We start from the raw sequence: 115,343 nt of genomic DNA, 5'->3' as shown, positions 1-115,343 counted from the left end.
CCACGATGACGACGACGACGCAACTACCTGATCGTGATAGCAAGCCCCGACAGATCGACGTTCGCCAAGAGGCCGATCTGCTCACCCGAGAGCTCCAGCACCGCGCCCTTCTGGTTGGTCAGCACGATGCCGCGCACGCCGCGGCCGACGGCAAGGCCCGCGCCGGCGGCGCCATAGACGCCCTCGACGTCGGACGGACGCCAGATGTTGCTGACGCGGCCGCGCAGCACCGTGCGCGAGCCGCCGAACACCAGGCCCCAGTCGAGGCCGCCGGTCGACAGCGGATAGGCGCGGCCATGAAAGTTCAACACGCCGCTGCCGCCGGAGCCGCCGATGATCCACCCCGCTTTGTAGATGGTCAGCGTGATGAAGCCGCCATCTGCGTGCGCCGTGGCCGGAATGACAGCGCCGCAAGCAGCTGTCAGTGCCACCAGCAGACCGCGAAGCGAGGATGCAATTGTCATGGATGAAGTCTCCAGCGAAGTGAATTTGGGCTTGAGGTAATTCGATGGCCGTGTGCGACGATCGTGCCCCACTAAGCGAATCGATCGGGCCGAATTTAGCCCTTTGCACGGCACCGTGCATGCGCAGCCGCCGGTGTGTTCGATATGATGCGCTCGCAGCGCAGGAACTGTGGCGGTCCGACGATTAGTCCTCTGCACCCCCATCGTGGACGCGCGTCGACGCCGGCCAAATGGGTCGAGACCCGCGCGAAACCAAGGCCATTTCGGGGTATTCGGCACCGGTGCGACAACAGGACGCCCGCGTTAAGGCCCCATTAACCTTGTCGGACCACGGTGATCTACGGGCTGGATGTTTAGTTGGTCTCGATGTTTGCGCGTCGTTTCAGTGTCGGCGTGGGCGTTGATCGGGAGGAGTTATGTCGCAAGAATTGTCATCCGAAGCCGCAAGTCCGTCACTCGTGCCGCTTGCCATGCCACCGTCGCGCTCCGCGGCGGAGGTCCTGCCGCTGTTGATCGGCACGCCGTTGTCCGAGATCGAGCGCGAGCTCATCGTGCAGACCCTGGCGCGCTGCAACGGCAACCGTACCCACGCAGCAAGGCTGCTCGGCATGCCCGTGCGCACTTTGCGCAACAAGATCCGCATCTACACGGCCGACGGCATCGCGGTGCCGGCCTATTCGGCCTGATCCAACGGCGGCCACGCGATATCCCATCGCGTGGAACTCATCAGGATGCGAGGCCGATTGATGTTGATCAATCGGCCTCGCAGCCCTGCTGCAATTGCTGCCATCATCGCGGCTCTGTTACGCTTCGCCGCGAATCAGAGGTGTGTAGCGGAGTTGCGGTAGTGGCAAAGAATCCGGCCGGACGCGGCCTGCAGGGCCCCGTGGGTCCACGTGGCCCGCAGGGGCAGCCCGGGCGGCGCGGGCCAGATGGTCAGCGCGGCAAGCCGGGTTCCGACGGCAAGGCAGGTGCGCAAGGCAAGCCCGGCCCGCAAGGGCCGCGCGGCGAGCAAGGCCCGCCCGGCAAGCCGGGACCGCAGGGGCCTCAAGGTCCGCAGGGTGAACCGGGACCGCCGGGCACGCTGCCGACGATCGATCAGCTGATGCCCTGGCTCGAGCAGATCTTCGCGGCCTATGACGACTACAAGCGCGCGCGGGATCGCGAGGCGCATGAGCGCGAGGCCGAGCTGGTCGCGGTGCGCGACATCTTCGCCGCGACGACCCATGACGATGCGCTGGACGAGGCCTTCGAGGACGACGATCCGCACGACATCGACATCCCGAAGAAGAAGAAAAAGAAAAAGGGCAAGAAAAAGAAGAAGCACGACAAGCAAGCCCAGGACCGCCACGACCACGACGACGATGGGTTCTGAGCTTCGCCTTCTGTCAGGGCACGATGGGCCTCAGCGCGGGCCGAACCTGGCCGCCGAACGCTCCCGCGCCTTGGCCGCCTCGATCTCGCGGTCGCGCGGCGGGGCCTGGGTCTGCAGCGAGGTCAAGAGCCGCCGCGCGGCGTCGGCCACCTCCTCGACCGCGCGGGCGAAGGCGGCCTCGTTGGCCTGCGACGGCGCATTGAAGCCGGACAGCTTGCGCACGAATTGCAGGGCCGAGGCCTGAATTTCAGCCTCCGTCGCCGGCGGCTCGAAATTGAACAGCGTCTTGATGTTGCGGCACATGATGAGTCCCATCAATCCGGTACTGAACCAAGTCGCAGATCGTGCTATCATGTCCCCGACGCGGCCGGAAGAGTCGCGCATGATCAGGGGGAGTCCATGGTTCGACCGCTTGCCGCCGTTTTTGCCGCCGTCGTCGTTTTTTGCGCGCCGGCCCGCGCCGCCGACTATCCCGCCCCGAAGCAGGGCGACTTCGTCGTCAAGGATTTCAAGTTTCACACCGGCGAGACGCTGCCGGAGCTGAGGCTGCACTATACGACCGTCGGCGAGCCGACCGGGCAGCCGGTGCTGGTGCTGCATGGCACCGGCGGCTCAGGCGGAAGCATGCTGGTGCCGACCTTCGCCGGCGAATTGTTCGGCAAGGACCAGCCGCTCGATGCGACCAGGTACTACATCATCATTCCCGACAGCATCGGCCACGGCAAATCGTCGAAGCCCTCCGACGGGCTGAAGACCAGGTTTCCCGCCTATGACTATGCCGACATGGTCGATGCGCAGCATCGCCTGCTGACCGAGGGCCTCGGCATCAAGCACGTCCGGCTCGTGATCGGCAATTCCATGGGCGGGATGCACAGCTGGGTGTGGGCCACGCGCTATCCGGACTTCATGGACGCCGCGGTGCCGATGGCCTCGCAGCCGACTGAAATGGCGGCCCGCAACTGGATGCTGCGCCGGCTGATGCTGGAGACGATCCGCAACGATCCCGACTACAATGGCGGCAACTACACCGCACAGCCGCGCATGATGAAATATGCCGTCACGGCCTATGCCACCGCCACGGCCGGCGGCACCATCGCCTATCAGCTCGCGGCACCGACCGCGGCCAAGGCCGACAAGCTGGTCGAGGAGCGGCTCGCCACGCCCATTCCCACCGACGCCAACGACTTCATCTATCAGTGGGACTCGTCGCACGACTACAATCCGTCTGCCGATCTCGACAAGATCAAGGCGACCGTGATGCTGATCAACTCGGCCGACGACGAGCGCAACCCGCCGGAGACCGGCGTGACGGTCGACGCCATGAAGCGCGTCGCCAACGGCAAGCTCCTGCTCATCCCGACCTCGGCCGAAACGCGCGGCCACCTGACCACCGGAAATGCGAAGTTCTACGCCGAGCCGCTGCGCGAATTGCTGGCGACGGCGCCACAGCGCGGCATGTAGGTCCGCAGAAGGGAGCGTTGAATGCGCAGGATGGTGCTGGCCGGTCTCACGATGGGCTCGCTCGCCTGCGCGACCGTCGCCGCCGCCTTCGACAACGGGCAGTTCGACAACGTCCCACCTGACATTCGCGCGTGGTTCAAGAGCGTGATCGCGCCCAACGGCGTGCCATGCTGCGATGTCTCCGACGGCCACCGCACGACCTATGACGTGCGCGACGGCACCTATTGGGTGCCGATCGAAGGCCGGTGGATGGCGGTGCCGGAACGCGCCATCATCCGCGACCGCGGCAACCCGATCGGCGAGGCCGTGGTGTGGTACGTCCATCACCGCGGCGACATCATCATCAGCTGTTTCGTTCCCGCCGATGCCGTATGAGGCGCTGGCGCGTGCGGCTACCACTCATGCGACTCATTAGCGGCACGAGAAGTGACCTCCGGTTTCGTGACTAGCTCCGATTGACCTAAGTCAACAGTCGCGGAAACCGGCCGAAATAGTGTACAGAATGTGTCATGCATGAACCTGAAGATTCTTGATCGAGATGCCCAAGCGATTGTTTCACTGGTCCGCAGGCCGCCTGGCCCGGGCGTCTCTCGGGCTGGCTCTCGTTGTGGCGCCCTGCGCCGCGTCGGCCGATGATGAGCTGAAGCTCACGCCAAGCCAGGCGCAGAACCTCGGCGTGCGCGTGACGCATCCGATCTCCAGCCGGATGGACAAAACGCTGCCCTATCCCGCGCAGATCGTCATTCCCACGCCTCAACTGTGGGTCGTCAGCGCGCCGGTCGCGGGGATGATCACCAACCTCGCCGTTGCCCGCGGCGATCGCGTGACCGTCGGACAACCGCTGCTCACGCTGGAAAGTCCGAGCTTCGTCTCGCTCCAGCGCGATTACCTGCATGCGCTGGCCCAGGAGGTTCTCGCGGTTCAGCAGTTGAAGCGCAATGCCGACCTGTTCGAAGGCAAGGCCATCCCGCAACGCGTGCTGGAGTCGAGCCAGACCGAAGCGCGCCAGGCCAGCATCGTCGTCGCCGAACGTCGGCAGATGCTGCACATCAGCGGGCTGTCCGACGAAGCCATCGCCCGGCTCAGCAGCGAGGCGGCGATCAGCGCGACGCTCACTGTGACGGCCCCGCGCACGGCGTCCGTGGTCGAGCTCGCGGTCTCGCCGGGCCAGCGCCTGGAACAGGCCGCGTCGCTGGTGAAGCTCGCCCGGCTGTCGCCGCTATGGGCCGAGATCGCGATTCCCGCAACCAACATCGGCGCCATCAAGACCGGCGCCAAGGTCGACATCGAAGGCTATGCGACACCGGGCCAGGTCATCCTGGTGTCCGAGACGACCGATGCCGCCACGCAGACAATTCTCGTCCGCGCCGAGATTCCCAACAACGGCGAACTGCATTCCGGACAAATGGCGGCGGCCCGCATCGGCTTTGTCTCGGCAGGAGAAAGCGCGTGGGAAATTCCCTATAGCGGCCTCGTCCGGCGCGGTGAGCAGACCGCGGTGTTCGTTGCCACGGAAGGCGGCTTCCGGCTCGTTGCGGTCACCCTGCTCGCGGAGGATCAGGATCACGTCGTCATCGCAGGCCCCCTCACGGACAAGAACGAGATCGCCATCGGCGGCATCTCGGCGTTGCGCGGCATCCTCTCGCGACTGGGGCAGTAGATGCTGCAACGGCTGGTCGCATTCGCGCTGTCACAGCGGCTCTTCGTCATCCTCAGCACGCTGCTGGTGATCGGCGCAGGCGCCGTTGTCTTGCCGAGCCTGCCGATCGATGCCTTTCCAGACGTCTCGCCGGTCCAGGTGAAGATCATCATGAAGGCTCCCGGCCTGACGCCGGAAGAGGTCGAGCAGCGCATCACGGTACCGATCGAGCTGGAGCTGCTCGGGTTGCCGAACAAGAAGATCCTTCGCTCGACCACGAAATACGCGCTGGCCGACATCACCGTCGATTTCGAGGACGGCACCGACATCTACTGGGCCCGCAATCAAGTGTCGGAGCGGTTGTCCAACATCTCGCGCGACTTTCCCGAGGGCGTGAACGGGGGCCTCGCCCCGATCACGAGCCCTCTGGGCGAGATGTTCATGTTCACGATCGACAGTCCCGAACTGTCGCTGGCCGAACGCCGGACCTTGCTCGACTGGGTCATCCGCCCAGCGCTGCGCACGGTGCCCGGAGTAGCCGACGTCAACGCGCTCGGCGGCTATGTCCGCGCCTTCGAAATCGTGCCGAGAAATGACGCGCTGGCGGCGCGCGGCATCTCGTCCGAGCTGTTTCGCAAGGCCATCGAGGCCAACAGCCGCAACGACGGTGCCGGGCGGGTCAACCAGGGCGAAGACAGCGCGCTGGTCCGCATCGAAGGCAGCATCCGCGGCATCGACGACATCCGGGCGATCATCGTCGACACCCGCGACGGAATCCCGATCCGGGTCAGCGACGTCGCGAGGGTCAAGATCGGCGCACTCACCCGCTATGGCGCCGTCACGACGGACGGCAAGGGCGAGACGGTCGAGGGGCTCGTGCTCGGTCTGCGCGGCGCCAACGCCGGACAATTGGTGCGCGACGTTCGGGCCCGGCTGGACGAACTGAAGCCGTCGCTGCCGAGCAGCGTCTCCATCAACGTGTTCTACGACCGCAGCCGGCTGGTCAACCGCGCCGTCGGCACGGTGGTCCGGGCGCTGGGCGAAGCCACGGTGCTCGTTGTCGTGCTGCTGCTGCTGTTCCTCGGCAATTGGCGCGCCTCGCTGGTGATCGCGCTCAGCCTGCCGCTGGCGATCGTGATGGCGCTGATCGTGATGCGGGCGGTCGGCATGTCCGCGAATCTGATGAGTCTGGGCGGCCTTGCGATCGCGATCGGCATGCTGATCGACGCGCTGGTCGTGGTGGTCGAGAACATCGTCGGCAATCTCGCCAAGCACGATCACGGAAGCGCCACGCCGCTGATCCACGTCGTCTACCGCTCGGTTTGCGAAGTCCTGCAGCCGGTCGCCTCGGGCGTCCTGATCATCATCATCGTGTTCGTTCCGCTGCTGACCTTGCAGGGGCTGGAGGGAAAGCTCTTCATTCCGGTCGCGCTGGCGATCATTTTCGCTCTGGCCGCATCGCTGCTGCTTGCGCTGACGGTGCTTCCGGTCGCGACGTCCTTCGTGCTCACATCCGCATCGCATGACGATCCAATGCTGATCCGGGCAGCGCAGCGCGTCTACGCGCCCGCGCTCGACTGGGCGCTCGGGAACGAGCGCAAGGTGATCATCGCGGCGCTGGTCAGCCTCGTTGCCGCGGGATACGGCTACACCCAGCTGGGCAAGACCTTCATGCCGACGATGGACGAAGGCGACGTCATCGTTAGCGTGGAAACGCTGCCGTCCGTCAATCTCGACGAGTCCCTCGCCATCAATGCCCGGCTGCAGACGGCGTTGATGAAGGTGCCAGACGTCGCCGGCATCATCGCGCGCACCGGCTCGGACGAGCTCGGGCTCGATCCGATGGGACCCAATCAGACCGACACGTTCCTGGTGCTCAAGCCGGCAGACCAGCGGCAGACCAGCGACCGCGATGTCCTGCTCGAGAAGCTTCGCGAGGTCCTGACCGGCTTCCCCGGCGTCTCGCTCAGCTTCACGCAACCCATCGACATGCGCGTGCAGGAAATGATCAGCGGCGTGCGCGGCGACGTCGCGGTCAAGATCTTCGGCCCGGACATCACCAAGCTCAACGAGATCGCAGCGAAGCTGTCGGCGATCATGTCCGACATCGATGGGGCCCAAGACGTCTACACGACGCTCAACGAGGGCGCGCAATACTACACGATCGCCGTCAACCGGATGGAGGCGGGCCGCCTTGGGCTCACCGTGGACTCGATCTCGGCCGCCTTGCGCACGCAGATCGAAGGCCGAACGATCGGCACCGCGCTCGAGGAGGGACGCCGGACGCCGATCCTGGTCCGCGGCGGCGAGACCACGCGGCAGGCTCCGACGATGCTGGCGGCGCTGCCGCTGACGCTTGCGTCAGGCCAGCATGTTGCGCTCTCGCAGGTCGCCCGCATCCAGAGGGTCGACGGCCCGGTGAAGATCGATCGTGAGGACGGCAACCGCATGAGCGTGGTTCGCAGCAACGTCCGCGGCCGTGACATGGTCGGCTTCGTGCAGGCGGCCCAGCAAAGGGTCGCAGCCGAGCTGCCGCTGCCGTCCGGCTATCGGCTGACATGGGGCGGGCAGTTCGAGAACCAGCAGCGTGCAGCCGCGCGTCTGTCCGTCGTTGTGCCGGTCGCGATCGGCCTGATCTTCGTGCTGCTCTTCACGACGTTCGGCTCGGTGCGCCAGGCCCTGCTCGTCCTCGTCAACATTCCCTTTGCGCTGATCGGCGGCGTGTTCGCGCTGGTCTCGACCGGCGAATACCTCTCCGTCCCGGCCTCCGTCGGCTTCATCGCACTGCTTGGAATCGCCGTGCTCAACGGCGTCGTGCTGGTGTCTCATTTCAACCAGTTGCGCGCTCACGGGCTCTCCGAGCAGCGCATCGTGGTCGAAGGCGCAAAGCGCAGGCTGCGGCCGGTGCTGATGACGGCGAGCATCACGGCGCTCGGATTGATCCCACTGCTGTTTGCATCCGGACCTGGATCGGAGGTCCAGCGTCCGCTTGCGATCGTCGTGATCGGCGGCCTGTTGTCGTCTACGCTGCTGACGCTGATCCTGTTGCCGATCCTGTATCGCCGCTACGGCGCCGCTGCGAAGGACGCGACATGACCGGCCAAGCCGTCTGCCTGACACTGATCGTGCCGGATGCGCTTCGTGCCGAGGTACTCGACCATCTGAGCGAGCAGACCGATCTGGTGAGCGGCTTTACGGCCTCTGATGCGTCCGGACATGGCGTCCGCGTCCGGCTGCGCAGCGCGGCGGAGCGGGTCAAGGGACATGCCGACGAGGTCGTCGTGCGGATCGTGCTGCAGGGACAGGATCTCGAGCACCTGCTGGAACGGCTCAGGAACGCATTTGCAGGGACGAAGCTCGTCTATTGGGTCATGCCCGTGACGGATTTCGGCATTATCGACTGAGCACGACTCTCGGCGCCCCTCACGTCACAGGGGCGGTCGATTCAAGGCATGAAACACCAGCCGTGAATCGACCCTGTACCGAAAGCGGACGACCGCCTCAACGTTGACGTCAGTGCTCGCTCTCGAGGCCGCCGACGTGCTTCTGCGTGTAGAGTTCGAGACCGATCCGGTTGATCAGGTCGAGCTGGGTCTCGAGGAAATCGATGTGATGCTCCTCGTCCTTCATCAGTTGCTCGAACAGGTCGCGCGACACGTAGTCCTTCACGCCGTGACAATAGGTTGCGGCTTCCTGATACAGCGTCCGCGCGCCGATCTCGGCGGCGAGATCGCACTCGATGATCTCCTTGACGTTCTGGCCGATGCGCAGCGGATCGAGCACCTGCATGTTGGGGAAGCCGTCGAGGAAGAGAATGCGGTCGGTGAACTTGTCGGCGTGCTCCATCTCCTCGATGGATTCCTTGCGCCAGACCTTCGCCATGTCGAGAAGGCCCCAATTGTTCAACAGGCGATAGTGCAGCCAATATTGGTTGATGGCAGTCAGCTCGCTGCGCAATCCCTTGTTGAGATATTCGATGACCTTGGGGTCGCCCTGCATGGATAAGCTCCGAAAAAGTTAGAGGCCGCAGGCGCTCAATAACAGGTTCGAAGTGCGGAGACGACCCCCGTTCATGTGCATTTTTAGGGCGGAAAGCACGCGACCGAGGGCAAACGCCTGTCAGCAGGCGGCGAGCGCGAACCGGCTCTGAAGGTCGTCATCGATCGCCTGCACCGGCGCCGCCCCATGATGGTGGCCGTGCTGACAGCCAACCTGGCAGGAGCGGGCGCAGGGACCCAGCGCCTCGTCGATGATCGTCTTGATCGTGCGCGCACAGCGGCCGCATTCCGCGCTGCACCCCAGGCAACCGTAGACCTGCTTGGGGTTCCGCGGCAGTTCGTCCGCAGACTTCACCGCGTTGCGGATGTCGTGATCGCTGATGACGTTGCAGGAACAAACAATCATGAGAAACCGGCCAATCGTCCTTGGTCAGGTATCGATAGTCATCCGCAGCTACCCGCGCAAAGGGAAAACGGCGCTTTTGAAGCGATTCCAATTTCCAGATCAATCTAGAACGACTCCAACTATGCGAGCTTGCCGCAGATCAAAGTCGTCGCCGGACGACCATCGAGTGGCGATCGAGCAGCCGGAACTCAGTCGCCACCACCCCCGTCGCCTCCACCACTGTCGCCACCGTCACCCCCGCCATCGATCGGGTTTCCCACGACGTCTGACGAGGTATTGGAAAACCAACTCGCAAGTCCGATCCCCTGGCCGTCGTGCGATGAGCTGCCGGAATCGCTGATGGTGGTGTCGGTGGAAGAGCGGCGGCGGTTGGGCCCGCGGTCGGCGCGAACCAGCAGCGCGTAGCAGATGGCCGAGGTCAGTCCGATCGCCACGACGATCGTCATCGTGGGAGTCATGCCTGCTCCGAACCGAGGTCAAATTTTGTGCACTGCAACATTGAACGCATCCTGGAGATGGGTCGTCCAATGGAACGCGCCCGTTCATTGATCATTCAAGCGGGATATGTGAACCTGCCGTATCGCTTGATGCGCGATCCGCCGACTTGGAGTGAGAGAGGTTAAGGTCATGAAGAAGACTCTTGCGGCCCTGGCCGCCGTCGCGACGCTGTCGACCGCAGCGCTGGCCCCTGCTCCTGCTGAAGCGCGCAATGGTCGTGTCGCCGCCGGTGTCGCTGCCGGCCTGCTCGGCGGCGCCCTCATCGGTGGCGCCATCGCTGCGGGCAGCAATCCCTATTATTACGGGCCGGGCTACTCCTACTCGCCAGGATATTCCTACGGGCCGGGCTACTCCTATTACGGCGGGCCTGCCTACGTCGCCGATCCCGGCTATGCCTGCTATTGGCAACGCCAGCGCTTCTGGGACGGCTACGGCTGGCGGCTTCGCCGCGTCCGCGTTTGCGAGTGATCGTTCACCTTCATTAATTCCATGACCTTGCACCGGAATTTCGAGAACGGCGGCCTCCACGGCCAGAAAAAACCGTTTTTCCGTCGCATCAGGTCGGACAGAGTTTACGAAGGGTTGACGGATTGTCGTGTTTTCTCACGATGCTGACGGCCCCTGATCGTGCGTGAATCACCAACCTGGTGCCCGCGAGGGCGCCTTCCAGGAGATCTCGGAACATGAAGAAGATCCTGACCGCAGTGCTTGCGGTTGCGACCATCGCCGGGTCGCTGAGCGTGACGGCACCAGCCGCCAAGGCTGGCGACGTGGGTGCCGGCGTGGCTGCCGGCCTGATCGGCGGCGCCCTGATCGGCGGCGCGATCGCGTCCAGCCGCCCGGCCTATGGTGGTCCGGTCTATGTCGAAGCCCCTCCGCCGGGCCCGCCGCCGTGCGTGTGGCGCCGTGAGCGCTATTGGGACGGCTACGGCTGGGTGTCGCGCCCGGTTCGCGTCTGCTACTGATCCTGACGACGCATAGCGTTGCAGCAAGCCCGGCCCTGCGGCCGGGCTTTTTGCTGCCGGCCAACCCGCTGAATTCGGTCGATCAGCGCGCGGCGTCGATCGCCTGCAGCACCGACTCGCTCGGCCAGCAGTCGACCTTCAGGCCCGCCTTCTTCTGAAATGCGCCGAGCGCGGCGCGGGTCTGCATGCCGGCCTTGCCGTCCAGCTTGTCGCCGTAGAGACCGAGCCGCGTCAGGCCCTTCTGCATCGCCTCGACGTCCTTGCTCCGAAGCTGCTTCGACGCCGCCCACGGCGTCGCGAACGGGGCCGGGCTCGTCATGCGGTCCGCGAGGTGGCCGACGAACAGCACGTAGAGATCGGAGAAATTGTACTCCTTGATGACGAAGTAGTTCGCCGTCGCCAGGAAAGCCGGACCATAGATGCCCTCAGGCTGCAGCAGCGACGCCGGCTGCCGCTGCTCGGCGGCGCTCAGCCGCTGGCCACGCACCGGGACGAAGCCGGCCCGCAGCCATTCGCCGATCGGCTTCTTCACCTCCGGCACACCCATCGCGCAATCGACATTGGCAGGCGGCTTGACCTCGTAGGCCCAGCGCACGCCGCGCTGCCAGCCCTTGTTCGCAAGCTGCAGCGCCGCCGAGCCCAGCGCGTCCGGCACCGAATGCCAGAGATCGACCTTGCCGTCGCCATCGAGATCGACGCCGTGCTTGTAGTACTCCGACGGCAGGAACTGGGTGAGCCCGACCGCCCCGCCCCATGAGGCCCTGAGATCGCCGCGCGACACGACACCGTCGCTCAGCATCTTCAGCGCCATGATGAACTCGGTGCGGTACTGGTCCTTGCGCCGGCCGACATAGGCCTGCGTCGCCAGCACGCGCAGCGCATCGTAGGGCAGCGCATAGCGGCCGAAATCGGTTTCGCGGCCCCAGATCGCGAGCACAACCGGCCCCGGCACGCCGAAGCGGCGTTCGATCTCGGCGAGCGCCGAACGATATTTCTGGATCAGCTTCTCACCATGCGCGGCCAGCCGCGCGATCGACGCTTCCTTGATGTAGTCGGCTGGCACCTGCACGAACTCGGCCTGCGCCGGCGCCCCCGTCGCGGGCCGGCCGGGCAGCAGCAGATCGGGAAGCTTGTAGTCAGGCTCCAACCCGCGCGTCTCGGCCTCGAACGTCGCGCGGGAGACGCCCTGCTCCTTGGCTTCGGGCCAGAGCGAGTTGACGAACTCCGTGAAGGCGGCGTCGGTCGCGCTCGCTTGGCCATCGCCAAACATGCAGAGCACCAGACCGACGAGAACGAGCCTGCGCAAACGGATTAGCAGCTGCCGAGCCATCCGATAGGGCTAGCACAGCCCGCGGCCGTTGTGAACGTCAGCAGACCGCGCGGCGGAACTCGAGGCTGCCGCTCAATGCCCCGCCTGCTTCGCCTCTTCGATCGCGGCATTCGACAATTTGTCGACCACGGCGATGCCGATCGCGGAGAGGATGAAGACCGTGTGGATGATCGTCTGCCACATCACGCCGGTCTCGGTGTAGTTCGACTTGCCCGACGAGAGCGCGCCGGCCTCGATGAAGGTACGGAGCAGATGAATGGAAGAGATGCCGATGATGGCCATCGCCAGCTTGATCTTCAGCACGCTGGCATTGACGTGGCTGAGCCATTCGGGTTCGTCGGGATGGCCCTGCAGATTCAGCCGCGACACGAAGGTCTCGTAGCCGCCGACGATCACCATCACGAGCAGGTTCGAGATCATGACCACGTCGATCAGGCCGAGCACCGCGAGCATGATCTGCTGCTCGGAGAAATCGAAGGCGTGAGCGAACAGGTGCCAGAGCTCCTTCAGGAACAGCACGACATAGACGCCCTGTGCGATGATCAGCCCGACATAGAGCGGTAGCTGCAGCCAGCGCGAGCCGAAGATCAGCATTGGAATGGGGCGCAGCGCTCCGCCCTTGGAGGACAGGGTCGCGTCGGGGGAAGACATGATGGGATTTTCTCGCGGCTGGATGGGATTGCGGAACGACTATCTACGCAATCACGTCGCACATGGAAGCGACAACTGGCCGCAGCCTGGGCGCGACGCTTTGTCCCGGAACGAAGACAGCGTCGCGCCTTGCGATGTCCTGAGATCAGCGCGTCAGCTTCTTGTACTTGACCCGGTGCGGAATCACGCTGTCCTGGCCGAGCCGGCGCATCTTGTCCTTCTCATAGTCCTGGAAGTTTCCTTCGAACCATTCGACATGGCTGTCGCCCTCGAAGGCCAGCATGTGGGTCGCGATACGGTCGAGGAACCAGCGATCGTGGCTGATGATGACGGCGCAGCCGGCGAAGTCTTCCAGGGCCTCTTCGAGCGCACGCAGGGTATCGACGTCGAGATCGTTGGTCGGCTCGTCGAGCAGCAGCACGTTGGACCCGGACTTCAGCATCTTGGCGAGATGCACGCGATTGCGCTCACCACCCGACAGCGCGCCGACCTTCTTCTGCTGGTCGGCGCCCTTGAAGTTGAACGACGAGCAATAACCGCGCGAGTTGACTTCCTTCTTGCCGAGCAGGATCAGCTCGTTGCCGCCGGAGATCTCTTCCCACACTGTCTTGTTGCCATCGAGCGCGTCGCGCGACTGGTCGACATAGCCGAGATGCACGGTCTCGCCGATGGTGATGGTGCCGGCGTCCGGCTTCTCTTGTCCCGTGATCATGCGGAACAGCGTGGTCTTGCCGGCGCCGTTCGGGCCGATGACGCCGACGATGCCGCCGGGCGGCAGCTTGAAGGTGAGATTGTCGATCAGCAGGCGATCGCCGAAGCTCTTGGTCAGCCCCTCGAAATCGATGACGTTGTTACCGAGCCGCTCGGCCACGGGAATGATGATCTGCGCGGTCTGGGTCTGCTTCTCGCTCGCCTTCTTGAGCAGCTCCTCGTAGCGCTGATAGCGCGCCTTGGATTTCGCCTGGCGGGCCTTCGGCGACGCCGCGATCCACTCCTGCTCGCGCGCCAAAGTGCGCTGGTGCGCCGCGTCCTCGCGGCCTTCCTGCTCCAGCCGCTTCTGCTTCTGCTGCAGCCAGGACGAGTAGTTGCCCTCGTAGGGGATGCCCTTGCCGCGATCGAGCTCGAGGATCCAGCTGGTGACGTTGTCGAGGAAGTAGCGGTCGTGGGTGACGATCAGGATCGCGCCCGGATAGTTGCGCAGATGGCCTTCGAGCCACGACACCGATTCGGCGTCGAGATGGTTGGTCGGCTCGTCGAGCAGCAGCAGCTCGGGCTGGTCGAGCAGAAGCCGGCACAGCGCGACGCGGCGACGCTCGCCGCCGGACAGCTTGGCGACGTCGGCATCGTCGGGCGGACAGCGCAGCGCATCCATCGCCTGGTCGACCTTGCTGTCGAGATCCCACAGGCCCTGCGCCTCGATCTCGTCCTGCAGCTTGGTCATCTCGTCAGCGGTCTCTTCGGAGTAGTTCATCGCCAGCTCGTTGTAGCGATCGAGAATCGCCTTCTGCTTGCCGACGCCGAGCATGACATTCTCGCGCACCGTGAGCTTTGGATCGAGCTGCGGCTCTTGCTCGAGATAGCCGACGCGGGCGCCCTCGGCGACCCACGCCTCGCCGGTATAGTCCTTGTCAATGCCGGCCATGATCTTGAGCAGGGTGGACTTACCGGAGCCGTTGACGCCGAGTACACCGATCTTGGCGTCCGGGTAGAACGACAGATGGATGTTATCGAGCACCTTGCGTGTCGGGTAGGTCTTGGACAGACCCTGCATGAAGTAGACGAACTGGCGCGCCATCGCGTGTCCCTTGAAGCCTGCCGGAATTTTCGGAAAATGGTTGCCGCTGATGTAACCGCGCGGTCCCCAAAGGGCAACCGGCGAGCCGGTCCTGACCGGAACAAATGCCGGGAGAATCACGGTCGTTCCTGCGCCGGGACGGGCCTCCCGCCCACGGACGAATACGGGTCCGTCACCTTGTGTGTGGCGGATCACGACAATTGCAACCATCTTTTAATTAATTCGGCGGGACACTCGGTCTCGGCCCGCAAGACCCCGCGCGCCCAAGCGGCAAAAGCCGCGACCGACAACAGCGAGAGCCCGTCATGGCAGCCTTCACCTCAGCCTCCCTGCCCGCTCCGGCGGCCCACCGCAACGACCGATCCGGGATCGTCGACGAGATCCGCGGCTTCTGGCGCGACTTCGTCACGCGAGCGTTCAACCCGTACCGACCGGAGCTGCATTACATGCGTGGCCCCGGCCCCGCGTGGCGCGCCAAATACGGCCATGACGCCGCGTTCCGGCTGAAGACCCGCCTCGACTGATATCGCCTGGTTCCGCGTCACAGCGGACGACGCCTTGCGCACCCAGCCCTTTGCGCGCAAGCATGGCTCCATTCCCGACGGCATTCATGATTGCCGCCGTTTCCCGATGAATGGACCTTGCCGATGACACGGCTGCGCTGTGCGATCCTCGACGACTATTACGATACGGCCCTCTCATTGGCCGACTGGCCCCGGCTGGCCGACAGAGTGGATGTGACGGCTTTCACACAGCCATTCGGCAACGAGGAAGCGGCCGCCGGCGCGCTCACCGATGCCGACATCATCTGTGCGATGCGCGAGCGGACGCCATTGCCGCGCTCCCTGATCGAGCGGTTGCCGAAGCTGAAGCTCCTGATCACCTCGGGCATGCGCAACGCCGCCATCGACATGGAGGCCGCCAAGGCGCGCGGCATCATGGTCTGCGGCACGCAATATGGTCGTGACCCCACCGCACCGCTCACCATGGGCCTGATCCTGGAGCTGACCCGCAGGATCGGCCAGGAGAACGCCCGCATGCATGCCGGCGAGCCTTGGCAGGCGCTGGGCGGCGTGGAGATCGAGGGCAAGACGCTGGGCGTGATCGGGCTGGGCAAGCTCGGCACCAAGGTGGCGGAGCTCGGCAAGGCGTTCGGCATGAACGTGATCGCCTGGAGCCCCAACCTGACGCCAGACCGCTGCAACGCGGCGGGCGTCGGCTACGCCACCAAGGAGGAGCTGTTCGCGACCGCCGATGTCATCACCATCCATGTCGTGCTCAGCGACCGCTCACGCGGGCTGGTCGGCTCCGCCGACCTCGCGCGGATGAAGCCGACCGCCTACCTCGTCAACACCTCGCGCGCACCGATCGTCGACGAGGCCGCGCTGCTGCAGGCGCTGCGCGACAAGCGCATCGCCGGCGCCGGCCTCGACGTGTTCTCGGTCGAGCCGCTGCCGGTCGCCCATCCGCTGCGCGGGCTCGGCAACGTCGTGATCTCGCCGCATCTCGGCTACGTCACCGAGGAGAGCTTTCGCGCTCACTACGGCCAGATGGTCGACTGCATCGCCGCCTGGCTCGCCGGGTCCGAGCCGCCGCGCCGGCTGGCTTAAGGCAGGCGAGAGCGGCTCACAAAGCAAAACACCCTCCGCAAGGAGGGGGTTTCCAACGGGCTCAGCTCGGGCAAACGCGCCTCAGCGGATCGTCACCGGCGGCGGCAGCGGCTGCATGTTGGCCGGCTGGCTAGCCGGCACGGCCGCCTGCGCCTGGACAGGCGCCTGAGCCGGTGAGGCCGCGGCGGCAGCCATGTTCTTGCCGGAACCCGGAGGCGCACCGCCCGGCATCACGACCACGCGGGTGCCGACCTTGACCCGGTCGAACAGGTCGGCGACGTCGTCGTTCAGCATGCCGATGCAACCGGACGACACGAACTTGCCGATGGTCGACGGCTGGTTGGTGCCGTGGATGCGGTACACGGTCGAGCCCAGATACATCGCGCGGGCGCCGAGCGGATTGCCGGGACCGCCGGCCATGAAGCGCGGCAGATAGGGCTGGCGCTCGATCATCTCGCTCGGCGGATACCAGTCCGGCCACTCGGTCTTCTTGGTGATCTTCTGCACGCCGGTCCAGGTGAAGCCTTCGCGGCCGACACGTACGCCGTAGCGCATGGCCCGGCCGTTGCCGAGCACCAAATAGAGGTAGGTGTTGGGCGTATCGACGACGATCGTTCCCGGCGGCTCCTTGGTGACGAAGTCGACCTCCTGGCGGCGCAGGTTCGCCGGCAGCGGCGCCGGCGCCGCATCGGGTTGTTCCTCAGGCGGCAGAGCTGCCACCGTCATCGGCCGATCTCCGGCGACCGGAGCCTGTGCGGCGCCCGCGACGGCGGGAGCGCCACCGACGGCGCCGGGCGGCCGCGGCGCGCCGGAGTCGCCACCAGGCGCGCTGTTGCCGTAGGCGCCACCATAAGCCTGTTGGCCGGAGGCGGGACGATCACCGTAGATCACCGGGGGCGGACCAGCCGGACGGCCGTAACGCGGATCATTCGGGGACATCACCGGGCCATTCGGAGCGGCGCCATAGACCGCCGCTCCGGCCGGACGCCCATATCGGGGATCGTCGGGAGAAAGGATGGGGCCGGTCGGAGCAGCAGCGCCATAGACCGGCGCATTGGCTGGACGACCGTAGCGCGGATCGTCCGGCGAGATCACCGGGCCGGGCGGCGGCAGGGCCGCGGAATTGCCAGGCGCATCCTCGTCGTCGAGCGCGTCGAAATCCTGCCCCTGCCCGCGCGCATCGGCCGGGTAAGGCGTCGGCGCCGGTGAATACGCTCCAGGCGCGGTCTGATAGACCTGCTGTGCCTCGGCAAACGAAGCTGCCGTCACGCCCGCTGCCGCGACCGCGCAAACCGTCAGGATTTGTCTGATCATCATCGCCCTTGCAGTATCCCCAAGCCGCCGATTGGGACCTTTGCTGTGCCAGATGGCCGAAGATAGCGGCGCATTCAAGACAATTCCGGCCAGAGCGGCCCGACTTCGGCAATTTGTGATCATGTCTCCGTCGTTGCACGGAAGTCTCACGCCGCCGAAAAAGTGCAGCGAAGCCCCGGCAAGCCCTATCGATGCCGTGATTTGCCGAGCGGGCCGGAACACTTCCGGTATTCTGACGTGAGCCTGATTCGCGATGCACGGCAGAAGCCGGCCTCGTCGCGGACGCGGCTATTCCCTGTGATCACCGCGTTCCCTACTGGCTCGAATGTCTCGGCAGTCCCGCTGCCGTGGCGAGAGTTACCGTCAATGCTTCCCGGCTTTCGTTTTCTGGTCGCCGCGATCGTCTGTTCCATTTCTCTCACCATCTTCGGCATGGGCGCTGCGGCTCTGTTGCGCGCCGCCCATGAGCAGTTCGCCAGCAACGCGTCCTGGCGCACGACTCAGGCGTCGGGCTTCACGACGTTCCTACCGCCGGCCGAACCCACGCCGGTGCTCGCGGTGCTGCGGGTGGATTCGATTCCGACACCGCCGGTGACGCCGCCGCCGGTCGTGGCCGATGCTGCCCCGGCAACGTCCGAACAGCCGAGCGCGCCGTCGACGGCGGCGCCGCTCACAGAAGCGCCCGAAGTGACCCCCGTTGCGGTGGCCACCGATCTGCCGACGCCCTCGCTGCCGGCGGAAACGGTCGACACGTCCCGCACCTCCGCCATTGTCGCGACCGCGTCCGCGACGAATGACCGGATCGAGAGCATCAAGCCGGAGCGCCCCATTCCGGACACGACCGCTTCGATCGTCGTTCCGGTCGAAAAAGCGTTCGACAAGCCGAGCATGGACAGCTCGCCCGAGATTGCAGCGACCGCCCCGCCGCGGGCGTCGCGTGAAGCTGCGGCCGCCGTGGTGGCACCGCCGCCGCCAGCTCGTCAGATCCTCGCCAGCGCCGATCCGATGATGACGACCGCAGCCGCCGCTTCAACCGCGCTCGCGCCCGTTCCGGCGGTGCTCGACCCGATCGCCGCCAAGCTCGCCGCACTGGCCGAACAGCCGGCTCATCAGGAGCGGCCCGCCGCCAGCGAGCATCGTGCCTCGGTGAAGGTCGCGAGCATTCAGTTGCGCCGAAGCATCCTCAAGAAGCGCCAGGCCCGCGAGAAGCAGATCGCGGCGCGCCGCGCCAACCAGCGGCGCATCGCACAGCGGCTCCGGTCGGCACGGCAAGCTGCTGCTGCTGCTCAGCAGCAACAGGCCGCATTCCCTGATCCGTTTGGACAGCAGCCGTTCGGTCAACCGCAGGCGGTCAGCCAGCAGGCGGCCGGGCCGCGCACACGGTAAAGAGGAGCCGCCGATCAGGCTGGCCCGGTCGCAACCGGCGGGCCGTTCTCGATGCCCCACTCCGACCACGAGCCGTCGTAGAGCGCGGTGTCGCGGATGCCGAGACGATAGAGCGCCAGCGTGAGCACCGCCGCCGACACGCCGGAGCCGCAGGAGGTCACGATCGGCTTGGCGAGATCGACTCCAGCGGCGCCGAATGCCTCGCGCAACTGGTCGAGCGGCCTCATCACGCCGGTCGTCGCGTCGAACAACTCCGCATAGGGCAGATTGCGGCTGCCGGGGATATGGCCGGATCGGAGGCCGGGCCGCGGCTCGGCGACCTCGCCCGCGAAGCGCGGCGCCTGCCGTGCATCGATCACCTGCTCGGCCTTGCCAGCGAGATTGGCAACCATCTGCTCGATCCGGCGCACGCGCGTGGCATCGAATTTCGCGCTGTAGGTGCCGAGCGCCGCCGTGACCTGTCCGCTCTCGACCGGGCGTCCCTCCGCCATCCACTTCTTCAGCCCGCCGTCGAGCACGCGCACATCCGTGTGGCCGAATGACAGGAACATCCACCAGGCGCGCGGCGCGGCGACCCAGCCGCCGGAATCATAGACCACTACCGTATCGCCATTGCTGACGCCGAGCCGGCCCGCGTCGCGGCCGAACTGCTCGGCGCTCGGATACATGTGCGGCAGCGGATTGGAATGGTCGGAGACCTCGTCGACGTCGAAAAACACGGCGCCGGGGATGTGCGCCTTCAGATAATCGTCCTTCGGCAGCGGCAGCACACCCGGCATCTTGAAGGTCGCATCGAGCACCTTGACCCTGGGATCACCCAGATGCGCAGCGAGCCAGTCGGTGGAGACGAGAGGGTCGTTGGGGGTGGTCATGCGTGGCTCCGCGGTCACTTTCAGTCCTCATGGCCGGACTTGATCCGGTCATCCATCTTCTTCAAGCGATGGACACGCGGGTCAAGCCCGCGCGTGATGGGCAGCGATCAATCCCTCTTCTTGGGCGCCCAGGCCTCGACCGGCCCGCCGGCGTCCCGCCACGCCGCGAAGCCGCCGCCGATATGGGCGACCGGTTTCAGGCCCATGTCCTGCGCGGTCTTGGCAGCGAGCGCTGAGCGCAGGCCGCCAGCGCAGTGGAAAATGAACGTCTTGTCCTCTTGGAAGATCGCCTTGGCATAGGGGCTCTGCGGATCGATCCAGAACTCCAGCATGCCGCGCGTACAGGAGAACGCGCCGGGGATCCTGCCCTCGCGCTCGATCTCGCGCGGATCGCGGATATCGACGATGACGACGTCATCGCGCTTGGCGGCCTCGATTGCCTCAGCCGCAGAGAGCGTGGCGATCTCGGCATTGGCTTCGTCGAGCAGCGCCTTGATGCCGCGGGTGATGGTCTGGGGCATTCTCTCGTTTCCTCTTGGCGTCATTCCGGGCCGATGCGAAGCATCGAACCCGGAATCTCGAAGTGGCAACGCAATGTCGGGATTCCGGGTTCACCCTTCGGGCGCCCCGGAATGACAGCATCACCGCACCAGCTCCTTCATCGCTGCTTCCAGACCCTCGATCGTGATCGGATACATGCGCTCGGAGAAGATGCGGCGGATGAGGGTGGTGGACTCCGAATAGTCCCAATGCTTCTGCGCTACCGGATTGAGCCACACCGCGTGTGGATAGGTGCGAATGACGCGGTCGAGCCACACCGAGCCCGGCTCTTCGTTGACGTGCTCGACCGAGCCGCCGGGCACCATGATCTCATAGGGCGACATCGACGCGTCGCCGACGAACACGACCTTGTAGTCGTGCGGGTACTTATGCAGCACGTCCCAGGTCGGCGTGCGATCGGTGAAACGCCGCTTGTTCTGCTTCCACACGCCCTCATAGAGGCAGTTGTGGAAGTAGAAATATTCCATGTGCTTGAATTCGCTCTTGGCGGCCGAGAACAGCTCCTCGACCTGCGCGACGTGGGAATCCATCGAGCCGCCGATGTCGAAGAACACCAGCACCTTCACCGCATTGCGCCGCTCAGGGCGCATATGCACGTCGAGATAGCCGTGGTTGGCGGTCTCGCGGATCGTGGTGTCCAAGTCGAGCTCGTCGGGCGCACCGGTGCGGGCGAACTTGCGCAGCCGGCGCAGCGCCACCTTGATGTTGCGGATGCCGAGCTCGACATTGCCGTCGAGATCCTTGAACTCGCGCCGGTCCCACACCTTCACCGCGCGGTCGTTGCGGTTCTTCTCCTGGCCGATGCGGACGCCTTCGGGATTGTAGCCATAGGCGCCGAATGGCGAGGTGCCGGCGGTGCCGATCCACTTGCTGCCGCCCTGGTGACGGCCCTTCTGCTCTTCCAGACGCTTCTTCAAGGTCTCCATGAGCTTGTCCCAGCCCATGGCCTCGATCTCCTTTTTCTCCTCCTCGGTAAGGTATTTCTCGGCCAGCTTCTTCAGCCATTCCTCGGGGATTTCGGCCTTCTCCATCGCATCGAGCAGGTTCTCCAGCCCCTTGAATACGGTGCCGAACACGCGATCGAACTTGTCGAGATTACGCTCGTCCTTCACCAGCGCGGTGCGCGAGAGATAGTAGAAGTTCTCGACCGAATGCTCGGCGAGGTCGGCGTCGACGGCCTCCATCAGCGTGAGATATTCACGCAAGGAGACCGGGACCTGCGCGTCGCGCAGCGCTGTGAAGAATTGCAGGAACATGCCCATTAGATCGCGCGGCCAAGAGGGCACGTCAAGGGCCGCTCCACGCCCCGCGCTGGACCCGCCGGCATTTTGCTCTACAATCCCTGGAACAACAGGCGAAATGGGGGCTTTCATGGGTATCATTGCAGCGCTGATCATCGGCGCCATCGCGGGCTGGCTGGCAGGGCTGATCGTGCGCGGCGCCGGTTTCGGCCTGATCGGCAACATGGTCATCGGCATCATCGGCGCGCTGGTCGCAAGCTACGTGCTGCCGGCACTGCACATTGCGCTCGCCAGCGGCACGCTGGGGACGATCCTGGACGCCACGATCGGCGCCGTCATCGTGCTCGTGATCCTCTCATTGATCAGGCGCGCTTGATTATTTCTGCTTCCGATGGCAGCCATCATCTCAAGGCCGCAGCGGCGTTGCCGCTGCGTAGCCACTCAACACAAGTTCGAACGATGAGCGAGACGCGATGAAATTTACCGGCACCCAGGACTACGTCGCCACCGACGACCTCAAAGTGGCCGTCAATGCGGCGATCGTGCTCGAGCGCCCGCTGCTGGTGAAGGGCGAGCCGGGGACGGGCAAGACCGTGCTGGCCGAGGAAGTCGCAAAGGCCGTCAACGCGCCGCTGCTCACTTGGCACATCAAGTCGACCACCAAGGCGCAGCAGGGCCTTTACGAATACGACGCGGTGTCGCGGCTGCGCGACAGCCAGCTCGGCGACAGCAGGGTGTCCGACATCAAGAACTACATCAAGCGCGGCAAGCTGTGGGAGGCCTTCACGGCTGAGCAGCGGCCGGTGCTCTTGATCGACGAGATCGACAAGGCCGACATCGAGTTCCCGAACGACCTGCTGCTCGAGCTCGACCGGATGGAATTCCACGTCTACGAGACCAACGAGACCATCAAGGCGAAGCTGCGCCCGATCGTCATCATCACGTCCAACAACGAGAAGGAGTTGCCGGATGCGTTCCTGCGCCGCTGCTTCTTCCACTACATCAAGTTCCCCGATCCGGATACGATGGGCCGCATCGTCGACGTGCACTTCCCTAACATCAAGAAGCGTCTGGTCGAGGAGGCCCTGCGCATCTTCTTCGAGGTCCGCGACGTGCCCGGCCTGAAGAAGAAGCCGTCGACCTCCGAGCTGCTGGACTGGCTCAAGCTGCTGCTCAACGAGGACATCGGACCCGAGCAGTTGCGCGAGCGCGATCCGCGCAAGCTGATCCCGCCGCTGCACGGTGCGCTGCTCAAGAACGAGCAGGACGTGCACCTGTTCGAGCGGCTCGCCTTCCTCAGCCGGCGCGAGGTGTGAGGCGCCCGGCTCAATCCGACGGGGCCGAACGCGTCATTGCGGCGCCGTCCTCTCGATCAGGCGTCCGAGCGCGCGCATGATCCCATCGACGGCAATCGGCTTCTCGCAGCGGAGGATCTTCGAGAAGCGGTCCGGGATGACCGATTCGTCATAACCGGTGGTGAAGACGAAGGGCACGCCGCGCTCGACAAGCAGATCGGCGACCGGAAACGCCATGTCGCCGCGCAGGTTCACGTCGAGAACGGCGCCTTCGATCCGCCCCTCGCGTTTGATCAACGCAAGCGCGTCAGGGACGGTTCCGACCGGGCCCAGGATCGTGCCACCGGCGCCGCCGAAGGCGCAGCGCAGCTCGTCGGCAAGCATGTATTCGTCCTCGACGATGAGGATATGACGGTCGCGAAGCGAGCGTTCAGGCATGCTCATCGAGCTCCAGTGTGGTGAGCGAAACGGGAATCGATATCGTGCAACGGACACCGTCGGATTCGAAAGTGTATGAGGTCCTCGCGCTGAGCTGATAGGGCAAGGCCTGTTCGATCAGCTCGCGCCCTTGTCCGGTGCCGCTGGGCATCGTGGCTGGCGGCGGCATGTCGACGCCGCTCTCGCGCCACTCGATGTGCAGCCAGGGTCGTCCCTCCGCGCCTTCGCACTCGAGCGACCAGCCCACGCAGAGCCGGCCGGACGGCTGCGCCAGCGCACCATACTTGACCGCGTTGGTGGCGAGCTCGTGCAGCGCCATGGCAAGGGTCTGAACCGTCGACGACCGCAGCCGAACGCCGGACGGCCCCGAAAGCTCGATGCGCTCGGAACCGCCGGCGACAGCAGACAGCTCGCTGCGGATCAGATCGTCGAAGGTGACGCGATCATGCTCCTTGAGGCGCGACAGCAGGCCCTGGGCGCGCGACAGCGTATCCAGCCTATCACGGAAGCGGGCGCGAAAATCGCCGAGATCGGTGCTCGCGCGCGCCGTCTTGTCGGCCATCGAGCGGACCACGCCGAGCAGGTTGCGGGTGCGATGCTGCAGTTCGGCGACCAGCACCTTCTGCCGCTCCTCCCATTCGCGCCGCTCGGTCACGTCGACCATGGCGCCGGTCATGCGGATCGGTCGTCCTGCATCGTCATAGAAGAAGCGCCCACGGCCGTACAGGCAGCGAATTGCGCCGCCCGGATGCACAACACGAAACTCGCTGACATATTCCTGGTGCGCCTCCATCGCGCGGTGAAGCGCGGCTTCGGCTGCGGGACGATCGTCGGGATGGATGCGCGCGGCCCAGACCTCGTAGCTCGGGGTCAGTTCGCCAACACCATAGCCTTCCATGCGAAAGTGCTCGTCCGACCAATACACCTCGCCGGTCGCGACGTTCCAGTCCCACAGGCCAAGCCGCCCCACCTCGACCGCGCTGCGCAGGCGCTCCTCGCTCTTGCGCAACTCCCGTTCGGCCTTGTTCTGCTCGGAGATGTCGCGCGCCGTTCCGAACCACTCGATGATCTCGCCGTTGCGCCCGAGAATGGGGATGGCGCGCGAATGGATCCAACCGAGGCTGCCATCGATCCGGATGACACGGTGCTCCAGCTCGAACATGCTCTTCGTCGCAACGACCCTGCTGATCGCCGCCATCACCTGCGGCTGATCGTCCTGATGAATGTATTTCGCGAGCCAGCCCTGGCTCGGCTTCATCGTATCGGCAATGAAGTCCTTACCCTGCAACTGGCGCATCTCCCGCCAGTCAGGACTCATGCGATAGACGACGTCGGAGCTCGCCGTCACGAAAGCGCGATAGCGCTCCTCGCTGGCACGCAGCCGCTCCGTCGCCTCGGCACGCAGCCGGGCCATCTTGAGATGCGCCTCGACGCGCGCCAGCAGTTCACGCGCACTGAACGGCTTGATGAGATAATCATCCGCACCGGCCTCCATGCCTTCGACGCGGCTCTCTTCTGCGGCCCGGGCCGACAGCAGGATCACCGGGATGGTGCCGACCTGTTCATCGGCGCGCAGCCGGGCGAGCAACTGCATGCCATCGATGCGCGGCATCATCACGTCCGACAAAACGAGGTCGGGTTTGTCGCGGGCGATGGCCGCGAGCGCGGCTTCACCATCGGCGACGGTCTCGACATCGTAGCGCGCTGCGAGCAGGCGGCGGACATAGTCGCGCATGTCAGCATTGTCGTCGGCCAGGAGGATGCGGGGGCGCGACCCGGCCCTGTTGGCGGAGAGGGCGGGGACGTCGATGTCCCGAACGGCATGCGCATCGAGCGGCGGCGTATCCGGCAGCCAGCGCAACGCCTCCTCGATGAAGGGGCGCTCACCGCGGAGCATCGGCTCCTGCGCTGGCGCCGCGTCGACCTGGTCGGACGGCAGATGGCTTCGTCCCCTGGGAATTCTGACTACGAACGTGCTGCCCTGCCCGGCTTCGCTGGTCGCTGCGACGGATCCACCGTGCAGCTCGGCGAGCTCATGCACAAGCGCGAGCCCGATGCCCGAGCCCTCATGGGTGCGGCCGCGCGCGCCGGCGACGCGATGGAAACGATCGAAAAGTCGCGGCAGCTCGTGCTGCGGGATGCCGGTTCCGGTGTCCTTCACGCTCAGCTCGAAATGACGATCGCAGGTGACGAGCCGGACCTCGATGTCGCCCGTGAAGGTGAACTTGAACGCGTTGGACAGCAGGTTGAGGACGATCTTCTCCCACATTTCGCGATCGACATAGGCCGGCTCCGGCAGCGGCGGGCAATCCACGATCAGCCTGAGGCCAGCGGCCTCGATCGCCGAGCGGAAGGTGCTGGCGATCTCCGCGGTCAGGCTCGCGAGGTCGACCGGCGCGTAGACTGCCTGCATCCTGCCGGCCTCGATCCGCGAGAAATCCAGCAGCGTGTTGACCAGCTTGAGCAGCCGCAAGGCATTGCGCTGGGCGATTTCCAACCGGTCGCGATCCGCCGGCGGCAAGCTCTGCGACCGCAGCAGGACATCTTCGAGCGGACCGAGCATCAGCGTCAGCGGCGTGCGAAACTCGTGGCTGACATTGGCGAAGAACGCGGTCTTGGCCCGATCGATCTCGGCGAGCGTCTCGGCGCGGCGCCGCTCCTGCTCGTAGGCCAGCGTCTCGGCGAAGGCGCTGCCGAGTTGAGCGGCCATCAGATCGAAGAAGCCCTGGTGCTCGGCATCGAGGGCGCGGCGCGGATTGACGCCACAGATCAGGATCGCCGTCGCCTGCTCCCGGCCCGTGGCAACCGGCAGCGCAAGCGCCAGCTGTGGCGGCTCGGGCCATGCGCCGGTCGGCACGCCGGCAAATTTCGCACGATCCAGCACGACGCGAATCGGTGCCGCCGCACGCGCCGCCTCCCGGATCGGCCACAGCGCGCCTCCGTTGCCGTCGAGGGCAATCTGCGCCGGCGCGATCGCGCTGTCCGGCTGCACCCCCGCAGCGCTCAACAGCCGTGCCGATCGCTGATCCTCGCTGAGCTGGTAGATCACCGCAAATGGGACGTCATGCGGATTCTCGGCGAGGACATCGGTGGCTTCGCGACAAGCATGGGCCAGACTGTCGGCACGGCCGCGCGCGGCGAGATCGCGCAAGGTCCGCATGCGGCGCTCGCCCACGACCCGGGCCGTCGTCTCGATGACGGGGGTGAATACGCCGCCGACGCCGCCGGTCTCATCGCGAATCGGCGAATAGGAGAACGAAAAATAGGTCTCTTCGAGGTAGCCATGGCGGTCGATGAACAGCGGCATGTCGCGTGAGCGGGTCGCTTCGCCAAGCCCAACGACCTGCCGCAACATCGGGCTGATGACCTCCCAGATCTCGGACCATACCGCGCACCCCGGTGCCCCCAGCGCGGCGGGATGCTTCTGCGAGCCGAGGATCGGACGATACTCGTCATTGTAGAGCATGACGAGCTCCTGGCCCCACCAGATCAGGATCGGGAACGCGCAGTCCAGGCAGGTGCTGACCGACGTGCGCAACGACTGAGGCCAGCTCTCGGGCGGCCCCAACGGCGTTCGTGACCAATCATGGATGCGCATGAGCGCTCCCATCTCGCCGCCACCCTGCAGGAAGTCGGCCCCGCGCGCGAACGCCTGAAACGTTGCGCGACCGGCATCCGAATGCTGGTTCACTCCTGGTCCCTTTTGGCCCCTTTTTCGCCGCACAGTATCGCGAAATGCGCGCGGGCGCCAAGCACGGGCCCGAACGAGCGACAAGCGCATCGACGGGGAACTCGGCGGCGAGGCGGGTTCCATCTGTCCATCCACAGCCGATCTCGCAATTTGGGACAGTCCACCGCAAACGCTCGACGTGCGCGCCTGCGCTTGTTAAGCGCCAGCCTCTGCGTGAGGCGGGGTTGAGTCGGGGCACATGACGGTTGCGATCGAGATGGGGCAGACGGCGGCGGGATCGCCTGCAGCTCTCGACCTCGAGGAACTCCTGGCGACCCGGCTCCTGGTGCAGGGCAATTCCGGCTCCGGCAAGTCGCATCTCTTGCGCCGCCTGCTGGAGCAGAGCGCGCCCTGGGTGCAGCAGACGATCATCGATCCGGAGGGCGACTTCGTCACGCTCGCCGAGCGATTCGGCCATCTCGTGATCGCGGCCGAGGATCACACCGAGCGCGCGCTGCAGGTCGCCGGCGAACGGGCGCGGATGCATCGCGTCTCGACGGTCCTCAACCTCGAAGGCCTCGATGCCGAGAATCAGATGCGGCGCGCGGCCGCCTTTCTCAACGGCCTGTTCGAGATCTCCCGCGACCACTGGTACCCGATGCTCGTCGTGGTCGACGAGGCCCAGCTGTTCGCACCAGCCGTCGCGGGCGAAGTCTCCGACGAGGCCCGCAAGGCTTCGCTCGGCGCGATGACCAACCTGATGTGCCGCGGCCGCAAGCGCGGGCTGGCGGGGGTGATCGCGACGCAACGACTGGCGAAGCTCGCCAAGAATGTCGCGGCCGAGGCCTCGAACTTCCTCATGGGCCGCACCTTCCTCGACATCGACATGGCCCGCGCCGCCGACCTGCTCGGCATGGAGCGGCGCCAGGCCGAGGCGTTCCGCGACCTCGAGCGCGGCCAGTTCATGGCGCTGGGCCCTGCGCTGTCGCGCCGGCCGCTGGGCCTGCGGATCGGCCCGACTGACACCAAGCCGCGCAACGCGACGCCGCGGCTGATGCCGCTGCCGGAGGCCTCGCTCGAGGACGCCCGCGCGGTGATTCTCGCCGCACCGCCGCCCGAGACGAACGCGAGGCCGCAGCGCAAGCCGCAGCCCGAGCTGCTCGACCAGTTGATGGCGGCGAAGTCCGCCGCGCTCGAGCTGCGCCCCGAACCGCCGGCGCCCGCCGTCAGCGAGGAGGAACTCGCCGAGCGCCGCGCCCGTGTCGAGCGCGTGCTGCGCGCCGTGCTGGCCGAGCCCGACGCCGGCTTCCGCGCCGTCGGCGTGCTCTATCAGGAGTTCGTCGTCCGCTGCCGCATCGAGGGGCTGGGCACGGCGGTGCCCGACCTCAACGAGTTCCGCCGTATGCTGACGCGCGCCCGCGCGGGGCTCGGCGGCGACGAGACGGCCGACGACGCCGGCTGGCGGGACGTCACGCTGCGCGCCTCGCTGCTCCCAGAGGACATGCAGGGCGTGTTCATGATGATCGCCCGCGCCGCCAAGGACGGCCGCCCCTGCCCGAGCGATGCCGCGATCGCCCGCGCCTATGGCTCGCACTCGTTGCGGCGGGCGCAGCGCCTGCTGACCTATATCGAGGACCAGGGCCTCATCGTCTGCCAGCTCGATGGCGCCGGCCGCCGCATCGTCACTTTGGTCGAACTCGCCTGGGCCACCGCGCCGGGTGATCCCAATGCCGACGACGCCGAGCAAAGTCTCGTCACCTCATCATCTTGAGGATGCGCCCGGATCGCTCCGGGCGCATCCCGATATCGTTCGCGATCAGGTCGCGGCGATCCTGCCCATCGCCGGGTCGCTGATGCTGGGCCGGCCGTTCTCGACATGACCCGCGAGCTGCCAGTTGAAGTTGGCATCGGTATCAGTCGTGACCGTCAGATCGTACCAGCCATGGGTCTGCTGCAGGCGAACCCGCGTCTCGAGCCGCTGTCCGCGCTGCAGGCGGTGCCGCTCGCTGCGTCCCGTATAGTTGTCGGCCAGCGTCACGACGCAGCTCGCCCCCTTGTTGGTGAGCGCGATCGCAAGGCTGCGCGAATCGTCGCCATCGTCCCAATCGCAGAGATGGACGGTGTCGACATCGACCAGCGCGGCGGTGGTGGCGACGCCGCCCTTGAAGTGGCGGAAGAAGCCGTTCGGCCCGTACACCGACAGATCGTACTGGCCGGCGCTGGCCGCAAGGTCCCATGCGCCCCGCAGCGACTTGCCGGCCTCGACGGTGTAGCTCCACGGTCCGGCCGCGGTGTTGCCGGAGCGGACGTGGAAGCAGACGCCCGCCTGCCCCGGATTGACGAAGCGGATCGCAAACGTCCTGTGCGCGGCGTCGGCATCGCCGTCGACGCGGAGATCGTAGGGCAGCGCGCGCGCCGGGCGAATGCCAGGCTCCTGCTGCGGCATCACCTGCTTGGCCGGCGGAACCGGGTGATAGTCGTCGAAACGCGCACCGGAGGTGATGTCCGCGACCGGCGGCTTGAAGCCGGCCGTGCTCGGCAGCGGCGCCATGCCTTCGTTGGGCGAGGTGAAGTTGAACGCCGAGGTGAGATCGCCGCACACCGCGCGCCGCCAGGCCGGGATGTTGCTCTCGAACAAATCAGGCGCCTTGTGATGGAAGCGGCGCTCGATGAAGCGGATCACCGAGGTGTGATCGAACACTTCCGAGCACACGAAGCCGCCGCGCGACCACGGCGACACCACCAGCATCGGCACGCGCACGCCAAGGCCGTAGGGACCAGCCACGTGGCTGCCGTCGCCGGCGAAGAGGTCCGTGCTGACATCGACGGTCGACTGGCCCCAGGCCTGCGACATCGCCGGATACGGGCCGACGGCATGGTCGAAGAATCCGCCGCCCTCGTCGTAGTTGATGATCAGCGCGGTCTTGCTCCACAGTTCCGGATTCGACGTCAGGATGTCGAGCACCTTGGAGATGTACCAGGCGCCCGGCCCCGGCAGCCAGTTCGGATGCTCGCTGAACGCTTCGGGAGCTGCGATCCACGACACCTGCGGCAGCGTGCCGTTGCGCACGTCGTTGCGCAGCCCGTCGAACAGGTTCTCGAACGTGCCGCCCTTGGCGATGTTGCTGCCGCGCAGCGCCTTCTCGTACAGCGGACTGCCCGGCTGCGAGTTCTGATACTGGTGGAAATACAGCAGCGAGTTGTCGCCGTAATTGCCGATCCACGGATTCTGGGTCCAGCCCCAGAAGCCTTCCGCCGTCAGGCCGAGACCGATGTCCTGGTAGACCTTCCAGGAAATGCCGGCCTTCTCCAGCCGCTCCGGGAACGTGGTCCAGTCGTAGCCGGCTTCCGCATTGGTGATGACCGGGCCGCCGCCCTTGCCGTCGTTGCCGTCCCAGCCGGTCCACAAGTAGTAGCGATTCGGATCCGTCGGGCCCATCACCGAGCAGAAATACGAATCGCACACCGTGAAGGCGTCCGCGAGCGCATAGTGCCAGGGCAGATCCTGCCGATTCATGCAGGTCATCGTCGTGGTGCCCTTGTTAGCGATCCACTTGTCGTAATTGCCGTTGTTCCAGGCCTTCTGGCCGTCGTTCCAGCCATGCGCCACGTCCTCGACATAGACCTGGCCGGCATTGTCGACGCGGAACGGCATCACCGATCCCGTGCCGCCCGGCTGCTGCCACACCGGGTTGCCGTTCGGCAGCTTCACGGCGCGCGGATCGTTGAAGCCGCGCACGCCGCGCATCGCGCCGAAGTAATGATCGAAGGCGCGGTTCTCCTGCATCAGCACAACGATGTGCTTGACGTCCTCGATGCTGCCGTGGCGGTTGAACGCCGGAATGGCATGCGCGCGCTCGATGCTCTGGCCGAGGGCCGCGGTCGCAGCCGACGCTCCGAGCAGCCGCAGGAACTCGCGCCGGTTGTGCGCGATCGTGTTCGACATCTCGTTCATTCCCCATGGTGATGACGGTGTCGAGCGACTTAGGTCGGCGCGTTAACAGCCGCGTGACCGGCCGGTAAAGGATGTGTGGCAGGCTTTTGACGCCGCGCGGCGGTGCGGCATTCGCGGCGGCGCGAAGGCGCCCTGCCGCGATCCGCGTCAAAGCCGCCATTGCCCTTGCGCCAGAGGCGAAAAGCTGAATGATCCGTTCGGGTTGAGACGACGACAGGCCGGGCCGCCCCCGGGTTTGGCGCGTTGCGTTTTTGAGGATGATTTGCATATGCCGACGTTGACGGTGCAAGCGGCGGGTCTGCAGGGAGCGCCGGTATGGATATGGCTGCAGGTCGTGTCCAACGGACTGGTCGCCAGCGCCTTCTTCACCATCGCCTTCGTGGTCGGCACGTTTCTGCGGCGGCGTTGGCGCGACGTGATGTTCCGCGGCATCGTCGGGGCGCTTGCGACCTTCGTGGCCGTCGTCGGGGTCACGCGCCTGCTGGCGATCGTCGATCTCTGGGTGCCGACCTCGACCATCACGGGCCTCATCAACATCTTTCTTGGCGTCACCTCGATCGGAATCATCGTCGTCATGATCAAGATGCTGCCGCAGCTTCTGGTGCTGCCGACGCGCATCACCTTGCAGAAGGCCTATGCGCAGCTCGAGGAGGAGATCCGCCAGCGCCGCGCCGCGGAGGCGATGGTGCGACGATTCCAGGAGATCGAGGCCAACGAGGCCCAGGTCCGTCAGGCACAGAAGATGGAGGCGATCGGCCAGCTCACCGGCGGCGTCGCGCACGACTTCAACAACATCCTGACCGTCATCACCGGGACGATCGAGATCCTCGCCGATGCGGTCAAGGACAAGCCCCAGCTCGCCGGCATCGCCGGCATGATCAGCGCCGCCGCCGAGCGCGGCGCCGATCTGACCCGGCACCTGCTTGCCTTCTCGCGCCGCCAGCCGCTGCAGCCCCGCGCCACCGACATCAATGCGCTCGTCGTCGAAGCCGGCCGTCTGCTGCGGCCGACGCTCGGCGAGCAGATCGAGATCGAATCGATGCTGGCCCATGACAGCGCGCCGGCGCTGATCGATCCGAGCCAATTGTCGACGGCGATCCTCAACCTCGCGCTCAACGCGCGCGACGCGATGCCGGACGGCGGCAAGCTGACCTTGGAGACCAAGAACGTCACGCTCGACGAGCACTACGCGCAACTGAACCGCGACGCCAAGCCCGGAAGCTACGTCATGATCGCGGTCAGCGACACCGGCCAGGGCATTCCCGCCCCGCTGCTCGACAAGGTGTTCGAGCCGTTCTTCACCACCAAGGACGTCGGCAAGGGCTCGGGTCTCGGCCTCAGCATGGTCTATGGCTTCGTCAAGCAATCGAACGGCCACGTCAAGATCTACAGCGAGGAAGGCCACGGCACGACGGTCAAGCTCTATCTGCCGCGGGCCGCGAGCGCGCCGGAGCCGCCGGCGGCCGAGCCCGGCCGGCCGGCTGTCGCACAGGGCGACGAGACCATCCTGATCGTCGAGGACGATGCGCTGGTGCGCGACTACGTCGTGGCTCAGGTGCGCCGTCTCGGCTATCGCACGCTCGCCGCGAGCAACGCCGCCGAGGGCCTGGCGCTGATCGACAATCCGGAACGGATCGACCTGCTGTTCACCGACGTCATCATTCCAGGCGGCATGAACGGCCGCCAGCTCGCGATCGAGGCCGAGAAGCGCCGTCCCGGGCTGAAGGTGCTCTACACATCGGGCTACACGGAGAACGCGATCGTGCATCATGGGCGGCTCGATGCCGACGTGCTGCTGCTCGCCAAGCCCTACGTCAGCGCCGATCTTGCGCGCATGATCCGCACTGCGCTGGAGGCGTAAGGCTGACATCGGTCGTTGCGGTCGCGATCCGACATCTGATCGACGTTTCCAACAGCCCATCCTCGCCATGTCTGTCATCACCCGCGAAGCCAGGCGTGACGGCGGAGCTTGTAGAGCTCATGCTGATCTCACATCCGCCCATTCTGCTCATGAGTACACGCTCTCGCAGCTGATGAGGCCCGAGTGATGCGGCGGTCACGTCCCTCCCGAACAACGAGAGGGCGCAGGGAAGGCCGGGAGCTCGCCGCCCCCATGGCCCCCGTGCGGAAAGAATGCACGGGGCAGGAACCACAGGTTCGGCCGAGACATCCCGGCCTTCCCTGCGCGATGGCTCTACGAATTATACGTGATCTCCCTGGGGATCGGCTGTCTTGCCCCCATCGTCCGCGCGTGCCGTCAAGCAACGACCGCGGACTTGACCTCAGCGTCGAGAGGCCAGGACCACACGACTTCTCCGTACGCGCCGACTGCGCTCGTCTGGCGCAGCCATCACGTCCATCGCCCCCCACCTCCACGTATCGTGACGACGCGTACGTCCCTCTGCACGAGGCGGGTTGGCAGGAGATAAGCACACTTTCCGAAAAAGCGAAAGGAAAATTTTGTTGCGTGCGCGGGATGCCGGACTGCCTGGAAGCTCACGCCAGGATGAAAGCAGCGCCGCTCACCCAGCAAGGCGTCGCTGCGGCTCCTCGGCGCCATCAGGCCTGTATTCGAGCAGGTCGCCCGGCGGGAGACATCCTCGGCTCAGGACCTATTGAATTGCTTGCGGGACAAGGGCGGCTCGATTCACTGGCACCCCAAGGAGACGCCGGCATGAGTGATCTGTGCTTATGGGGTAATCTTCCACGTTTAGGTGTTTGCTGACGAGTTCATCCACACGATTTCCCAAACGTAGCCATCCGGGTCTTCAATGTGGCGGTTGTACATGAAGCCGAGATCCTGAGCTGGGTTGGGATCGGCGCGTCCGCCCGCAGCAACAGCGCGAGTTAGGGTTGCATCAACGGCATCGCGGTCGGCGACCGTAAGGGCGAACATAGCCTGACTCTCGCGTCGAGCGTCGCCGATCGGGCGTTTGGTGAATTCGCGATATTGATCGTGGGTCAGCAGCATCACACCGATCGTGTTCGTGAACATGAGGGACGTCGAGCTTTCGCCGGAAAACTGTGAGTTCACCGCCCCACCAAGGGCAACGTAGAATGCTGTCGACGCGGCGAGATCTCTCACGGGGAAGTTCACCAAAATCATGTTGGGCATCGCTTTCCTTCCAAGACCTATGAGGCCAAGCTGTCGCCTCGCCTCATAGCGGTAGTCCAAATGTATCTTAATATCAAGATACTTTATCGAAAGACACTTGCCCATGGATCGTGCCGAGATCGCTTCAAAACAATGGGCTCGCGAGCGCCCTGATCTTCCAACGCTGCCTGTAGAGCTCGTGGGGCGTTTGCTTGACGCCGCCGCACGGGTGATCCGCGACCACATGAACCCATTGCTCGCAGAAGCAGGGCTACAGGTTGGCGAGTTTGACGTCCTCACGCCCCTCAGGCGCGCCGGTGAGCCCTATATGCTTTCACCGACCCAGCTCTATGAAGCGGCAATGATCTCTTCAGGCGGCATGACGAACCGCCTCGATCGGTTGGAGCGCGCCGGATTGGTCGAACGATACCCCGATCCCAATGACCGACGTGGCAGGCAAATTGCCTTAACCCCTGCCGGCAAGCGCGCGATCGACGATCTGATCGGTCCAATGGTGGCCCTGGAGGCACGATTGATTTCCGTCCTGACACCGGCGGAACAGAAGACGCTCAACGCTCTTCTCAAGAAATTGCTCACCGGCCTCTAGGTCGTTTTGGCACCTCAGCCTTCACCTATCACCTGGGACGACTGCTTCACGCTGGCCGCGAGCTATGTGATCTCGTCCAACTACGCGGTTGCGGGTGCCGACACAATCTCGAGATTCCGGGTTCAAGGCCTACGGCCTTGCCCCGGAATGTCGATGGTCGCGACGCAAGAGGATTGCGTCCGTCAATTCGGCCCCGCGTTCCAGGTCACCGGCAGATTCAGCAGGCCACGGAAGGCCCAGCCGCCGATGCGCACGGGCTCGGTGTTTCGGAGCCTCAGGTTCGGCAGTCGCGCAAACAGCGTCGGCAATGCGACCTCGGCAATCATCGCCCGCGAGGCCCAGGCGCCGGCGCAGAAATGCGGACCGGCGCCGAAGGCGATGCTCTTGGAGACGTCGCGGCGGATGTCGAAGCGATCCGGCCCGGAAAAATGCGTCTCGTCGCGGTTGGCCGAGCCGAACATCAGGAACACGCGCTCCTCCGGCTCGAAGGCGACGTCGCGAATCGTCCAGGGCTTGGCGATCCGCCGGGGCGACATGCCGATCGGCGAGATCCAGCGGGCATATTCCTCGAATACCTGCAGCCAGCGCACCTCGCCATTGAGGGCCAGCGCAAGCTGATCGGGATGCGTCAGCAGCGCCCATACCGTGCCGGCGATCGCATCGCGCGGCTCGTTCTGGCCACCCGAGATGGCGAGCTTGATGTTGGCGCGGATGCTCTCCATCGGCATTTGCGTGGCAAGCATCACGCCAAGCAGGCTCTGGTTCGGGGTCTTCTCCAGCACCGGCAGCATGTCGTCGATGGCGGCGTCGATGCCGGCAGTCGCGGCGTTGCAACGCGCCTCGACCGCGGGATCGGCGGTGTAGTTGGCGATGCCGTCGATCATCGCCTGCGACCACGCATTCATGTCCTGAAAGCGCATGTTGGTGAGGCCGGTGATCAGCTTCAGGCACTCGGCCGAGAACGGCAATGCGAAGTCGCGGACGAGGTCCACGTCGGCGGTGGGATCGAGCGCGTCGATCAGCCGGTCGGCATGGGCCTGGAACTGCGCCAGCCAGTGCACCCGCACGGCCCGCGGCGACACCGCCGGCGCGATCGCCTGGCGCTCGGCCATGTGCGCCGCGCCATCCTTGCGCATCATGTTGTGGCCCATCAGCCGGTTCATCAGGCCCTGCGGCTGATGCGAGCTGAAGACGTCGATCTGCTTCTCGGACACGAAGATGTCGTCGCGACGGCACAACAGCGTACTGCCGAGCTGCGGCACGAAGGCGATCGGCGCCTCCTGGCGCATGCGCGCCAGCGCCGGATAGGGATCGGCCCAGAAGGTGGCGGTATCGATATCGAAGCGCGGTGCTGTGCTCACTCTCGGTCTCCGGTCTGACGGCGCAGGCTAGCTGCACGCTCCGGCAACGTCTGTCCCGGCGATGGGTGACAGCAGGCGCGCCCTCCTCGCTCAGTTCAGCGGCCGCGGTGTCGCCATCAGGCGGAGGGCGATCGCAAACAGCTCGTTCTGCGAGGCGATGCCGAGCCTTTCATAGGCGCGCTTGCGATAGGTGAAGACGGAGTTGAGGGCGATGCCAAGATCCCCGGCGATCGCCTCGGAGGTGAAGCCTTCGAGGATGCGACGGCAGACGTCCTTCTCCCGCGCGGTCAGCACCGACAGCGGTCCGCCGGCGGCAAACAACGAAGCAAATTTGTCGGCCGGGTCCATTGCGGCGGCGCGATCCTGGCAATGACGCGCGACGATGGCCCCCACGATCGGGGCGACCGCGGCGATGCGCTGGCGCTCGTGGGGCTCAAAACCGCCTTGCACAGCGGTGCGATAGAAGTTCACGTAGGTGCAGTGCTCGCCGACCCAGATCGCGGTGGCGGCCTTGTCGACGATCTCGGAATCTTCGAAGAACAGCTTGCGGTAGCCCTTCGGGTACATGCGGCGCGCGAAATTCGGCAGCAGGATGTAGCGCGCGTCCGCGCGCCTGCGGAAGATCGTGTCCCGGTTTGGATCGGCCGTGTGGAAATGCTCCGAATAGGCCGCGCCGAGATCAGGCCCGATCGCGATGTTCCCCGTGCTGAGCAGGCAGCGCGCCGAGCGCTGGTTCTCGAAGGTGAACACCATGCAGTGGCCGACATCGGCAACGGTGCGCAGCGTCTCGATCAGGACTTGCGGAAACTCGGGCTGTCCGATCGCGAGCACCATCGCGCCGACGGCGCCGGCCGCCTCGATGCCAGGCCCCTGAGCCTCCATGCGTTCCTCCCGGATCTCTTTGTTCGCCGAAACCTAGCAGCAACCCGCCCTGGCTGGAAGCGCCGCCCCGCGTCACCAACCACGGGGACAGACACGAGGCCGCCAGTCCGGCTACGCTCATTGGCCAAAGTCTCGGCCAGTCAACGCGCCGAGCACGCTCAACGGGGAGGAACCACGATGAGAGCCGCGCTCACGGCGATCGGAATTGCTGCAACGATGGCTTTCGGCTCGCCCGCGCGCGCCGACATCAAGGTCGGTATCGTGGTGTCCGCAACCGGGCCCGGCTCGGCGCTCGGGCAGCCGCAGATCAAGGCGGTAGCTGCGCTGCCGAAGGAGATCGGCGGCGAGAAGATCGTCTATATCGCGCTCGACGACGAATCCGACAGCGTGAAGGGATTGCAGAACGCGCGCCGGCTGGTGATCCAGGATGGTGTCGACGTCATCATCGGCTCGTCGCTGACGCCGGTCACCATGCCGATGCTCGACGTCGCGCTCGAAAGCAGGACGCCGCTGCTGTCGCTGGCGGCCTCGACCGCGATCGTGCAACCGATGGACGACAAGCGCAAATGGGCGTTCAAGGTGGCGCCCAATGACGACATCATGGCCGCGGCGATGCTTAAATACATCGCCAAGAGCGGGGTGAAGACACTCGGCTTCATCGGCGTGTCCGACGGCTATGGCGAAGGCTACTATCAGGAGGTGACGAAGCTGGCGCCGAAGCTCGGGCTCACGGCGACCACCCACGAGGTCTATGCCCGCGGCGACACCAGCGTCACCGGCCAGGCGCTCAAGGTGATCGCCACCAATCCGGATGCGGTGTTCATCGCCTCGGCCGGCACGCCGGCCGTGCTGCCGCAACAGGCGCTGCGCGAGCGCGGCTATGCGGGGAGGATCTTCCAGACCCATGGCGTGGCGACGCAGGAGTTCATCAAGCTCGGCAAGGAGAATGTCGAAGGCGCGATCTTCGCCGGCGAGGCCTTTTCGATCGCCGACGATCTCGCCGCTGAGGATCCGTTCCGCCGTGCCAATGACGAATTCGTGTCAGCCTATCAGGCCGCCAATGGCGACAAGCCGAACATCTTCGCCGCACATCTGTGGGACACCGCCACGCTGCTCAAGCGCGCCATCCCCGGCGCGTTGAAGGCGGCCAAGCCGGGCACCGCAGAGTTTCGCGCCGCGCTGCGCGACGAGCTGGAGCGCGGCAAGGACGTCTATCTCAACAACGGCCTCTCCAACATGAGCCCGACCGACCACAACGGCTACGACGAGCGCTCGGCGTTCCTGATCAAGGTCGAGGGAGGGAAGTTCAGGCTGGTGAAGTAGTTTGTGCACGTCGCGCGTGACCGCCGCCTGCCGCACGGGCGGTGAGCTCCCCTCCCCCTTGCGGGGAGGGGTCGGGGGTGGGGGGTCCGCGAGGGTATGAACCGGGCTGAGTCCTGACAATTCAGACCGGGTTGATTCCTGACAGGCAAGCTTCGTCCGATTCGAAGGAGGATCGGTCGATGCCTTTCAGGGAGAGCAGTCCTGTGGAGCAGCGTATCGGGTTGTTTCGGGAGTACGACACGGGAGCTTTTTCGGTGACGGAGCTGTGCGCGCGGCACGGCATCAGCCGGGAGACGTTCTACGTTTGGGAGCGCCGCCGCGCGAGCGGGGATCCGCAGTGGTTCGAGGAGAAGAGCCACGCCGTGCAGAACTGCCCGCACGCCACAGCGGACCGGCTGGCACGGCGCATCATCGCAACACGACGACGGTTTCCGCATTTTGGCCCCAAGAAGATCAAGGCCTGGCTCGCGCGCGAGCGGCCGGAGGTCGACTGGCCGGCGGCCTCGACGATCGGCGACCTCCTGAAGCGTGAAGGCCTGGTCGAAGCGCGGCCACGCCGACGTCGGGCGATCGCGCAAGGCGAGCTGATCACGCCGGCGGAGGGCCCCAATGACGAGTGGGCGATCGACTTCAAAGGCTGGTTCCGCACTGGCGATGGCACGCGCTGCGATCCGCTCACCATCACCGATGCGGCGAGCCGCTATCTCATCGAGGTGCGCATTGTCGATCCGACCTGGGCTGGCGTGAAGGGCGCTCTGGAGCGCGTTTTCAAGGATATCGGCCTTCCCGACGCGATCCGCTCCGACAATGGAGTACCGTTCGGATCGACGGGAGCTGGCGGCCTTTCGGCGCTCTCGGTGTGGTGGCTCAAGCTCGGCATCGAGCCACGCTACATCCCACCAGCGAGCCCGCAGGACAACGGCCGGCACGAGCGCATGCACCGCACGCTGAAGGCCGAGACGTCGAAGCCACCGGCAGACACGGCCGCCGAGCAGCAGCGACGCTTCGACGCCTTTCGCCGCCACTTCAACGAGGAGCGGCCGCACGAGGCGCTCGACCAGGTGGCCCCCGTCAAGCTCTGGCGCAGGCCGGTGCGCTTCATGCCAGACCGTCTCGATGATCCCTGGTACGACGCCGATCACGAGGTCCGCCGCGTGCGTCCCACCGGGGACATCAAATGGCAAGGCGAGCACGTCTTCGTTGGCGAAGCGCTCGCCGGCGAACTCATCGGCCTCGCCAAGCACGATACCGGCGGCCACATCGTCCGCTTCTGGGGCCGAGACCTCGGGCTGATCGACCGCGACCGCCGTTTCCTGCGCTTTGCTCCGCCGCGTGCGCGGCTCCGCGTCGCGCAGGAAACGGCGGAGACAACACAGCAGTGATCGAATAGTGTCAGGGATCAGCCCGGTCCAAAATGTCAGGGATCAACCCGGTCGGTCAACCGTGGACCCCCACCCCCGACCCCTCCCCGCAAGGGGGAGGGGAGCTCACCTCCGCTGGGGTGATTGCCCGACCTCCAAGCAAGTGCCGAGTGTGGGGCGCCCCACTACGCCGACAAACTCTCCGCCACCGGCGCCTTGCCCAAAATCAGGTCCGCCGCCTTGTCGCCGATCATCAAGGTCGCAGCATTGAGGTTGGCGGAGATCATGCGCGGCATGATCGAGGCATCGGCGACGCGCAGGCCCGAGAGGCCGTGGACGCGGAGCTGGTCGTCGACCGTGGCCCAGGTGGAATCCGCCGGGCCCATGCGACAGGAGCAGCCGGGATGGAACGTGGTGGTGGCGCGCTGCGTTGCGGCTGCCAGGAGCTCGTCGTCGCTGTTGACCTTCGGCCCGGGGAAATCCTCATACGCGTAATATGGCGCGAGCGGCGCCGAGGCCAGCAGGCGACGCGCCAGCTTCATGCCGGCGACGACGACGCGGCGATCGAGCTCGGCGGTGAGATAGTTGGTCTGGATCAGCGGCGGCGCGAACGGATCGGCCGAGCGCAGCCGCACGTAGCCGCGGCTCTCCGGGCGCTGCTGCCACGACGCGACCGTCATGCCGGGCTCGTCCTCGAGCTGGCCCTGCACACCCTCCTTGTAGCTCGCCGGCGTGAAGGTGAGCTGCAGATCGGAGCTTTCGGCGGTCTCGCCGGAATGCCAGAAGCAGTAGACCATGGTCGGCGACAGCGACAGGATGCCGCGCCGCGTCACCGCCCATTTCAGCGCTTCGCCCCACAGATTGAGGCCGCGCGCGAGCTCGTTGACGGTCTTGATGTTCTTGACGCGCGCCACGGTGCGCGGCGCGTAGTGGTCCTGCAGGCCCTCGCCGACGCTTCGGAGTGCATGACGCACCTCGATGCCGTGCTCCTGCAGCAGCTCGGGCGCGCCGATGCCGGACAGCTGCAGCAGCTGCGGCGAGTTATAGGCGCCGCCGGACAGGATCACCTCCTTGCGCGCGCGCACCTCGACCGGCACGCCGCCGCGCCCGCCGCGGTGATAGCGCACGCCGACCGCGCGCTTGCCGTCGAGCATGACGCCGGTGGCGTGGGCGTGGGTGCGAACCTCGACGTTCGGCCGCTTGCTAGCCGGACGCAGGAACGCGGTTGCCGACGACACGCGGCGGCCGTTCTGGATGGTGCGCTGGACGTAGGACACGCCTTCCTGGATCGCGCCGTTGTAGTCGGGGTTGCGCGGGATGCCGAGCGAGACGGCGCCATCCATGAAGGCCTCGCACAGCGTGTCCTTCCACTCCATGGTGGTCACGATGAGCTTGCCGTCGCGGCCGCGATATTGATCCTCGCCGGCGCCGATGCGCTTCTCCATGCGCTTGAAGTGCGGTAGCACGTCGGAATAGCTCCAGCCGCGATTGCCCATCTGCGCCCAGGTGTCGAAATCCTGGCGCTGGCCGCGATTGTAGACATGGCCATTGATCGAGGAGGAGCCGCCGAGCGTCTTGCCGCGCGGCGCGTAGATGCTTCGCCCAGCGGTGTAGGGTCCCGGCTCCTGCTGATAGCCCCAGTTGATGCTCTTCATGTAGAAGGTCTTGATGAAGCCGGCCGGCAGATGGATGTAGGGGTGCCAGTCGCGTGGCCCCGCCTCCAGCACGCACACCGTGACCTGGGGGTCCTCGCTGAGGCGGCTCGCCAGCACGCAGCCGGCGGAGCCGGCGCCCACGATCACATAGTCGAAGATATCCATCTGGTCGTTCGTCCCGGTCTCGTCATCGTCCGCCGCGCCAGGCGGCAAGCGGCCATAGCGCGATCAGCGCGGCTTGTCATTCAATTGGTAGTCCAGATGCGCCTTCACGGTCGGCCATTCGGCCGCGGTGATGCTGTAGACGACGGTATCCCGCAGCGTGCCGTTCGGCGCGATCTGGTGGCTGCGCAAAATGCCGTCCTGCTTGGCGCCGAGCCGCTCGATGGCGCGACGGCTCTGGTGGTTGAAGAAATGCGTTCGGAACTCGACCGCGATGCAGTTCATCGCCTCGAAGGCGTGCGCCAGCAGCAGCCGCTTGCACTGGGTGTTGAGCGCGCTGCGCTGCACCCGCTTCGCATACCAGGTCGAGCCGATCTCGACGCGACGGTTGGCGGCATCGACGTTCATGTAGGTGGTCATGCCGGCGACGCGGCCGTCGGGGTCGAGCACCGTGAACGGCTGCATGCTGCCGGCCGCGAGCAGGCCGAGCCGGCGCTCGATCTCCTTGGCCATGGTCTCGGGTTTCGGAACTGCGGTGTACCACAGGTTCCACAATTCGCCGTCGCTGACGGCCTCGACCAGCGCGTCGTGATGGTCTGATGACAGCGGCACGAGGCTGGCGTGCGCGCCGCGGAGGGTGACTGGTTCGAGAAAGGGCATTTGACACTCCTTCCCCTCATCCTGAGGAGCAGCGCGCAGCGCTGCGTCTCGAAGGATGAGGCCGAGGTCGGGCCTCATGGTTCGAGACGCGCCTACGGCGCTCCTCACCATGAGGAGCAATTCCGAGAACGTTCTACGTTGCTCGTTATCATCCGCGCAGCGTCATGACGATGCCCAGCTGTCCTACTTGTTCAGAAAATTCAGCGGCAGGCCCGGCCGCGGCCAGTCCATCGCCACCAGCTCACCCCTGCCCGACAGCGTGATGTAGGCCGTCTTCAGCTCGGGACCGCCGAAGGCAATGTTGGTCGTGACGCGGTCACCGGTCGGCACCTGCTCGACCAGCGTGCCGTCGGGCGCGATCACGCTGATGCAGCCGGTCACCAGCGTGGCGACGCAGACATTGCCGTTCGCCTCGACCGCGAGTGAATCGAACATCTGGTAGCCGCCGAGGCCCGCGATCGGCCGGCCGCGCTCGCCGCGATAGATCACCTCGCGCGGCTTCACCGTGCCGGGCTCGGCGAGATCGTAGGCCCAGAGACGCGCGGTCGGCGTCTCCGCGATGTAGACGGTCTTCTCATCCGGCGACAGCCCGATGCCATTGGCCGGCAGGATGCCGTGGACGGCCTCGACGATCTCGCTCATGCCGGGCTTGAGGTAGTAGAACGCGCCGACATCCATGTCGCGGGCGCGGCGCTTGCCGAGATCGGAGAACCACAGGCCGCCATGGCGGTCGAATACGAGGTCATTCGGTCCGCGCAGCTCATGCTCGCCGCAGCGGCTGACCACGGTCTCGATCTTGCCGCTCTGCAGATCGACGCGCTGGATCGAGCCGCCGAGATAGTCCTCGGGCTGCGGGCCCGGCATGATCATCTTGCCGGTCGGAATCCAGGAGAAGCCGCCATTGTTGCAGATGTAGATCTTGCCGTCGGGCCCGAGGGCAGCGCCGTTCGGCCCGCCCGGAATCTGCGCCACGACCTCCTTGCGGCCGTCGGGAAACACCCGCGTCAGGCGCTTGCCGCGGATCTCGACCAGCACCACCGAGCCGTCGGGCATCACCACGGGCCCTTCCGGAAATTCCAGATCGGTGGCGAGCACGCGCATGTCGGACATCGGACGACCTCCCGCTTTCGTCGCCGCGCTGCGGCGCATTGTTGTTAGGCGTGAGGTTATCGCAAACGTGCCGCTGCTTGCCAAGCAATCGGCGGGGTCCGGCGCCGCAGGGCTGGCCTGCAGCGTCTCGACACAAATCCGGGACGCCTCCGGCGGGGGTCAGCGAATCACCGGAACCCAGATCTCGAACCCGCCATCACCGGTCCTCGGATCGAAGCGCTGATCATAGCGCTCGAAGCTCGGTGCGTCGGCGACCGTGCAGCCCGATTGCGGCAGCCAGTGATTCCAGATCGTGTTGACGGTGCGGCGGATGGTCGAGACGTGGCCCGGATGGGCGAACACGGCAAAGGTCGCGGCGGGAATCCGAACCTTGGCGAAGCTGCGCGGCAGGTCGGAGAAGTCGGTCACCGCGACTCCTGCCACGTAGTCGAAATTTCCGGCATCGTCGCCGTTGCAGCAGACACCGTAGGCGACATCTCCGATGCGAGCCGGGATCTCGTGCACCGCCTGGTGGAAGCGCTGCCACAGCGCCGGGATACCGGCCCCATTGTCGTGGCTGAAGCGTTCGGAGACGCCCGCCACGAGCAGGGGCTTGGCCGTCACGAAGCGCGGGGCGGCGAGATCGTCGAGCGGGGTCTGGTCCATCATGATCGGCTCCTGAAGCGGCAGGCCATCGAGGCATGGGTTGGCGCGCACCGATTCCGGGGTGACGCCGAACTGGTCGCGGAACGCGCGCGTGAACGCTTCGTGGGAGCCGTAGTCAGCCTCAAGCGCGAGACTGAGAATGTCGGGTGCGCCAGAGGCCAGAGCCCGTGCCGCCTCGCTGAGACGGCGCAGCCTGACATAGCGCATCACCGAGACGCCGGTCGCCGCCGCGAACGCGCGCACGATGTGGAAGCGCGACACGCCGGCGATGGCCGCCACGTCATCCAACGTCAACGGCGCCGACAGATGGCTCTCGATGAACCAGAGCGCCTTCTGGGCCGGGTTGGTGGACACGCTTCTCTCCTATCGAAGCGCCCGATCCTGCGCGCGGAGATCCACGTGCGCTTGATCGTTATTGCGCTGCGGACCGTGCTATTTGCTGGTCGGCTTCGCCGGCGCCGCGTCCTTGGCAGCCGGCGCATCGGCCTTCTTCCTCAGCTCGTCCGCGAGCTTCGCCTGGGACGCCTTCAGCTCGTCGATCAGACCCTGCTGCGAGATCAACGCGGCCTTCAGCGCCTGGATCTGGCGATTCGCCGCATCGAGCTTCTGCTGCTGATCGAGCGATTGCTTGGTCATCGTCTTCTGCAGGAAATCGATATTGCTCTGCAGACATGACGTCCGTCGATCCATCGCCTTTTCTGCAGTGCAGATTTCGATGCCCGGAATATCCTGCGCATGTCCGGCAGAACTCACACATAACGCGAGCACGCTCGCGGCAAGGATGATTCGCGCGGCAACGAATTTTCGCATCACAATTTTCTCATTGGCTTGCCCAACACATGATTTTGCGTGGAACTGACGGAGTTTCCTGATTGATACCATACTGAGACCTCAATCGCGCATTGAAGTTCCGGCCGGGACCCGTTTTTAGGGAGATGGACAGAATGGCTACGCGCGAAAAACGGCTGGCGCAATTCGACGGCAGCGGTGAGCCACCGCCGGGGCAGACGGTCGAGGTGCTGTGCGAGGATCACAGCGGCACCTATCAACTTCCGTTCCCCTGTTTCTACATTGATGGCAAATGGCACAACAAGGAATCCGGCGGCGCGCTCGAAGCCACTGTCATCGGCTGGCGCTTCCCGCGCGCGCGATTTGATGAGCGCAATGGACGCCGTCCGCAGCCGAGCTTCGTTGCCGATCGCGCTTCGTCTTATTGATCACACCGGGCCCTGAGTTCTGCTCAGGGCCGGTCTTGCCGAAAATACGGTTTCGAACGCAGATTGAGCATCACGACCGGATAGGCCATCAGCAACGCGCCGGTGACGACCGCAAGGACAGCCGTTCCAACGTCGAGCACACCGTCACCCCACGCCCGCCGCCACATCGCAATTGCGATCGGAAAGAACAGAATCAGCGCCGTCGCCAGCCCCGGCGAGAATCTGCCTCCACTGCGCAGGAACGGCAGAATGTGGAAGAAGATGGCGTTGATAATCATCAGCGCTGCGTAGGCGAGCGCGGCCGGCGGCCATGTCTCGGCAAGCTCTGCCTGCACCGCGCCGAGCACGACCACCAGCGCATTCGTCACGTAGAAGTCGCTCCACTCGACCGGCAGCTTCATCACCGCACGCGCCCAATTGCGCCAATCGAACGTGTATTCCTCGAGAATATGCGCGCCATAGGCCGCGAGCGCGAGCCAAGCCAATGTGGTCAAGGTCATGATCGATGCTCCCCTCGCGGGTGATGGACCGGCGCCGGATCGGTCGCAAGGGGCAATGTAGAGCACCAAGGCGCAAGACAGGCAGCGCGCGTGCCGTGTTTCAAAATGCGACGCCGCTGCCTGCCGTCTTAATCCCTGGAACGCTGCTGGAACGAATCGCGTCCGAATCGGACGCCGCATCTGGTGCGCGATCTGTTCACGCTAGATGTCGGACACAATGGAGACGACGCACCACATCGTGAGGAGAAGCCTCCGGCCGCATGCCGCAACCGGATGCTAAAGATTAACGGAGAAGGAGCTCAGGTCCACGGCGTGACCGGGGGCACGTTGTCGGTCGCCGACGGCATCTCGACCGTCTTGAAGTCGGCCGGGCTGACGATCTCCATATATTCCATGTCAGGGGAATAATCGTAGAGGTAGTGCACGATGCCGGGACGCTGGTGCACAACGTCGCCGGCGTTCACCAGGGGCGGCTTGTCCTCGTACATGAAGCGGGCCCAGCCCTTCATCATGATGACGATCTGGAAATCGCAATCATGGCGATGCCAGCCGGTGCCATCCGCCGGCGGACAATCCGGATTGGCCTTGACGAGGTGGCAGATCACCTGCCCGCCGGTGGCGTCGGCGATGCCCAGATCGCGATACAGGAAGAAGTCGCGCAACCCGCCGCCCGTGTAGGCGGTGTCGTCGGGCTTCACGTGCGAGAACTTGCTCACCACTGCATGCTGGTTCATGACGGCCTCCACCGGTTGATCGCGACATCGGCGACCCTTGCGGCCCATCGATCGGCCACAGAGGCCACCACGTCCGAAAGCGGATTGTGCCATGCGAAAACCACGCCACGCCCCGTTTGCAACGCAAAGATCGGCAGGCCAGGCGCGCCATCGCGGGCCGAACCGATTGCCAACAACCGGGTTTTGGCCGACGCCACACGGCAATGGTGACGTGCTGACAGCTCACGCCACGCGCCGCGAAGACGCAGATCCGGCTTCAAATTGAGCAGCACCTGCCCGTGGCATGAGCCGTTCTCGCCGGAGCCGGCGGCTGCAAAGGGCCGCGGGCACGGGCCGCTGACGGCAGGACCCTAGTACTCGACCTCCAGCTCCTCGATCTCCTCTGGCTCGGCCTTGGCGGCCTCGATCCATTGCTGCATCTCCGGCAGCGCCATGATCAGGTCGGCATAGGCCTTGAGCTGCGGCTCGAGCTTCACGTCATAAGTCACGAACCGCGTCACCACCGGCGCATACATCGCATCCGCCATGCCGCGCTGACCGAACAGAAATGGGCCGCCGGATCGGTCCAGGCAGTCGCGCCAGATCGCCCAGATGCGATCGATGTCGGCCTGCGCCCGCGTCCAGACCTTGAAGCCCGGAAAGCGACCCTTGAGATTGACCGGCAGCGACGCCCGCAGGGTCGTGAAGCCGGAATGGATCTCGCCCGAAATCGAGCGGCAATGCGCGCGCTGAATGCGGTCGGCAGGCAGTAGGCCCGCCTCCGGAAAGGTCTCGTTGAGATACTCGCCGATCGCCAGCGTATCCCAGATCGTCGCACCATCGTGGCGCAGGCACGGCACCAGGATCGAGGACGACAGCAGCAGGATCTCGGCGCGCGCCGATGCGTCGTCCGGACCGACCACGACCTCGTCGAAATCGAGCCCGGAAAATTTTGCGAGCAGCCAGCCGCGCAGCGACCACGACGAGTAATTCTTGCTGCTGATGGTCAATGTCGCTTTGGCCATGTCGCCCCTACCCTCTTGTCGCTTTGCCGCTTGTCGTTCGCCCATCGTGCCGCTCGTGCGAGCGGCATCATGCGCGGAGCCGGATACGTCAGAGATTTCAGCGAGCAAGCGACATGCCAGTTTTTCAGGCAAGACTCGGCCACTCTGGCTCCGATATTGCATACAGCAATGCATGTAATGGATCGGACGCGATGGCGCTACTGTACCAAGCCTATCAGAACCACATGGACCTGACCGAGCCTTGGCGCCAGAGCGCGGCAGCCGCCATGCGCTATCTCAACCTGATCCCATCAGGGCTATCCAGCCGCGCCATGCGGCGTCTGTCCGCCGCGCTCGAGCTGATCTCCCGCGCGGCCTTGACCTACGCTCGCCCGGCGTATGGCATCGACAGCGTGACGGTCGGCAACCGCGAGCTCGCCGTCACCGAAGAGGTCACGTTCAAGACACCGTTCGGCTCGCTCCTGCACTTCAAGAAGGACGCTGCGCCGGATCAGCCCAAGGTGCTGTTGGTCGCACCGATGTCCGGCCATTTTGCCACGCTGCTGCGGGGCACCGTGAAGACGCTGCTGCAGGACCACGACGTCTATATCACAGACTGGCACAATCCGCGCGATATCCCGCGCGATCATGGCCGCTTCGGGCTGGAAGACTACACCGATCATCTCATCAGTTTTCTCAGCCAGCTCGGTCCGCGGCCGCACATGGTGGCGATCTGCCAACCGTCGGTCTCCGCGCTCGCGGCCACCGCCGTGATGTGCGAGGACGACCATCCGTCGCGCCCCGCCACCTTGACCTTGATGGCCGGACCGATCGACACGCGGATCCAGCCGACCAAGGTCAACGAGTTCGCCAAGAGCAAGCCGATCGACTGGTTCGAGGACAACCTGATCCACTACGTGCCCTTCCAGTGCAGGGGCGCGTTCCGCAAGGTCTATCCCGGCTTCGTGCAGCTCACGGCCTTCGTATCGATGAATCTCGAGCGCCATGTGAAACAGCACATGGATCTCGCCAATCATCTCGCCAAGGGTGAGGTCGAGAAGGCGGAGACCATCAAGACGTTCTACGACGAGTATTTCGCGGTCATGGACCTTCCCGCCGAGTTCTACATCGAGACCGTGCGCGACGTGTTCCAGGAGCATCTGCTGCCGCAGGGCAAGCTGATGCATCGCGGCCGTCCCGTCGATCCGAAAGCCGTGCGGCGCATCGGCCTGATGACGGTGGAAGGCGAGCGCGACGACATCTGCTCGATCGGACAGACGCTCTCGGCGCAGGACATCTGCACCAATGTACGTGCCTATCGCCGCGTCCATCACATGCAGGCCGGCGTCGGCCATTACGGCGTGTTCAGTGGCAAGAAGTGGAATAACGAGATCTATCCACTGCTGCGGGATTTCGTGCACGTCAATTCGTGAAGCGGCCGCGCTGCACGCGTTGCAGTGTCGCCGACGGCGCCTCCCCGAACTTGTCGCGATAGGCACCCGCCATCCGCCCGAGATGGGTGAAGCCGAGGTCGAAGGCGATGTCGATGATCCGCGCCTCCGGCGGAGCCGCCATCAATTGCGCATTGAGCCGCGCCAGCCGGATGTCGAGCAGCATGTCGGAGATCGACATGCCGAAATGGCGGCGGAAGCCGCCTTGCAGCGCCCGGATCCCCACTCCTGACGACGCCGCGAGTTGCGCCAGATCGAGCGGTTCGGCTGCGTGCGCCGCCAGGAGATCACGCGCCCGGCGGACGGCCTGCGGCAGCGTCTCGACCCGGCCGGAATGCAGCCTGATCGCCTCCGCCAGGCCATTGCCCGGCTGCTCGAACAGAATGTCCAGCAGCGTCTCGCGCCAATTGGCTGCCGCAACCGATGGCAGGCCGCGCCCACCGCCGAGACGCTCGGCGAGGTCGGCGAGCCCAAGCATGTGAGCCCGGAGCCGCGAGCCATGACATCCCGACAGCGCGATCGCGGGATCGAATTCGATCGGTTGCACCGCGCGCCCGGACAGCGCGGCTGCGCGCTGTTCCACGAGACGGCGGTCGAGCAACAGGATCAACTGAGCGCAAGCGTCCCAGACCATGCGCGTGGGCAATGTCGGCGACAGCAGCGATGCTGCATGGTCTGGCGCCGTGGCGACCTCGCCGGCCCCGGCGAAAACCCGCGCGGTCCCCGCCAGCGGAAGCTGCAGCAGGAAGAAGCGGTCGAGACAGCCGGGATCGATGGTTACCGCACCGCCATAGGCGACGTAGTTGATGGAAAAGCCATCGAATGCCGCACAATTATGCAGAGCCAGGAAATCGCGCGCAGTATCGGCCTCCGGTTGCAGCCCATGCGGACAGAAGATGCGGCCTATTTGTTCAGCGGCCTCATCGACATCGTGCGTTGCAACACGGCCATAGGCCGTAAGCCGCGGCTCAGCCGGTGACTTCCAACTACGATCAGCGGCTGCACCTGCAGTCATGGCCTACATCGTCCGTCGAGATCGTTTGAAACCTATAATAATTAGCAACTGACGTCGAGAGATTCGTTTTCTGGATAGACTTGGCGTCGCCCCGGCTTGATCCTCCCATGCGTGCAGCAAGGAGATCCGCCATGATCACACTCGAAAAAGGCATCACGCGCGCAGGTACCGGCTATGCCGGCAAGACCTGGAATATCCTGGGTCAGCTCTATTATCCCAAGGCCGTCACCGACTCCACGTTCGCCTTCGAGACCAACAGCGAGCCCGGGCAGTTCGTGCCGGTTCACGTTCATCCCACCCAGGACGAGTTCATCCTGGTGCAGGAAGGCGTCCTCGACCTCAAGCTCGACGGCGTCTGGGTCAAGGCGAATGCCGGCGACCTCGTGCGCATGCCGCGCGGCATTCCGCATGGCTATTTCAACAAATCCGACAAGCCGGCGCGCGCGCTGTTCTGGGTGTCGCCGATGCAGAAGCTGGAGGCGCTGTTCAACATGCTGGACAATCTCGCCGACCCGGCCGAAGTGGTGCGGATCTCGGCGGAGCACGAGGTCGACTTTCTGCCGCCCGAGGCCAACGACTAGGCGGCAGCGCCGGGCCCGGCGAGCGCTCCTCAATTGTTGCGGTACGGACGGCGCGCGATCATCGCTATCGGCCCGGTGCGCCTGCAGCATGAGCAACGGCTGCGCCTGAACGACATGCGATCGGCGAGATCCTTCTCGCCCTGATTTCGAAGCTGGCTTGTCCGTCGGCATCGCACATCTCGGTCGCGCCGGGCGACCTTCGTCACCATCAAACTCTTGCGGGCTCTTGCGGCGCGGCGGGTGCGCGGCCGCGCGCCCGACAACAAGGAGGTCCCATGATCAATCGAAAGAATGTCTGTGTGATCGGCGCCGGTGTCTCCGGCCTGGCTGCAGCGAAAGCATTCACCGCCCGCGGGCACAACGTCACCATCGTCGAGCGGAGCGCCGATCTCGGCGGCGTCTGGGAGCCCGCGCGATCCTATCCCGACGTGCAGACGCAGAGCCCCAAGGAGCTCTATCGCTACACCGACAAGGCGATGCCGGATCACTATCCCGAATGGCCGAAGGGACCGCAGGTCTATGCCTATCTTGCCGACTACGCGAAGTCCCACGACCTCATCCGCCTGATGCGGTTGAACACGACCGTCCTTGCGATGCAGCGCCGCAGTGACGGCAAGCCTGGATGGAGCCTCGACCTCAAGACCGGAGACCGAACGAGCCGGGAGGATTTCGATTTCGTCGCCGTCTGCACCGGTCAGTTCAACGAGCCGCAGACGTTGTCGCTTGCCGGCGAAGATCAGTTCGCGGCCGCCGGCGGCTTGATCCTGCATTCCTCGAAATACAACGATGCCGCGCTCACGAGGGGGCGCAACGTGGTGGTCCTCGGCGGCTCGAAATCGGCAACCGACATCGCGGTCAACGCCGTGCGCTCCGGCGCGCGCTCGGTCACGATCGTGCTTCGTGAAGCGGTGTGGCGCATTCCCTACTTCATCGGCGGTCTGATCAACTTCAAGCGCATCCTCTATATCCGCGCCCAGGAGCAGATGTTTCCAAGCTGGGGCATCGGCCAGCTCTCGCGCCTTGCCCATCTGCTGGCCAAGCCGCTCGTCTGGGCCAATTGGCGGGGCCTGGAGAGTCTGCTCAAGACGCAGTTGAAGCTCGCCAAATGCAACATGGTGCCGAAGGGCAGGATCGAGGACGGCGTGAACTGCTCCGTCCCGATCGCGACGCCCGACTTCTTCCCGATGGTCGCAGACGGCCGGATCAAGGCTGTCTACGGCACCTTCGGCCACTACGAGCCGAACACCATCGTGACCAGCGACGGTGAACGAATTCCGGCCGACGTCGCGATCCTCGCCATCGGCTACAAGCTCGGGGTCCCGTTCCTGTCGGCAGCCGACCGCGCCAGACTGGTCGATCCGGACGGGCAGTACCGGCTCTATCGGCTGATCGCCAATCCCGATCTTCCCGACATGGGGTTCGTCGGCTTCAATTCGAGCTTCTGCACCGTGCTCTGCGCGGACATGGCCGCCAACTGGCTGGTGCGGTATGCCGACAAACAGCTGGCGCATCAACCGAGCGAGCGCGAGATGCGCGACAACATCGAGATGATGCTGCATTTCAAGCGGATCGAGCGCCCTGCCGCGGGCGTCTATGGCGGACTTTGCGTCGCGCCCTATCACTTCAAGCATTTCGACGAACTGCTTGCAGACATCGGCGCCCAGCGCCGACGGCGCAACCCGTTGGCCGAGATGTTCACGCCGCCCGATGCGGACGCGTATAACGACTTTCTCGCATCCGCGCCGGCCTATCAGGCCGGCTGAGGTGGCGGCGAGCAGCCTCGCCACACTACTAACACAGTGACGCCGCAAGCGAGACGCATTGCAGGGACGGCCGTATGCGCCGACGCCGGCGCTGGCCTTCCTGGCAAGGCCGGGCTATCCAAAGCGCCCCCGGCCTCCAGCCGTTCGCCTCGGAGCCTGCCATGATACTCTCGCCCCATCTCCGCATCATCGGTCTCGCCGCTTCGGCCGCGTTCCTCCTGACCACCGCGGCCCAAGCCGCAGAAGTCCACGTCATGATCTCCGGCGGCATGACCGCTGCGTTCAAATCCCTGGTGCCGGAGTTCGAGCGGCGCTCGGGTCACAAGGTCACGATTGCCTACGGCCCGTCGATGGGAACGACCACGAATGCGATTCCCGTTCGCCTCGAGCGCGGCGAACCTGCCGATGTCCTCATCATGGTGGGCTACGCGCTCAGCGATCTCACCACCAAGGGCAAGGTGATGCCGGATAGCCGCGCGGACCTCGCCAATTCGCCGATCGGCGTCGCGGTCAAGTCGGGGATGCCGCATCCCGATATTTCGAACGCGGAAGCCGTGAAGCGCATGCTGATCGCGGCCAAGACCATCGCCTATTCGGACAGCGCCAGCGGCGTCTACGTCTCCACCGAGATGTTCGACAAGCTTGGCATCAAGGACGAGATGAAAGGCAAGGCGCGGATGATTCCGGCCACTCCCGTCGGCGAGATCGTCGCCCAGGGCGAAGCGGAGATCGGCTTTCAGCAGATCAGCGAGCTCAAGCCGGTGAAGGGCATCGACATCGTCGGGCCGCTGCCGGCCGGACTGCAGAAGATCACCGTGTTCTCCGCCGGCATTGCCACGGACGCCAAGGAGCCGGAGGCCGGCAAGGCGCTCATCAAGTTCCTGGAATCACCGGATGCGCGTCATGTCATCACGGAAAGCGGCCTCGATCCGATCGTGAGGCGGGCGCCGAACTGACGCCAAAGGGTGCCGGCTGAGACGATGGCTCTCCCCCGCCTGTGGCGTGGGAGAGTTCGGCAGGCAGCGTCGGTGCGCCTACTGGGTGAGCAAAGTCGATTCGCTCAGATTGTTGGCGCCGTAGGCTTTCTTGAGCAGGCCGTTCGCCTTGGAGTCCGTCATGAACTTGGTGACGAAGGCCAGCGACTGCGGATGCTTCAGCGGCACCGCAACCGCGGTATCCGTCTTCTTGAAGGTCTCGGCGAGCACCTTGGTGCCGGAAATCTGCTTGGTGATGAGATTCAATTGATCGCGCGCCAGCGCGAGCGCGTCGATCTCGCCGGCGCTGAGCAACGCGTAGACTTCCTCGTAGGACTTGAAGCCGGTGACGGTCGCCTTCTTCAGGAAGGCCTTGGCACCGCGCAGCACGGTCGTGTCGTTGATGGCCGCAACCTCGGTGCCGGCCTGGTCCAGCGCCGCGATGTTGGCGACGTCGAGACCGGCGCGGATGATGAAGGTGGTCTCGACCGAATCGTAGACCGGACCGAACGAGACCTTGGTTTCGCGCTCCGCGTCCTTCGGCATGAAGGCCACATCCCAGACGCCCCGAGCAGCTTCATCGGTGATCGCATTGGAATTCGGATGCTCGACGAACTCGACGGGCACGCCGACCTGCGCGGCCATGGCCTTGCCCAGCTCGACTGGAACGCCTGAATAGCCGCTGTCCGACTTGACGCACCAGAACGCACCGCCGGCGGGGCCAACGGCAATGGCGACGCGAAGCTTGCCCGTCGGCGCGATTTCTTCCTTCAAGCCGGCTGCGCCGGCGGCGTGGCCGGCAAACGTGACTACCGCAGCTACCAGGGCTGCGTCACGCAGCCAGCGCCAAAACGCCATGGCCCTCTCCCATTGGATTGCAAGTTGGATACGAGCCGCACCTTGCCGGGAGCACCGTTAAATACAGCTTACCTCGCTTACGCAAAGCAGCATGCGACGCGCAAAACTTGCGCGTCGCAATTGCGGTTTCAAATAACTCGATACCGAAAACCGATTAAGCGTCGCTTAAACGCAGCGGCGAACCGCGACGCCATTGACGATCACCGTGCGGCACGCCGCGGCCGCCACCGGCGGCTTGCGAACCACCACGGCGCCCGCCGCACCGGCGCAGCCGGCCCGCACGACGCCGCGTGCGCAGACCACGGCATTGGCATCCGACATCGACACGAACGGCATCGCCGCCAGGATGAACAATCCGCACAGCGTGGAAATAATGGCACGTGAGACAATGGCGCTCATCTTCAAACTCCTGATCATGATCTGATTGGTCAAATATCCACCCCGTCGCGACCTTGCCTGGGACTTCCCCGCCCGACAATTGTGACAATTTGGGTGGATCGCGCTCGTATGCATCTCGGATGGTAACCATGGACGGCAGCCGCTCCGCATCAGCGATTGGCCGCGAACTGCGCGAGCATGCCCTTGCAGCCAGGCGTCAGCGCGCCGGCATTGGCCGCGAGGCACTGCGCAATCCGGCCACCACCTGGCTCGATGCCGCTGCACAACGCCCGCGCGTCCGCGCCGCACGCCGCCCTCACGATGCGCAACTCCTCGAGCGGCCGCAGCGGTCGCAGCACCAGCGCCGGCGCCGTCGGTGCAGCGGTGGTTGCCACCGCGGGCGCGGCGACAGCCGCAGTTGCCGGCGCGGCACCACCGCTCGAAGCCGCCATGGCCTGAGCGCAGGGAGCGGACACCTTGGCCTTGTTCTGCTCCAGGCATTGCAGCGCCGCCGCGCCGCCCGGCGGCACGCTGCTGCACACCTTGCGGTAATCGGAGCCGCAGGCACTTCGGATCGCGGCAACCTGCGCCTCGCTCGGCTTGACCGCAGGCGCCGACGCAGCCGGCTTGGCCGCAGCCGTGGCGGACTGGGCAGGCACGGCCGGGACGGACGCGGCCGGCTGCGCCGCGACCTTCGGAGGCTCGGCGGGAGGCTTGCTCGCCTCGGCGGCGGCCGGCCTGCTCTCGGCCGGTGGCGCCGAATCCGGCTTGGCTTGCACGACAGGCTTGGCCTCTGCCGCGGGTTTGGCTTCTGCCGCAGGCTTGGTCTCCGCGGCAGGCTCGAGCGCCTTGACCGCCGTCTGACAAGATGAGGACAGGCTCGCGATGTTCTTCTGCAGGCATTGGAACGCCGCCGTGCCGCCGGGCGGCACGCTCGCGCATTTCGACATGTAGTCCGACCGGCATGCCGACTTGATCGCGTTGCGCTGCGCATCGCTCTGCGCCAGCGCCTCCGTTGCAGCAAGGCCGGCCGCCGCGACCATCCCGAGCACCAGCATTCTCCTGAAGCGATTGATCATCGATCGATCCTCAATGGTGTCGTGCTTCAATCTCTCGTCGCCACCGCGGTCGCCTGCATGGTGGCCAATCAGATCTCATCAGTATCAGCACGCGCATATCGGCCCAGGCTGCGCCGGCAGCGCGTGCCTGGCAATTGGGAAAATTTGGGTGGATCGCATTCTCACTCCGCCGGCGCCTCCCGCAGCGCCGGCTGCGCCGCCGGAAGCTCCGGCGGCAGGATCAGCGCGGCGATGACCGCAACCAGGCAGAGCACGGCGAACGCCTGCAGCATGGTGACGAAGCCGCCGCGCTCATACAGCCAGGCGACCAGGCCAACCGAGGCGCCGGCCGCGGTGAAGCCGACGAAGTAGCGCACCGCATAGGCGCGCGAGCGCCATTCCTCGGCCGTGTATTTGCCGACCATGGCGTCATTCACGGTGACCTGCCCGAACGCACCCATGACGATGCCGATCGAGGCCACGATCAGCGCCCAGTCGCGCGCGTCGGCGGCGAGATACAGCAGCGGCGCCAGCACCAGCGACAGCGGCAGCGCGATCGTCTTCAGCGCGTGGCGATCGAGCAGCCGCCCTATCGTGTACTGCGTCATCGCGCCGAACACGTAGACGCCGGCCGCGATCACGCCGAGCAGCGCCGGGCTCTGCGTCAACCCGGCCAGCCGCTCCGCGAACAGCTTTGGCAGCGCCACGGTGATCGCGTTGAACGTCGTGGAGATCGCGATCACCACCAGCAGCAGCGCGAGCACCACGCGCCACATCTGGTCGCGCGCGACACGGGCCTGCGCCGCGGCCTGCTTCGATCCGCGGCGGTCCTCATGCACGACCGACAGCGCGAACACCACGCCGATCGCCACCGTGATCACCCCGGGTACGATGAAGGCGAAGCGCCAGCCGAGATATTGCCCGACCACGCCGGTGACCAGCGCCGACGAGGCGACGCCGAGATTTCCGAACACGCCGTTCAGCCCCATGTCGCGACCGAGCCGGTCGGCGTAGGACACCAGCATCGCGGTTCCCACCGGGTGATAGATCGAGGCGAACAGACCGATCGCGAGCAGCGCCGCGCCGAGCTGCCACGGCGTCTGCACCAGGCCGACCGAGACCATCGACAGGCCGATGCCGAGATAGAAGATCAGCATCATGTGCCGCCGGCTCCAGCGGTCGCCGAGCCAGCCGGTCAACAGCGACCCGGCGCCGAAGGCGATGAAGCCCGGCGTCGCATAGGGCAAGAGGTCCGCATAGGCCATGCCGAGCGCCGGGCCCATGATGATGACCGCGGCTGCGAAGATCAGCATCGCATAATGGTCGATGAAATGGGCCGCGTTGACGAAGCCGATGACGCGGCGGGCGCTGTTCATGGGAGCTGTCCTCGATTCCTGACGGATCGGTTATAGTCGACGCGACCAACGAGAAGCCGCCAATGACCATCGTGGACACGCCATTGAAGCCGCTCGGCGCCGACCGGGTGACGACCGAGCCCGGCGTCCATCTGATCGCGCGCCTCTATTACAAGGGTGCGCGGCTCGATCCGCACATGCACCGCGAATCCCAGTTGATCTACGCCTCGCGCGGCACGATGCAGGTGACGACGCCGCGGGGACGCTGGCTGGTGCCACCGGACCGCGCGGTCTGGGTGCCGGCGCGCCATGGCCACGCCATCGACATGCTGGCCGACAGCCAGATGCGGACGCTGTATTTCGAGCTGGACTGGCTGAAGCGGGAGACGCGGGGCGCGCGGCTCGACCGCGAGTTCGTGGTGCAGGTCTCGCCGCTGCTGCACCAGGCGATCCTGGCGCTGTTCGCGGCGGACGGCGGGCCCGAGCGCACGGCGCTGCTGGTGCGGCTCGCTTTGCTCGAGTTGCGCCGCGCCGAGGATTCCTCGACCTTCATCCCCTTGCCGCAGGATCCGCGCGCGCGCCGTGCCGCCCAGCTCGTCCTCGCCTCTCCCGCGAGCGAGGAGGACCTGGCGACCCTGGCGGGCAAGGTCGGCAGCTCGGCCCGCACCCTGTCGCGGCTGTTCGCGGCGGAGACGCGGCTGAGCTTCAAGGCATGGTGCCAGCGTGCCCGGATCGCCGCCGCGATCGAGCGGCTGTCCACCGACCGTCACCTCTCCGTCAAGCAGCTCGCCGCCGATCTCGGCTATGCCAGCGTGCCGGCGTTTTCGCATGCCTTCAGGCAGGTCACCGGCCGCACTCCGACCGAATTCGCGGAGCAGACAGGTGCATGACACGCCGGCCGCATATGCGCGCCGCGACGGCGGCGTTGACGATTTGTTATGTTTGAATGTCGCCAGCTTTGCCATAAATCCATGTAACATCGCCTTCATCACGCTCTGGGATTCGACCGACATCAGATGGCCAATGCCTTTTTCACCGACCTGATCACCACAATTTCCGAGCGAGGCCGGACGCTGCTGCGCGGCGGCGGCGCCCCTGTCGAGAAGCACGATGCGACGAGCCTGGCCGAGCTGTGCGAGGCGCTGGTGTCCGGCGCCGGCGAAGCCTCGGGCACGGCGATGGCCCGCGACGTGCTCGACGGCTATCACGATCTCGACCCCGAGGGGCGCAAGGCGTTCTTCACCGCGCTGGTCCATGATTTCGGGCCCGATAAGGCCAGGCTCGCCAAGGCGATCGACGACTGGCGTGCGGCGCCGTCGGACGAAGGCGCGAGCGCGCTGCATTTCGCCTCCGAGCCGCGCCGGCAGGAGCTGATCCGCCGGCTCAACCGCGCGCCGGGCGGCACGCCCGAGCTGGTGGCGATGCGCACCGATCTCCTGGATCTGTTGAAGGCCAATCCGGAACTCGCCGCGCTCGACCGTGACGTGGTGCATCTCTTGAGCTCGTGGTTCAATAGGGGGTTTCTCGTGCTGCGCAAGATCGACTGGTCGACGCCGGCGAACATTCTGGAGCAGATCATCCGCTACGAGGCGGTGCATGAGATCCACGACTGGGACGATCTGCGCCGCCGCATCGATCCGGTCGATCGCCGCTGCTACGCCTTCTTCCATCCGGCGATGCCCGACGCGCCCCTGATCTTCGTCGAGATCGCGCTGACCGAGACGATCCCCGGCGCCATCGCGCCGCTGCTCGCGGTCGACCGTCCGCCGGTGCCGGCCGACCGCGCCCGCACCGCCGTGTTCTATTCGATCTCCAACACCCAGCGCGGGCTCGGCGGCATCTCGTTCGGCAACTTCCTGATCAAGCAAGTGGTGGAGGAGTTGAGGCGCGAGCTGCCGAAGCTCGACACCTTCGTGACCTTGTCGCCGGTGCCGGGCTTCATGAATTGGCTGAAGTCGACGGCCGATGCGACCGAAGAGGATCGCAACGTGCTCAAGCTCCTGAACGAGCCGCGCTGGGTCGAGGACGCCGAGATGTCCGCCGAGCTGCGCCCCGTGATCGAGCCACTCGCCGCGCACTACTTCCTGAGGGCGCGCACGTCGAAGGGAAAGGTGATCGATCCCGTCGCCCGCTTCCACCTCGGCAACGGCGCGAGGCTGGAGCGCATCAACTGGCTCGGCGACCTCTCGTCCAAGGGCCAGCGCGAATCCGCGACCGTGATGGTAAACTATCTATATCGGCTCGAGGACATCGAGAAGAACCACGAAGCCTATGCCAATGACGGCGAGGTCGTCGCCTCCAGCGCGGTCAAGAAGCTGCTGCGCGCCGAGGGCCGGCGGCTGCTGGATATGCGGCTGTCGTCGTAATTGGTCCCCTATACGGCGCATGGGACGAACCACGCGAACCACAAAGTCAGTGTCATCCCGGCGAACGCCGGGATCCATAACCCCAGGACGTGATTTGGGGCGGACTCGTCGTTAGACCTCGCGTCCCACATCCGCCGCGGAGTATGGGTCCCGGCGTTCGCCGGGACGACGCTGTAGGAAAACCGCTTTCACATCTCAAACAGCTGGAGGACGTGCGACCGCGGCCTCGCGGCGCCTGACGCCCGAGTGCTGCGAAACACGTCACCCTCATCAAATACAGAGGGCGCAGGGAAGACCGGGTGCTGGCCGCAACCCATGGCCCCCGTGCGTGAGAAAGTGCACGGGGCAGGAACCACAGGTACGACCGGTGCATTCCGGCCTTCCCTGCGCGATGGTTTGAACGGTGTCCTTCGTGCTCTCCCTGGGGATCGGCGTTCTTGCCCCCATCGCCCGCGCGTGCCGTCAAGCAACGCTTGCGGACTTGACCTCAGCGTCGAGAGGCCAGGACCACACGACTTCTCCGTCCGCACAGACGCCGGTCGTCTACCGACATCTCCACGGCCACCGCATCCCTGCCCCGACGTTCGTGACGACGCGTACGTCCCTCTGCGAAAAGGACAGGACATGCGCATCATTGCTGATTTTCGGAATTTGTCAAGGTGAAAGATTCGGGCGCCGCTCGCGGCGCCCGCCGGGACCTCGGCCCCCTCGTCCTCACGACGCCTTCTTCGCCTCCACGTGCCGTGCAAAACTGTCGAGAATGGCCTGCCAGCCGCCCTGCTGCTGCTCGACTGAATGAGTCGTTTCGGCATCGAAGGCGACGCGAACGACAACGCCATTCGGGCCGGGCTCGAAGTGGACCTCGGCCTTCCGGTCGCCGAAGGCGTATTCGATCAGCTTGTGGTCGACGATCTTCGTGTAGGTGCCGGCGAAGTCGAAGCCCATGCTGCCGTCCTTGGCCTCCATCCGCGACGAGAACGCGCCGCCCTCTCTCAGGTCGACCGTGGCCTTGGTCGTATGCCAATCGTCGGAGGCCGCGTTCCACTTCACGATGTCGGCCGGCGTCGTATAGGCACGCCAAACCTGATCGATCGGGGCTGCGACGGTGGTTTGGACGGTGATCCTCATGATTATTGCTCCAGGTTCGAGTTCGACGGCTCACTGCATGCGTGCAGCATTTGTGTTCGCCCCAAGGACGATCCAGACTGGCCAGTCCCGACAGATGGCAAGAGAATTCTTGCGTCCCGGGGACAGCCCATTGTCGGAGATGTTTGGATGGGGAAAGCCACACGAGCAGGGTTCATCGGCGTCGCAGGCCTGATCGGCTTCGCGCTGGGGGCCGCCATGCTTGGATACGCTGCTCTGGCCATCGGCTTTTTCGCTCTCAGTTTCGCGCCGGGAGGCATTCACAGCGACTGGAGCATCGTCGTGCTGTTGGGCATCGTGGCTGGCGTGGGTCTGGGCAGCCTCTTAGGAACTTGGGCAGCCGTACGGCTCGCCAAACTCCTGCTGAGGGAGAAGCCATAGCAGCGCGGCCGGATGATACGGGAGGGTCTGGAAACGGCCCTCCGTAAAGGAGAAGGCTGCGGGTCTGTGATCAGCGATCCGGCTTCAAGAATTGCGGAACTGATGCTCGACGACTACGTCTACGCCGCGCGACGGACGGACGCGACTGCTTCTATTCCGGCATTGCCGCTCATCGATGTGCAGAACATGCATCAGGGTCCAAAAGCAGGGAAACTTTCGACACCTTGCCGGAAAGAATATCGTCAAGATATGACTTGAATTCGGTGGTGAGATCTCCGAGCCCGAGGATCCGTTGGAGAACGAGCCTGACGTCAGGCCCGGTCGTGTTGCAGATGATCACATCGGGGGGAAATGGCCAAAGCGCCAATTCGATATCTCGCGACGAGATCTGGTCCCGCTCACGCAGATCGACCATCTTCTGAAGAAAGCTGATGAACTCGGACCTGCCGAGTTCGCGCATCGACCACAGGGAGATGGCGCGATGAATGGGGGTCTGCTTCAGGTCAGAAACCAGCCGAAGACAAAAATCCGGATACCGTGCGCTCAGTTGCTGCAGCTTCTTGAAGCTCTTGAGGGTCGGCCAGGGCTTGGGGGGCCCGCTTAGAATGATGCCCAGGATCGGCGATACCGCCGGCCCCAGCTCACCCTCGACGACACCGATCTGATCGACATAGGCCTGGTAGCTGTCTGCCTCGGTTGGACCATTGGTCTCGCGCCGATCGGCCCGCGCACGATCGTCTCCTCCGGCAAGGAGGCAACCGACGCATAGCATCAGACACAAGACAAGGTGACGCAGCGGCCGCACCGGGCGTCGACGCAAGCGGCCATCACGCAATGGCGCTTCGGAACCACGTCGCCGGCTAGTCGACACGGAGCCCTCGTGCGGCCAGGGCCTCGATCAAATACGGACGGCGCTCGTCGACCCACTCGACGCATTGTTCAGGGATGAGGCGGAGGCCGGCATCGACCATGTGCACCATCGGGCGCGGGACCCACGCCAGGATGTAGCTGGCCTCGTGGTCCTCCTGGAGATAAGCTACCCACGTATCCCATGGCGGGACATTGCCGTCCGTGAAGAAGCCGTCCGTCTCGCTAGCGGCGACACCGCAATCGAGACTGCCGTCCGGAAAGAACGCCAGCAGCCGGCCGTGAAAGCTGTAGATCTTCGGGAAGGTGATGGTGCCGCCACCGAGGCGGCAACGCCGCTGCTCGGCGACCGACTGAACCGAGGCCTTGCGCGTTCGGCTGCCGAATTCGGGCGCGATGTCGGCGCTGCGGAATGTCGTCGCGGGCCACCACGGGCGCGGGCGCGAGCTGCACCAGGCGATTGTTTCGGCCAGGTGCGGGATGATCTGGTCCAGGGTGTGGCCGTTTTCGGGATCGAGGTTCATGGTGGGCTCGTGTCGTTCCGATCAATCGTCGAGAACATCAACTGGCTCTGGCCGCCTGTCCAGCGCAGCTTCGCCGAGTCCGTTCATCATTGCTCTCTGCGCCACGCTTGCGCTTCGATCCATAGCCCTGCGGCGGCAGAACGACCTTCACCTCCTCGGGTGTTCGGTGACGCAGCAGCAAATTGGTCGCATGACGTTGTCGATTTTTGACGAAGAGTCTCGTGCATTGCTATCGCAATCCCGCCATCGCCATCGAAATCAATGCGCCCACCAGTTTGTGAAGTTGCCATGATCGTCGTACACGTTCCCGAACTCCCATTGAACGGCGGGACCAACCACCAAATTCATGATTGACTTGATCTTGTCTAGACCGAGACCGATATGAAGACTGAGAAGCAGGAGTGAGGCATCCTCACTGTTCTTTCCCACTTCGTACTTTCCATTCTCAGAAAGAACCGCATCGATCACCGCGTGCACGTCGGACCTATCAAGTGGTCCCTCGATGAAGACGCGAATAGACACTTGCCCGCTTCGCGACACGACCTCGAAGCGACCGGAATTCGGGTCGACAATTCTGACGATATCGTCCAATGCGACATCATAGGCGAACCCAGGAATGCTCCCGATTACATATTCCCCGTCCTGCCGCGTCATTTCCGCGAGCACGACTTCTCGCTTCATAGGCCCGGACACTGCGGCGATCGGCAGGCGTAGCAGCCGCTCCTCCATATCTACTCCCTCCCGCTACGGTCCACAGCTTCTGCTTAGCGATCGCCACTGGTGTTCGATAGGACGGCCATACATTCAGTTGATTGTCTAGCCTACGCAGCAGCTCGCTGCGGCCGCAGCCGCAGCACCGCCGGCGGCAGATTGGCTGCCAGCCATTCCGCAATCACCTTTTGCTTTCGGTGATACGCCAGCCCCACCGCGACCACCGCGATGCCGATCAGCGACAGTGCGAACGGGAACAGCAGCGAGTCCTTAAAGACGACGTCGGCGAGGTGGCCGAGATACATCGTGATGCCCAAGGCGCCGAACACGGCGTAGGCGCGGCGGACGATGATGACGGCGATCGCGAGCAGGCCGACGTTCAGCAGGCAGTAGATCGCCTTGCCGAGCTCGGTGGCGCCTTCGGTGGCGCTGACGCCGCCCCAGAAGGCCATCAGGCCGAACAAGTGCATCCAGAAGCCGAAGTCGCGGCTGTGGCTGGTGTAGTCGACGATCCACGCCACCGCGAGAATGCCGAGGCCGAACCAGATCGAGACGATGCGGCGCATCTCCCAGTCGAAATGGCTGACGTTGAAGATCCAGGGCGTGAGGTCCATCGACATGAACCACAGTGCGACCGACATGATCGCGACGATGAAGGGCACGCGATAGAAGCGCAGCGCGATCGCGCCCGCCGCGATGGTGGCGATCTCCATGAACAGCCAACTGCCCTTGATCCAGACGTAGAAGTCGTGGACCGTGCCGGGCTTGCCGAACTTTCCCCACCAGCCGAATTCGGCCTGGACGCCGTAGACGGCGAGCGGTGCCATCGACACGGCGATAGCGATCAGCAGGCCGCCAGGAACGCGCAGGTCGCGGCGCCAGAGGTGGTCGCCGGCGAAGCCGAAGGCGGCGGCATAGGCGAGCGCGCAGGCCGTCAGGGCGCGGCCGCCCATCTGCGAGAACGCCACGGTCGAGAACAGGCCCATGGCGCCGATGACGATCAGCGCGCCGGCGTACCAGAGCAGATGCGCGGCATCGAATTTGGCGTGCGCCGCGGGACCCGCCTTCGCCTGTTGCTCGAGGTAAGTCAGCAACCGCTGCAACTCGTCGGGCCCGATCGCGCCGGCCCCGGCTGCGGCGCGCAGATCTTGTTCCGAATAGGACATCGTCTTCACCCTCTGTGATCTCGCTGGAGACGGCACGCAGGGGTCCGATCGCGCAAACGCCTGGGACGTCGCGCGTCGGGACCGGTGCCGACGGGGCGGATATGGGTGAGTGTAACGGAATGTGAGCGACGTTCAATATAATTTTGAACGACGCTCAAATATCTACGACCAACGTTCTAAATTACCCATCGCGACGCGGGTGCTAAAGCTGCTTCGACCCCGCCCTTCTCCACACCGTCATGGCCGGGCTTGTCCCGGCCATCCATGTCGTGCGCCTGGAATGTGGATGCCCGGGACAAGCCCGGGCATGATGAGTCCTGGGTTGGCGGTTTGCCTCATCGCTGAGGCCAGAGGTTGGCGGATACGACCACCAGAGGCCCGCAGCGCAGTCGCCTCAATCCTTGAAATACGGCTCGACCGGGCCGTGGACCTTGATGGTCAGCGGGTTGCCGTGGCGGTCCTTGGCGTTCCCTGCGGCGACGCGGATCCAGCCTTCGCTGATGCAGTATTCCTCGACATTGGTCTTCTCGGCGCCCTTGAAGCGGATGCCGACGTCGCGCGACAGGATCTCCGCATTGTAATAGGGGCTCTTCGGATCGACCGACAGCCGGTCAGGAAATGGGGTCGCAGTCGTCTCGTTGTCGCTCACAGCAGTGCCTCGATCTCTTTCTTCAACGCCTCGGGCGTGGTGGTCGGCGCATGGCGCGACACCACGTGACCGGTGCGATCGACCAGGAATTTGGTGAAATTCCACTTGATCGCTGAGCCCAGCAGGCCCGTCTTCTCGCCCTTCAGGAACCGGTATAGCGGATGCGCGTCCGCACCGTTGACGTCGATCTTCGCGAACAGCGGAAAGGTGACGTCGTACTTGCCGGCGCAGAACGCGCCGATCTCCTCGGCCGTGCCGGGCTCCTGGGCGCCGAACTGGTTACAGGGAAATCCGAGCACGGCAAAGCCCCTGTCAGCATAGGCCCGGTGCAGCGCCTCGAGGCCGCGATATTGCGGCGTGAAGCCGCAGGCGCTGGCGGTGTTGACGATCAGCAGCACCTGGCCCTCGAAGCGCTTCAGCGGCACCTCCTCGCCGGACAGCGAGGTCGCGGTGAAATCATAGATGCCGGCCATCAGCCCAGCACCGGATCGATCGGCGACGGCGGCGTGCCACCGGCCTCGATCGCCTCGCCGGCAGCGAGGCACATGTCCTCGCGAAAGCGCTGGCCGACGAGCTGGACGCCGACCGGGACGCGGCCGACCATGCCGGTCGAGACCGTCAGGCCCGGCAGGCCGAAGAACGGAATCGCGATCTGCGTGAGCTGGGCGTGCCAGACCTGCTTGAAGGCCTCCTCGTCCTTGCGGTCGAGCTGATCGGCGAACGGCAGCATGCCCGACACCGGCATCAGCAGCACCGGATGCTGCTCCATGAACAGGAGCCACTGCCGGGTCAATGCAGCTCGGCGCGCGAGCGTCTGCGACAGGTCGAACGGGTGAACCTTGTCGCGGTTGCCGCGCAGGCAGGCCAGCGCGCCGGGGTCGCCCTCCTTCTCGACCGCTGCGAGCTGCGCCTCGTAGCCGTCGCCGAGCCAGAGACGGGTCTGCAGCAGCGCGGCCTCCTGCATCGGCGGCATGTCCGCGATCTCCTCGACGGTCCAGCCGGCGGCTTCCAGCCGCCTGGCGGCATCGCGCAAGGCGGCCACGACCTCCGGCACAGGGTTCAGCCCGTCCGGGTTGACGCAGAGGGTGACGCGCTTCGGCAGCGGCGGGCCCTCGAGCGGCACCGGCATCCACCAGACGTCGCGGACGTCGCGCGCCGACATCGCCGCCAGCGCGATCCTGACGTCGTTGATCGTCCGGGCGAGCGGGCCCGAGACGGCGCTGATCTGCGGTCCGATCGGGCGCTCGGGGAACTGTGTATTGAAGGCCGGGATGCGGCCGACCGTCGGGCGCAGGCCGTGGATGCCGCAGGCGTAAGCGGGATAGCGGACGGAGCCGGCGATGTCGGTGCCATGGCCGATATGGCCGATGCCCGCCGCGGTGGCCGATCCTGCGCCGCCCGAGGAGCCGCCCGGCGTGATGCCGGGGTCGCGTGGGTTCTTGGTATGGCCGTGGATGAGGTTGCTGGTGAACCAGCGATAGGACACCGCCGGGGTGTTGGTGCGGCCGAGCAGCACGGCACCGGCCTTCACCAGGTTGTTGACGACCGGATTGTGTGCCGACGCGATCGCGTCCTTCTGCAGATTGAGGCCGTTGGTGGTGGCGAAGCCGGCCTGGTCGACATTGACCTTGATCGTCACCGGCACGCCGGCGAGCGGCCCCGGATCCTCGCCGCGCGCCAGCCGGGAGTCGATGGCGTCGGCCTGTTGCAGCACGTCCTCGGGGCGATGGTCGATCACGGCGTTGATCGCGGGATTGACCGCATCGAGCCGCGCCAGCGCCGCGGTCGCGGCATCGCGGGCGGAGACCTGTTTCGACTTGATGAGGGCGGCGAGGTCGGCAGCCGGCAGGCGCCAGAGTTCGGTCATGGGGAGCTCCGTGGTGACGGGCCGTTCTAGCGTGCGGCTCGCGCCGGAGAAAGCCGTCCAGGCGCCGTGCTCCGGATAGGCCCATGCAGCAAAGTGCATAGGTCTTGCCTTGGCTCCTCCTCGTCGTGGCCGGGCTTGTCCGACCTGCGCCGCCAATCAATACCGATCCTGCATCGATCGATCCGGAAACAAGCTTGGTCAAGCTTCACAAACGACTTTAAGACCTCAAGCAACAACATCACAAAGGGGGAAACCACATGATCAGACCGGGCACCATCATGGCCGCGACATTCGTTCTCGCCGCTGCAGCAACGCTGGCGCCGCGCGCAGGCCACGCCGAGACCTACGCCTATGTCGGCAACGCCGACAGCAACGACATCAGCGTCTTCAAATTCGATGCTGCCACCGGCGAGATGACCCCGGTGCAGACGGCTTCCTTCGTCGGCGTCGACAAGCCGGGCTCGTCGACCCCGCTCGCGGTCAGCCCGGACAAGCGGGTGCTGATCGCCGGTGTGCGGTCGCAGCCTTACCTCGCGGAGAGCTTCGCGATCGCTGCCAAGACCGGCCAGCTCACGCATGTCGGCAACGGCCCGCTCGCCGACAGCATGGCCAACATCGCCTTCGACCGCACCGGCAAGGTGCTGTTCAGCGCGTCCTATGGCGGCAACAAGGTCGCGGCGAATCCGGTCCAGGCCAACGGCGTGGTCGCCGCGCCGAGCCAGGTGCTCCCGACCGGGCTGAACGCCCATGCCTTCCTGCCCTCGCCCGACAACCGCTTCGTGTTCGCGACCAATCTCGGCTCCGACCAGGTGCTCGGCTTCGCCTTCGACGCCGCCACCGGCGCGCTCTCGGCCAAAGAGGCGCTGACGGTGAAGACGCCGGAGAAGTCAGGGCCGCGCCACTTCATCTTCCACCCGAACAGCAAGTTCATCTACCTCCTGCACGAGCTCAACGCCGATCTCGCCGTCTATGCCTATGATGCCGAGAAAGGCAGCTGGAGCGAGCAGCAGCGCACCACCGCCCTGCCCGCCGGCTTCACCGGCAAACCCTGGGCGGCCGATCTTCACGTGACGCCTGATGGCAGGTTCCTCTACGCCTCGGAACGCGGCTCGAACACGATTGCCGGCTTCAAGGTCGATGCGGCCAGCGGGCGCCTGACCTTGATCGGCAGCGTGCCGACCGAGACCCAGCCGCGCGGCTTCGCCATCGATCCCGCCGGGCGCTATCTCGCCGCCGTCGGCGAGCTGTCGAACGGCATGACGGTGTATCGGATCGACGCCGCCGGCGGCGCGCTGGAGAAGCTGAAGTCCTACGCCGTCGGCAAGAAGCCGAACTGGGTGGAGTTCGTCAGCCTGCCGTGACCGAACGCCAGGGCCGCCGCGAGATCGTGAGTGGCGGCCCGGCGTTTCCACCGGCGCTATCATCCCCTATATACAGCGCATGACCATGCCTGCCGCCCAGCCCGACCGCCATCCCCTCGCCGTTCAACATCCGGAACTCGACGACGCCTCGATCCGCCTGCTGGTCGAGACCTTCTACGGACGCGCACGGGAGGACGAGCTGATCGGCCCGATCTTCAACCGTGCGGTGGAGGATTGGGGCGAACATATCGGCAGGATCAGCGATTTCTGGTCGTCGATGTTCCTGAAGACGGGCCGCTACACCGGCGCGCCGATGCGGCCGCATCTGTTGCTGTCGTTGCGGGGGCCGCATTTCGACCGCTGGCTGCAACTGTTCGAGGCGACGGCGAAGGACCTTCTCGCGCCGGAACTCGCGGAGCTCTTCATCGTCCGCGCCCGCCGCATCGCCGACAGCTTCGAGATGGGCATCGCCAGCACGCGCGGCGACATCGCGCGCCCGCGCCATTCGGTCTGACCTCGGCCGCAAACATGCGAGCGTTCGAGGAGCGGTGATGCGGCCGCTCTGCGCTCAATGGCGCGTCATCGATTGCGCCGGCATGTTGAAGATCGCTTCGGAGAACGGGAACTCCAGCACGATCTCGCCGTCCTCGTCGGTGACCTCGATGACGGCCGTCATCAGCGCCGCGTTGCCGCCTTCGGTACGCAGCAGTTCCTTGATCATGTCGCGCGCGACTTCCCAGGCGCGGTCGGGACTGCGCAGCACCTCGCCGTCGGTATCGGAGACCAGTTCCTCGCCGATCCGTGTGTTGAAGAAATATCTAGGCATCATCAGCTTCCAATGGGGTCGCGCGCTTGGGTTTTGAAGTCTCGAACATCTCACGACTGCTTCATCCGGCCAGCTCAGCCCCTCAAGCTAGGGACCGAATTGTACGGCGTTGCGAAGCCATCGATCACGAATTCGTTGTTTTCGCGGCTCAATCCGACGAAAACGGCAGCAACTCGCATCTGCAACTTCGCACTGCAATAAACAGGCCTGAGAGGCTCAAACAAAAAGATTCCACTGGCGAACTTTTCGTAGCACGGTAGTTTAATGCTGAGGACGATAACCGTCCCGTCTTGAAGGAGAGGACAATGGCCTGGAAAGCACCGAAGATCGTTGAAGTGCCGGTCGGCATGGAAATCAACATGTACGCCTGCGCGGCCCGCAAATAATTCGCGGGTGTGACGTCCAGGTCTCGGCGATCAGGACGTCGACGCTTGAGGGTGGGGATCAGCGACCGCGTATGTGCCAGCCCGTACGCGGGTCGGATGTCCCACCCTCGTCACCTTCCCTGCGGGCGATCCTGGCCGTTGGTCAGCTTGCCTGTCGGTCATCCTGCCGCTGGTAATCGCGTGCGCCACCACAGCTGAATTCCAGGAGACGGCTCATGCTTCGCCTCGTCGTCCTGGGCGCCGCCGCAGGCGGTGGAGTGCCGCAGTGGAATTGCGGCTGCCCCGTGTGTCGTGCCGCGCGCACGGATCATCCCGAGATCAGCAACAGCCAGGCCTCGGTCGCGGTCAGCGCCGATGGCGCCAACTGGTTCCTGATCAACGCCTCGCCCGATCTGCGTCAGCAGGTCACCCGAACGCCGCAACTGCATCCGAAGCCCGGCGCCTTGCGCCACAGTCCGATCGCCGGCGTGATCCTGACCAATGGCGAGATCGACGCGGTCACGGGGCTGCTGTCGATGCGCGAGAGCTCGCCATTTTCGATCCATGCGCATCCCAAGGTGCTTGCGATCCTCAGATCGAACAACATCTTCGATGTGCTGAAGGACGAGACCGTCAAGCGCGTGCCGATCGTGATCGATGTGCCGTTCCGGCCGCTTTTGCAGGACGGCAGGCCCTCGGGCCTGGAGGTCACGGCCTTCGCCGTCTCGGGAACGAGCGCGTGGTATCTGCGCGACAAGCAGCATCCCGGCGGTAGCTCCTCGATCGGCGACACGCTGGGCCTGAAGATTGCCGATCTCGAAGGCGGCCAATATTGCTACGTCATCGCCGCCTGTGCCGGCGTCGACGATGATCTGAGAACGAGATTGAAGGGCGCGCCCCTGGTGCTGTTCGACGGCACGGTGTGGCGCGACGACGAGATGATCCAGGCCGGACTCGGCAACAAGACCGGGCAGAGCATGGGACATATCGCGATGTCTGGAGAAAGCGGCGCGATCAAGTCGCTGGCGGATATCGGGATCGGCAGGAAGGTCTTCCTGCACATCAACAACTCCAATCCGGCGTGGCTGCACGCCTCACCCGAGCGGCAAACGTTGGAACGCGAGGGATGGGAAATCCCCGCTGAAGGGATGGAGATCGAGCTGTGAGTGAGGCGAAACTGAGTGGAATGACGGCGCTGTCGGTCGGCAAGGGCGTGACCTTGAACAGTGCCAGCGAGCTGGAAGCGGCGCTTCGCCATATCGGCGCGACGCGCTATCACAACCTGCATCCGTTTCATAAGCTGCTGCACGGCGGCAAGCTGAACAAGGGCCAGGTGCAGGCCTGGGCGCTGAACCGCTACTACTATCAGTCGACGATCCCAATCAAAGACGCGATGGTGATGACGCGCTTCCGCGATCGCGCCACCCGGCTGGAATGGCGGCACCGCATCGAGGATCATGATGGCGACGTCGGCAGCGAAGGCGGCATCGAGCGCTGGATCAAGCTCACGGAGGGCCTCGGCCTCGACACGGACTATGTCGAATCCACCGAGGGCATCCTGCCCGCTACCCGTTTCGCGGTCGAAGCCTATGTGCATTTCTGCCGCGACCGCACGCCGCTGGAGGCGATCGCCTCGTCGCTGACCGAGCTGTTCGCGCCGAGCATCCATGAAGAGCGTATCTCGGGCATGCTCGAGCACTACAATTTCGTCAACAACGACACGATGAGCTACTTCAAGCGGCGTCTCACCCAGGCGCCGCGCGACGCCAACTTCGCGCTGCATTACGTCAAGGAGCACGCCACCACGCCGGAGCAGCGCGCCGCCGTGTGCAACGCGCTGATCTTCAAGACCAACGTGCTGTGGGTGCAGCTCGACGCGCTGTATTACGCCTATGTCGAAGGCAACATCCCGCCCGGCGCCTTCGTGCCGAAGGAGGGGTAGCCGTGTCCCGTTTGAACCACCGCTCTCGTACCGCGAACGGTGCACTCCCTCCCCCCTTGCGGGGGAGGGTTGGGGTGGAGGGTCCACACGGGAAGTCTTTGCTGGGACCCCCACCCCCGACCCCTCCCCGCAAGGGGGAGGGGAGTGGCATCGTGCTCTGCGCGGCCACCGTGCTTCTTCACGACTACACGACTTAGAGACCCGCCATGGCCCCGCGTCACATCCAAGTCACCGAGACCAGCCGCGTGGTGCTGCCGCGACACACCAAGCTGAAGTTCGACGAGACGCGCCAGGTCTGGGTCATCCTCGCCCCTGAGCGCGTGCTGGCGCCGGACGAGATCGCGGTCGAGGTGCTCAAGCTGTGCGACGGCGCGCGCGCCGTCGCCGGCATCATCGACGATCTCGCGGTGAAATATGCCGCGCCCCGCGACGTCATCGCGACCGACGTCGTCGCCATGCTGCAGGATCTCGCTGACAAGGGATTCCTGACCGAGGTTCGGGAGACGACATCATGACCGAGCTCACCGAGACGACGCCGCAGATCGCCGCGAATGACGGCCTTGCCGTGCTGGAGCGGCGCGGCTCCGTGGCCGAGACCTACGGCATCCCGCTCGCCGTGCTGGCCGAGCTGACGCATCGCTGTCCGCTGCAATGCCCCTATTGCTCCAACCCGCTGGAGCTCGATCGCGCCGGGCAGGAGCTGACGACGGCGGAGTGGAAGAAGGTGCTGTCGGAGCTCGCCGAGATCGGCGTGCTGCAGATCCACTTCTCCGGCGGCGAGCCGACCGCGCGCAAGGATCTGGTCGAGCTGGTGCAGCATGCCAACGACGTCGGGCTCTACACCAACCTGATCACCTCGGCCGTGCTCTTGACCCGCGAGCGGCTCAAGGAGCTGGCCGATGCCGGGCTGTCCCATGTCCAGATCAGCTTCCAGGGCAGCGAGGCCGGCATCGCCGACCGCGTCGGCGGCTACAAGGGCGGCCACGCCAAGAAGCTCGAAGTGGCGCGCTGGACTCGCGAGCTCGACCTGCCGCTGACGGTCAACGCCGTGATGCACCGGCAGAACCTGCATCAGCTGCCTGATATCATCCGGATGGCGGTCGATCTCGACGCCGACCGGCTCGAGGTCGCCAACGTGCAATATTACGGCTGGGCGCTGAAGAATCGCGCCAGCCTGATGCCGACCTACGCCCAGCTCGAAGAGACAGACCGCATCGTCGAGGACGCCCGCGAGCGGCTGAAGGGCACGCTGACCATCGACTACGTGGTGCCGGACTATTACGCGCTGCGGCCGAAGAAATGCATGGGCGGCTGGGGCCGGCAGTTCTTCAACATCTCGCCCTCGGGCAAGATCCTGCCCTGCCACGCCGCCGAGAGCATCACCGGCCTCGACTTCATGTCTGTCCGTTCGAACCATTCGATCGCCTGGATCTGGCAGAACTCCGAGGCCTTCAACCGCTACCGCGGCACCGGCTGGATGAAGGAGCCGTGCAAATCCTGCGAGTTCCGCGAGATTGATTTCGGCGGCTGCCGCTGCCAGGCGTTCGCGCTGACCGGCGACGCCGCCAACACCGATCCGGCCTGCACCTTGTCCCCGCTGCACGAGAGCATCTTCAAGCAGGCCGAGCGTGACGCGGCCTCGGGCCAGGACCGCTTCCTGTATCGCAACTTCGCCGGCGGCACGCCGGAGAACGGCAACGATGCCTGACGCCGAAGCCGGCCGCGCCTCCGCGCACCGCAGCGATCCGTTCATCCCGCTGACGTCGGAATGGCTGGATGTCTCCGGCGGTCACCAGATCTATGTCGAGAGCAGCGGCCGCGCTGGCGGCATTCCCGCGGTTTATCTGCACGGCGGGCCGGGCTCCGGATGCCAGCCGGATCACCGCCGGCTGTTCGATCCCGAGCGCTTCCACGCCGTGCTGTTCGACCAGCGCGGCGCCGGCCGTTCGCGTCCTGCACGCAGCCGCGACAACAACACCCTGCCCGACCTGATCGCCGACATGGAGGCGATCCGCGAAAGATTCGGTTTCGAGCGCTGGATCGTCGCCGGCGGCTCCTGGGGCGCCACCTTGGCGCTGGCTTATGCGCAGGCGCACCCGACGCGCGTCACGGGGCTGGTGTTGCGCGCGACCTTTTTCGGCACCCGCGCGGAGGTGGCGACCGCCTTCGGCGAGACGCTGGCGCGCTTTCACCCGGCCCTGCACCGCGACTTTCTGGAGCTGCTGCCGGAGAACGAGCACGCCGATCCGTGCGACGCCTACTTCCGGCGCATCCTCGATCCCGATCCGGCGATCCATGGCCCTGCCGCCCGCGCCTGGCACGATACCGAGCGCGCGCTGTCGGAGGTGAAGCCCGCGCGCGCCCGGCTCGATCGCCTCGCCATCCGCTCCGGCACCGCCTTGCCGGCGACGCCGTTCATGGAGGCGCACTATTTCTCGCACGACAGCTTCATGGCGCCGGACCAGTTGCTGCGCAATGCGAACAGTCTCAACGGGATTCCCGGAATCATCGTGCAGGGCCGCTACGACCTGCTTTGTCCGCCGGCGACCTCGGCACGGCTGGCGGAGGTGTGGCGCGACGCCGAAATCCGTGTCGTCGAAGCCGCAGGTCACAATCTTTATGACCCCGGCATCCGCGATGCGGTCATGAAAGCCATCTCCGACATGGCTAAGCGCACGACCGCGCCTTAAACATGTGATCGTCTCCCCTCATTCCTGAGGAGCCATGCGCAGCATGGCGTCTCGAAGGATGAGGCCGATCCATCCCGACCTCATGGTTCACCAGGCAATGCGCAAGCATTGTCCGCGAGACGCGCCCGAGGGGCGCTCCTCACCATGAGGAATTGGCCGCCAAACTAAGGACATCTGCAATGCCCATCGCCGGGAAAGGCATGCTGTTGACATCGATGAATATCGATGCCGCTGACGAAGCCGACTTCAACCGCTGGTATGACAGCGAGCATCTCGAAGAGCGCGTGGCCATCCCCGGCTTCATCGAGGCGCGGCGCTATGTCGCCGAGCAGGGCAGCCCTAAATATCTCTGCCTGTATTCGACCGAGACGATCGACGTGCTCGACAGCGCGCCCTATCGCGCCCGGCTGGAGTCGCCGACGGAATGGTCGAAGGCAGTGATGGCGCGGTTCAAGAACATGATCCGCAGCGTCGCACGCATCACGATCTCGATCGGCGCCGGTCGCGGCGCGGTGCTCGGCATCATCCGCCTGCGGCCGAAGCCGGGACAGGACGGGGCGCTGCGCGACGCGCTGCAGATCGAGCTCGATCCGAGCGAGGTCAAGGGCGTCATCTCGATGCACCTGCTCGAGGGCGATGCTGATCTCTCCGGTCCGGCAGCCGGGGTTCCTGCGAGCTCGCGCGATGCCGACTGGTTCATCCTCATCGACGGCGCCGACAGTCATGCCATCGCGACCTTGATGACCACGCGCTTCGCGGCCATCGACGGTCCGCTGGCGACGCAGATCTCGGCCGGCATCTACAGGCTGATGTGGGACCTGAGCCGCGCGGACATCGCCTCTGGCTGAGCGCGCATTGTTCTGCATCAATGACGCGAGCGTGCAACCGGCAGATGCAGCCGCTCGCCACAATGCCGCAACGCAACATTCGATGGCATCATCACGCCCGCAATGCGGCGCCGCACACTGTGCACGAAGGGCAGCTTTGCAAATTTGCCTTTGTGTGCGCCTTGGAATGGCTCTAGTCTGATAAGACTATTCAATTGAGCCATTCAAAAAACAGAAGGGCGACGAACAGGACCTGCTCCGGACTCCCAATCGATCCCCAGCCGATCCTGAACAAGCAGTCGTCCTCACGTCAGGAAGGCCGCGCGCTCATGGTTCGCCGCGCGGACAGGGTATGAATGAGAGCGACTGATATCTCGGCCCCCGACTACTTTCACAAAGTAGTCGATTGCCAATGGGCTTGTCCCGCACACACTCCGGTCCCCGAATACATCCGCCTGATCGCCGAGGGTCGCTACAGCGACGCCTACATGATCAATTGGAAATCGAATGTATTCCCGGGCATTCTCGGACGCACTTGCGATCGCCCTTGCGAGCCCGCCTGCCGACGCGGGCGCGTCGAGGAAAGCCCGGTCGCGATCTGCCGCCTCAAGCGCGTTGCGGCCGATTTCAAGGACGACGTCCATCAGCGCATGCCGCGCCCTGCCCCGAAGAACGGCCGGCGCATCGCGCTGGTCGGCGGCGGCCCGGCGTCGCTGACCGTGGCGCGCGATCTCGCGCCGCTCGGCTATCACTGCACCGTGTTCGACGCCGATCCCAAGCCCGGCGGCATGATGCGCTCACAGATTCCCAAGTTCCGCCTGCCCGACAGCGTCATCGACGAGGAGACGGGCTACGTGCTCAGCCTCGGCGTCGACTACAAGGCCGGCCATCGTATCGACAGCCTCAAGAAGCTGCTGGCCGAGAACTATGACGCCGTCTTCATCGGCTCCGGCGCGCCACGCGGCCGCGAGCTGAACATTCCAGGTCGGGAGGAAGCGGCGGCCAACATCCATCTCGGCATCGACTGGCTGTCCGGTGTCTCGTTCGGCCACACCGACAAGATCGGCAAGCGCGTGATCGTGCTCGGCGGCGGCAACACCGCGATGGATTGCTGCCGCACCGCACGCAGGCTCGGCGGCGAGGACGTCAAGGTCATCGTGCGCTCCGGCTTCGAGGAGATGAAGGCGTCTCCGTGGGAGAAGGAGGACGCGCTGCACGAGGACATTCCGATCCTCAATTATCTCGTTCCGATCGCGTTCCACCATGCCGCCGGCAAGCTGACCGGCATGACCTTCCAGAAGGTGAAGGCGGAATATGACGCCAACGGCGGACGCTCGCTGGTGCCGTCCGGCGAGCCCGACGAGACCTATCCCTGCGACGACGTGCTGGTCGCCGTCGGCCAGGAGAACGCATTCCCCTGGATCGAAGCCGATTGCGGCATCGAATTCGACAAGCGGCACATGCCCAAGGTCGATCCGACCACCTTCGTCTCGACCAATCCAAAGGTGTTCTTCGGTGGCGACGCCGCGTTCGGGCCGAAGAACATCATCTGGGCGGTCGCACAGGGCCACGAGGCCGCGCTGTCGATCCATCGCCTGCTCTCGGGCGAGGACATCACCGAGCGCCCGCTGCCCGAGGTGCACATCTCCTCGCAGAAGATGGGCATTCATGAATGGAGCTATGACAACGACATCTCCTCCGACAAGCGCTTCAAGGTGCCGCATCGTGACAAGGTCGTGGCGCTGAAGGACATCCGCACCGAGGTCGAGCTCGGCTACGACGTCAAGCTCGCGCTCGGCGAGGCGCATCGCTGCCTGAATTGCGACGTGCAGACGGTGTTCTCCGACACGCTGTGCATCGAATGCGACGCCTGCGCCGACATCTGTCCGATGGATTGCATCACCTTCACCGACAATGGCGAGGAGGCGGATCTGCGCGCGCGGCTGAAGGCGCCCTCGCTGCATCCCGACCAGAGCCTCTACGTGTCCTCGGATCTGAAGACCGGGCGCGTGATGGTGAAGGACGAGGACGTCTGCCTCCATTGCGGCCTATGCGCCGAACGCTGCCCCACCGGTGCGTGGGACATGCAGAAATATTTCATCGAGACGACCCACGCAGGTAACGCATGTCCCAGCAAGCGCCGCTCAGCAGCGTAAACGACTTCGTCGTCCGCTTCGCCAACGTCAACGGCTCCGGCTCGGCCAGCGCCAATGAGCTGTTCGCGCGCGCCGTGCTCCGTCACGGCGTGCCGGTGAGCCCACGCAACATCTTCCCGTCGAACATCCAGGGCCTGCCGACCTGGTACGAGGTGCGCGTCACCGAAGCGGGCCATCTCGGCGCGCGCGGCGGCGGCACTGATTTGATGGTGGCGATGAACCCGCAGACCTGGGACAAGGACGTCGCCGGTATCGCGCCGGGCGGCTATCTGTTCTACGATTCCACCAAGCCGATGCCGGCAACCAAGTTCCGCGACGACATCACCGTCATCGGCGTCCCGCTGACCGCGATCACCAACTCGACCTATTCGGATCCGCGCCAGCGCCAGCTGTTCAAGAACATCATCTATCTCGGCGCGCTCTCAGCGCTGCTCGACATGGATCCGAAGCTGATCGAGCAACTGATCGGCGAGCAGTACAAGGGCAAGGAGAAGCTGCTCTCCTCCAACGTCCACGCGCTGCATCTCGGCCGCGACTGGGCGCTGCAGAATTTGAAATGCCCGATCGGCCTGCGCATCAAGAAGGCCGACAAGGTCGGCGACCGCATTTTCATCGAGGGCAACAACGCCGCCGCGCTGGGCGCCGTGTATGGCGGCGCCACGGTCTGCGCCTGGTACCCGATCACGCCGTCGTCTTCGCTGGCCGAAGCGTTCAGCAACCACTGCAAGAAACTGCGGCACGATCCGGAAACCGGGCAGGCCAAATACGCGATCGTGCAGGCCGAGGATGAGCTCGCCTCGATCGGCATGGTGGTCGGCGCGTCCTGGAACGGCGCCCGCGCCTTTACCACGACATCGGGCCCCGGCGTTTCGCTGATGACCGAGTTCATCGGCCTGTCCTACTTTGCCGAGATCCCGGCCGTGATCATGAACGTGCAGCGCGCCGGCCCCTCAACCGGCATGCCGACGCGGACGCAGCAATGCGACCTGATCGCCTGCGGCTATGCCTCGCACGGCGATACCAAGCACGTGATGCTGTTCCCCGAAGATCCGGCCGAGGCGTTCGAGTTTGCCGCTGCGGCGTTCGATCTTGCCGAGCGGCTGCAGACCACGATTTTCCTGATGCTCGACCTCGACATCGGCATGAACCAGCGGCTGTGCCGACCGCTGAAGTGGGACGATGCCAAGCAGTATGACCGCGGCAAGGTGATGACGGCGGAGATGCTCGACGAAGGCCGCGACTTCGGCCGCTATCTCGACGTCGACGGCGACGGCATTCCGTTCCGCACCTACCCCGGCACGCATCCGACGAAGGGCTCCTACTTCACCCGTGGCACGTCGCGTGACCGCTACGCGCGCTATTCCGAGGAAGGCGCCGTCTATGCCGACAACGTGCAGCGCCTGCTGCGCAAGTTCCAGACCGCGCAAGACATGGTGCCGCGGCCGTTGCAGGCCAATGCGAGCAAGCCGACCAGATATGGCGTAATCTATTTCGGCTCGACCGCGCCGGCGATGGACGAGGCGATCGGACTGCTGGAGGCGCGCGGCTGCCAGCTCGACCGGCTGCGCATCCGCGCCTTCCCGTTCCATTCGAGCGTGGCGAGCTTCATCGCCGAGCACGATTTCGTCTATGTGGTCGAGCAGAACCGCGACGCGCAGTTGCGCCAGCTCATCGTCACGGAGAACGGCATCGACCCGGTCCGCCTGGTGCCGATCCTGCATTATGACGGCACGCCGATCACGGCGCGCTTCATCGCCGATGCTATCGGCGACCACCAGGACCACATCAAGGTCACCCCACTGCGCAAGGCCGTGTCATGACGTACTCTCCGCTCTCTCCGCCGTCATGCCCGGGCTCGACCCGCCTGCGCGGCCGTAGCTGCTTCGGCGCGGCGAAGGCCCGGGCATCCACGTCTTTCCTCTCGGCCCCGACGTGGATGGCCGGGACAAGCCCGGCCATGACGATGCCGGGTGATGCGAGGCTCTCATGACCTACATCGCAAAGCCGAAGTTCCAGCATCCGGGCATCAAGAAGAACGCGCTCGGCTACAGCCATCGCGACTACGAGGGCAAGATTTCGACCCTCTGCGCCGGCTGCGGCCACGATTCGATCACGGCCTCGATCATCGAGGCCTGCTTCGAGCTGTCGATCGAGCCGCATCGCGTGGCAAAAATCTCCGGCATCGGCTGCTCGTCGAAGACGCCGGACTATTTCCTCGGCAATTCGCACGGCTTCAACACCGTGCACGGTCGCATGCCCTCGGTGCTGACCGGCGCCAACCTCGCCAACCGCGAGCTGATCTATCTCGGCGTCTCCGGCGACGGCGATTCCGCCTCGATCGGCTTCGGCCAGTTCGCCCACGCGATCCGGCGCGGCGTGAACATGACCTATATCGTCGAGAACAATGGTGTCTACGGCCTGACCAAGGGCCAATTCTCGGCGACCGCCGACCGCGGGTCGAAGTCGAAGAAGGGCGTCACCAACACCGACAATCCGATCGACCTGGTTGGCATCGCGCTGCAGCTCGGGGCCACCTATGTGGCGCGGTCGTTCTCCGGCGACAAGAAGCAGCTGGTGCCGATCATCGAGGGCGCCATCCAGCACAAGGGCGCGGCGTTCATCGACGTCATCAGCCCGTGCATCGCGTTCAACAATCACGCCGGCTCAACCAAGAGCTTCGACTATGTCCGCGAGCACAACGATGCCGTGAACCGGCTCGACGTGCTGACCGGACGCGATCCGATCGAGATCGACCAGGATCCGGGCACGGTGCAGATCGTCGAGCAGCACGACGGTTCCAGGCTGGCGCTGCGCAAGATCGACGCCGACTACGACCCGCACGACCGGCTCGGCGCCATGACCTTCCTCCAGAAGCATGCCGCGCAAGGCCAGATCGTGACCGGGTTACTCTATGTCGACCCTGAGGCCGACGATCTGCACAGCCACCTCAACACGGTGGAGCGCCCGCTCAACCGGCTGGAGGCGGTGGATCTGTGCCCGGGGCAGTCGGCGCTCGACAAGATCAATGCGAGTCTGCGCTAGCAGACCGCTGCGTGGAGAGCGTGTGCTCTGTAGCCGTCCTTCGAGACGCCTGCCTCCGGCGGGCTCCTCAGGACGAGGGCGGAGTGCATTGCGCCCGCTTCTGGCGGGGCTATCGCATTTCACAATCGGAGTTTTGCGCTTCTCTATCTCCACGTCATGGCCGGGCTTGTCCCGGCCATCCACGTCGTTCGGCACGCTGAGAACCACGTGGATGCCCGGGACAAGCCCGGGCATGACGGAGTAACTAACTGGCAGATCGTTCGTTGCGACAGCTCGGCATATCCTGGTGAGCCGCGCCCTCGCTCCTCATCGTGAGGAGCGCCGCAGGCGCGTCTTGAACCATGAGGCCCGTCATCGTTTATGACGATTGCGGCCGCAGCGCGCTCGCCCAAACGCGATCGAGCTGCGCGATCGCCTCTGGCAGCGGCAGCGCCGAGAGCGCGTCGTCGCCACCACTCACAAGCCCAAACTCGCGCAGCCGCAGCAGCGCCTCATCGATATTGAACGCCCGACCCAGCCCGAACATCTGCTGTAGCAACTCCTCGACATGGCTGCCCAATGCAGCACGCGAGAGCGGCACCGACGCCAGCAGCAGGCCGCCATAGGCCAGCATCGCTTCCTTCCAGTCCTGGTCCTCGGCCTCGCCGATCAAATAGTTGAAGATGCCGGAATTGTTGTTGACGTTGCGGAAGTAGATGTTGTCGGTGACCTGCTTCTGATGGATCAGCGACTGGCGATGGAAGTTGCCCCATTGCCGCAGGATGAAGGCGCCGAGCGCGAACAATCCCGACAGCGCCGCCAGCGCCTGCTCCGTATCGTTGTCGTGCACGGTGCCGCTGAGGCCGAGATAAAAGCCGGCGACGATGAACAGCACGGTCAAGGTCGAAGCCAGCTTGAGCAGGATCGGTACGCCGCCGACGAGCGCCGGCACGCCCAGCGTCAGTTGCTCGCGCAGGCCCATGACGACGCGGACGTTCGGCAGCAGCGCCTCGAGGTCGAAGCGCGCGATGTGGCGGAAATATTTGAACAGCACCGCGCCGCCGCGGATCTTGTTGCGGCCGCGCCAGGCGGCGGCCTTGCTCTTCTTCTTGACCGGCTCGTCGGGCTTGGTCGCGACCATCAGCACGATGTCGTCATAGACCTCGATCTCATGCTTGCGCCGTCGCAGCCCATACAGCATGGGGACCTCGATCATCTCCTGATGCTGGCCACGCCGGAACATCCGTACGGCACGATAGTCGGAGATCGGCGCCTTCAGCTTGACCCGCACCAGCGCATGCTCGGCAAAGGCGCGCTCGATCTCGCCATGGCTGATCTCGATGAAATTGGCCTCGCCGAGTACCCGCACGACTTCGTCGGCGAGGCTGCGATAGGCCGCGTCGAGATCCTCCGGCGATCGACGGCGGCCGACCGGCACCTCGGGATCGAAGTCGAAATAGGCGTCGCGGAACCGATCGAGCTCGTCGAAATATTGATGGTGCAGAATCGCGCCGAGCATACGCGCCAGCTGCCGCAGCTCGCTGGCCTGGGCGTCATCGACATGGCCGTTCGAGATCAGGCCATCAAGAATGTCCGACTTGCGCAACGGAATGAACCGGTCCCGCCGCTCCGCCGCCGCCGTCTTCCCTGGTCCGACCACGCCTCTCACGCCCGAGCTTCGATCTGCGCCATTGACAGCCGATCCGGCTGCACGGGCCGGCGCGTCCGGCCAACCCGCATACCATAGCGCCCCGATCCCGTTCACGCCACTCGCCGCAACACGTAAGCTGCAGGTCCCGCCTGCAGAACGAGAGACTGATCATGACCGACGCCGGACAGCAGACATCCCCGTTCCGGGCCATCCGGGCCATCGACTACACCGTCATCCTGGTGCGCGACTGGTCCGCGATGCGCCGCTTCTATGAAGAGGTGCTGGGCTTTCCCCTGCTGCGCGAGCTGTCACAAGGCTGGATCGAGTACCAGGCCGGCAGCAACACGCTGGCGCTCGCCCGGCCGCAACGGCTGGCCTCGGACCAGCCGACGCCGCCAGGGAGCGCATCGCTTCAGCTCGCCTTCAAGGTGACCCGCGACGATGTCGACCGCTGCGCGGCCGAGCTGACCGGCAAGGGCATCGCCCTCATGGAGCCGCCGACGGACCAGCCCTTCGGCCACCGCACGCTGTTCTTCAGGGATCCCGACGGCAATCTGCTCGAGGTGTTTGCGGACATCTAAGGCTTGGCGGCCGCGCTAGGCGGCCGCCGGTTGTATCCGGGGATTGAGCACGTACTCCTTCAGCACCTTGTCGGTGGCGGCGTCGACTTCCACCAGCGAGACGTCGTAGCTCCAGAGATCGGCGAGATGCTGCAGCACGCGCTTGGTGTCGGTCTCGCTGAGCTGGGCCCCCTTCACCACGGTATGCCGCAGCATCAGGCGGCGGTCGCCGGCGAGATCGACATCGACCACCTCGATGTTCGGATCGATGCAACCGACGTCGTACTGCTTGGACAGCTCGCGGCGGACGCGGCGATAGCCGCGCTCGTCATGAATGGCGTCGACGAGGATGCCGGCGCGCTCGGCCGGATCGTCATGCAGGTGGAAAAGTCTGAGCTGTCGGATCAGGTTGGGGCTGAGGAACTGGCTGATGAAGCTCTCGTCGCGATAATTGGCCCAGACGTCGCGCAGCACCGCCATCTCGTCGCCGGTGCCGGCGATGTCCGGAAACCATTCGCGGTCCTCGTCGGTCGGGTCCTTCACGATGCGCTCGATGTCCTGCATGATCGCAAAGCCGAGCGCGTAAGGGTTGAATCCGGAGAAGCGCGGATCGTCGAACTCCGGCTGGAAGACGACGTTGGTGTGCGACTGCAGGAACTCCAGGAAGTTGCCGTCGGTGAGGCGGCCGTTCTGGTGCAGCCGGTTCATGATGCGATAATGCACATAGGTCGCCGTGCCCTCGTTCATGACCTTGGTCTGGCCCTGCGGATAGAAGTATTGCGCGATGTGGCGGACGATGCGCAGCAATTCGCGCTGCCACATCGCCAGCCGCGGCGCGGTCTTCTCCAGGAAATAGAGCAGATTTTCCTGCGGGAGGCCGAGCAGCGCGCGGCGCCGTTCGACGTTCAGCATCGCATTGGTCTTGACCGGGCCGGTCGGCACCGTACGCCAGAGATCGTTGAACTGGCCCTCCTCGTAGAGCCTGCGCTTGCCGGCGCGCTTCTCCTCCTCGCGGAAGTCGAGCTTCTTCTTGCCGGGATAGCGGTCGACGCCGTGCGACATCAGCGCATGCGCCGCGTCCAGCGTATGCTCGACGGCGAGCCGGCCGTAGCGCTCCTCGCATTGCGCGATGTAGCCGCGGGCGAAATCGAGATAGTCGAGGATGCCGTCGGCGTCGGTCCACTGCTTGAACAGATAGTTGTTCTTGAAGAAATGGTTGTGGCCGAACGCGGCGTGCGCGATCACCAAGGTCTGCATCGTCGCCGTGTTCTCCTCCATCAGATAGGAGATGCAGGGCGAGGAGTTGATCACGATCTCATAGGCGAGGCCCATCAGGCCCTTGCGGTACGAGGCCTCGTGGTAGGCGAAGTGCTTTCCGAACGACCAGTGCTTGTAGAACAGGGGCATGCCGACCGAGGAATAGGCGTCGAGCATCTGCTCGGCCGTGATCACCTCGATCTGGTTGGGATAGGTGTCGAGCCCGAGCTCCTTCTCGGCGACGGCTTCGCAGGCATCGTGGATGCGCTGCAGGGTGAGGAAATTCCAATCCGCGCCCTCGAACAGCAACCCGCTCATGACGCCGCCCTCTCCTGCGTGGTGCCGCGACGCTGAAACAGGTCGTGGAACACCGGGAAGATCTCGCTGCGGTCACGCACCTTGCGCATCGACAGCGGCTCGCCATCGGCGCGCAGCCGCTCATACAGCGACCACAGTGCGGAGTCCGGCATCTCGAACGAATAGGTGCCGGATTCACCGACCTCGAGATAGGCGAAGAACTGCGACACCGGCAGGATGTTGTCGGTCAAGAGACGGGCGACGTTCTCGGAATCCGAGGTGGCGTTGTCGCCGTCGGAGGCCTGCGCCGCGTAGATGTTCCAGTCCGAGGGGCGGAAGCGCGAGCGGACGATGTCGTGCATGCATTGCAGGGCGCTCGATACCAAGGTGCCGCCGGATGCCGGTCCATAGAAGAAGGTCTGCTCGTCGACCTCCTCGGCGCGATCGGTATGACGGATGAAGACGATCTCGACATGACGGTAGCGCCGGGTCAGGAACACGTAGAGCAGCATGTAGAAACGCTTGGCGAGGTCCTTCATGTGCTCCGACATCGAGCCGGACACGTCCATCAGGCAGAACATCACGGCCTGCGCGATCGGCTTCGGCACGGCCTCGAAGCGGCGGTAGCGGATGTCGATCGGATCGATGAAGGGGATGCGCTTGGCCTTGGCCTTCAGGGCCTCGAGCTCGGCCAGAAGCGCGGCACGCTTGTCGTCGTCGGTCTCCTGCTCCAGCTGGGCCTCGAGCTCGGCAATCGCCTCCGGCCGCGGACGGCGCAGCGCCACGCGGCGGGCCAAGGCGCGGGTGACGGTGCGGCTGATCGAGATGTTGGCCGGTGAGCCCGACGTCGAGTAGCCGGCACGCACCAGCCCCTCGCTCTCGGCCTCGGCGAATTTGCGCTTGGCGAGATCAGGCAGCTCGAGATCGTCCAGGAAGAGATTGACGAACTCCTCCTTGCTCAGCACGAAGCGGAACGCGTCCTCGCTGTCGCCCTGCCCTGGTGCCGACTTGCGGCCGCTGCCGTCGCCGGAGCGCGGCAGGATGTCGCCTTCGACGAACTTCTTGTTGCCGGGCAGCACCATGTCGCGGGTGCCGCCCTCGCGGCGGAAGCGCGGCTCGTCCATGCCGTCGAGCGGGATCGAGACTTCGCCGCCCTCCAGCACGTCCTTGATGTCGCGGTCCTGCGAGGTCTTCTTGACCGCTCCCTGAACCAGGGCCTTGGCGCGGCGCAAAAATCGCTGACGATTTTCGAGACTTTTGCCGCCCGGATTCAGGCGCCGATCAATGATGTGCATGACCACGTTCCATACGCCTCCTGCTGCAGCGGCTTCGACTCCTGCTCTCCCCCGCCGCGATGCCGCGGTGCAGTATCGGACCCGACACTGCAACGGCACCCTCTGCCTGTCCGACGCCTCCCAGCGAAGCTCAGCGTCGAACGTTCATCTCGTTCGTAACCCTGGCGCCGACGTCAGACCGATGGCCTGCCGCACCTGCAGTGAACATCGGCGCCGGACCACGATCAACCCGCCTGCTTCACGCGCATGTACCACTCGACCAGCCGACGGACCTGCCGCTCGGTGTAGCCGCGTTCGACCATGCGCGCGACGAAGTCGTCGTGCTTCTTCTCGGTCTCGCCGTCCTTCTTGGTACCGAACGAGATGACCGGAAGCAGATCCTCGACCTGCGAGAATATCCTCTTTTCGATGACTTCGCGGATCTTTTCGTAGGAGGTCCAGGACGGATTTTTGCCTCCATTCTGGGCTCGGGAGCGCAGCGAGAACTTGACAACCTCGTTGCGGAAGTCCTTCGGGTTGGCGATCCCGGCCGGCTTCTCGATCTTGGTCAGCTCCTGGTTCAACAGCTCGCGATTGAGCAGCTGTCCCGTATCGGGATCCTTGAAGTCCTGATCCTCGATCCAGGCGTCGGCGTAGTCGACGTAGCGATCGAACAGGTTCTGGCCGTAATCGGAGTAGGATTCGAGATAGGCCTTCTGGATCTCGTGGCCGATGAACTCGGCGTAGCGCGGCGCGAGATCCGCCTTGATGAATTCGAGGTAGCGCTTCTCGATCTCCTCGGGCAGTTGCTCGCGCTTGATCGACTGCTCCAGCACGTACATCAGATGCACGGCGTCGGCCGATACTTCCGCCGTATCGTGATTGTAGGTCGCAGCCAGCACCTTGAAGGCAAAGCGGGTGGAGATGCCGTCCATGCCCTCGTCGACGCCGGCAGCATCGCGATATTCCTGCACGCTGCGCGCCTTCGGATCGGACTCCTTGAGGCTCTCGCCGTCATAGACCCGCATCTTGGCATACAGCGTCGAGTTCTCATGCTTGCGCAGGCGCGACATCACCGAGAAGCGGGCGAGCGTGTCCAAGGTCGCCGGCGCGCAGGGCGCGGTGGAGAGCTCGGAGCCCTGGATCAGCTTCTCGTAGATCTTGCGCTCCTCGGTGACGCGCAGGCAGTACGGCACCTTGATGACGCAGATGCGGTCGATGAAGGCCTCGTTGTTCTTGTTGGTCTTGAAGCTCTGCCACTCCGACTCGTTGGAGTGGGCGAGGATCACGCCGTTGTAGGGAATGGCGCCGATGTTCTCGGTGCCGATATAGTTGCCTTCCTGCGTCGCCGTCAGCAGCGGATGCAGCATCTTGATCGGCGCCTTGAACATCTCGACGAATTCGAGAATGCCCTGGTTGGCGCGGTTGAGACCGCCCGAATAGCTGTAGGCGTCGGGATCGTTTTGCGCGTAGGTCTCGAGCTTGCGGATATCGACCTTGCCGACCAGCGAGGAGATGTCCTGGTTGTTCTCGTCGCCGGGCTCGGTCTTGGCGATGCCGATCTGGCGCAGCCGCGACGGCTGGATCTTGGCGACGCGGAACTGCGAGATGTCGCCGCCGAAGGCTTCGAGCCGCTTGTAGCACCACGGGCTCATCAGGCCGGACAAACGGCGGCGCGGAATGCCGTATTTCTCCTCGAGCATCGGGCCCAGCGTGTCGGGATCGAACAGGCCGAGCGGCGACTCGAACACGGGGCTCAGCTCATCTCCGGCCTTGAGCACGTAGATCGGATGGGTTTCCATCAACTGCTTCAGCCGTTCGGCCAGCGACGACTTGCCGCCGCCGACCGGTCCGAGCAGATAGAGGATCTGCTTGCGCTCTTCGAGACCCTGCGCGGCGTGACGGAAGAAGCCGACGATGCGCTCGATCGTGTCCTCCATGCCGTAGAAGCCGGCGAATGCAGGATACAGGCGAACCGTCCGGTTCAAAAAAATACGGCCAAGGCGTGGGTCCTTGGCCGTGTCTATCATCTGAGGCTCGCCGATCGCAGCTAGTAGTCGTTCAGCGGCGTTCGCGTATCGCATCGGGTCGGTTCGACACGATTCTAGATATTCCTGCATCGACATGTCGGTCTGGCTGCGTGCCTCGAACGACCTTGCGAACGCGTTGAACAACGAATCGTTGTACATGATCCCTCTCCACGTAGGTTCCGCCGCACTGCTGCAACGGGCCGAGATCCAAGTACGTTCCTGCTGATCCCGAACCGACTCAGAGTGAAGCGCGCTAGCCCCCATTGGGCACCGTCTTCGTCCTTTTCCGCAACGCAAAGTGCATGCAGCATATGCCCTATCAACATGCACTTCGCTCAATAGTTCGGCAAAAGCCGGCCGACTCTCCCCATTTGTACCTCATTGTCTCTGCTTCGCAACATCCGCAATACCCCGGCACCGTAGTCTCCCTGCGCCGCACAAGGTGTTGTGAAGCCACGTGAACTGGTGGCGTGACAGCTCCAAAATCAGTCTCTCTTCCCGAAGTGAACCGCGAGTGAACGCAGCTCTTCTCGCGAGCGCTCCAGGCAGGGAACGTCTCATTCGCTGCGCGACCTGATGCGCGCCGGCCACGGCGGCCGACCAAATATGGGCCTGCGACCGCATCTGCCGTCGCTCATACAACGTCCTCGAGCGAGCGATGAGCGCATGCATCTCATAGGGCCGCGCGCACGCATGTTCGCCGCCAGATCCGAACGTCGTAAAATAACGCGCGGCCGAAGCCGGATGGATCACTCGATGCCGATCATTGCCATGATCACACGGCAGTTCGCCGCTGAGCATCTGCAGCCGGAAAGCATCATGGGTTATACGCCGACACTCGTGAGGCGCTGCCGAGGCGACAACCGTGAGACGTTCGCCATGATCCGTTGCGTAGGGCACCATTACCCAGAACACATGTGGCACCTTTCCAGCATTGCAAGCCGGAGAAGCTTTCGATCGACGGCATTTGCTTGCCTCCCGGGGCCTCTCCGGCGCACGAGCACTGCTGAGGTCGACGCAGGCCGAACGCCGACCGCGCTCTGGCGGCTCTGCCGCGCGCTTTGGCCGGAACGATCAGCGGCGGGCTTCGCGTCGCCTGCCGATCTCCCTCCGGACGCGCCCCGCCGGCACGTCACCCCGGCTCGAAGCTCTTGGGATTCCAGAGGGATCAATCCATTATGAATGGCGTTCTCCTGAGGGCTGGCGCATAGTTGTTCATGTGAGGTCCCTATCGACCTGGCAGCTGCCAGGCGGGAACCCAAAAAAGCAAGCCGACGCACATAGATAGGCATCATGAATCCGGTCAAAGCTCTCGAAGAACACGGCCAGGCGGTCTGGCTCGATTTCCTCGCACGCGGCTTCGTCGCCAAAGGCGACCTCAAGCGGCTGATCGATGAGGATGGCGTCAAGGGCGTCACCTCGAATCCCGCGATTTTCGAGAAGGCGATCGGCAGCTCCGACGAATATGACACACCGATCGCCACGGCGCTGAAGAACGGCGATCGATCGCCGACGCAGCTGTTCGAGGCCGTCGCCGTCGAGGACATCCAGAATGCCGCCGACGTGTTGCGGCCGGTCTACGACCGCTTCGATGGCAATGACGGCTTCGTCAGCCTCGAAGTTTCGCCCTATCTGGCGATGGACAGCAAGGGCACGATCGCCGAGGCCGAGCAGCTCTGGACGGCGGTCGACCGCAGGAATCTGATGATCAAGGTGCCGGCGACCGACGCCTGTCTGCCCGCGATCGAGCACCTGATCTCCAAGGGCATCAGCGTCAACATCACCTTGCTGTTTTCGCAAGACGTCTACCGGCAGGTTGCCGAAGCCTATATTGCCGGCCTCGAAGCCTACGTCGGCGCCGGCGGCGATCCGTCGCATGTCGCCAGCGTGGCCTCGTTCTTCGTCAGCCGCATCGACAGCGTCGTCGACAAGCAGCTGGACGAGAAGATCGCCCAGGCCAATGATCCGACCGAGAAGGAGCGGCTGGCCGCGCTCAAGGGCAGGATCGCCATCGCCAATGCAAAGATGGCGTATCAGGACTACAAGCAGCTGTTCGCCGGCGCGCGCTGGGAGCGGCTGGCCAAGCAAGGGGCCAAGCCGCAGCGGCTGCTCTGGGCCTCCACCGGCACCAAGAACAAGGACTACAGCGACGTCCTCTATGTCGAGGAGCTGATCGGGCCGAACACCGTCAACACCGTGCCGCCGGCCACGCTGGACGCCTTCCGTGATCACGGCAAGGTGCGCGACAGTCTGGAGGAAGACGTCGACGCCGCTCAGGCCGCCCTGGAGGATCTGGCGAAGACCGGCATCTCGCTCGACGACATCACCGCAGATCTCGTGGTCGACGGCGTCAAGCAGTTCGCGGACGCCGCCGACAAGCTCTATGGCGCGGTTGCGCACAAGCGCGCCGTCGTGCTCGGGACCGGGCTTGGGCAGCAGTCGATCACGGTTGCTGCTGATCTGCAGAAGAAGGTCGCCTCCGCCACCGAGGAGTGGCGCAAGGACGCCAGGATCCGCCGGCTCTGGCACAAGGACGCGACGGTCTGGACCGGCCGAGACGAGCACAAATGGCTGGGCTGGCTGACCAGCGCGGAGAAGGCCGACATCGCCGATTACGAGGACTACGCGCAGCGGGTGAAGGGACAGAAATTCTCCGACGCCGTGGTCCTCGGCATGGGCGGCTCCAGCCTCGGGCCGGAAGTGCTGGCCGAAACGTTCCCGCGCAGGGCCGGCTTCCCCAAGCTGCACGTGCTCGACTCCACCGATCCGGCGCAGGTGCGCGCGATGGAGAAGGCGATCGACATCGCCAGGACGGTATTCATCGTCTCCTCCAAGTCGGGCGGCACCACCGAGCCGAACGCGATGAAGGACTATTTCTTTGCGCGCGTATCCGATGCGATCGGGTCCAAGAAGGCCGGCCATCGCTTCATTGCCGTGACCGATCCCGGCTCGTCGCTGGAGAAGGCGGCCCGCGCGCAAGGCTTCGCCCGCATCTTCCACGGCGAGCCGAGCATCGGCGGCCGCTATTCGGTGCTGTCGCCGTTCGGTCTGGTGCCGGCCGCCACCGCCGGCATCGACGTGCGCAGGCTGATCACGCAGGCGCTGTCCATGGTGCGCTCCTGCGGGCCCGACGTGCCGCCGCTACAGAACCCGGGTGTGCAGCTCGGTCTGGCGATGGGCCTTGCCGGCCTCGAAGGCCGCGACAAGGTGACGATCTTCGCCTCGCCCAAGATCGCCGATTTCGGCGCCTGGGCCGAGCAGTTGATCGCGGAGTCCACGGGCAAGGAAGGCAAGGGCCTGATCCCGATCGATGGCGAACCAGTCACCTCGCCCGAGGTCTACGGTCATGATCGCTTCTTCATCGACATCAAGATCGACGGCGACGAGGTGGCGGGCCATGAAGCGAAGCTCGCCGCGATCGAGGACGCCGGTCATCCCGTCGTGCGCATCGTCATGAAGTCGATCGACCAGATCGGGCAGGAATTCTTCCGCTTCGAGATGGCGACCGCCGTCGCCGGCGCCGTGCTCGGCATCAACCCGTTCGACCAGCCGGACGTCGAATCGGCCAAGATCAAGACCCGCGAACTGACCGCGGCGTTCGAGCAAAGCGGCGCACTGCCGGCGGAGGAGCCCGTCGTATCGATCAAGGGCTGCGAGCTCTACACCGATGCGCAGAACGCCGAGAGCCTGCGCGGGCATGGCGCCGACGGCACGCTCGCGTCCTGGCTGAAGGCGCATCTCGGCCGCGCCGGCGACGGCGACTACATCGCCCTGCTCGGCTATATCGACCGCAATGCAGGCAATATCGACACGCTGCAGCGGATCCGGCTGAGGCTGCGCGATGCCAAGCACCTCGCCACCTGCGCCGAATTCGGTCCGCGCTTCCTGCACTCGACCGGTCAGGCCTACAAGGGCGGTCCGGACAGCGGCGTGTTTCTCCAGATCACCGCCGACGATGCCGAGGATCTGCCGATCCCCGGGCAGAAGGCGAGCTTCGGCGTGATCAAGGCGGCGCAGGCGCGCGGCGATTTCGACGTGCTCGCCGAGCGCGGGCGCCGGGCTCTTCGGGTCCATCTCAAAGGCAATCTGAAATCGGGCCTGAAGATGCTCGACAGCGCGATCAGCGAAGCGCTGAGCTAGGAAGGGCCTCGTCGATGCAGCTTGGAATGATCGGTCTCGGGCGGATGGGCGGCAACATCGTGCGCCGCCTGATGCGCGCGGGGCACTCCTGCGTGGTCTATGATCGCGACGCAAAGGCCGTGGCCGCGCTGGTCTCCGAAGGCGCCACCGGCGCCGCGAGCCTCGAGGAGTTCGTCGGTAAGCTCGCAACGCCGCGGCACGCATGGATCATGCTGCCGGCCGGCAAGATCACGGAAGCCACCGTCGAGCAGCTCACCGGGCTGATGACCCGAGACGATGTCATCATCGACGGCGGCAACAGTTTTTGGCAGGACGACGTCCGCCGCGGCAAGGCGCTGAAGGAGCGCGGTCTGCACTACGTCGACGTCGGCACCTCCGGCGGGGTCTGGGGCCTCGATCGCGGCTACTGCATGATGATTGGCGGCGACAAGCCGGTCGTCGACCGGCTCGATCCGATCTTCGCCGCGCTCGCGCCTGGGATCGGCGACATCCCGCGCACACCGGGCCGTGATGGCCGCGACCTGCGCGTCGAGCAGGGCTATCTGCATGCCGGTCCGGTGGGCGCCGGGCACTTCGTCAAGATGATCCACAACGGCATCGAATATGGCCTGATGCAGGCCTATGCCGAGGGCTTCGACATCCTCAGGAATGCGAACAGCGCGGCGCTGCCGCAGGCGCACCGCTTCGACTTCGATCTCGCAGATATCGCCGAGGTGTGGCGCCGCGGCAGCGTCATTCCGTCCTGGCTGCTCGACCTCACCGCCAGCGCGCTGGCGCGGCAGCCCGGTCTGGAGAAATATTCCGGCTATGTCGAGGATTCCGGCGAGGGCCGCTGGACCGTGAATGCGGCGATCGACGAGGCGGTGCCGGCCGAGGTGTTGACCGCCGCCTTGTTCGCCCGTTTCCGCTCGCGCCAGGAGCACACGTTCGCGGAGAAGATTCTCTCGGCCATGCGCGAAGGCTTCGGCGGACACAAGGAGCCCGAACAGCACCCAGACCCGGCGCGCCAGAGCGCGCCCGAGATCGTCAAGCCGAAGGCGGACCGCGCGTGACCGCCCACCGTTCGCATCAGCCGCAACACCAGAAGCCTGACGCCTGCGCCTTCGTGATCTTCGGTGTGACCGGCGATCTGACCCATCGGCTCGTCTTGCCATCGCTTTACAATCTCGCGGCCAATCATCTGCTGCCGGACAGGCTCTGCATCGTCGGCATTGCCCGCAAGGGCATGTCGAGCGAGCAACTGCGCGACAATCTCATGGAAGGCCTGCGCAAATACGCCACACGCCCGATCGAGGATGAGATCGCGCAGCGCCTGTTGCAATGCGTGACTGCGATCGAGGCCGATCCGAAGGAGCCGGAAAGCTTCGATCAGTTGAAGGAGAGGCTGGAAAAGCTGGAAGCCGCGCGGGAGACCCACGGCAATCGGCTGTTCTACCTGGCGACGCCACCGAGCGCCTTTGCGCCGATCGCGCAACAGCTCGGGCGCGTCGGGTTGCTGCGGGAGGACGGCAATGCTTGGCGCCGCCTCGTGGTGGAAAAGCCGTTCGGCACCGACCTCGCCTCGGCCAAGAAGCTGAACGACGAGCTGCTGCAGCTCGTGACCGAGCACCAGATCTACCGGATCGATCATTACCTCGGCAAGGAGACGGTGCAGAACATCCTGGTGCTGCGTTTCGCCAATGGCATGTTCGAACCGATCTGGAACAGGCATCACATCGACCATGTCCAGATCACCGTCGAGGAGAAGCTCGGCGTCGGCACGCGTGGCAGCTTCTACGACGCCACCGGCGCGCTGCGCGACATGGTCCCCAACCATCTATTCCAATTGCTGTCGCTGGTGGCGATGGAGCCGCCGGCACGGTTCGATGCACATACCGTCCGCTCCGAGAAGGCGGAGGTGCTGTCGGCGATCCAGCCGTTGAGCGAACGGGAGGCGCTGCTCAACTCGGTGCGCGGCCAGTACACGGCCGGCATGATCGGCGGCGCCGAACTGCCCGACTATGTCAGGAGCAAGGACGTCCGTCCCGACAGCACCACCGAGACCTATGCCGCCTTCAAGCTCACGATCGACAATTGGCGCTGGGCCGGCGTTCCGTTCTATCTGCGCACCGGCAAGGCGCTTGGCGCCAAGCGCACCGAGGTGGCGATCAAGTTCCGCCAGGCGCCGTTCGCGATGTTCAGTTGCACGCCGATCGAAACCCTGGCCGAAAACTATCTGGTCATCGGCATCGAGCCGACCCAGAGCATCACGCTGCAGTTCAACACCAAGGTACCCGGCCCCACCATCCGCACCGACGGCGTGCAGATGAAGTTCAACTACAAGGACTATTTCCAGGCTGAGCCGGCCACCGGCTACGAGACGCTGATCTATGACTGCATGATCGGCGACAACATCCTGTTCCAGCGCGCCGACAGCGTCGAAGCCGGCTGGAAGGCCGTCGAGCCGTTCATCGGGGCGTGGAAGAAGGCTGGCCGCGATGGCCTGCATTCCTACGCAGCCGGCAGCGAGGGACCTGAGGCGGCGGCCGATCTCCTGGCCCGCGACGGCCGCAGCTGGCGCAAGCTGGTTTAGCCGTGGCCGGGCCGCAGGACCGCAAGCTCGTGCGCGTCGCCGACCGGGCGACGATGGCGAGGGTCGCGGCCGAACATCTCCTGGCTCGGACTGATACCAATCCGGGACGCGTGGCCATCTGTCTCACCGGAGGATCGAGCCCGAGGCAGCTCTATGAGCTGCTGGCGACGGACGCTTATCGTGAACGGATTCCATGGCCGCGCGTCCACTGGTTCATCGGTGACGAGCGATATGTTCCGCCCGGCGATTCCCTGCACAACATGACCACGGCACGTCACGTGTTCCTCGATGCCTGCGCGCCGGCCGCCAACATCCACCCGATCGCGACCGATGGGTCGGACCCGGAGGCCATTGCCCGCGACTATCAGCGCACGCTGGAAGCGTTCTACGGCGCCGCGCGGCTCGACTCCGGGCGGCCGCTGTTCGACCTCGTGCTGCTCGGCATCGGTCCCGACGGCCATGTCGCGTCGCTATTTCCCGGCTTTCCCGCAATCGACGTCACCGATCGCTGGGTTGTCGGCGTCGACAAGGCCCACGTCGCACCCTTCGTGCCGCGGATCAGCCTGACCTTGCCTGCGCTCGCCTCCTGCCGAACCATGCTGTTCGAGGTCGCCGGTGCCGACAAGCGCGCGGTCATGGCGCGGGTACTGGCCGGTGAGGACCTGCCCGCCAATCGCGCCCGCTCGATTCAGCAGACGATCCTGCTCATCGACAGCGAGGCCTGGCCGGAGGGGCGAAGTGGCGAGATCTGACCTGCCCCATGCGCTCGTCATCATGGGCGTGTCCGGCTCCGGCAAGAGCACGATCGGGGAAGCATTGGGCCAGCGCCTCGGCTGGCGTTTCGAGGATGGCGACAGCTTTCACCCGCCCGCGAACGTCGCCAAGATGAGCGCCGGCCACCCGCTCACGGACGAGGATCGCTGGCCCTGGCTGCAGGCCATTGCGGCGGAGATCGCGCGTTGCCGCACTGCGGGCCAGCACATCATCATCGCCTGCTCTGCGCTCAAGAAGGCCTATCGCGACATCCTCGTCGGCGACCGCAACGATGTCCGCATGGTCTATCTCCAAGGCAGTCAGGAGCTGATCGGCGAGCGGATGAGCCATCGCGAGGGGCACTTCATGCCGCCGGGCCTGCTCGCCAGCCAGTTCGCCACCCTGGAACCACCTGGGGCCGCCGAGCATCCCATCGCCGTCTCGGTCGACGCGCCGGTCGCGGCGATCGTGGACGACATCATGCAACAGCTTCACGCCGGTCGGCGCTGCTCCTGACCGCGAACAGGAAGGGCTCATGACCCGCATCGCTCTCGTCGTATCCGACGTCGACGGCACGCTGCTGACCAAGGACAAGGTTCTGACCGAGCGGGCCGCGAAGGTGGCGCGACGGCTGCATGAATGCGGCGTCGCCTTCACGCTCACCTCGAGCCGCCCGGCGATCGGCATGCGCTTTCTGATCGAGCCGCTGCAGATCAGCCTTCCGGTCGGCCCGTTCAACGGCAGCTCGATCATCGGCGCCGACATGCGCCCGCTCGAGCAGAGCCTGATCCCGCCCGCGGCCGCCGCGCGCTGCGTCGATCTTCTCCATCAATCCGGCGTCGACATCTGGGTCTTCACCAATGATGCCTGGCTGACGCGCAATCCGGACGGCGAGTACGTCCCGAACGAGCGGCGCGCCATTCGCGCGGAGCCGACGATCGTCGACGATTTCTCCCCCTATCTGTCGAACGCCTGCAAGATCGTCGGCGCCAGCAGCGATTTCGAGCTGCTGGCGCGCTGCGAGAGCCAGATGCAGCAGGCATTGGGGGCGGAAGCGACCGCTGTCCGCTCGCAGAGCTACTATCTCGACATCACGCCGCCAGGCCGCAACAAGGGCACCTTCGTCAAAGCGATGGCCCAGCGGCTCGGTATCCCGCTCGACCAGGTCGCGACCATCGGCGACATGCACAATGATGTCGCGATGTTCGAGGTGAGCGGCTTGTCGATCGCCATGGGCAATGCCAGCGACGAGGTGAAGAGCAAAGCCAAGCGGATCACCACGTCCAACCAGGACGAAGGCTTTGCCAATGCCATGGAGATGATCCTGGCAGAGAACGCGCAAGGCTCATCCGCAAGCTGACACGCGGCAACTCAGGCTTCCGACCGCTGCCTTGCGGGTTTGTCGCTGGCCTTCTTGGCACTGCTCAGATTCTGCGCCGTGTTGATGAGCGCGATATGCGTCAGCGCCTGGGGAAAGTTGCCGGTCTGCCGCCGTGCCTCGGTGTCGTACTCCTCGGCCAGCAGTCCGACGTCGTTGGCGATGTTCACAACGCGGCGGAACAGCGTCTCGGCTTTTTCGGTGGCGCCCGCCAGAACATGCGCGTCGGCCAGCCACAGCGTGCAGGCCAGGAACGCGCCTTCGATCGGCTGCTGCTCGTCCGGAGAGACGTCGCGCGGATCGTGCCGGAGCACGAAGCCATCCCGCAGCAGATGCTGCTCGATCGCCTCGACCGTGCCGCGAATGCGCGAATCGGAGCACGGCAGGAAGCCGACCGCCGGCAACAGCAGCAGGCTGGCATCGAGCAGCCGCGAGCCATAGGACTCGACGAAGCTGCCGAGGCCTTCGTCGTAGCCCTTGTCGCAGACGTCGCGATGAATGGCCTCGCGCAGCCGCCGCCAGCGCTCCAGCGGCGCCTTGAACCCGAACTTCTCCGCGCTCTTGATCGCGCGATCGAACGCGACCCAGGTCATCACCTTGGAAAACACGTAATGACGGCCATCGCCGCGGCGTTCCCAGATGCCGTGGTCGGGCTGGTCCCAGACGTCGGTGAGATGGTCGAGCACCGCGCATTCCAGGTCCCAGGTGCCGTCGTCCAGCTTGAGCTTGGTCATGCGGGCCTGGTGGAAGGCATCCATCAGTTCGCCGTAGACATCGAGCTGGAGCTGCGCATGCGCGGCATTGCCGATCCGCACCGGCTGGGCACCCTCGTAGCCCGGCAGCCACTCGGCCTCCCACTCCATCAGCCGCCGCTGGCCCATGATGCCATACATGATCTGCATATAGGCGGGAGCGCCGGCCGCGGCGCGCAGCAGCCAGTTGTGCCAGGCCAGCGCTTCCTCCGTGTAGCCCGAGTTCATCAGCGCCAGCAGCGTGAATGTCGCGTCACGCAGCCAGCAGAACCGGTAGTCCCAGTTGCGCCGGCCGCCGAGCTTCTCCGGCAGCGAGGTGGTCGGCGCCGCGACGATGCCGCCGGTCGGCGCGTAGGTAAGCGCCTTCAAGGTGATCAGCGAGCGCATCACAAGCGCACGATGCTCGTCCTGATGGGTGCAGCGCCGCGACCAGTCGGCCCAGAACGTTTCGGTGTCGTCAAGCGCCTGATCCGGATCGATCGCCTTGGGCACCGGCAGATGCGACGGACCGTAGGTGAGCACGAAGGGCACGGTGTCGCCGGCAGCGACCTCGAACTCCGCCACCGTGGTCATGTCCTCGCCGCGGGTGGCGACCGGCGTGTGCAACACCGCCATGTCCTGGCCGCAGATGGCGAGCAGCGCGGAGCGATCCTCCGAGCGCTTGACCCAGGGAATCTCGATGCCGAACCCGAAGCGGATGATCAGCTCCATCCGCATGGCGACCCGGCCGGAGACGCCGCGGACCAGCCGCACGACATCTGAGGCGCTGCCCCGTGGAGGCATGAAATCGATCACCTCGACGGTGCCGGTCGCAGTTTCGTATCGCGTCTCGAGGATGAGGCTGTCGCCGCGATAACGGCGAGACGTCGATCGGACGTCGCCGCGGGGCTCGATCAGCCAGCGGCCATGGCTGCGATCTCCCAGCAAGGCTGCGAAACAGGCATCCGAATCGAACGCCGGCCAACACAGCCAGTCGATCGACCCGTTCCGGCTCACCAGGGCAGCCGTCTCACAATCACCAATCAGCGCGTAGTCTTCGATCCTGCAGGACATTTGGCATCCGCGTGCAACTGCCCCCCGCAATCCCCCCGTTCTAAACGCCGGCCGGGCTGATCCGTTCGGCGGTCGCCGCCTTCAACGCCGCGACGCTGGTCGCACCGGCGATGTCCTCGAGCTTGATCGGCATCTTGCGGCGCCAGTTCGGATGCTCGTCGATCGTGCCGGGAATATTGGGCTGATCGACCACTTCCAGCAGATCCTCCAGGGAAATCACCAGCAGCCGGGACCGCGTCCGCGACAGGAAGGCGATCGCTGAGTGGACGTCGTTGGCTCGAATGCCGTTTTGGCGGAGCACCTCGTCCCAGAGCCCCAACGCATCCCAGCGATCCTGGTCGCTTTCACCGGGATCGATGCCCAGCCCGCGTTTGGTCTTGAGATCGCCGAACGAGCGCCAGCCGGCATAGGTCGAGAGATCGTGGGTATTCAGCGTCACCAGCGCATTCGGCGGATAGAAGTCGACATCGCGGAAGCACCCGTTGTCGTCGCGTTCGAAGATCATCACCTTGTAGGACCACAATCCCCAATCGGCCATCTGCTCGCGAAAGCCCTCCGGCACGGTGCCGAGATCCTCGCCGATGACGATGCATTCGTTGGCGACGCTCTCGATGACGGTTGCGGCGAGCAGCGCCTCGAACGGCATCTGCACGTAAGCGCCCTGCTTGGCCGGAAATCCGTGCGGCACCAGATAGAGCCGCTTCAAACCGAGCACATGGTCGAGCCGGATCGCGCCGGCATGCCGCATCGACGCCCGGACCATTTCCCGGAACGGCTCGAAATTCTTCAGCGCCAGTCCAGGCGCGTTGAAGCCGGCGAGCCCCCAGTTCTGCCCGACCGTGTTCAAGGGATCGGGCGGCGCCCCGACCGACAGCGTGCGCGAAATGGCGCCCTGCTCGTTCCAGGCATCGAAACCGTCGGATTGAACGCCGACCGCAACGTCGAGATACAGACCGACCTTCATTCCCAGCCGCTGCGCGAGATCCCTGCAATGGCTCAATTGTCGTTCGGCGAGCCACTGCACATAGGCGACGAAATCGGCCTCCCTCCGATCGGGGCCGCTGAGCAGCGCCGCGCAGCGCCCCGCATCGGGCTGCCGCCACTCCTCGGGCCAGTCCCACCACGGCTTCTGGAAGCGATGCCGCAACACCTCGAAGCAGGTGAAGCGCGCCAGCAGATCGCCGCGCTCGGCGCGGTAGGCCTTGAACTCCGCCGCCGCGGCGGCGCCGGGCGCAGCCATGAAGGCGTCGAAGGCCGCGCGCAAGGCCGGCCATTTCAACGCCGCCACTCCCTTGTAGTCCACCAGCTCGGCCTGCCGCAGCGGCTCGAGCACCTTGCTGTCCGGCCCGTTCGCGAAGCCGGGCGCCTGCTCCACATCGACATAGAGCGCATTCAGGAACAGCCGGCTATTCGGTGCATAGGGGCTGAAATCGCCCGGCCGATCGTCGAACAGCGCGTGCAGCGGATTGAGGCCGACGCCATCGGCGCCGAGCTTGGCGCAAAGCGTGATGAGATCGGCAAGATCGGTGAAATCGCCCATGCCCCAGTTGCGACTGGATCGAATGCCGTAGAGCTGGACCGCCAGCAGCCAGACGCGATCGAAATCACCGCCGAAGGCCTTCGCCGGCGCGACCAGCAGCGGCAGCTCCTCGCGGTACGACGACGCATCCACCAGCTCGAGGCGATAGCTGCCGACCGGCAGATCACCCGGCCACTCGACCAGGGCCTCAGCGGCCTGCCCGGAGACTTTCTCAGCGTCGCCACGCCTGATGGTCCACCTGACTGGCAGCTTGGCCGCCTCGTTGAGGCGGCTGCGCGCCGGCTGCCCGGACCGAATCACGACCGCGCCGCTCAGCAGCCGATGAGGCGTGGGCCTGGGAAAAGCCTCAACGATGATCTTGAGCGCCGCTTCGTCGGTGACACGACGCTGCCCCTGACCATCGTAGAATTCTGTCAGGATTCCGAGACTATGGGCTTCGCTGTAGAGATCCATTCGGCACGCGATCTGGACGTAACGGGAGACGTACGTCGTAAATTGTTGTGGGACGGCAAGAAGATAAGCCCCTAACGCCGCGGCATGGCCGTCGTTCCCGGGGGAACAAAACGAGCCTTGCAGCTTTGTAAGGGGGTCGTCTCGGCTTCTAGCGAACCGGGACGCCGTTTTCTTGTCAATGGCATCACCGTGAACAAATTTGCGCACACGTTCGAGAGCGTCACCCCCAAGGACGCTTTCTCCCCTATTCTGCCCTCTTTTGAGGAGAGCCGCATCTGCCGAGACCGAGACATCTTTCGAGACGCCTCCGATCGCAGCTGCATCATCATCCTCTCTCCTAGGTGAGGGCCTCGTGAACCTGATGTCATCCCTGGATTCGCCGAGTCTGCAGACCGAGACCGACGGCGACGGTCTCTGGTACAAGGACGCGATCATCTACCAGCTGCACGTCAAGGCGTTCGCCGACAGCAACAATGACGGCGTCGGCGACTTCGCCGGCCTGACCGACAAGCTGGATTATCTGCAGGACCTCGGCGTCACCACGCTGTGGCTGCTGCCGTTCTACCCCTCGCCCGGCCGCGACGACGGCTACGACATCGCCGATTACGGCAGCATCAATCCCGATTTCGGGACGATGAAGGAGTTCAAGCGCTTCATCCAGGAGGCCAAGCGGCGCGGCCTGCGGGTGATCACCGAGCTCGTGGTCAATCACACCTCCGACCAGCATCACTGGTTCAAGCGCGCCCGGCGCAGCCCGCCCGGCTCCAGCGCCCGCAACTGGTACGTCTGGAGCGACACCGACCAGAAATATCTCGGCACCCGAATCATCTTCACCGATACCGAGAAGTCCAACTGGACCTGGGATCCGGAGGCCGGCCAGTTCTACTGGCACCGCTTCTTCTCGCACCAGCCGGACCTCAATTTCGACAATCCGCGCGTGGTCAACGCCATCATCCAGGTGATGAAACGCTGGCTCGATGCCGGCGTCGACGGCTTCCGGCTTGACGCCATCCCCTACCTCTGCGAGCGCGACGGCACCAACAACGAAAACCTCCCCGAAACGCATGCGATCATCAAGCGTCTGCGCGTCGAGCTCGACAATTACGCCAAGGACAAGCTGCTGCTGGCGGAAGCCAATCAGTGGCCGGAGGACGTTCAGGAATATTTCGGCCAGGGCGACGAATGCCATATGGCCTATCACTTCCCGCTGATGCCGCGCATCTACATGGCGATCGCCCAGGAGGACCGCTTCCCGATCACCGACATCCTTCGCCAGACGCCCGACATCCCCGCGACCTGCCAATGGGCGCTGTTCCTGCGCAACCATGACGAGCTGACGTTGGAGATGGTGACCGACGTCGAGCGCGATTATCTGTGGTCGACCTACGCCAACGATCCGCGCGCACGCATCAATGTCGGCATCCGCCGCCGCCTCGCGCCGCTGATGGACAACGACCGGCGCAAGATCGAGCTGATGAACTCGCTGCTGATGTCGTTTCCGGGCACGCCGATCATCTACTACGGCGACGAGATCGGCATGGGCGACAACATCTATCTCGGCGACCGCAACGGCGTACGCACGCCGATGCAATGGACTCCCGACCGCAATGGCGGCTTCTCGCGCGCCGACCCGGCGCGGCTCTACGCGCCGATGATCATGGACCCTGTGTACGGCTACGAGGCGGTCAATGTCGAGGCGCAATCGCGCAGCTTGTCGTCGCTGTTGAACGCCACCAAGAAGCTGATCTCGGTGCGCAAGTCGACGCTGGCCTTCGGCAGGGGCACCATGACCTTCATCCGCCCGGCCAACCGGTCGGTGCTGGCCTATGTCCGCCAGTACAAGGACGAGGTCATCCTCTGCGTCGCCAACCTGTCGCGCTCGGCGCAGGCGACCGAGCTCGATCTCTCGCCGTTCAAGGATCGCGTCCCGATCGAGATGCTCGGCCGCTCGCGCTTTCCCGCGATCGGCGAGCTGCCTTACATGATCACGCTCGCGCCCTACGGATTCTACTGGTTCCAGCTCAAGGAGCGCGAGAAGTCGGAGCCCATCATCCAGCGCGCGGTGCCGGAGTTCGAGACGCTGGTCGTGCCGCTCGGCTCGACCTGGGTATCGCTGGCTCGCACTCGCAGCGTGTTCGAACGCGACGTTCTGCCCGGTCATCTGGCGCGCGCGCGCTGGTACCCCGAGCGCTCGGCGGACGCGATCCATCCGACGCTGACCTCGGCGATCCCGTTCTGCGACATCGGCGACAACCGGCCCTGGCTGATCTTCTTCAAGGCCGCTGAGCGCGACGACAAGCTGCGCTATCTGCTGCCGATGCAGATCGAATGGGTTCGCTTCGATCGCGATCGCTACAATCCGCAAGCCTTTGCCGCCGTGCGCCAGGGCGCTCGCGAGGGAACGCTGCTCGATGCAGCGACCAGCCCGATCTTTCTTGCGCTGCTCCTGCACAATCTGAAGCAATCGCTGACGGTCGAAGAAAACGGGGTGCGCCTCGAATTCCGGCCGACGTCGCGGTTTCCGGACAAGCCAATCCGCGAATCCGAGCAGGTGCGCGTGGTCGAAACCGACCGCTGCAGCAGCAAGGCGGTCGTCAACAACGAGTTCTTCATCAAGATCCGCCGCGAGCTGGAGGCCGGCCCGCATCCGGAGATCGAGATCGGCCGATTCCTCACGGAGGCGGTGGGCTTCGCCAATGTCCCGCCGCTGCTCGGCAGCATCGAGGTGATCCAGGAGGGCGAGCGGCAGACCGTCGGCTGCGTCCATGGTTTCATCGAGAACCAGGGCGACGGCTGGACCGTCAGCGCCGCCTATCTCGATCGCTACGTCGACGACCAGCGCGTGTTCGCCGCGAGCGGCGACGTGCGGCAGAGCGAGGAGCTGTCGCCCTATCTGCGCTACATGGCGCAGGCAGGCCGTCGCGTCGGCGAACTGCATGCGGCGCTCGCCTCGCGCAGCGACGTCGCCGATTTCGCGCCCGAACCCACGACCGCAGATCATCTCGATCACTGGATCGACCGGCTGCGCGCCCAGGCCGGACGGGTCCTGACGGACCTGAGCGAGCGCCGCGATCACCTCAAGGATCCGGAACGAGGGCTGGTCGACCAGGTGCTCGCCAGGCGCGGCGAGTTGTCGGAGCGCCTCAGCAGCCTGATCCCGCACCATGTCGGCGGCTGCGACATCCGGCTGCATGGCGATTTCCATCTCGGCCAGATCCTCATCGTCAAGGATGATATCTTCATCATCGATTTCGACGGCGACGAGGAGCAGCCGCTCGCCGAGCGCCTGCGCAAGGCGCCGCCGGCCCGCGACATCGCGGGCTTCCTGCGCTCGATCGATTGCTCGGTCCGCGTCGCGCTCGAGCGTGCTCTGAGGGCAGGCCCGGACGATCACGGCCGGATCCCCGCCGCGCTGTCGGAATGGCGCGACCAGGCTGTTGCGGCCTTTTTGACGGGCTATCGGGAGATCAAGGCCAACCAGCGCCTCTGGCCGGACGATCCGCACACCGCGGAGGCGCTCCTTAACTTTTTCATGCTGGAAAAAGCCCTCGGAGCGCTCGAATATGATCTGGCTCACCGGCCGGACTGGTTGCGCGTCGCATTGGGCAACCTGCTTCGCGTCCTGTCCGAGCCAGCATCAGCCAGCGAGTCCTCATGACCCATCTTTCTCCCGAGGCGTTTGCGATCATCGAAGGTCGGCATGCCGACCCGTTTCGCTATCTCGGTCAGCACAATGTCGACGGGCGGACCGTCGTGCGTGCCTTCCTGCCCGAGGCCTCGCGGGTCGAGGTGGTCGGCGAGCACGGCGAAGTCTCGCCGCTGACGCGCATCCATGATGCCGGCCTGTTCACCGGGACCATGCCGTCGCTGCAGCGCTATCGGCTTCGGGCGACATTCGGCGACCACGTCACCGACCTCGAGGATCCCTATCGTTTCCTGCCGATCCTGAGTGATTTCGACCTGCATCTGCTCGGCGAAGGCAACCATGAGCGGCTTTACGACAAGCTTGGCGCGCATCCGATGGTGCTCGACGGCGTCGATGGCGTCGGATTCGTCGTACTCGCGCCCAATGCACGTCGCGTCAGCGTGGTCGGCGATTTCAACTTCTGGAATGCGCGGCGCCACCCGATGCGCGTCCGCGGCAACGGCTATTGGGAGCTGTTCATTCCCCGTGCCAGGGCCGGCGACCACTACAAGTTCGACATCATCGGCCCGCAGGGCGAGCACCTGCCGCTGAAATCGGACCCGATGGCCTTCGCGGCCGAGATGCGTCCCAAGACCGCATCGATCGTGGTCGACGAGACCAGCCTGCCGCGGCCGCGGCCGGCGCCACATGACATCAACAAACTGAATCGACCGGTCTCGATCTACGAGGTGCATCTCGGCTCCTGGCGGCGCAAGGACAACAACCAGTGGCTGACCTATCGCGAGCTCGCCGAGCAGTTGCCGGCCTATGCACGCGACATGGGCTTCACGCACATCGAATTCCTGCCCGTCAGCGAGCATCCGTTCGACGGCTCCTGGGGCTATCAGCCGACCGGCCTGTTCGCGCCGACCAGCCGCTTTGGCAGTCCTGAGGATTTCTGTGCGCTGGTCGATGCCTGCCACCGCGAAGGCCTTGCGGTGTGGCTCGACTGGGTGCCGGGCCATTTCCCGGATGATCCGCACGGCCTCGGCCATTTTGACGGGACAGCGCTTTACGAGCACGCCAACCCGATGCAGGGCCGGCATCTCGATTGGGGCACGCTGATCTACAATTACGGCCGCACCGAAGTCGCCAACTTCCTGCGCTCGAACGCGCTGTTCTGGCTGGAGCGCTACGGCATCGACGGCCTGCGCGTCGATGCCGTCGCCTCGATGCTCTATCTCGACTACAGCCGTCCCTCCGGCGGCTGGATCCCGAACAAATATGGCGGGCGCGAGAATCTCGAGGCGATCGAGTTTCTGCGTCGGACCAATATCGACGTGTTCGGTCATTTCCCGCAGGCGACCACGGCTGCCGAGGAATCCACGGCGTGGCCGCAGGTGTCGCGCCCGGTCGACACGGGCGGGCTCGGCTTCGGCTACAAGTGGAACATGGGCTGGATGCACGACACCTTGCGCTACATCAGCAAGGATCCGATCCACCGCAAATATCACCACGGCGAGATCCTGTTCGGCCTGCACTACGCCTTTTCGGAAAACTTCATCCTGCCGCTGTCGCATGACGAGGTCGTGCACGGCAAGCGCTCCATCCTCGGCCGGATGCCCGGCGACGACTGGCAGCGCTTTGCGAATCTGCGCGCCTATTACAGCTTCATGTTCGGGCATCCCGGCAAGAAGCTCCTGTTCATGGGCTGCGAGCTCGCCCAGGAGCGCGAGTGGAATCACGACACCTCGCTCGACTGGCATCTGCTCGGCGATGCCAAATATGCCGGCATCCAGACCCTGATCCGCGACCTCAACCACCTCTACCGCAACGTGCCGGCGCTGCATGAGCGGGACTGCGAGCCGGACGGATTCGAGTGGCTGATCGCCGATGACGCGGACCGCAACGTGTTCGCCTGGGTGCGAAAGGGCTTCGATGAGCACGCGCGCTGCGTCGTGGTCGTGAACTTTTCGCCCAACGTGTATTACAATTACCGGGTCCGCGTGCCGTTCGGCGGCAGATGGAGGGAAGCTTTCAATTCCGACTCCCTGCATTATGGCGGCAGCAATGTCGGCAATGTCGGCCAGGTCCATGCCTCTGAAGAACACCAGCTCAACCTCATCCTCCCGCCCATGGCAGCGGTATTTCTCGTCCCGGAAGCCTGACGCAATGCGTCTGGCCGCAGGAAGCCACGCCCGTCTCGGAGCAACCTGGGACGGACGGGGGACCAATTTTGCCTTGTTCTCCGCCAATGCCGAGAAGGTCGAGCTCTGCCTGTTCGACAGCCAGGGCCGGCGAGAGATCGAGCGGATCGAATTGCCGGAGCGGACGGAAGATGTCTGGCACGGCTATCTCAACGACGTCTCGCCGGGGCAGCTCTACGGCTACCGCGTCTACGGGCCCTACGAGCCGGAGCGCGGCCACCGCTTCAATGCCAACAAGCTACTGCTCGACCCCTATGCCAAGCGGCTCGCCGGCCGGCTGGTCTGGAGCGATGCCCATTTCGCCTACCGCGCCGGCTCGCCGCGCGAGGATCTCTCGTTCGACCGGCGCGACAATGCCCGCGGCATGCCCAAGGCGGTCGTCATCGACGAGACCTTCAACTGGGGCCGGCGCGAGATGCGGCCGCAGATCCCGTGGGAGGACACGATCATCTACGAGGCCCACGTCAAGGGCCTGACCAACAAGCGCGACGACGTACCGCCCAATCTGCGCGGCACCTATGGCGGACTCTCCTCGCCCGCGATGATCAAGCATCTGAAGCGGCTCGGCGTCACGACGATCGAGCTGCTTCCGATCCACGCCTTCATCGACGACCGCATGCTGGTCGAGAAGAAGCTGGTCAACTACTGGGGCTACAACACCATTTCCTTCTTCGCGCCGGAGCTGCGCTACGCGCAGGACAATCCGCTCGATGCCTTCCGAACGACGGTGGCGCGGCTGCACGATGCCGGCATCGAGGTGATGCTGGACGTGGTCTACAACCACACCGCCGAGGGCAACCATCTCGGGCCGACCCTGTGCTATCGTGGCATCGACAACGCCTCCTACTATTGGCTCCAGCCCGACAATCCGCGCTTCTACGACGACTTCACTGGTTGCGGCTCGTCGGTGAATCTCACCCATCCGCGCGTGCTGCAGATGGTGATGGACTCGCTGCGTTACTGGGTCGAGGTCTGTCACGTCGACGGCTTCCGCTTCGATCTCGCGACGACGTTGGCGCGCGAGAAGCACGGCTTCGACCGGCGCAGCGGGTTTCTCACCGCGATCCGCCAGGACCCCGTGCTCGCCGGCGTGAAGCTCGTGGCAGAGCCGTGGGACGTCGGCCTCGGCGGCTACCAGGTCGGTGCCTTCCCGTCGCAATGGTCGGAGTGGAACGACCGCTATCGCAGCGCCATGCGCCGCTACTGGAGCGGCGAAGGCAGCCTGATCGGCGAGGTCTCCAGCCGCATGACCGGCTCGTCCGACATCTTCAATCACGACGGCCGTAGCCAACGCGCCAGCGTCAATCACGTCACCGTCCATGACGGCTTCACGCTGGCGGACCTGTTCAGCTACAACAGCAAGCACAACGAGGCGAACGGCGAGGACAATCGCGACGGCTCCAACGACAATCACAGCAACAATTGCGGCCATGAAGGCCCGACCGACGACGTCGCGATCAATGCGATGCGCCGACAGTTGCGCAAGAACCAGCTCGCCTGTCTGTTCCTCGCGCAGGGTCTGCCGATCCTGCTCGCAGGCGACGAGGTTGGCAACTCGCAGCACGGCAACAACAACGCCTATTGTCAGGACAACGATGTCGGCTGGGTCGACTGGAGCGGCATGGGCCGCGAGGGTGACGACCTCATCGACTTCATCGCGCATATGACCGAGTTGCGCCGCCGCTTCGGCCAGATCCGCGCACGCCGCTGGCTGGACGGCCGCCGCTCGGACGGCAGCTTCGGCGTGCTGTGGCTGACGCCTTCGGCGGAGGAGATGACGCAAACCGACTGGACCTTTCCCGACGGACGATTTCTCGCCTACGTGCTCGCCCCGTTGGAACAGGAGCAGGCTCCGATCTTTATCGTTCTGAATGCAGCGCCCGAAGAGATTGGATTCAAATTGCCCGAGCTCGCCGAATACAAGACGTGGCAGCAGGTCCTCGACACCACCGAAGCCCAGCAGAAGCAGGTCGATTTCACCGCCGGGGCCGACCTCAAGGCTCCGCCCCGCTCCGTGCTGGCGTTTGCGGGCCTGCCATGAGCCCCCGTCAGTTCGGACCTCGCATCACCGGGAAAGGCACGACGTTCCGGTTGTGGGCTCCCGCCGCCAAGCGCGTCGATCTGGTGCTCGACGGCAAGCACGAGATGCAGCGCCTCGACGGCGGCTGGTATGCGCTCGAGGTCGCCGGCGCCGGCGCCGGCACGCAGTATAAGTTCCGCATCGACGACGAGCTCGACGTTCCGGATCCCGGCTCGGATTTCCAGCCAGAGGACGTCTCCGGTCCGAGCGAAGTCATCGATCACCGCGCCTACACCTGGCGCTCGGAAAACTGGCGCGGCCGCCCGTGGCAGGATGCCGTGTTCCTGGAAAGTCATGTCGGTACCTTCACGTCGGAAGGCACCTACCGCGCGATGATCGACAAGCTCGATCACCTCGTCGAGACCGGCATCACGGCACTCGAGCTGATGCCACTGGCGGATTTCGCCGGCCGGCGCAATTGGGGCTATGACGGCGTGCTGCTCTACGCACCCGACAGCGTCTACGGCCGGCCCGACGACCTGCGGGCGTTGATCGACGAGGCCCATTTGCGTGGGGTGATGGTGTTTCTCGACGTCGTCTACAATCACTTCGGCCCGGAGGGAAACTACATCGGCCTGTATGCACCGACCTTCTTCACCGATGCGCATACGCCATGGGGCAGCGCGATCGACTACCGGCGCGCGGAAGTGTGCGCCTTCGCGATCGAGAACGCGCTGCATTGGCTGACGAATTATCGCTTCGACGGCCTGCGCTTCGATGCGGTCAATCACATCCTGTCCAACGAGGGTGAGATCCCGATGCTGCACGATCTGAGCGCGGCGGTTGGCAAGCTTGTCGAAGCAACCGGGCGGCACATCCATCTGGTGCTCGAAAACGGCGACAACCGCGCCAGCATGCTGGATTCCGCGGAGGAGCCGCCGCGCGGCAAATTCCGCGCGCAGTGGAACGACGATTATCATCATGCCTGGCACGTCATGCTGACGGGCGAGAGTGGCGGCTATTACGGCGACTACCAGCAGGCGCCGCGCCGCGATCTCGCTCGCGCGCTCGCCTCCGGCTTCGTCTATCAGGGCGAACCGGCGGCATTCTGGGGCGGCGATCCGCGAGGTGAGCCGAGCGGTCATCTGGCCCCCGGAGCGTTCGTCAACTTCCTGCAGAACCATGACCAGATCGGCAATCGCGTGTTCGGCGACCGGCTCGAGGCGCTGGCGCCGCCGCAAGGGATCGCGGCGGCGCTCGCGGTGACGCTGCTGGCGCCGACCGTGCCGATGCTGTTCATGGGCGAGGAATGGGGCTCGAAGCAGCCGTTCCCATTCTTCTGCGACTTCCAGGGCGACCTTGCGCATGCCGTGCGTAAGGGACGCCGCAAGGAGTATGAGTGGGCATACGCCAAACATGGCGACGAGGTCCCCGATCCGCTCGACATCGAAACCTTCAAGTCCGCGATCATCGACTGGGACTCCCATAATTCATCGCCGGGGCGCGAGCGTCTGGCGCTGGTGCGCGCGCTCCTCGCCGTGCGTCACAAGGAGGTTGCGCCGCGGCTTCCGGGCGCAAAATTCGGCGACGCTGATGTGACCGATGACGGTCGCCTGACCGCGCATTGGGAGATGGGCGATGGCAGCAGGCTGACTCTGCTTGCCAACGTCTCGGACAAGGAGCTCGCGGCTTCGCCGAACGGCGTCCCGGGCACTCCGATCTGGGGCGGCACGCCTGGAGACCGCCTGCCGCCGTGGTCCGTGTTCTGGAGCATCGGAGGATAGCATGCCTCCGGCCGTTCCCCTCGCGACCTATCGCCTGCAGCTCACGGGTGATTTCAACTTCGAAGCGGCCGCGCGCGTCGTGCCGTATCTGAAGGCGCTCGGCATCAGCCACGTCTACGCCTCGCCGTTCATGACGGCGCGGAAGGGTTCGACGCATGGCTACGACATCACCGATCATTCCAAGCTCAATCCCGAGCTCGGCGGCGAGGACGGCTTTGCCAAACTGAGCGCGGCGCTCAAGCAGCACGATCTCGGCCTCATTCTCGACTTCGTGCCGAACCATGTCGGCGTGCATTTCGACGACAATCCATGGTGGCTCGACGTCCTCGAATGGGGCCAGGCTTCGCCGCACGCCGCCTCGTTCGACATCGACTGGGACCAGTTGCCGTATCGCGCACGCGGCGGCGTGCTGCTGCCGATCGTCGGCACCTCCTACGGGCATGCACTCGAACATGGCGACATCGAGCTGCGCTATGACCCAGGCGAAGGCTCGTTCTCCTGCTGGTACTTCGAGCATCGGCTGCCGATCGCGCCCGAGCGCTACGGCGAAGTGCTGCGCATCATCGTCAAGGAGGCAGGCGCAGAAAGCAGTGAGACCGGCAGGGCGATCCTGGAGCTCGCCTCGCGCTATCAAGGCCTGCGCCATCCGAACCGCAAGGAAGCGCCGGCATTCAAGGCGGCCCTCAAGGCCATTCCGGGCGCCGCCGACGTCATTGCCCGCGGGATCGCGGCCTACAAGGCCGGCCCCGACCGTGCCGCACAGACGCTCGCCCTGCATCATTTGCTGGAGAGGCAGCACTACAAGCTCGGCCACTGGCGGCTCGCCTCCAGCGACATCAACTACCGCCGCTTCTTCGACGTCAACACGCTGGCGGGCCTGCGCGTCGAGGATGCCGGCACGTTCGAAGCGATCCACCGGCTGGTCAAGACGCTGATCTCCGGCGGCCAGTTGCAGGGATTGCGGCTCGACCATATCGATGGCCTGCGCGATCCCGCACAATATTTTCAGCGCCTGCGCCGGCTGATCCGCGACGCCCGCGGGCCGGCGGCGGGGCCGTTCTACGTCGTGATCGAGAAGATCCTCTGCGAGCAGGAGAAGCTGCCGCGCTTCGCAGGCGTGCACGGCACCACCGGCTACGAATGGATGAACGTGATCATCCAGCTTTTGATCGACGGCAACGGCCTGGAGCCGCTCGACGAGATATGGCGCCAGATCAGCAACAAGCCGCCGAAGCTGGCGCCGGTGATAAAGGAAGCCAAGCGACGCGTGCTTGAGACGCTGCTGACCAGCGAGTTCACCGTGCTGACGCGCCTGCTGGCGCGCATCGCCAACGGCCACTACTCCACGCGCGACTATTCGGAAGACATCCTGCGCCAGGCGCTCGAACTGTATGTTCTCCACTTCCCGGTCTATCGCACCTATCTCACCACAGCCGGTCCGACCGAGACCGACCGCAAGCTGATCGACCACGCCATCGCCGGCGCCCGCGCCGAATGGTTCGCCTCCGACGGCTCGATCTTCGAGTTCCTGCGCGACGCGCTGACCATGGATCTCATCAAGCGCGACCGCAGCACCAACCACAGCGTCCCGCGTGTGCGCCGCTTCGCCCTCAAGGTGCAGCAGCTCACCGGGCCCATGATGGCGAAGTCGCTGGAGGACACCGCCTTCTACCGCTTCCACCGGCTGCTCGCGCTCAACGAGGTCGGCGGCGATCCGGCGGCCCATGCTCTGGCCATCGCCGACTTCCACAAGCTGATGCAGGACCGCGCCAGGCATTGGCCGCACGGCATGACCGCCACCGCCACGCACGACACCAAGCGCGGCGAGGATGCGCGCACGCGGCTGGCCGCCATCACCGAGCTGCCCAACGACTGGACGTCGTCGGTCGCGCGCTGGAAGACCTTGAACGCGCCGCACGTCATCACGGATGGCAAGATGCGCGCGCCCTCGGCGGCGTTCGAATACATGCTGTACCAGACGCTCGTCGGCATCTGGCCGGCAAGCGGCACCGATGACACCCTGCCCGATCGGCTGCAGGCCTATGCGCTGAAGGCCGCGCGCGAGGGCAAGGAGGAGACCAGCTGGCTCAATCCGAACGAGGCCTATGAGAACGGCCTGCGCGCCTTCATCGAACGCATCCTGGACCGCGACCGTTCGCCCGAGTTCCTGCAGTCGCTGGAGACGCTTGCCAAGCGGCTGGCGCTGCTCGGCGCGCTGAACTCCCTGACGCAGCTGACGCTGAAGGCGACGATGCCGGGGGTGCCCGACTTCTACCAGGGCACCGAATTCTGGGACCTCTCGATGGTCGATCCCGACAATCGCCGCCCGGTCGATTTCGCCGCACGCGAACAGGCGCTGCGTGCGTGCGAGAGTCCCGACTGGGCGCACCTCGCGGACCATTGGCCGGATGGCCGCATCAAGCTGGCCTGGACGCGGCGGCTGCTCAGGCTGCGTAACGCGATGTCCTCGGTCTTCACGGACGGCGCCTATGAGCCGCTCAAGGTGAGCGGACGTCATGCCGATCACATCATTGCCTTCGCACGGCGGCGCGGGCGCGACGCCGTCATCGTCGTCACTGCGCGCAACTTTGCGCCGTTTACCGACGCTGGCCGGGTGTGGCCCCACGCGGATGATTTCGAAGCCGAGGTTCATGCCCGCGGTTACACATCTGCGGACATGCAGAACGGCATGGTCGCGGTGTCCTCCATCTTCACGCACTTGCCTGCAGCAGTGATCCCGGCGCGAACTGATGCGGCAGCCCACCCGGCTGGTCGACGCCAGACAGCGGCAGCGCCGACCTGATCAGCTCTTCTTCGTCAGCAGCAACTGGCCGCGGTTACGGATCGCGGCCTGCGCCGCCTCGGCAAAGCGCTGCAGCAGCCAGGGTAGCACGACCTCGACACGCACGTGATCGTCGGCGACGTCGACATGGCCCGACGCCGCCTGACCGAGCGCGCGAACGCGAAAGATCATCTTGTCGCCCTCCCAGCGCTCTTCGTCGACCTTCAGGACCGGAACGCTGGTCGCGGCGCGGCTGAGACCGGCCTGGAGCCGGCGCACGGCCTCGTCCTTGCCGAGGCGATGCGGAATGGAAACGACAAGCGGACTTGACATCGCGATCTCCTGACTAACAACCGCCTTCATGTAGTCATCGGTGGATGCGACCGCAAAGACACACCCTGCATTTTACTTGTTCCCATGCGGAACTTTCGAAGTTCCAACCAGTTTCCTCGGCGAAGGCAGAGCACGTTGTCGCCCCGCTGCCGGGCACTGGAGGGAAGCACATGTCCATCGGAACTATCATCCTCATCATTCTCATCATCGCCCTGCTCGGCGGCTTTTCCGGCATCGGCGGCGGTCCGTTCTACGGCACCGGCTACTACGGCGGCGGCGGCCTTGGCCTGATCATCGTCATCGTGCTGATTCTCGTCTTGCTCGGACGCATCTGATCCGATCGATCTCATAGCCATCCAACTGATCAGCTCGGGCTGACGTGGCCGCGCCACGTCGGCCTGGGCTTGATTGCGCCCCGCATCGCATCCGTTACACTTCGTTCGCGAGCTTCCTCATCGCCGGCTTGATCGCTCCGGCCGCGTCGTCATAGCCCTCCCACGCCTTGGTCTTGGGCAACAGCGCCGGCGCGGTTCGGACCGTGTACCGCTTGGGTTCGAGCCCGTTCTTCACCTGCGCCCAGGTCAGCGGCATGGACACGGTGGCGCCTTCGCGGGCGCGCGGCGACAGCACGGCGACGGCCGTCGACATCCGGTCGTTGCGCAGATAGTCGAGGAAGATCTTTCCTCTGCGCAGCTTCTTCGACATGTTGAGCAGATATTGCTCCGGGCTGTCGTTCGCCATCCATTGGCACACGCCCTGGGCAAACGCCTTCGCCTCGGGCCAGCTCACCTTGTCGCGCGCGCCGTGCAGCAACGGCGTCACCACATGCAGACCCTTGCCGCCCGTGGTCTTGCAGAAGCTCTCGAGTCCGAGGCTCTTCAAGCGCTGGCGCATGTCCTTGGCTGCCGCGATCACCTCCTCGAACGCGACGTTCGGCGCCGGATCGAGATCGAACACCAGCCGGCCCGGAACGTCATAGGCGTCCGGCGCGCAATTCCATGGATGCAGCTCGACGGCGGCGACCTGAGCCACCGCGATCAATCCCTCGACGCGATCGATCTGCAGATACGGCTTGCGATCGCCCGAGACCTTGACCAGCTCGAGCAGGTCCGACATGCCCTGCATGCCGTGCCGCTGGAAGAATTTTTCGCCACCGATGCCGTCAGGCGCACGCACGATCGAGCATGGCCGGCCCTTAAGATGACCGATCATCCAGTCTCCGACGGCTTCCAGATAGTTCGCGAGATCGAGCTTGGTGACGGGCTCGCCGTCGCCGGCGTCCGGCCACAGCGCCTTGTCGGGCTTGGAGATCGCAACGCCCATCACGGTGGCCGAGCCCTTCGTCCGAGACGGCGTCTTGTGGACCGTGGTGCCGACGGTCGCGACGCTCGCCGCGGCGCGCGCCACCGGCGTCGCAACCTTCGTCGTCACCACCGGCTCCTCGGCAACGACCTCGCGCGCCGGCTTGTCCTCGCGCAGGGCCTTGAACGAGGCCTGCCTGACATTGCCGTCGCCGGTGAAGCCTGCAAACTCGATCTCGGCGACCAGCTCGGGCTTGAGCCAATGCACCTCACGCGTCTTGCGCGGCGCGTTCTTGCCGCTGAACGGGCTCTTGTCGGAGGCAGCCGCCTTCAGCGCCGGCATGATCTCCTTCACCGTGTCCTGGCCGAAGCCGGTGCCGACGATCCCGACATAAGCGAGATGATCGTCCTTGTTGACGCCGACCATCAACGAGCGGAATTTGCCGTTGGTCGTCTTCCAGCCACCGATGACGACCTCGTGGCCGGGCCTGGTCTTGGCTTTGGTCCAGCTCTCCGTCCGTCCCGAATGATAGGCCGAGTCCAGCTTCTTGGAGACGATGCCCTCCAGCGACAGCTTGCGTGCGGACTCCAGCACCGCCTCGCCGTCGCTCTCGAAGTGCTCGACATAGCGGATGCGCGGCGCCTTGCCTTTGATGTTCGCCTTCAACAGCTTCGCGAGCCGCGCCTTGCGCTCGCGCAAAGGCTGGCGGCGAAGGTCGAACTCTTCGGCGAACATCACGTCGAAGGCAAAGAAGATCAGCTCGTCGGTTTCGCCCGCTGAGATCGCCGCCTGCAGCGCCGAGAAATTCGGATTACCGTCCTTGTCGAGCGCGACGATCTCGCCGTCGATGATCGCATCCGGCAGCTTCGCGGCCTCCTGCGCGATCGCACTGAACTTGGCCGTCCAGTCCAGGCCCTTTCGCGTCATCAGGGTTGCCTTGCCGTCTTCGACCCTGATCTGCACGCGGTAGCCGTCGAACTTGATCTCATGCCCCCACCCCTCACCGCTCGGCGGCTTCGCGACCGAGGTACAAAGCTCAGGGGCGACGAAGTCCGGCAACGATGACACCATGCGCGGCGCCGCTGTCTTCGACTTCGGGCTCGCTTTCGTCGTCTTTGCCGACGGCGCCGTCTTCGTCGAAGTGGCCTTGCCGTCGCTGCGGTTCGAATGCCACACCGCATCGGCATTCATGCGCTGTGTCTTGGCGAGCATGAACGGCTTCGGCGCTTTGCCTTTGCCGGCCGCGATCTGCTCCATCGTGCGCCCCGACGCCACTGATTTGTCGGCGTCGAGAATGTCGTTGGCCTCGCCCTCCTTGGCAAATTCGTCGCGATGCTTGATCAGGAGCCAATTGGTGCGCTTGCCGCCGGTGCGATCGTGGCGCATGCGCACCAGCACCCAACTGCCATGCAGCTTCTCGCCATCCAGCGTGAACTTCAGATCGCCCTTCTTGAAGCCGCTCTCGGGATCCTCGCTCTCCCAATAGCCACGGTCCCACAGCATGACGGTGCCGCCGCCATACTCGCCTTCTGGGATCGTGCCTTCGAAATCGCCGTAGTCGAGCGGGTGGTCCTCGACCTCGACCGCGAGCCGCTTGTCATGCGGATCGAGCGACGGGCCCTTGGTCACCGCCCACGACTTGAAGACGCCGCCAAATTCGAGCCTGAGATCGTAGTGCAGCCGCGTCGCGTCGTGCTTCTGGATGACGAAACGCGGCCGCGGCGCACGCGCAACCTTGGCGTCGCCGGACGGCTCCGCCGTCTTGTCAAAATCGCGCTTCTTGCGATAGGTGGAGAGCTTCCTGAGCGCCACGGTGATCCCTCGCGTTGAGTGGTAGCGTAGCAAAGCCGGTGAACTCGTGGAACCGGCCGCATCACCATGATGATAACATCGGGCAAAGTTCCGCGTTCCCGCGGCTCAGGGAGCCCAGGCTGCGCTGGCGTCCGCCCTCTGCCAATCGAGAGGGCGCAGGGAAGGCCGGGAGCTCGCCGATCGGGATAGGGGGGAGTCTCGCGACTCCACCCCTCCCACACCACCGTACATACGGATCACGTATACGGCGGT

At 65.1% G+C, this 115,343-nt stretch carries 100 protein-coding genes; 52 read left to right on the top strand and 48 right to left on the bottom strand.

The annotated features are described in order from the left end of the window. Nucleotides 1–23: 23 nt before the first annotated feature. On the bottom strand, nt 24–464 hold the full coding sequence (locus QX121_RS08780) for a hypothetical protein (protein ID WP_315717830.1): 441 nt from the start codon (nt 462–464) through the stop codon (nt 24–26). Between the two features lie 416 nt (nt 465–880). Between QX121_RS08780 and QX121_RS08775 the strand changes: the two genes are divergently transcribed. After that, nucleotides 881–1,150 carry a helix-turn-helix domain-containing protein gene (locus QX121_RS08775; protein WP_315717831.1) on the top strand — a complete coding sequence of 90 codons (270 nt, stop codon included), beginning with the start codon at nt 881–883 and terminating at the stop codon, nt 1,148–1,150. A 161-nt stretch (nt 1,151–1,311) separates the two neighbouring features. Continuing rightward, complete coding sequence (locus tag QX121_RS08770) at nt 1,312–1,839, top strand: collagen-like protein (RefSeq protein WP_315775966.1); 528 nt, start codon at nt 1,312–1,314, stop codon at nt 1,837–1,839. A gap of 30 nt (nt 1,840–1,869) precedes the next feature. Here the strand turns inward: QX121_RS08770 and QX121_RS08765 are convergent, their stop codons facing one another. Then, nucleotides 1,870–2,142, bottom strand: a complete 273-nt coding sequence (locus QX121_RS08765) for a DUF2277 domain-containing protein (RefSeq protein WP_315717862.1) — start codon at nt 2,140–2,142, stop codon at nt 1,870–1,872. Nucleotides 2,143–2,238: 96 nt separating this feature from the next. Between QX121_RS08765 and QX121_RS08760 the strand changes: the two genes are divergently transcribed. From QX121_RS08760 to QX121_RS08740, 5 genes are all read left to right on the top strand, one after another. Beyond that, nucleotides 2,239–3,300 (top strand): alpha/beta fold hydrolase, encoded by a 1,062-nt coding sequence (locus QX121_RS08760; protein ID WP_315811688.1) that lies wholly within the window; start codon nt 2,239–2,241, stop codon nt 3,298–3,300. 21 nt (nt 3,301–3,321) lie between these two features. After that, nucleotides 3,322–3,675, top strand: coding sequence for a hypothetical protein (locus QX121_RS08755; RefSeq protein WP_315811687.1), 354 nt, complete (start codon nt 3,322–3,324; stop codon nt 3,673–3,675). A gap of 163 nt (nt 3,676–3,838) precedes the next feature. Continuing rightward, nucleotides 3,839–4,960: an efflux RND transporter periplasmic adaptor subunit gene (locus QX121_RS08750; RefSeq protein WP_315771986.1), complete on the top strand. Its 1,122-nt coding sequence runs from the start codon at nt 3,839–3,841 to the stop codon at nt 4,958–4,960. Then, complete coding sequence (locus QX121_RS08745; RefSeq protein WP_315775963.1) at nt 4,961–8,035, top strand: CusA/CzcA family heavy metal efflux RND transporter; 3,075 nt, start codon at nt 4,961–4,963, stop codon at nt 8,033–8,035. Then, the gene (locus tag QX121_RS08740; protein WP_315811686.1) at nt 8,032–8,343 is read left to right on the top strand and encodes a DUF3240 family protein; all 312 of its coding nucleotides are present in this window, start codon (nt 8,032–8,034) and stop codon (nt 8,341–8,343) included. The genes QX121_RS08745 and QX121_RS08740 overlap by 4 nt, the downstream gene beginning before the upstream one ends. 109 nt (nt 8,344–8,452) lie before the next feature. Here QX121_RS08740 and bfr read toward each other — a convergent pair whose 3' ends face one another. From bfr to QX121_RS08725, 3 genes are all read right to left on the bottom strand, one after another. After that, nucleotides 8,453–8,938, bottom strand: a complete 486-nt coding sequence (gene bfr / locus QX121_RS08735; protein WP_315717837.1) for a bacterioferritin — start codon at nt 8,936–8,938, stop codon at nt 8,453–8,455. A 120-nt stretch (nt 8,939–9,058) separates the two neighbouring features. Next, entirely contained in the window at nt 9,059–9,343 is a 285-nt protein-coding gene (locus tag QX121_RS08730) for a bacterioferritin-associated ferredoxin (protein WP_315738584.1), read from the bottom strand. A gap of 188 nt (nt 9,344–9,531) precedes the next feature. Continuing rightward, entirely contained in the window at nt 9,532–9,801 is a 270-nt protein-coding gene (locus tag QX121_RS08725) for a hypothetical protein (RefSeq protein ID WP_315811685.1), read from the bottom strand. Between the two features lie 169 nt (nt 9,802–9,970). On the opposite strand from QX121_RS08725, the gene QX121_RS08720 reads away from it, so the two are divergent. Then, nucleotides 9,971–10,309 carry a hypothetical protein gene (locus QX121_RS08720; RefSeq protein WP_315738586.1) on the top strand — a complete coding sequence of 113 codons (339 nt, stop codon included), beginning with the start codon at nt 9,971–9,973 and terminating at the stop codon, nt 10,307–10,309. Between the two features lie 215 nt (nt 10,310–10,524). Continuing rightward, a complete protein-coding gene (locus QX121_RS08715) occupies nt 10,525–10,806 on the top strand; it encodes a hypothetical protein (RefSeq protein WP_008964967.1) in 282 nt (93 codons plus the stop codon). Nucleotides 10,807–10,888: 82 nt separating this feature from the next. On the opposite strand, the gene QX121_RS08710 is transcribed toward QX121_RS08715, so the two are convergent. From QX121_RS08710 to ettA, 3 genes are all read right to left on the bottom strand, one after another. Further along, complete coding sequence (locus tag QX121_RS08710; RefSeq protein WP_315796694.1) at nt 10,889–12,076, bottom strand: lytic murein transglycosylase; 1,188 nt, start codon at nt 12,074–12,076, stop codon at nt 10,889–10,891. 132 nt (nt 12,077–12,208) lie between these two features. Next, nucleotides 12,209–12,787 carry a TIGR00645 family protein gene (locus QX121_RS08705; RefSeq protein ID WP_315738588.1) on the bottom strand — a complete coding sequence of 193 codons (579 nt, stop codon included), beginning with the start codon at nt 12,785–12,787 and terminating at the stop codon, nt 12,209–12,211. 145 nt (nt 12,788–12,932) lie between these two features. Beyond that, the gene (gene ettA, locus QX121_RS08700) at nt 12,933–14,582 is read right to left on the bottom strand and encodes an energy-dependent translational throttle protein EttA (RefSeq protein WP_315755321.1); all 1,650 of its coding nucleotides are present in this window, start codon (nt 14,580–14,582) and stop codon (nt 12,933–12,935) included. A 305-nt stretch (nt 14,583–14,887) separates the two neighbouring features. On the opposite strand from ettA, the gene QX121_RS08695 reads away from it, so the two are divergent. Both QX121_RS08695 and QX121_RS08690 read left to right on the top strand, forming a co-directional pair. Then, nucleotides 14,888–15,106 (top strand): hypothetical protein, encoded by a 219-nt coding sequence (locus QX121_RS08695; protein WP_315738590.1) that lies wholly within the window; start codon nt 14,888–14,890, stop codon nt 15,104–15,106. 123 nt (nt 15,107–15,229) lie between these two features. After that, complete coding sequence (locus QX121_RS08690) at nt 15,230–16,192, top strand: D-2-hydroxyacid dehydrogenase family protein (RefSeq protein ID WP_315796693.1); 963 nt, start codon at nt 15,230–15,232, stop codon at nt 16,190–16,192. An 81-nt stretch (nt 16,193–16,273) separates the two neighbouring features. Here the strand turns inward: QX121_RS08690 and QX121_RS08685 are convergent, their stop codons facing one another. Next, nucleotides 16,274–17,509, bottom strand: coding sequence for a L,D-transpeptidase (locus tag QX121_RS08685; RefSeq protein WP_315796692.1), 1,236 nt, complete (start codon nt 17,507–17,509; stop codon nt 16,274–16,276). Nucleotides 17,510–17,872: 363 nt separating this feature from the next. On the opposite strand from QX121_RS08685, the gene QX121_RS08680 reads away from it, so the two are divergent. Next, a complete protein-coding gene (locus tag QX121_RS08680; RefSeq protein ID WP_409999328.1) occupies nt 17,873–18,892 on the top strand; it encodes a hypothetical protein in 1,020 nt (339 codons plus the stop codon). Between the two features lie 14 nt (nt 18,893–18,906). Here QX121_RS08680 and sseA read toward each other — a convergent pair whose 3' ends face one another. The 3 genes from sseA to QX121_RS08665 form a co-directional block, all read right to left on the bottom strand. Next, entirely contained in the window at nt 18,907–19,764 is an 858-nt protein-coding gene (gene sseA / locus QX121_RS08675) for a 3-mercaptopyruvate sulfurtransferase (protein ID WP_315811683.1), read from the bottom strand. 107 nt (nt 19,765–19,871) lie between these two features. Next, nucleotides 19,872–20,285 carry a rhodanese-like domain-containing protein gene (locus QX121_RS08670; RefSeq protein WP_315738595.1) on the bottom strand — a complete coding sequence of 138 codons (414 nt, stop codon included), beginning with the start codon at nt 20,283–20,285 and terminating at the stop codon, nt 19,872–19,874. A gap of 120 nt (nt 20,286–20,405) precedes the next feature. Then, nucleotides 20,406–21,581 carry a VWA domain-containing protein gene (locus tag QX121_RS08665; RefSeq protein WP_315811682.1) on the bottom strand — a complete coding sequence of 392 codons (1,176 nt, stop codon included), beginning with the start codon at nt 21,579–21,581 and terminating at the stop codon, nt 20,406–20,408. A 115-nt stretch (nt 21,582–21,696) separates the two neighbouring features. On the opposite strand from QX121_RS08665, the gene QX121_RS08660 reads away from it, so the two are divergent. Then, nucleotides 21,697–21,942, top strand: coding sequence for a GlsB/YeaQ/YmgE family stress response membrane protein (locus QX121_RS08660; protein ID WP_315738597.1), 246 nt, complete (start codon nt 21,697–21,699; stop codon nt 21,940–21,942). A gap of 97 nt (nt 21,943–22,039) precedes the next feature. Beyond that, entirely contained in the window at nt 22,040–22,882 is an 843-nt protein-coding gene (locus tag QX121_RS08655; RefSeq protein WP_315717852.1) for a MoxR family ATPase, read from the top strand. A gap of 33 nt (nt 22,883–22,915) precedes the next feature. Here QX121_RS08655 and QX121_RS08650 read toward each other — a convergent pair whose 3' ends face one another. Together QX121_RS08650 and QX121_RS08645 are read right to left on the bottom strand one after the other, a co-directional pair. Next, nucleotides 22,916–23,299, bottom strand: coding sequence for a response regulator (locus QX121_RS08650; RefSeq protein WP_315738598.1), 384 nt, complete (start codon nt 23,297–23,299; stop codon nt 22,916–22,918). Next, entirely contained in the window at nt 23,292–26,990 is a 3,699-nt protein-coding gene (locus QX121_RS08645; protein ID WP_315811681.1) for a PAS domain-containing protein, read from the bottom strand. Before QX121_RS08645 ends, QX121_RS08650 begins: the two co-directional genes overlap by 8 nt. 238 nt (nt 26,991–27,228) lie before the next feature. On the opposite strand from QX121_RS08645, the gene QX121_RS08640 reads away from it, so the two are divergent. Further along, a complete protein-coding gene (locus tag QX121_RS08640) occupies nt 27,229–28,740 on the top strand; it encodes an ATP-binding protein (RefSeq protein WP_315738600.1) in 1,512 nt (503 codons plus the stop codon). Nucleotides 28,741–28,785: 45 nt separating this feature from the next. Here the strand turns inward: QX121_RS08640 and QX121_RS08635 are convergent, their stop codons facing one another. Continuing rightward, nucleotides 28,786–30,915, bottom strand: coding sequence for a phosphocholine-specific phospholipase C (locus QX121_RS08635; protein ID WP_315811680.1), 2,130 nt, complete (start codon nt 30,913–30,915; stop codon nt 28,786–28,788). A 277-nt stretch (nt 30,916–31,192) separates the two neighbouring features. Here QX121_RS08635 and QX121_RS08630 point away from each other — a divergent pair, with 277 nt between their 5' ends. Continuing rightward, complete coding sequence (locus QX121_RS08630) at nt 31,193–32,785, top strand: ATP-binding protein (RefSeq protein ID WP_315738603.1); 1,593 nt, start codon at nt 31,193–31,195, stop codon at nt 32,783–32,785. 849 nt (nt 32,786–33,634) lie between these two features. Here the strand turns inward: QX121_RS08630 and QX121_RS08625 are convergent. Next, nucleotides 33,635–34,039: a VOC family protein gene (locus QX121_RS08625; protein ID WP_315738604.1), complete on the bottom strand. Its 405-nt coding sequence runs from the start codon at nt 34,037–34,039 to the stop codon at nt 33,635–33,637. 103 nt (nt 34,040–34,142) lie between these two features. Here QX121_RS08625 and QX121_RS08620 point away from each other — a divergent pair, with 103 nt between their 5' ends. Continuing rightward, on the top strand, nt 34,143–34,625 hold the full coding sequence (locus QX121_RS08620; RefSeq protein ID WP_315738605.1) for a MarR family transcriptional regulator: 483 nt from the start codon (nt 34,143–34,145) through the stop codon (nt 34,623–34,625). Between the two features lie 182 nt (nt 34,626–34,807). On the opposite strand, the gene QX121_RS08615 is transcribed toward QX121_RS08620, so the two are convergent. Both QX121_RS08615 and QX121_RS08610 read right to left on the bottom strand, forming a co-directional pair. Beyond that, nucleotides 34,808–35,986 (bottom strand): cytochrome P450, encoded by a 1,179-nt coding sequence (locus QX121_RS08615; protein WP_315811679.1) that lies wholly within the window; start codon nt 35,984–35,986, stop codon nt 34,808–34,810. A gap of 90 nt (nt 35,987–36,076) precedes the next feature. Beyond that, entirely contained in the window at nt 36,077–36,868 is a 792-nt protein-coding gene (locus QX121_RS08610; RefSeq protein WP_315811678.1) for a helix-turn-helix transcriptional regulator, read from the bottom strand. A gap of 177 nt (nt 36,869–37,045) precedes the next feature. On the opposite strand from QX121_RS08610, the gene QX121_RS08605 reads away from it, so the two are divergent. Both QX121_RS08605 and QX121_RS08600 read left to right on the top strand, forming a co-directional pair. Further along, nucleotides 37,046–38,191, top strand: coding sequence for an ABC transporter substrate-binding protein (locus QX121_RS08605; RefSeq protein WP_315811677.1), 1,146 nt, complete (start codon nt 37,046–37,048; stop codon nt 38,189–38,191). Between the two features lie 179 nt (nt 38,192–38,370). Further along, nucleotides 38,371–39,573 (top strand): integrase core domain-containing protein, encoded by a 1,203-nt coding sequence (locus QX121_RS08600; protein WP_315774330.1) that lies wholly within the window; start codon nt 38,371–38,373, stop codon nt 39,571–39,573. A gap of 164 nt (nt 39,574–39,737) precedes the next feature. On the opposite strand, the gene QX121_RS08595 is transcribed toward QX121_RS08600, so the two are convergent. The 5 genes from QX121_RS08595 to QX121_RS08575 form a co-directional block, all read right to left on the bottom strand. After that, nucleotides 39,738–41,372, bottom strand: coding sequence for a GMC family oxidoreductase (locus tag QX121_RS08595; RefSeq protein WP_315811676.1), 1,635 nt, complete (start codon nt 41,370–41,372; stop codon nt 39,738–39,740). 63 nt (nt 41,373–41,435) lie between these two features. Next, nucleotides 41,436–42,029 carry a GNAT family protein gene (locus tag QX121_RS08590; protein ID WP_315811675.1) on the bottom strand — a complete coding sequence of 198 codons (594 nt, stop codon included), beginning with the start codon at nt 42,027–42,029 and terminating at the stop codon, nt 41,436–41,438. A gap of 183 nt (nt 42,030–42,212) precedes the next feature. Further along, on the bottom strand, nt 42,213–43,139 hold the full coding sequence (locus tag QX121_RS08585; protein ID WP_315796681.1) for an SMP-30/gluconolactonase/LRE family protein: 927 nt from the start codon (nt 43,137–43,139) through the stop codon (nt 42,213–42,215). Nucleotides 43,140–43,298: 159 nt separating this feature from the next. Then, entirely contained in the window at nt 43,299–44,138 is an 840-nt protein-coding gene (locus QX121_RS08580; protein WP_315811674.1) for an AraC family transcriptional regulator, read from the bottom strand. A 78-nt stretch (nt 44,139–44,216) separates the two neighbouring features. After that, nucleotides 44,217–44,594, bottom strand: coding sequence for a hypothetical protein (locus QX121_RS08575; RefSeq protein WP_315811673.1), 378 nt, complete (start codon nt 44,592–44,594; stop codon nt 44,217–44,219). A gap of 134 nt (nt 44,595–44,728) precedes the next feature. On the opposite strand from QX121_RS08575, the gene QX121_RS08570 reads away from it, so the two are divergent. Beyond that, nucleotides 44,729–45,001 (top strand): hypothetical protein, encoded by a 273-nt coding sequence (locus QX121_RS08570; protein WP_315718054.1) that lies wholly within the window; start codon nt 44,729–44,731, stop codon nt 44,999–45,001. Between the two features lie 23 nt (nt 45,002–45,024). Here the strand turns inward: QX121_RS08570 and QX121_RS08565 are convergent, their stop codons facing one another. The 3 genes from QX121_RS08565 to QX121_RS08555 form a co-directional block, all read right to left on the bottom strand. Continuing rightward, entirely contained in the window at nt 45,025–45,501 is a 477-nt protein-coding gene (locus QX121_RS08565) for an HXXEE domain-containing protein (protein WP_315738615.1), read from the bottom strand. Between the two features lie 299 nt (nt 45,502–45,800). After that, on the bottom strand, nt 45,801–46,235 hold the full coding sequence (locus QX121_RS08560; protein ID WP_315811672.1) for a cupin domain-containing protein: 435 nt from the start codon (nt 46,233–46,235) through the stop codon (nt 45,801–45,803). 350 nt (nt 46,236–46,585) lie between these two features. Then, nucleotides 46,586–47,239, bottom strand: coding sequence for a glutathione S-transferase family protein (locus QX121_RS08555; RefSeq protein WP_315811671.1), 654 nt, complete (start codon nt 47,237–47,239; stop codon nt 46,586–46,588). Nucleotides 47,240–47,430: 191 nt separating this feature from the next. Here QX121_RS08555 and QX121_RS08550 point away from each other — a divergent pair, with 191 nt between their 5' ends. Next, nucleotides 47,431–48,651, top strand: a complete 1,221-nt coding sequence (locus tag QX121_RS08550) for a polyhydroxyalkanoate depolymerase (protein ID WP_315811670.1) — start codon at nt 47,431–47,433, stop codon at nt 48,649–48,651. Here the strand turns inward: QX121_RS08550 and QX121_RS08545 are convergent. Further along, nucleotides 48,641–49,684, bottom strand: coding sequence for an AraC family transcriptional regulator (locus QX121_RS08545; RefSeq protein ID WP_315811669.1), 1,044 nt, complete (start codon nt 49,682–49,684; stop codon nt 48,641–48,643). The genes QX121_RS08550 and QX121_RS08545 overlap by 11 nt on opposite strands. A gap of 131 nt (nt 49,685–49,815) precedes the next feature. Between QX121_RS08545 and QX121_RS08540 the strand changes: the two genes are divergently transcribed. From QX121_RS08540 to QX121_RS08530, 3 genes are all read left to right on the top strand, one after another. Beyond that, nucleotides 49,816–50,265: a cupin domain-containing protein gene (locus tag QX121_RS08540; protein WP_315718048.1), complete on the top strand. Its 450-nt coding sequence runs from the start codon at nt 49,816–49,818 to the stop codon at nt 50,263–50,265. Between the two features lie 275 nt (nt 50,266–50,540). Beyond that, nucleotides 50,541–52,028: an NAD(P)/FAD-dependent oxidoreductase gene (locus QX121_RS08535; RefSeq protein ID WP_315811668.1), complete on the top strand. Its 1,488-nt coding sequence runs from the start codon at nt 50,541–50,543 to the stop codon at nt 52,026–52,028. 161 nt (nt 52,029–52,189) lie between these two features. After that, entirely contained in the window at nt 52,190–52,984 is a 795-nt protein-coding gene (locus QX121_RS08530; protein WP_315811667.1) for a substrate-binding domain-containing protein, read from the top strand. A 78-nt stretch (nt 52,985–53,062) separates the two neighbouring features. Here the strand turns inward: QX121_RS08530 and QX121_RS08525 are convergent, their stop codons facing one another. The 4 genes from QX121_RS08525 to QX121_RS08510 form a co-directional block, all read right to left on the bottom strand. Beyond that, entirely contained in the window at nt 53,063–53,860 is a 798-nt protein-coding gene (locus tag QX121_RS08525; RefSeq protein ID WP_315738623.1) for a transporter substrate-binding domain-containing protein, read from the bottom strand. 165 nt (nt 53,861–54,025) lie between these two features. Continuing rightward, nucleotides 54,026–54,259: a hypothetical protein gene (locus tag QX121_RS08520; protein WP_315718042.1), complete on the bottom strand. Its 234-nt coding sequence runs from the start codon at nt 54,257–54,259 to the stop codon at nt 54,026–54,028. 149 nt (nt 54,260–54,408) lie between these two features. After that, nucleotides 54,409–55,317: a hypothetical protein gene (locus QX121_RS08515; protein WP_315775940.1), complete on the bottom strand. Its 909-nt coding sequence runs from the start codon at nt 55,315–55,317 to the stop codon at nt 54,409–54,411. A gap of 161 nt (nt 55,318–55,478) precedes the next feature. Then, nucleotides 55,479–56,672 carry an MFS transporter gene (locus QX121_RS08510; protein WP_315811666.1) on the bottom strand — a complete coding sequence of 398 codons (1,194 nt, stop codon included), beginning with the start codon at nt 56,670–56,672 and terminating at the stop codon, nt 55,479–55,481. A 62-nt stretch (nt 56,673–56,734) separates the two neighbouring features. Between QX121_RS08510 and QX121_RS08505 the strand changes: the two genes are divergently transcribed. Both QX121_RS08505 and QX121_RS08500 read left to right on the top strand, forming a co-directional pair. Continuing rightward, nucleotides 56,735–57,541, top strand: coding sequence for a helix-turn-helix transcriptional regulator (locus QX121_RS08505; protein ID WP_315811665.1), 807 nt, complete (start codon nt 56,735–56,737; stop codon nt 57,539–57,541). Nucleotides 57,542–57,667: 126 nt separating this feature from the next. After that, a complete protein-coding gene (locus QX121_RS08500) occupies nt 57,668–59,017 on the top strand; it encodes a malonyl-CoA decarboxylase (RefSeq protein ID WP_315775937.1) in 1,350 nt (449 codons plus the stop codon). A gap of 714 nt (nt 59,018–59,731) precedes the next feature. Here the strand turns inward: QX121_RS08500 and QX121_RS08495 are convergent. Next, complete coding sequence (locus QX121_RS08495) at nt 59,732–60,145, bottom strand: SRPBCC family protein (protein WP_315796672.1); 414 nt, start codon at nt 60,143–60,145, stop codon at nt 59,732–59,734. A 147-nt stretch (nt 60,146–60,292) separates the two neighbouring features. On the opposite strand from QX121_RS08495, the gene QX121_RS08490 reads away from it, so the two are divergent. Continuing rightward, complete coding sequence (locus QX121_RS08490; RefSeq protein WP_315796671.1) at nt 60,293–60,544, top strand: hypothetical protein; 252 nt, start codon at nt 60,293–60,295, stop codon at nt 60,542–60,544. Nucleotides 60,545–60,713: 169 nt separating this feature from the next. Here QX121_RS08490 and QX121_RS08485 read toward each other — a convergent pair whose 3' ends face one another. From QX121_RS08485 to QX121_RS08455, 7 genes are all read right to left on the bottom strand, one after another. Continuing rightward, nucleotides 60,714–61,415 carry a hypothetical protein gene (locus tag QX121_RS08485; RefSeq protein ID WP_315811664.1) on the bottom strand — a complete coding sequence of 234 codons (702 nt, stop codon included), beginning with the start codon at nt 61,413–61,415 and terminating at the stop codon, nt 60,714–60,716. Further along, the gene (locus QX121_RS08480; RefSeq protein WP_315811663.1) at nt 61,405–61,935 is read right to left on the bottom strand and encodes a hypothetical protein; all 531 of its coding nucleotides are present in this window, start codon (nt 61,933–61,935) and stop codon (nt 61,405–61,407) included. Before QX121_RS08480 ends, QX121_RS08485 begins: the two co-directional genes overlap by 11 nt. A gap of 258 nt (nt 61,936–62,193) precedes the next feature. Beyond that, complete coding sequence (locus tag QX121_RS08475) at nt 62,194–62,664, bottom strand: DUF4265 domain-containing protein (protein WP_315811662.1); 471 nt, start codon at nt 62,662–62,664, stop codon at nt 62,194–62,196. Nucleotides 62,665–62,756: 92 nt separating this feature from the next. Then, nucleotides 62,757–63,812 (bottom strand): hypothetical protein, encoded by a 1,056-nt coding sequence (locus tag QX121_RS08470; RefSeq protein WP_315811661.1) that lies wholly within the window; start codon nt 63,810–63,812, stop codon nt 62,757–62,759. Nucleotides 63,813–64,206: 394 nt separating this feature from the next. Continuing rightward, entirely contained in the window at nt 64,207–64,461 is a 255-nt protein-coding gene (locus QX121_RS08465) for a DUF3297 family protein (RefSeq protein ID WP_315718031.1), read from the bottom strand. Continuing rightward, nucleotides 64,458–64,934: a glutathione peroxidase gene (locus QX121_RS08460; protein ID WP_315755283.1), complete on the bottom strand. Its 477-nt coding sequence runs from the start codon at nt 64,932–64,934 to the stop codon at nt 64,458–64,460. The genes QX121_RS08465 and QX121_RS08460 overlap by 4 nt, the downstream gene beginning before the upstream one ends. Beyond that, the gene (locus QX121_RS08455) at nt 64,934–66,328 is read right to left on the bottom strand and encodes an amidase family protein (RefSeq protein WP_315811660.1); all 1,395 of its coding nucleotides are present in this window, start codon (nt 66,326–66,328) and stop codon (nt 64,934–64,936) included. The genes QX121_RS08460 and QX121_RS08455 overlap by 1 nt, the downstream gene beginning before the upstream one ends. A gap of 257 nt (nt 66,329–66,585) precedes the next feature. Between QX121_RS08455 and QX121_RS08450 the strand changes: the two genes are divergently transcribed. Together QX121_RS08450 and QX121_RS08445 are read left to right on the top strand one after the other, a co-directional pair. Continuing rightward, nucleotides 66,586–67,689 (top strand): lactonase family protein, encoded by a 1,104-nt coding sequence (locus QX121_RS08450; RefSeq protein WP_315811659.1) that lies wholly within the window; start codon nt 66,586–66,588, stop codon nt 67,687–67,689. A gap of 79 nt (nt 67,690–67,768) precedes the next feature. After that, entirely contained in the window at nt 67,769–68,203 is a 435-nt protein-coding gene (locus QX121_RS08445) for a group III truncated hemoglobin (protein ID WP_315811658.1), read from the top strand. A 54-nt stretch (nt 68,204–68,257) separates the two neighbouring features. Here the strand turns inward: QX121_RS08445 and QX121_RS08440 are convergent, their stop codons facing one another. Further along, on the bottom strand, nt 68,258–68,515 hold the full coding sequence (locus tag QX121_RS08440; RefSeq protein ID WP_315718026.1) for a DUF6894 family protein: 258 nt from the start codon (nt 68,513–68,515) through the stop codon (nt 68,258–68,260). A gap of 305 nt (nt 68,516–68,820) precedes the next feature. Here QX121_RS08440 and pqqA point away from each other — a divergent pair, with 305 nt between their 5' ends. From pqqA to QX121_RS08390, 10 genes are all read left to right on the top strand, one after another. Continuing rightward, entirely contained in the window at nt 68,821–68,901 is an 81-nt protein-coding gene (gene pqqA, locus QX121_RS08435; protein ID WP_012029362.1) for a pyrroloquinoline quinone precursor peptide PqqA, read from the top strand. Nucleotides 68,902–69,116: 215 nt separating this feature from the next. After that, nucleotides 69,117–70,046: a pyrroloquinoline quinone biosynthesis protein PqqB gene (gene pqqB, locus QX121_RS08430; RefSeq protein ID WP_315811657.1), complete on the top strand. Its 930-nt coding sequence runs from the start codon at nt 69,117–69,119 to the stop codon at nt 70,044–70,046. 20 nt (nt 70,047–70,066) lie between these two features. Beyond that, a complete protein-coding gene (pqqC, locus tag QX121_RS08425) occupies nt 70,067–70,822 on the top strand; it encodes a pyrroloquinoline-quinone synthase PqqC (RefSeq protein WP_409999327.1) in 756 nt (251 codons plus the stop codon). 206 nt (nt 70,823–71,028) lie between these two features. Continuing rightward, complete coding sequence (pqqD, locus tag QX121_RS08420; RefSeq protein ID WP_315811655.1) at nt 71,029–71,337, top strand: pyrroloquinoline quinone biosynthesis peptide chaperone PqqD; 309 nt, start codon at nt 71,029–71,031, stop codon at nt 71,335–71,337. Further along, a complete protein-coding gene (gene pqqE / locus QX121_RS08415; protein ID WP_315811654.1) occupies nt 71,334–72,530 on the top strand; it encodes a pyrroloquinoline quinone biosynthesis protein PqqE in 1,197 nt (398 codons plus the stop codon). The genes pqqD and pqqE overlap by 4 nt, the downstream gene beginning before the upstream one ends. Further along, nucleotides 72,523–73,512, top strand: a complete 990-nt coding sequence (pip, locus tag QX121_RS08410) for a prolyl aminopeptidase (protein ID WP_315811653.1) — start codon at nt 72,523–72,525, stop codon at nt 73,510–73,512. Before pqqE ends, pip begins: the two co-directional genes overlap by 8 nt. Before the next feature lie 179 nt (nt 73,513–73,691). Next, nucleotides 73,692–74,360, top strand: coding sequence for a DUF4286 family protein (locus tag QX121_RS08405; RefSeq protein WP_315811652.1), 669 nt, complete (start codon nt 73,692–73,694; stop codon nt 74,358–74,360). A 335-nt stretch (nt 74,361–74,695) separates the two neighbouring features. Continuing rightward, nucleotides 74,696–76,495, top strand: a complete 1,800-nt coding sequence (locus QX121_RS08400; RefSeq protein WP_315796661.1) for an FAD-dependent oxidoreductase — start codon at nt 74,696–74,698, stop codon at nt 76,493–76,495. Beyond that, nucleotides 76,465–78,315: a 2-oxoacid:acceptor oxidoreductase subunit alpha gene (locus tag QX121_RS08395; protein WP_315738643.1), complete on the top strand. Its 1,851-nt coding sequence runs from the start codon at nt 76,465–76,467 to the stop codon at nt 78,313–78,315. Before QX121_RS08400 ends, QX121_RS08395 begins: the two co-directional genes overlap by 31 nt. 166 nt (nt 78,316–78,481) lie before the next feature. Beyond that, nucleotides 78,482–79,537 (top strand): 2-oxoacid:ferredoxin oxidoreductase subunit beta, encoded by a 1,056-nt coding sequence (locus tag QX121_RS08390; protein WP_315811651.1) that lies wholly within the window; start codon nt 78,482–78,484, stop codon nt 79,535–79,537. A gap of 358 nt (nt 79,538–79,895) precedes the next feature. Here the strand turns inward: QX121_RS08390 and QX121_RS08385 are convergent, their stop codons facing one another. After that, the gene (locus QX121_RS08385) at nt 79,896–81,176 is read right to left on the bottom strand and encodes a TMEM143 family protein (protein WP_315811650.1); all 1,281 of its coding nucleotides are present in this window, start codon (nt 81,174–81,176) and stop codon (nt 79,896–79,898) included. Between the two features lie 161 nt (nt 81,177–81,337). Here QX121_RS08385 and QX121_RS08380 point away from each other — a divergent pair, with 161 nt between their 5' ends. Next, a complete protein-coding gene (locus QX121_RS08380) occupies nt 81,338–81,748 on the top strand; it encodes a VOC family protein (protein ID WP_315811649.1) in 411 nt (136 codons plus the stop codon). A gap of 15 nt (nt 81,749–81,763) precedes the next feature. Here QX121_RS08380 and QX121_RS08375 read toward each other — a convergent pair whose 3' ends face one another. The 3 genes from QX121_RS08375 to QX121_RS08365 all read right to left on the bottom strand — a co-directional run bounded on the left by QX121_RS08375 (nt 81,764) and on the right by QX121_RS08365 (nt 86,744). Beyond that, on the bottom strand, nt 81,764–83,302 hold the full coding sequence (locus QX121_RS08375; protein WP_315811648.1) for a SpoVR family protein: 1,539 nt from the start codon (nt 83,300–83,302) through the stop codon (nt 81,764–81,766). Beyond that, complete coding sequence (locus tag QX121_RS08370) at nt 83,299–84,576, bottom strand: YeaH/YhbH family protein (RefSeq protein WP_315782020.1); 1,278 nt, start codon at nt 84,574–84,576, stop codon at nt 83,299–83,301. The genes QX121_RS08375 and QX121_RS08370 overlap by 4 nt, the downstream gene beginning before the upstream one ends. Before the next feature lie 224 nt (nt 84,577–84,800). Beyond that, the gene (locus tag QX121_RS08365) at nt 84,801–86,744 is read right to left on the bottom strand and encodes a PrkA family serine protein kinase (protein ID WP_315755266.1); all 1,944 of its coding nucleotides are present in this window, start codon (nt 86,742–86,744) and stop codon (nt 84,801–84,803) included. A 1,134-nt stretch (nt 86,745–87,878) separates the two neighbouring features. Here QX121_RS08365 and QX121_RS08360 point away from each other — a divergent pair. From QX121_RS08360 to QX121_RS08335, 6 genes are read left to right on the top strand one after another with little or no spacing between them, the layout of a single operon-like run. Continuing rightward, the gene (locus QX121_RS08360) at nt 87,879–90,725 is read left to right on the top strand and encodes a bifunctional transaldolase/phosoglucose isomerase (RefSeq protein WP_315811647.1); all 2,847 of its coding nucleotides are present in this window, start codon (nt 87,879–87,881) and stop codon (nt 90,723–90,725) included. Nucleotides 90,726–90,739: 14 nt separating this feature from the next. Continuing rightward, nucleotides 90,740–91,777, top strand: a complete 1,038-nt coding sequence (gene gnd / locus QX121_RS08355; RefSeq protein ID WP_315811646.1) for a phosphogluconate dehydrogenase (NAD(+)-dependent, decarboxylating) — start codon at nt 90,740–90,742, stop codon at nt 91,775–91,777. Beyond that, nucleotides 91,774–93,297 (top strand): glucose-6-phosphate dehydrogenase, encoded by a 1,524-nt coding sequence (gene zwf / locus QX121_RS08350; RefSeq protein WP_315811645.1) that lies wholly within the window; start codon nt 91,774–91,776, stop codon nt 93,295–93,297. The genes gnd and zwf overlap by 4 nt, the downstream gene beginning before the upstream one ends. Nucleotides 93,298–93,299: 2 nt before the next feature. Continuing rightward, entirely contained in the window at nt 93,300–94,049 is a 750-nt protein-coding gene (gene pgl, locus QX121_RS08345) for a 6-phosphogluconolactonase (RefSeq protein WP_315811644.1), read from the top strand. Further along, nucleotides 94,036–94,566, top strand: a complete 531-nt coding sequence (locus QX121_RS08340; protein WP_315811643.1) for a gluconokinase — start codon at nt 94,036–94,038, stop codon at nt 94,564–94,566. Before pgl ends, QX121_RS08340 begins: the two co-directional genes overlap by 14 nt. 19 nt (nt 94,567–94,585) lie before the next feature. Next, the gene (locus tag QX121_RS08335) at nt 94,586–95,410 is read left to right on the top strand and encodes an HAD family hydrolase (protein WP_315738656.1); all 825 of its coding nucleotides are present in this window, start codon (nt 94,586–94,588) and stop codon (nt 95,408–95,410) included. 11 nt (nt 95,411–95,421) lie between these two features. On the opposite strand, the gene QX121_RS08330 is transcribed toward QX121_RS08335, so the two are convergent. Continuing rightward, entirely contained in the window at nt 95,422–97,233 is a 1,812-nt protein-coding gene (locus QX121_RS08330) for a glycoside hydrolase family 15 protein (protein WP_315811642.1), read from the bottom strand. Nucleotides 97,234–97,273: 40 nt separating this feature from the next. Next, entirely contained in the window at nt 97,274–99,226 is a 1,953-nt protein-coding gene (gene malQ / locus QX121_RS08325; RefSeq protein WP_315811641.1) for a 4-alpha-glucanotransferase, read from the bottom strand. Between the two features lie 352 nt (nt 99,227–99,578). Between malQ and treS the strand changes: the two genes are divergently transcribed. The 5 genes from treS to treY are packed head-to-tail and all read left to right on the top strand — an operon-like array spanning nt 99,579 to nt 111,665. Then, the gene (treS, locus tag QX121_RS08320) at nt 99,579–102,884 is read left to right on the top strand and encodes a maltose alpha-D-glucosyltransferase (protein WP_315811640.1); all 3,306 of its coding nucleotides are present in this window, start codon (nt 99,579–99,581) and stop codon (nt 102,882–102,884) included. Beyond that, a complete protein-coding gene (glgB, locus tag QX121_RS08315) occupies nt 102,881–105,019 on the top strand; it encodes a 1,4-alpha-glucan branching protein GlgB (protein ID WP_315811639.1) in 2,139 nt (712 codons plus the stop codon). Before treS ends, glgB begins: the two co-directional genes overlap by 4 nt. Before the next feature lie 4 nt (nt 105,020–105,023). After that, the gene (gene glgX / locus QX121_RS08310) at nt 105,024–107,099 is read left to right on the top strand and encodes a glycogen debranching protein GlgX (protein WP_315811638.1); all 2,076 of its coding nucleotides are present in this window, start codon (nt 105,024–105,026) and stop codon (nt 107,097–107,099) included. Continuing rightward, a complete protein-coding gene (gene treZ, locus QX121_RS08305) occupies nt 107,096–108,862 on the top strand; it encodes a malto-oligosyltrehalose trehalohydrolase (RefSeq protein WP_315811637.1) in 1,767 nt (588 codons plus the stop codon). The genes glgX and treZ overlap by 4 nt, the downstream gene beginning before the upstream one ends. 1 nt (nt 108,863) lies before the next feature. Then, nucleotides 108,864–111,665, top strand: a complete 2,802-nt coding sequence (treY, locus tag QX121_RS08300) for a malto-oligosyltrehalose synthase (protein ID WP_315811636.1) — start codon at nt 108,864–108,866, stop codon at nt 111,663–111,665. Here treY and QX121_RS08295 read toward each other — a convergent pair whose 3' ends face one another. Then, nucleotides 111,666–111,977: a polyhydroxyalkanoic acid system family protein gene (locus tag QX121_RS08295; RefSeq protein ID WP_315738666.1), complete on the bottom strand. Its 312-nt coding sequence runs from the start codon at nt 111,975–111,977 to the stop codon at nt 111,666–111,668. A gap of 170 nt (nt 111,978–112,147) precedes the next feature. On the opposite strand from QX121_RS08295, the gene QX121_RS08290 reads away from it, so the two are divergent. Continuing rightward, nucleotides 112,148–112,312, top strand: coding sequence for a DUF3309 family protein (locus QX121_RS08290; RefSeq protein WP_006614022.1), 165 nt, complete (start codon nt 112,148–112,150; stop codon nt 112,310–112,312). Nucleotides 112,313–112,406: 94 nt separating this feature from the next. Here QX121_RS08290 and ligD read toward each other — a convergent pair whose 3' ends face one another. Continuing rightward, nucleotides 112,407–115,091, bottom strand: coding sequence for a DNA ligase D (gene ligD / locus QX121_RS08285; RefSeq protein WP_315811635.1), 2,685 nt, complete (start codon nt 115,089–115,091; stop codon nt 112,407–112,409). Between the last annotated feature and the right edge of the window lie 252 nt (nt 115,092–115,343).

The sequence above is a fragment of the Bradyrhizobium sp. SZCCHNR2028 genome (assembly GCF_032380995.1).
Classification (GTDB): domain Bacteria; phylum Pseudomonadota; class Alphaproteobacteria; order Rhizobiales; family Xanthobacteraceae; genus Bradyrhizobium.
Note: the sequence above shows the minus strand (reverse complement) of the source record. Positions and strands in the feature narration are given on the sequence as shown.

Excerpts from the sequence above, each read along its gene's own strand:
- QX121_RS08550 (WP_315811670.1), top strand. The coding sequence starts at position 47,431 with ATGGCGCTACTGTACCAAGCCTATCAGAACCACATGGACCTGACCGAG.
- QX121_RS08525 (WP_315738623.1), bottom strand. The coding sequence starts at position 53,860 with ATGGCGTTTTGGCGCTGGCTGCGTGACGCAGCCCTGGTAGCTGCGGTA.
- QX121_RS08535 (WP_315811668.1), top strand. The coding sequence starts at position 50,541 with ATGATCAATCGAAAGAATGTCTGTGTGATCGGCGCCGGTGTCTCCGGC.
- QX121_RS08625 (WP_315738604.1), bottom strand. The coding sequence starts at position 34,039 with ATGCCCAACATGATTTTGGTGAACTTCCCCGTGAGAGATCTCGCCGCG.
- gnd (WP_315811646.1), top strand. The coding sequence starts at position 90,740 with ATGCAGCTTGGAATGATCGGTCTCGGGCGGATGGGCGGCAACATCGTG.
- pqqE (WP_315811654.1), top strand. The coding sequence starts at position 71,334 with ATGACCGAGCTCACCGAGACGACGCCGCAGATCGCCGCGAATGACGGC.
- QX121_RS08480 (WP_315811663.1), bottom strand. The coding sequence starts at position 61,935 with ATGAACCTCGATCCCGAAAACGGCCACACCCTGGACCAGATCATCCCG.
- sseA (WP_315811683.1), bottom strand. The coding sequence starts at position 19,764 with ATGACCACCCCCAACGACCCTCTCGTCTCCACCGACTGGCTCGCTGCG.
- QX121_RS08375 (WP_315811648.1), bottom strand. The coding sequence starts at position 83,302 with ATGAGCGGGTTGCTGTTCGAGGGCGCGGATTGGAATTTCCTCACCCTG.
- ettA (WP_315755321.1), bottom strand. The coding sequence starts at position 14,582 with ATGGCGCGCCAGTTCGTCTACTTCATGCAGGGTCTGTCCAAGACCTAC.
- treZ (WP_315811637.1), top strand. The coding sequence starts at position 107,096 with ATGAGCCCCCGTCAGTTCGGACCTCGCATCACCGGGAAAGGCACGACG.
- QX121_RS08715 (WP_008964967.1), top strand. The coding sequence starts at position 10,525 with ATGAAGAAGATCCTGACCGCAGTGCTTGCGGTTGCGACCATCGCCGGG.
- pqqC (WP_409999327.1), top strand. The coding sequence starts at position 70,067 with ATGACGGCGCTGTCGGTCGGCAAGGGCGTGACCTTGAACAGTGCCAGC.
- QX121_RS08585 (WP_315796681.1), bottom strand. The coding sequence starts at position 43,139 with ATGTCCGACATGCGCGTGCTCGCCACCGATCTGGAATTTCCGGAAGGG.
- pip (WP_315811653.1), top strand. The coding sequence starts at position 72,523 with ATGCCTGACGCCGAAGCCGGCCGCGCCTCCGCGCACCGCAGCGATCCG.
- QX121_RS08650 (WP_315738598.1), bottom strand. The coding sequence starts at position 23,299 with ATGCCTGAACGCTCGCTTCGCGACCGTCATATCCTCATCGTCGAGGAC.
- QX121_RS08440 (WP_315718026.1), bottom strand. The coding sequence starts at position 68,515 with ATGCCTAGATATTTCTTCAACACACGGATCGGCGAGGAACTGGTCTCC.
- QX121_RS08540 (WP_315718048.1), top strand. The coding sequence starts at position 49,816 with ATGATCACACTCGAAAAAGGCATCACGCGCGCAGGTACCGGCTATGCC.
- QX121_RS08725 (WP_315811685.1), bottom strand. The coding sequence starts at position 9,801 with ATGACTCCCACGATGACGATCGTCGTGGCGATCGGACTGACCTCGGCC.
- QX121_RS08545 (WP_315811669.1), bottom strand. The coding sequence starts at position 49,684 with ATGACTGCAGGTGCAGCCGCTGATCGTAGTTGGAAGTCACCGGCTGAG.
- QX121_RS08775 (WP_315717831.1), top strand. The coding sequence starts at position 881 with ATGTCGCAAGAATTGTCATCCGAAGCCGCAAGTCCGTCACTCGTGCCG.
- QX121_RS08555 (WP_315811671.1), bottom strand. The coding sequence starts at position 47,239 with ATGGCCAAAGCGACATTGACCATCAGCAGCAAGAATTACTCGTCGTGG.
- QX121_RS08295 (WP_315738666.1), bottom strand. The coding sequence starts at position 111,977 with ATGTCAAGTCCGCTTGTCGTTTCCATTCCGCATCGCCTCGGCAAGGAC.
- QX121_RS08390 (WP_315811651.1), top strand. The coding sequence starts at position 78,482 with ATGACCTACATCGCAAAGCCGAAGTTCCAGCATCCGGGCATCAAGAAG.
- QX121_RS08745 (WP_315775963.1), top strand. The coding sequence starts at position 4,961 with ATGCTGCAACGGCTGGTCGCATTCGCGCTGTCACAGCGGCTCTTCGTC.
- QX121_RS08455 (WP_315811660.1), bottom strand. The coding sequence starts at position 66,328 with ATGACCGAACTCTGGCGCCTGCCGGCTGCCGACCTCGCCGCCCTCATC.
- QX121_RS08360 (WP_315811647.1), top strand. The coding sequence starts at position 87,879 with ATGAATCCGGTCAAAGCTCTCGAAGAACACGGCCAGGCGGTCTGGCTC.
- QX121_RS08780 (WP_315717830.1), bottom strand. The coding sequence starts at position 464 with ATGACAATTGCATCCTCGCTTCGCGGTCTGCTGGTGGCACTGACAGCT.
- QX121_RS08490 (WP_315796671.1), top strand. The coding sequence starts at position 60,293 with ATGGGGAAAGCCACACGAGCAGGGTTCATCGGCGTCGCAGGCCTGATC.
- QX121_RS08495 (WP_315796672.1), bottom strand. The coding sequence starts at position 60,145 with ATGAGGATCACCGTCCAAACCACCGTCGCAGCCCCGATCGATCAGGTT.
- QX121_RS08720 (WP_315738586.1), top strand. The coding sequence starts at position 9,971 with ATGAAGAAGACTCTTGCGGCCCTGGCCGCCGTCGCGACGCTGTCGACC.
- QX121_RS08330 (WP_315811642.1), bottom strand. The coding sequence starts at position 97,233 with ATGTCCTGCAGGATCGAAGACTACGCGCTGATTGGTGATTGTGAGACG.
- QX121_RS08640 (WP_315738600.1), top strand. The coding sequence starts at position 27,229 with ATGACGGTTGCGATCGAGATGGGGCAGACGGCGGCGGGATCGCCTGCA.
- malQ (WP_315811641.1), bottom strand. The coding sequence starts at position 99,226 with ATGGATCTCTACAGCGAAGCCCATAGTCTCGGAATCCTGACAGAATTC.
- QX121_RS08670 (WP_315738595.1), bottom strand. The coding sequence starts at position 20,285 with ATGCCCCAGACCATCACCCGCGGCATCAAGGCGCTGCTCGACGAAGCC.
- QX121_RS08605 (WP_315811677.1), top strand. The coding sequence starts at position 37,046 with ATGAGAGCCGCGCTCACGGCGATCGGAATTGCTGCAACGATGGCTTTC.
- QX121_RS08655 (WP_315717852.1), top strand. The coding sequence starts at position 22,040 with ATGAAATTTACCGGCACCCAGGACTACGTCGCCACCGACGACCTCAAA.
- pqqB (WP_315811657.1), top strand. The coding sequence starts at position 69,117 with ATGCTTCGCCTCGTCGTCCTGGGCGCCGCCGCAGGCGGTGGAGTGCCG.
- QX121_RS08635 (WP_315811680.1), bottom strand. The coding sequence starts at position 30,915 with ATGTCGAACACGATCGCGCACAACCGGCGCGAGTTCCTGCGGCTGCTC.
- QX121_RS08755 (WP_315811687.1), top strand. The coding sequence starts at position 3,322 with ATGCGCAGGATGGTGCTGGCCGGTCTCACGATGGGCTCGCTCGCCTGC.
- QX121_RS08610 (WP_315811678.1), bottom strand. The coding sequence starts at position 36,868 with ATGGAGGCTCAGGGGCCTGGCATCGAGGCGGCCGGCGCCGTCGGCGCG.
- glgB (WP_315811639.1), top strand. The coding sequence starts at position 102,881 with ATGACCCATCTTTCTCCCGAGGCGTTTGCGATCATCGAAGGTCGGCAT.
- glgX (WP_315811638.1), top strand. The coding sequence starts at position 105,024 with ATGCGTCTGGCCGCAGGAAGCCACGCCCGTCTCGGAGCAACCTGGGAC.
- QX121_RS08750 (WP_315771986.1), top strand. The coding sequence starts at position 3,839 with ATGCCCAAGCGATTGTTTCACTGGTCCGCAGGCCGCCTGGCCCGGGCG.
- QX121_RS08335 (WP_315738656.1), top strand. The coding sequence starts at position 94,586 with ATGACCCGCATCGCTCTCGTCGTATCCGACGTCGACGGCACGCTGCTG.
- QX121_RS08740 (WP_315811686.1), top strand. The coding sequence starts at position 8,032 with ATGACCGGCCAAGCCGTCTGCCTGACACTGATCGTGCCGGATGCGCTT.
- pqqA (WP_012029362.1), top strand. The coding sequence starts at position 68,821 with ATGGCCTGGAAAGCACCGAAGATCGTTGAAGTGCCGGTCGGCATGGAA.
- QX121_RS08680 (WP_409999328.1), top strand. The coding sequence starts at position 17,873 with ATGCTTCCCGGCTTTCGTTTTCTGGTCGCCGCGATCGTCTGTTCCATT.
- QX121_RS08475 (WP_315811662.1), bottom strand. The coding sequence starts at position 62,664 with ATGGAGGAGCGGCTGCTACGCCTGCCGATCGCCGCAGTGTCCGGGCCT.
- QX121_RS08510 (WP_315811666.1), bottom strand. The coding sequence starts at position 56,672 with ATGAACAGCGCCCGCCGCGTCATCGGCTTCGTCAACGCGGCCCATTTC.
- pqqD (WP_315811655.1), top strand. The coding sequence starts at position 71,029 with ATGGCCCCGCGTCACATCCAAGTCACCGAGACCAGCCGCGTGGTGCTG.
- QX121_RS08565 (WP_315738615.1), bottom strand. The coding sequence starts at position 45,501 with ATGACCTTGACCACATTGGCTTGGCTCGCGCTCGCGGCCTATGGCGCG.
- QX121_RS08515 (WP_315775940.1), bottom strand. The coding sequence starts at position 55,317 with ATGATCAATCGCTTCAGGAGAATGCTGGTGCTCGGGATGGTCGCGGCG.
- QX121_RS08450 (WP_315811659.1), top strand. The coding sequence starts at position 66,586 with ATGATCAGACCGGGCACCATCATGGCCGCGACATTCGTTCTCGCCGCT.
- QX121_RS08560 (WP_315811672.1), bottom strand. The coding sequence starts at position 46,235 with ATGAACCAGCATGCAGTGGTGAGCAAGTTCTCGCACGTGAAGCCCGAC.
- QX121_RS08445 (WP_315811658.1), top strand. The coding sequence starts at position 67,769 with ATGACCATGCCTGCCGCCCAGCCCGACCGCCATCCCCTCGCCGTTCAA.
- QX121_RS08570 (WP_315718054.1), top strand. The coding sequence starts at position 44,729 with ATGGCTACGCGCGAAAAACGGCTGGCGCAATTCGACGGCAGCGGTGAG.
- QX121_RS08470 (WP_315811661.1), bottom strand. The coding sequence starts at position 63,812 with ATGTCCTATTCGGAACAAGATCTGCGCGCCGCAGCCGGGGCCGGCGCG.
- QX121_RS08710 (WP_315796694.1), bottom strand. The coding sequence starts at position 12,076 with ATGTTTGGCGATGGCCAAGCGAGCGCGACCGACGCCGCCTTCACGGAG.
- QX121_RS08665 (WP_315811682.1), bottom strand. The coding sequence starts at position 21,581 with ATGTTCCTGCAATTCTTCACAGCGCTGCGCGACGCGCAGGTCCCGGTC.
- QX121_RS08290 (WP_006614022.1), top strand. The coding sequence starts at position 112,148 with ATGTCCATCGGAACTATCATCCTCATCATTCTCATCATCGCCCTGCTC.
- QX121_RS08630 (WP_315738603.1), top strand. The coding sequence starts at position 31,193 with ATGCCGACGTTGACGGTGCAAGCGGCGGGTCTGCAGGGAGCGCCGGTA.
- QX121_RS08370 (WP_315782020.1), bottom strand. The coding sequence starts at position 84,576 with ATGCACATCATTGATCGGCGCCTGAATCCGGGCGGCAAAAGTCTCGAA.
- QX121_RS08400 (WP_315796661.1), top strand. The coding sequence starts at position 74,696 with ATGAGAGCGACTGATATCTCGGCCCCCGACTACTTTCACAAAGTAGTC.
- QX121_RS08595 (WP_315811676.1), bottom strand. The coding sequence starts at position 41,372 with ATGGATATCTTCGACTATGTGATCGTGGGCGCCGGCTCCGCCGGCTGC.
- QX121_RS08520 (WP_315718042.1), bottom strand. The coding sequence starts at position 54,259 with ATGAGCGCCATTGTCTCACGTGCCATTATTTCCACGCTGTGCGGATTG.
- QX121_RS08380 (WP_315811649.1), top strand. The coding sequence starts at position 81,338 with ATGACCGACGCCGGACAGCAGACATCCCCGTTCCGGGCCATCCGGGCC.
- QX121_RS08575 (WP_315811673.1), bottom strand. The coding sequence starts at position 44,594 with ATGCGAAAATTCGTTGCCGCGCGAATCATCCTTGCCGCGAGCGTGCTC.
- QX121_RS08460 (WP_315755283.1), bottom strand. The coding sequence starts at position 64,934 with ATGGCCGGCATCTATGATTTCACCGCGACCTCGCTGTCCGGCGAGGAG.
- QX121_RS08500 (WP_315775937.1), top strand. The coding sequence starts at position 57,668 with ATGGCCAATGCCTTTTTCACCGACCTGATCACCACAATTTCCGAGCGA.
- QX121_RS08730 (WP_315738584.1), bottom strand. The coding sequence starts at position 9,343 with ATGATTGTTTGTTCCTGCAACGTCATCAGCGATCACGACATCCGCAAC.
- QX121_RS08505 (WP_315811665.1), top strand. The coding sequence starts at position 56,735 with ATGACCATCGTGGACACGCCATTGAAGCCGCTCGGCGCCGACCGGGTG.
- QX121_RS08590 (WP_315811675.1), bottom strand. The coding sequence starts at position 42,029 with ATGCCCTTTCTCGAACCAGTCACCCTCCGCGGCGCGCACGCCAGCCTC.
- QX121_RS08690 (WP_315796693.1), top strand. The coding sequence starts at position 15,230 with ATGACACGGCTGCGCTGTGCGATCCTCGACGACTATTACGATACGGCC.
- QX121_RS08620 (WP_315738605.1), top strand. The coding sequence starts at position 34,143 with ATGGATCGTGCCGAGATCGCTTCAAAACAATGGGCTCGCGAGCGCCCT.
- QX121_RS08405 (WP_315811652.1), top strand. The coding sequence starts at position 73,692 with ATGCCCATCGCCGGGAAAGGCATGCTGTTGACATCGATGAATATCGAT.
- QX121_RS08760 (WP_315811688.1), top strand. The coding sequence starts at position 2,239 with ATGGTTCGACCGCTTGCCGCCGTTTTTGCCGCCGTCGTCGTTTTTTGC.
- QX121_RS08530 (WP_315811667.1), top strand. The coding sequence starts at position 52,190 with ATGATACTCTCGCCCCATCTCCGCATCATCGGTCTCGCCGCTTCGGCC.
- QX121_RS08395 (WP_315738643.1), top strand. The coding sequence starts at position 76,465 with ATGTCCCAGCAAGCGCCGCTCAGCAGCGTAAACGACTTCGTCGTCCGC.
- QX121_RS08660 (WP_315738597.1), top strand. The coding sequence starts at position 21,697 with ATGGGTATCATTGCAGCGCTGATCATCGGCGCCATCGCGGGCTGGCTG.
- QX121_RS08600 (WP_315774330.1), top strand. The coding sequence starts at position 38,371 with ATGCCTTTCAGGGAGAGCAGTCCTGTGGAGCAGCGTATCGGGTTGTTT.
- QX121_RS08365 (WP_315755266.1), bottom strand. The coding sequence starts at position 86,744 with ATGTACAACGATTCGTTGTTCAACGCGTTCGCAAGGTCGTTCGAGGCA.
- QX121_RS08705 (WP_315738588.1), bottom strand. The coding sequence starts at position 12,787 with ATGTCTTCCCCCGACGCGACCCTGTCCTCCAAGGGCGGAGCGCTGCGC.
- bfr (WP_315717837.1), bottom strand. The coding sequence starts at position 8,938 with ATGCAGGGCGACCCCAAGGTCATCGAATATCTCAACAAGGGATTGCGC.
- QX121_RS08685 (WP_315796692.1), bottom strand. The coding sequence starts at position 17,509 with ATGATGATCAGACAAATCCTGACGGTTTGCGCGGTCGCGGCAGCGGGC.
- treY (WP_315811636.1), top strand. The coding sequence starts at position 108,864 with ATGCCTCCGGCCGTTCCCCTCGCGACCTATCGCCTGCAGCTCACGGGT.
- QX121_RS08695 (WP_315738590.1), top strand. The coding sequence starts at position 14,888 with ATGGCAGCCTTCACCTCAGCCTCCCTGCCCGCTCCGGCGGCCCACCGC.
- QX121_RS08765 (WP_315717862.1), bottom strand. The coding sequence starts at position 2,142 with ATGTGCCGCAACATCAAGACGCTGTTCAATTTCGAGCCGCCGGCGACG.